This is a genomic window from Arthrobacter sp. Y3223065, assembly GCF_059090885.1.
In genome coordinates this window covers 112,061-227,403 of the sequence record NZ_JBNHGC010000004.1, presented here as the reverse complement: position 1 = coordinate 227,403, position 115,343 = coordinate 112,061, and the positions used below count along the sequence as shown (strand labels likewise).

The 115,343-nt window shown below is 66.9% G+C and carries 91 protein-coding genes, 3 tRNA genes, 1 pseudogene and 1 riboswitch (2 of these 96 running past the window's edge); of the genes and pseudogenes, 72 read left to right on the top strand and 23 right to left on the bottom strand.

Going from position 1 to position 115,343, the window contains the following annotated elements; genetic code table 11:
• From AC5RUK_RS12775 to AC5RUK_RS12715, 13 genes and pseudogenes are all read left to right on the top strand, one after another.
• A protein-coding gene (locus AC5RUK_RS12775; protein ID WP_494152374.1) for an Ig-like domain-containing protein crosses the window boundary here: on the top strand, nt 1-5,516 show its 3' portion. 640 nt of this gene lie to the left of the window's left edge; the window shows 5,516 of its 6,156 coding nt (coding positions 641-6,156); its start codon lies beyond the left edge, outside the window; it ends in the stop codon at nt 5,514-5,516.
• A 97-nt stretch (nt 5,517-5,613) separates the two neighbouring features.
• The gene (locus AC5RUK_RS12770) at nt 5,614-6,585 is read left to right on the top strand and encodes an AAA family ATPase (RefSeq protein ID WP_493988052.1); all 972 of its coding nucleotides are present in this window, start codon (nt 5,614-5,616) and stop codon (nt 6,583-6,585) included.
• 39 nt (nt 6,586-6,624) lie between these two features.
• Nucleotides 6,625-7,977 carry a DUF58 domain-containing protein gene (locus AC5RUK_RS12765; protein ID WP_494152373.1) on the top strand — a complete coding sequence of 451 codons (1,353 nt, stop codon included), beginning with the start codon at nt 6,625-6,627 and terminating at the stop codon, nt 7,975-7,977.
• Nucleotides 7,974-10,499 carry a transglutaminase TgpA family protein gene (locus AC5RUK_RS12760; RefSeq protein ID WP_494152372.1) on the top strand — a complete coding sequence of 842 codons (2,526 nt, stop codon included), beginning with the start codon at nt 7,974-7,976 and terminating at the stop codon, nt 10,497-10,499. The genes AC5RUK_RS12765 and AC5RUK_RS12760 overlap by 4 nt, the downstream gene beginning before the upstream one ends.
• Nucleotides 10,484-11,677 (top strand): RDD family protein, encoded by a 1,194-nt coding sequence (locus AC5RUK_RS12755; protein WP_493988055.1) that lies wholly within the window; start codon nt 10,484-10,486, stop codon nt 11,675-11,677. Before AC5RUK_RS12760 ends, AC5RUK_RS12755 begins: the two co-directional genes overlap by 16 nt.
• Complete coding sequence (locus tag AC5RUK_RS12750; RefSeq protein WP_493988056.1) at nt 11,674-12,510, top strand: PP2C family protein-serine/threonine phosphatase; 837 nt, start codon at nt 11,674-11,676, stop codon at nt 12,508-12,510. Before AC5RUK_RS12755 ends, AC5RUK_RS12750 begins: the two co-directional genes overlap by 4 nt.
• On the top strand, nt 12,510-14,150 hold the full coding sequence (locus AC5RUK_RS12745) for an FHA domain-containing protein (protein WP_494152371.1): 1,641 nt from the start codon (nt 12,510-12,512) through the stop codon (nt 14,148-14,150). Before AC5RUK_RS12750 ends, AC5RUK_RS12745 begins: the two co-directional genes overlap by 1 nt.
• Nucleotides 14,147-15,724, top strand: coding sequence for a serine/threonine-protein kinase (locus tag AC5RUK_RS12740; protein ID WP_494152370.1), 1,578 nt, complete (start codon nt 14,147-14,149; stop codon nt 15,722-15,724). Before AC5RUK_RS12745 ends, AC5RUK_RS12740 begins: the two co-directional genes overlap by 4 nt.
• Before the next feature lie 85 nt (nt 15,725-15,809).
• Entirely contained in the window at nt 15,810-16,511 is a 702-nt protein-coding gene (locus AC5RUK_RS12735) for a hypothetical protein (protein ID WP_493988059.1), read from the top strand.
• Nucleotides 16,512-16,587: 76 nt separating this feature from the next.
• Nucleotides 16,588-18,759, top strand: a pseudogene (gene ligA, locus AC5RUK_RS12730) (NAD-dependent DNA ligase LigA); the annotation flags it as partial.
• Nucleotides 18,759-19,268 carry a DUF2087 domain-containing protein gene (locus AC5RUK_RS12725; protein ID WP_493988060.1) on the top strand — a complete coding sequence of 170 codons (510 nt, stop codon included), beginning with the start codon at nt 18,759-18,761 and terminating at the stop codon, nt 19,266-19,268. The pseudogene ligA and the gene AC5RUK_RS12725, both read left to right, overlap by 1 nt.
• A gap of 125 nt (nt 19,269-19,393) precedes the next feature.
• Nucleotides 19,394-20,146, top strand: coding sequence for a hypothetical protein (locus AC5RUK_RS12720; RefSeq protein ID WP_494152369.1), 753 nt, complete (start codon nt 19,394-19,396; stop codon nt 20,144-20,146).
• 95 nt (nt 20,147-20,241) lie between these two features.
• Nucleotides 20,242-20,739: a GNAT family N-acetyltransferase gene (locus tag AC5RUK_RS12715; protein ID WP_494107990.1), complete on the top strand. Its 498-nt coding sequence runs from the start codon at nt 20,242-20,244 to the stop codon at nt 20,737-20,739.
• Between the two features lie 35 nt (nt 20,740-20,774).
• On the opposite strand, the gene AC5RUK_RS12710 is transcribed toward AC5RUK_RS12715, so the two are convergent.
• Nucleotides 20,775-21,689: a metallophosphoesterase gene (locus AC5RUK_RS12710; RefSeq protein WP_494152368.1), complete on the bottom strand. Its 915-nt coding sequence runs from the start codon at nt 21,687-21,689 to the stop codon at nt 20,775-20,777.
• Nucleotides 21,690-22,250: 561 nt separating this feature from the next.
• Here AC5RUK_RS12710 and AC5RUK_RS12705 point away from each other — a divergent pair.
• The 9 genes from AC5RUK_RS12705 (at nt 22,251) to AC5RUK_RS12665 (ending at nt 35,089) form a co-directional block, all read left to right on the top strand.
• On the top strand, nt 22,251-25,517 hold the full coding sequence (locus AC5RUK_RS12705; RefSeq protein ID WP_494152367.1) for an efflux RND transporter permease subunit: 3,267 nt from the start codon (nt 22,251-22,253) through the stop codon (nt 25,515-25,517).
• The gene (locus AC5RUK_RS12700) at nt 25,514-25,963 is read left to right on the top strand and encodes a hypothetical protein (RefSeq protein ID WP_494107987.1); all 450 of its coding nucleotides are present in this window, start codon (nt 25,514-25,516) and stop codon (nt 25,961-25,963) included. Before AC5RUK_RS12705 ends, AC5RUK_RS12700 begins: the two co-directional genes overlap by 4 nt.
• A 1-nt stretch (nt 25,964) precedes the next feature.
• On the top strand, nt 25,965-29,093 hold the full coding sequence (locus AC5RUK_RS12695; RefSeq protein ID WP_494107986.1) for an efflux RND transporter permease subunit: 3,129 nt from the start codon (nt 25,965-25,967) through the stop codon (nt 29,091-29,093).
• Between the two features lie 83 nt (nt 29,094-29,176).
• Complete coding sequence (gene gatC / locus AC5RUK_RS12690; RefSeq protein ID WP_493977642.1) at nt 29,177-29,473, top strand: Asp-tRNA(Asn)/Glu-tRNA(Gln) amidotransferase subunit GatC; 297 nt, start codon at nt 29,177-29,179, stop codon at nt 29,471-29,473.
• Nucleotides 29,474-29,482: 9 nt separating this feature from the next.
• Nucleotides 29,483-30,985, top strand: a complete 1,503-nt coding sequence (gatA, locus tag AC5RUK_RS12685; RefSeq protein WP_494152366.1) for an Asp-tRNA(Asn)/Glu-tRNA(Gln) amidotransferase subunit GatA — start codon at nt 29,483-29,485, stop codon at nt 30,983-30,985.
• A complete protein-coding gene (gene gatB, locus AC5RUK_RS12680) occupies nt 30,986-32,497 on the top strand; it encodes an Asp-tRNA(Asn)/Glu-tRNA(Gln) amidotransferase subunit GatB (protein ID WP_494152365.1) in 1,512 nt (503 codons plus the stop codon).
• 229 nt (nt 32,498-32,726) lie between these two features.
• A complete protein-coding gene (locus tag AC5RUK_RS12675) occupies nt 32,727-33,617 on the top strand; it encodes an aminoglycoside phosphotransferase family protein (protein ID WP_494152364.1) in 891 nt (296 codons plus the stop codon).
• Nucleotides 33,618-33,754: 137 nt separating this feature from the next.
• On the top strand, nt 33,755-34,642 hold the full coding sequence (locus AC5RUK_RS12670) for an aminoglycoside phosphotransferase family protein (RefSeq protein WP_494152363.1): 888 nt from the start codon (nt 33,755-33,757) through the stop codon (nt 34,640-34,642).
• 69 nt (nt 34,643-34,711) lie between these two features.
• Nucleotides 34,712-35,089: a VOC family protein gene (locus AC5RUK_RS12665; protein ID WP_493988069.1), complete on the top strand. Its 378-nt coding sequence runs from the start codon at nt 34,712-34,714 to the stop codon at nt 35,087-35,089.
• A 123-nt stretch (nt 35,090-35,212) separates the two neighbouring features.
• On the opposite strand, the gene AC5RUK_RS12660 is transcribed toward AC5RUK_RS12665, so the two are convergent.
• The 4 genes from AC5RUK_RS12660 to AC5RUK_RS12645 all read right to left on the bottom strand — a co-directional run bounded on the left by AC5RUK_RS12660 (nt 35,213) and on the right by AC5RUK_RS12645 (nt 40,123).
• The gene (locus tag AC5RUK_RS12660; protein WP_493988070.1) at nt 35,213-35,671 is read right to left on the bottom strand and encodes a DUF779 domain-containing protein; all 459 of its coding nucleotides are present in this window, start codon (nt 35,669-35,671) and stop codon (nt 35,213-35,215) included.
• A 14-nt stretch (nt 35,672-35,685) separates the two neighbouring features.
• On the bottom strand, nt 35,686-37,209 hold the full coding sequence (gene exaC, locus AC5RUK_RS12655) for an acetaldehyde dehydrogenase ExaC (protein WP_494107981.1): 1,524 nt from the start codon (nt 37,207-37,209) through the stop codon (nt 35,686-35,688).
• Nucleotides 37,210-37,407: 198 nt separating this feature from the next.
• Complete coding sequence (locus tag AC5RUK_RS12650; RefSeq protein WP_494152362.1) at nt 37,408-38,769, bottom strand: GAF domain-containing protein; 1,362 nt, start codon at nt 38,767-38,769, stop codon at nt 37,408-37,410.
• Nucleotides 38,770-38,926: 157 nt separating this feature from the next.
• Nucleotides 38,927-40,123 (bottom strand): cytochrome P450, encoded by a 1,197-nt coding sequence (locus tag AC5RUK_RS12645; RefSeq protein WP_494152444.1) that lies wholly within the window; start codon nt 40,121-40,123, stop codon nt 38,927-38,929.
• 190 nt (nt 40,124-40,313) lie between these two features.
• Between AC5RUK_RS12645 and tdh the strand changes: the two genes are divergently transcribed.
• Nucleotides 40,314-41,360, top strand: coding sequence for an L-threonine 3-dehydrogenase (tdh, locus tag AC5RUK_RS12640; RefSeq protein ID WP_494152361.1), 1,047 nt, complete (start codon nt 40,314-40,316; stop codon nt 41,358-41,360).
• Between the two features lie 10 nt (nt 41,361-41,370).
• Nucleotides 41,371-42,585 carry a glycine C-acetyltransferase gene (locus AC5RUK_RS12635; protein WP_494152360.1) on the top strand — a complete coding sequence of 405 codons (1,215 nt, stop codon included), beginning with the start codon at nt 41,371-41,373 and terminating at the stop codon, nt 42,583-42,585.
• Between the two features lie 137 nt (nt 42,586-42,722).
• On the opposite strand, the gene AC5RUK_RS12630 is transcribed toward AC5RUK_RS12635, so the two are convergent.
• From AC5RUK_RS12630 to AC5RUK_RS12620, 3 genes are all read right to left on the bottom strand, one after another.
• The gene (locus tag AC5RUK_RS12630) at nt 42,723-43,757 is read right to left on the bottom strand and encodes a sialate O-acetylesterase (protein ID WP_494152359.1); all 1,035 of its coding nucleotides are present in this window, start codon (nt 43,755-43,757) and stop codon (nt 42,723-42,725) included.
• Between the two features lie 101 nt (nt 43,758-43,858).
• Nucleotides 43,859-45,445, bottom strand: a complete 1,587-nt coding sequence (hutH, locus tag AC5RUK_RS12625) for a histidine ammonia-lyase (protein ID WP_494152358.1) — start codon at nt 45,443-45,445, stop codon at nt 43,859-43,861.
• 49 nt (nt 45,446-45,494) lie between these two features.
• Nucleotides 45,495-46,523 (bottom strand): ABC transporter substrate-binding protein, encoded by a 1,029-nt coding sequence (locus tag AC5RUK_RS12620; RefSeq protein WP_494152357.1) that lies wholly within the window; start codon nt 46,521-46,523, stop codon nt 45,495-45,497.
• A gap of 181 nt (nt 46,524-46,704) precedes the next feature.
• Here AC5RUK_RS12620 and AC5RUK_RS12615 point away from each other — a divergent pair, with 181 nt between their 5' ends.
• Genes AC5RUK_RS12615 through hutI form a run of 5 tightly spaced genes read left to right on the top strand, consistent with a single transcriptional unit; the run spans nt 46,705 to nt 52,967 of the window.
• A complete protein-coding gene (locus AC5RUK_RS12615) occupies nt 46,705-47,421 on the top strand; it encodes an IclR family transcriptional regulator (protein WP_494152356.1) in 717 nt (238 codons plus the stop codon).
• A 2-nt stretch (nt 47,422-47,423) separates the two neighbouring features.
• A complete protein-coding gene (hutU, locus tag AC5RUK_RS12610; protein WP_494126927.1) occupies nt 47,424-49,121 on the top strand; it encodes a urocanate hydratase in 1,698 nt (565 codons plus the stop codon).
• A gap of 11 nt (nt 49,122-49,132) precedes the next feature.
• Entirely contained in the window at nt 49,133-50,332 is a 1,200-nt protein-coding gene (locus tag AC5RUK_RS12605) for an allantoate amidohydrolase (RefSeq protein ID WP_494152355.1), read from the top strand.
• Nucleotides 50,329-51,741 carry an amidohydrolase family protein gene (locus AC5RUK_RS12600; protein WP_494152354.1) on the top strand — a complete coding sequence of 471 codons (1,413 nt, stop codon included), beginning with the start codon at nt 50,329-50,331 and terminating at the stop codon, nt 51,739-51,741. The genes AC5RUK_RS12605 and AC5RUK_RS12600 overlap by 4 nt, the downstream gene beginning before the upstream one ends.
• Nucleotides 51,738-52,967: an imidazolonepropionase gene (hutI, locus tag AC5RUK_RS12595; protein ID WP_494152353.1), complete on the top strand. Its 1,230-nt coding sequence runs from the start codon at nt 51,738-51,740 to the stop codon at nt 52,965-52,967. Before AC5RUK_RS12600 ends, hutI begins: the two co-directional genes overlap by 4 nt.
• A 95-nt stretch (nt 52,968-53,062) precedes the next feature.
• Here hutI and AC5RUK_RS12590 read toward each other — a convergent pair whose 3' ends face one another.
• Entirely contained in the window at nt 53,063-53,719 is a 657-nt protein-coding gene (locus tag AC5RUK_RS12590; protein WP_494152352.1) for a GntR family transcriptional regulator, read from the bottom strand.
• Between the two features lie 176 nt (nt 53,720-53,895).
• On the opposite strand from AC5RUK_RS12590, the gene AC5RUK_RS12585 reads away from it, so the two are divergent.
• The 7 genes from AC5RUK_RS12585 (at nt 53,896) to AC5RUK_RS12555 (ending at nt 60,223) form a co-directional block, all read left to right on the top strand.
• On the top strand, nt 53,896-54,957 hold the full coding sequence (locus tag AC5RUK_RS12585; protein ID WP_494107971.1) for an aromatic ring-hydroxylating dioxygenase subunit alpha: 1,062 nt from the start codon (nt 53,896-53,898) through the stop codon (nt 54,955-54,957).
• 8 nt (nt 54,958-54,965) lie between these two features.
• Complete coding sequence (locus AC5RUK_RS12580; protein WP_493988085.1) at nt 54,966-55,415, top strand: hypothetical protein; 450 nt, start codon at nt 54,966-54,968, stop codon at nt 55,413-55,415.
• Between the two features lie 240 nt (nt 55,416-55,655).
• Nucleotides 55,656-56,606 carry an ABC transporter substrate-binding protein gene (locus AC5RUK_RS12575; RefSeq protein WP_494152351.1) on the top strand — a complete coding sequence of 317 codons (951 nt, stop codon included), beginning with the start codon at nt 55,656-55,658 and terminating at the stop codon, nt 56,604-56,606.
• Between the two features lie 19 nt (nt 56,607-56,625).
• Complete coding sequence (locus tag AC5RUK_RS12570) at nt 56,626-57,564, top strand: amino acid ABC transporter permease (RefSeq protein WP_493988087.1); 939 nt, start codon at nt 56,626-56,628, stop codon at nt 57,562-57,564.
• Nucleotides 57,561-58,358: an amino acid ABC transporter ATP-binding protein gene (locus AC5RUK_RS12565; RefSeq protein ID WP_493988088.1), complete on the top strand. Its 798-nt coding sequence runs from the start codon at nt 57,561-57,563 to the stop codon at nt 58,356-58,358. The genes AC5RUK_RS12570 and AC5RUK_RS12565 overlap by 4 nt, the downstream gene beginning before the upstream one ends.
• 20 nt (nt 58,359-58,378) lie before the next feature.
• The gene (locus AC5RUK_RS12560) at nt 58,379-59,335 is read left to right on the top strand and encodes a PDR/VanB family oxidoreductase (protein ID WP_493988089.1); all 957 of its coding nucleotides are present in this window, start codon (nt 58,379-58,381) and stop codon (nt 59,333-59,335) included.
• Nucleotides 59,336-59,443: 108 nt separating this feature from the next.
• Nucleotides 59,444-60,223, top strand: coding sequence for a CPBP family intramembrane glutamic endopeptidase (locus AC5RUK_RS12555; RefSeq protein WP_493988090.1), 780 nt, complete (start codon nt 59,444-59,446; stop codon nt 60,221-60,223).
• 133 nt (nt 60,224-60,356) lie between these two features.
• On the opposite strand, the gene AC5RUK_RS12550 is transcribed toward AC5RUK_RS12555, so the two are convergent.
• Nucleotides 60,357-61,325, bottom strand: coding sequence for a type IV toxin-antitoxin system AbiEi family antitoxin domain-containing protein (locus tag AC5RUK_RS12550; protein ID WP_493988091.1), 969 nt, complete (start codon nt 61,323-61,325; stop codon nt 60,357-60,359).
• Nucleotides 61,326-61,498: 173 nt separating this feature from the next.
• Complete coding sequence (locus AC5RUK_RS12545) at nt 61,499-62,140, bottom strand: VOC family protein (RefSeq protein ID WP_493988092.1); 642 nt, start codon at nt 62,138-62,140, stop codon at nt 61,499-61,501.
• Between the two features lie 228 nt (nt 62,141-62,368).
• A riboswitch (SAM riboswitch) is annotated at nt 62,369-62,483 on the top strand.
• Between the two features lie 67 nt (nt 62,484-62,550).
• On the opposite strand from AC5RUK_RS12545, the gene AC5RUK_RS12540 reads away from it, so the two are divergent.
• The 6 genes from AC5RUK_RS12540 (at nt 62,551) to AC5RUK_RS12515 (ending at nt 71,544) form a co-directional block, all read left to right on the top strand.
• Nucleotides 62,551-63,876 (top strand): bifunctional o-acetylhomoserine/o-acetylserine sulfhydrylase, encoded by a 1,326-nt coding sequence (locus AC5RUK_RS12540; RefSeq protein ID WP_493988093.1) that lies wholly within the window; start codon nt 62,551-62,553, stop codon nt 63,874-63,876.
• Nucleotides 63,877-63,956: 80 nt separating this feature from the next.
• Nucleotides 63,957-65,027, top strand: a complete 1,071-nt coding sequence (metX, locus tag AC5RUK_RS12535) for a homoserine O-acetyltransferase MetX (RefSeq protein ID WP_493988247.1) — start codon at nt 63,957-63,959, stop codon at nt 65,025-65,027.
• Between the two features lie 188 nt (nt 65,028-65,215).
• Nucleotides 65,216-66,586, top strand: coding sequence for an extracellular solute-binding protein (locus AC5RUK_RS12530; protein ID WP_493988094.1), 1,371 nt, complete (start codon nt 65,216-65,218; stop codon nt 66,584-66,586).
• Between the two features lie 5 nt (nt 66,587-66,591).
• Complete coding sequence (locus AC5RUK_RS12525; RefSeq protein WP_494107968.1) at nt 66,592-67,530, top strand: carbohydrate ABC transporter permease; 939 nt, start codon at nt 66,592-66,594, stop codon at nt 67,528-67,530.
• 4 nt (nt 67,531-67,534) lie between these two features.
• Entirely contained in the window at nt 67,535-68,389 is an 855-nt protein-coding gene (locus AC5RUK_RS12520; protein WP_493988096.1) for a carbohydrate ABC transporter permease, read from the top strand.
• A 29-nt stretch (nt 68,390-68,418) separates the two neighbouring features.
• The gene (locus tag AC5RUK_RS12515; RefSeq protein WP_494107967.1) at nt 68,419-71,544 is read left to right on the top strand and encodes an alpha-mannosidase; all 3,126 of its coding nucleotides are present in this window, start codon (nt 68,419-68,421) and stop codon (nt 71,542-71,544) included.
• A gap of 10 nt (nt 71,545-71,554) precedes the next feature.
• On the opposite strand, the gene AC5RUK_RS12510 is transcribed toward AC5RUK_RS12515, so the two are convergent.
• Nucleotides 71,555-72,721 carry a winged helix DNA-binding domain-containing protein gene (locus AC5RUK_RS12510; RefSeq protein ID WP_494107966.1) on the bottom strand — a complete coding sequence of 389 codons (1,167 nt, stop codon included), beginning with the start codon at nt 72,719-72,721 and terminating at the stop codon, nt 71,555-71,557.
• Between the two features lie 11 nt (nt 72,722-72,732).
• The gene (locus AC5RUK_RS12505) at nt 72,733-73,575 is read right to left on the bottom strand and encodes an SGNH/GDSL hydrolase family protein (RefSeq protein ID WP_493988099.1); all 843 of its coding nucleotides are present in this window, start codon (nt 73,573-73,575) and stop codon (nt 72,733-72,735) included.
• A 153-nt stretch (nt 73,576-73,728) separates the two neighbouring features.
• Between AC5RUK_RS12505 and AC5RUK_RS12500 the strand changes: the two genes are divergently transcribed.
• Both AC5RUK_RS12500 and AC5RUK_RS12495 read left to right on the top strand, forming a co-directional pair.
• The gene (locus tag AC5RUK_RS12500) at nt 73,729-74,790 is read left to right on the top strand and encodes an alpha/beta fold hydrolase (protein ID WP_493988100.1); all 1,062 of its coding nucleotides are present in this window, start codon (nt 73,729-73,731) and stop codon (nt 74,788-74,790) included.
• A 118-nt stretch (nt 74,791-74,908) separates the two neighbouring features.
• Nucleotides 74,909-75,559, top strand: coding sequence for an alpha/beta hydrolase (locus tag AC5RUK_RS12495; RefSeq protein WP_493988101.1), 651 nt, complete (start codon nt 74,909-74,911; stop codon nt 75,557-75,559).
• A gap of 36 nt (nt 75,560-75,595) precedes the next feature.
• On the opposite strand, the gene AC5RUK_RS12490 is transcribed toward AC5RUK_RS12495, so the two are convergent.
• Nucleotides 75,596-75,823, bottom strand: coding sequence for an RNA-binding S4 domain-containing protein (locus tag AC5RUK_RS12490; RefSeq protein ID WP_493988102.1), 228 nt, complete (start codon nt 75,821-75,823; stop codon nt 75,596-75,598).
• 248 nt (nt 75,824-76,071) lie between these two features.
• Here AC5RUK_RS12490 and AC5RUK_RS12485 point away from each other — a divergent pair, with 248 nt between their 5' ends.
• The 8 genes from AC5RUK_RS12485 to AC5RUK_RS12450 all read left to right on the top strand — a co-directional run bounded on the left by AC5RUK_RS12485 (nt 76,072) and on the right by AC5RUK_RS12450 (nt 85,546).
• On the top strand, nt 76,072-77,460 hold the full coding sequence (locus AC5RUK_RS12485; RefSeq protein WP_493988103.1) for a glycine--tRNA ligase: 1,389 nt from the start codon (nt 76,072-76,074) through the stop codon (nt 77,458-77,460).
• Between the two features lie 79 nt (nt 77,461-77,539).
• A complete protein-coding gene (locus AC5RUK_RS12480; RefSeq protein WP_493988104.1) occupies nt 77,540-78,448 on the top strand; it encodes a GNAT family N-acetyltransferase in 909 nt (302 codons plus the stop codon).
• A 3-nt stretch (nt 78,449-78,451) separates the two neighbouring features.
• The gene (locus tag AC5RUK_RS12475) at nt 78,452-79,804 is read left to right on the top strand and encodes a YibE/F family protein (protein WP_493988105.1); all 1,353 of its coding nucleotides are present in this window, start codon (nt 78,452-78,454) and stop codon (nt 79,802-79,804) included.
• Nucleotides 79,805-79,876: 72 nt separating this feature from the next.
• Nucleotides 79,877-80,545, top strand: coding sequence for an HAD family hydrolase (locus tag AC5RUK_RS12470; protein ID WP_494107965.1), 669 nt, complete (start codon nt 79,877-79,879; stop codon nt 80,543-80,545).
• Between the two features lie 157 nt (nt 80,546-80,702).
• Nucleotides 80,703-81,884, top strand: coding sequence for a tRNA dihydrouridine synthase DusB (gene dusB / locus AC5RUK_RS12465; protein ID WP_493988107.1), 1,182 nt, complete (start codon nt 80,703-80,705; stop codon nt 81,882-81,884).
• The gene (locus AC5RUK_RS12460; RefSeq protein ID WP_494152350.1) at nt 81,877-83,172 is read left to right on the top strand and encodes a deoxyguanosinetriphosphate triphosphohydrolase; all 1,296 of its coding nucleotides are present in this window, start codon (nt 81,877-81,879) and stop codon (nt 83,170-83,172) included. Before dusB ends, AC5RUK_RS12460 begins: the two co-directional genes overlap by 8 nt.
• 109 nt (nt 83,173-83,281) lie before the next feature.
• On the top strand, nt 83,282-85,393 hold the full coding sequence (dnaG, locus tag AC5RUK_RS12455; protein ID WP_494152349.1) for a DNA primase: 2,112 nt from the start codon (nt 83,282-83,284) through the stop codon (nt 85,391-85,393).
• An 80-nt stretch (nt 85,394-85,473) separates the two neighbouring features.
• Nucleotides 85,474-85,546: transfer RNA gene (locus AC5RUK_RS12450), tRNA-Asn, on the top strand.
• A gap of 79 nt (nt 85,547-85,625) precedes the next feature.
• On the opposite strand, the gene AC5RUK_RS12445 is transcribed toward AC5RUK_RS12450, so the two are convergent.
• The 3 genes from AC5RUK_RS12445 to AC5RUK_RS12435 are packed head-to-tail and all read right to left on the bottom strand — an operon-like array spanning nt 85,626 to nt 90,580.
• On the bottom strand, nt 85,626-89,150 hold the full coding sequence (locus AC5RUK_RS12445; protein WP_494152348.1) for a 2Fe-2S iron-sulfur cluster-binding protein: 3,525 nt from the start codon (nt 89,148-89,150) through the stop codon (nt 85,626-85,628).
• Nucleotides 89,147-89,398, bottom strand: a complete 252-nt coding sequence (locus tag AC5RUK_RS12440) for a sarcosine oxidase subunit delta (protein ID WP_494152443.1) — start codon at nt 89,396-89,398, stop codon at nt 89,147-89,149. The genes AC5RUK_RS12445 and AC5RUK_RS12440 overlap by 4 nt, the downstream gene beginning before the upstream one ends.
• A 33-nt stretch (nt 89,399-89,431) precedes the next feature.
• A complete protein-coding gene (locus AC5RUK_RS12435) occupies nt 89,432-90,580 on the bottom strand; it encodes an FAD-dependent oxidoreductase (RefSeq protein WP_494152347.1) in 1,149 nt (382 codons plus the stop codon).
• A 674-nt stretch (nt 90,581-91,254) separates the two neighbouring features.
• On the opposite strand from AC5RUK_RS12435, the gene glnT reads away from it, so the two are divergent.
• The 6 genes from glnT to AC5RUK_RS12405 all read left to right on the top strand — a co-directional run bounded on the left by glnT (nt 91,255) and on the right by AC5RUK_RS12405 (nt 97,071).
• Nucleotides 91,255-92,619, top strand: coding sequence for a type III glutamate--ammonia ligase (gene glnT / locus AC5RUK_RS12430; protein WP_494152346.1), 1,365 nt, complete (start codon nt 91,255-91,257; stop codon nt 92,617-92,619).
• Nucleotides 92,620-92,664: 45 nt separating this feature from the next.
• Entirely contained in the window at nt 92,665-93,810 is a 1,146-nt protein-coding gene (locus AC5RUK_RS12425; RefSeq protein WP_494152345.1) for an ammonium transporter family protein, read from the top strand.
• 99 nt (nt 93,811-93,909) lie between these two features.
• Nucleotides 93,910-94,803 carry a class II glutamine amidotransferase domain-containing protein gene (locus tag AC5RUK_RS12420; protein ID WP_494152344.1) on the top strand — a complete coding sequence of 298 codons (894 nt, stop codon included), beginning with the start codon at nt 93,910-93,912 and terminating at the stop codon, nt 94,801-94,803.
• A complete protein-coding gene (locus AC5RUK_RS12415) occupies nt 94,791-95,501 on the top strand; it encodes a glutamate synthase (RefSeq protein ID WP_494152343.1) in 711 nt (236 codons plus the stop codon). Before AC5RUK_RS12420 ends, AC5RUK_RS12415 begins: the two co-directional genes overlap by 13 nt.
• Complete coding sequence (locus AC5RUK_RS12410) at nt 95,501-96,835, top strand: FMN-binding glutamate synthase family protein (RefSeq protein ID WP_494152342.1); 1,335 nt, start codon at nt 95,501-95,503, stop codon at nt 96,833-96,835. The genes AC5RUK_RS12415 and AC5RUK_RS12410 overlap by 1 nt, the downstream gene beginning before the upstream one ends.
• A 163-nt stretch (nt 96,836-96,998) precedes the next feature.
• Nucleotides 96,999-97,071: transfer RNA gene (locus AC5RUK_RS12405), tRNA-Asn, on the top strand.
• Nucleotides 97,072-97,121: 50 nt separating this feature from the next.
• Here the strand turns inward: AC5RUK_RS12405 and AC5RUK_RS12400 are convergent.
• Nucleotides 97,122-98,540, bottom strand: coding sequence for a GH1 family beta-glucosidase (locus AC5RUK_RS12400; protein WP_493988110.1), 1,419 nt, complete (start codon nt 98,538-98,540; stop codon nt 97,122-97,124).
• Between the two features lie 498 nt (nt 98,541-99,038).
• On the opposite strand from AC5RUK_RS12400, the gene AC5RUK_RS12395 reads away from it, so the two are divergent.
• From AC5RUK_RS12395 to AC5RUK_RS12370, 6 genes are all read left to right on the top strand, one after another.
• On the top strand, nt 99,039-99,752 hold the full coding sequence (locus AC5RUK_RS12395) for a phage holin family protein (protein ID WP_494107961.1): 714 nt from the start codon (nt 99,039-99,041) through the stop codon (nt 99,750-99,752).
• 91 nt (nt 99,753-99,843) lie between these two features.
• Nucleotides 99,844-100,473, top strand: a complete 630-nt coding sequence (locus AC5RUK_RS12390) for a CDP-alcohol phosphatidyltransferase family protein (RefSeq protein WP_493988112.1) — start codon at nt 99,844-99,846, stop codon at nt 100,471-100,473.
• A 42-nt stretch (nt 100,474-100,515) separates the two neighbouring features.
• The gene (locus tag AC5RUK_RS12385) at nt 100,516-101,430 is read left to right on the top strand and encodes a DMT family transporter (protein WP_493988113.1); all 915 of its coding nucleotides are present in this window, start codon (nt 100,516-100,518) and stop codon (nt 101,428-101,430) included.
• Between the two features lie 25 nt (nt 101,431-101,455).
• Complete coding sequence (locus AC5RUK_RS12380; RefSeq protein ID WP_494129219.1) at nt 101,456-102,682, top strand: glycosyltransferase; 1,227 nt, start codon at nt 101,456-101,458, stop codon at nt 102,680-102,682.
• 88 nt (nt 102,683-102,770) lie between these two features.
• Nucleotides 102,771-102,844 (top strand) — tRNA-Ile (locus tag AC5RUK_RS12375).
• A 209-nt stretch (nt 102,845-103,053) separates the two neighbouring features.
• The gene (locus AC5RUK_RS12370) at nt 103,054-104,244 is read left to right on the top strand and encodes an acyl-CoA dehydrogenase family protein (protein ID WP_493988115.1); all 1,191 of its coding nucleotides are present in this window, start codon (nt 103,054-103,056) and stop codon (nt 104,242-104,244) included.
• Here the strand turns inward: AC5RUK_RS12370 and AC5RUK_RS12365 are convergent.
• The gene (locus AC5RUK_RS12365; protein ID WP_493988116.1) at nt 104,241-104,747 is read right to left on the bottom strand and encodes a M23 family metallopeptidase; all 507 of its coding nucleotides are present in this window, start codon (nt 104,745-104,747) and stop codon (nt 104,241-104,243) included. The two genes, AC5RUK_RS12370 and AC5RUK_RS12365, sit on opposite strands and share 4 nt — an antisense overlap.
• Before the next feature lie 376 nt (nt 104,748-105,123).
• On the opposite strand from AC5RUK_RS12365, the gene rpsB reads away from it, so the two are divergent.
• From rpsB to AC5RUK_RS12335, 6 genes are all read left to right on the top strand, one after another.
• Entirely contained in the window at nt 105,124-106,050 is a 927-nt protein-coding gene (gene rpsB / locus AC5RUK_RS12360) for a 30S ribosomal protein S2 (protein WP_494152341.1), read from the top strand.
• Nucleotides 106,051-106,167: 117 nt separating this feature from the next.
• Complete coding sequence (tsf, locus tag AC5RUK_RS12355) at nt 106,168-107,007, top strand: translation elongation factor Ts (RefSeq protein WP_494152340.1); 840 nt, start codon at nt 106,168-106,170, stop codon at nt 107,005-107,007.
• Between the two features lie 171 nt (nt 107,008-107,178).
• Nucleotides 107,179-107,922, top strand: coding sequence for a UMP kinase (gene pyrH, locus AC5RUK_RS12350; protein WP_493988119.1), 744 nt, complete (start codon nt 107,179-107,181; stop codon nt 107,920-107,922).
• Between the two features lie 92 nt (nt 107,923-108,014).
• A complete protein-coding gene (gene frr / locus AC5RUK_RS12345) occupies nt 108,015-108,572 on the top strand; it encodes a ribosome recycling factor (protein ID WP_494152339.1) in 558 nt (185 codons plus the stop codon).
• 23 nt (nt 108,573-108,595) lie between these two features.
• Nucleotides 108,596-109,498, top strand: a complete 903-nt coding sequence (locus AC5RUK_RS12340; RefSeq protein WP_494152338.1) for a phosphatidate cytidylyltransferase — start codon at nt 108,596-108,598, stop codon at nt 109,496-109,498.
• Nucleotides 109,499-109,598: 100 nt separating this feature from the next.
• The gene (locus tag AC5RUK_RS12335; RefSeq protein WP_493988122.1) at nt 109,599-110,189 is read left to right on the top strand and encodes a DivIVA domain-containing protein; all 591 of its coding nucleotides are present in this window, start codon (nt 109,599-109,601) and stop codon (nt 110,187-110,189) included.
• 15 nt (nt 110,190-110,204) lie between these two features.
• On the opposite strand, the gene AC5RUK_RS12330 is transcribed toward AC5RUK_RS12335, so the two are convergent.
• Genes AC5RUK_RS12330 through AC5RUK_RS12315 form a run of 4 tightly spaced genes read right to left on the bottom strand, consistent with a single transcriptional unit; the run spans nt 110,205 to nt 114,171 of the window.
• Nucleotides 110,205-111,710 carry a sodium/solute symporter gene (locus AC5RUK_RS12330; RefSeq protein ID WP_493988123.1) on the bottom strand — a complete coding sequence of 502 codons (1,506 nt, stop codon included), beginning with the start codon at nt 111,708-111,710 and terminating at the stop codon, nt 110,205-110,207.
• Nucleotides 111,707-112,186, bottom strand: coding sequence for a DUF485 domain-containing protein (locus tag AC5RUK_RS12325; RefSeq protein ID WP_494107956.1), 480 nt, complete (start codon nt 112,184-112,186; stop codon nt 111,707-111,709). The genes AC5RUK_RS12330 and AC5RUK_RS12325 overlap by 4 nt, the downstream gene beginning before the upstream one ends.
• The gene (locus AC5RUK_RS12320; RefSeq protein WP_494107955.1) at nt 112,183-112,905 is read right to left on the bottom strand and encodes a LytR/AlgR family response regulator transcription factor; all 723 of its coding nucleotides are present in this window, start codon (nt 112,903-112,905) and stop codon (nt 112,183-112,185) included. The genes AC5RUK_RS12325 and AC5RUK_RS12320 overlap by 4 nt, the downstream gene beginning before the upstream one ends.
• A gap of 48 nt (nt 112,906-112,953) precedes the next feature.
• On the bottom strand, nt 112,954-114,171 hold the full coding sequence (locus AC5RUK_RS12315; protein ID WP_494152337.1) for a sensor histidine kinase: 1,218 nt from the start codon (nt 114,169-114,171) through the stop codon (nt 112,954-112,956).
• 181 nt (nt 114,172-114,352) lie between these two features.
• Between AC5RUK_RS12315 and AC5RUK_RS12310 the strand changes: the two genes are divergently transcribed.
• Nucleotides 114,353-114,721 carry a DUF485 domain-containing protein gene (locus tag AC5RUK_RS12310; protein ID WP_493988127.1) on the top strand — a complete coding sequence of 123 codons (369 nt, stop codon included), beginning with the start codon at nt 114,353-114,355 and terminating at the stop codon, nt 114,719-114,721.
• Nucleotides 114,718-115,343, top strand: partial view of a monocarboxylic acid transporter gene (locus AC5RUK_RS12305; RefSeq protein WP_494107952.1) — the 5' end (the start) only. It continues 1,000 nt past the right edge of the window; 626 of the gene's 1,626 nt are visible here — the first part of the coding sequence; its start codon is at nt 114,718-114,720; the stop codon falls past the right edge of the window. Before AC5RUK_RS12310 ends, AC5RUK_RS12305 begins: the two co-directional genes overlap by 4 nt.

Sequence of the window (115,343 nt, the reverse complement as noted above, 5' to 3'; positions counted from 1 at the left end):
TGGGGGAAGAAGCGGTGGTCTTCGACGCCGACTCCGGCCTGCTGGTCCTCCCCGGCGGCCGCGAGGTCACCTTGCCGGACGCCCGCGGCGGGGCACTGCAGCTCAGCGGAGACAAGAGCCCGTACGTGGCGGTGGCGACCCAATCGGCCTTGATCAAGCAGCCGCTGAATGGATCCGACGCAGACATCGTGCCGCTGGCAGGCACCGGAACACCGGCCGCACCGGTCCAGCTCGCGGGTTGCCTGCACGCGGCCTGGGCCGGCGTCAACCACTACCTGCGGGAGTGCGGCGACGACGCCGATGATCTCGCGCAGCCGATCCAGGGCATCGGGTCGAACGCGTCGCTCGTCTTCCGGGTGAACCGGGACATTGTGGTCCTCAATGATGTGAACGCCGGAAACGTCTGGCTGGTGCTCGAAAACATGCAGTTGGTAGACAACTGGAGCGACCTGATCCCGCCGGAGCAGGAGAACGAAGAGGACGAAGAGGACTCGGCGGACGAGAACCCGGTCAACACGCTGCCCGACCGCACCGAGGAAAACCAGCCGCCGGTCGCCCAGGACGACACCTTCGGCGTCCGCGCCGGCCGCACCACCACGCTGACCATCCTGGATAACGACTCCGATCCCGACGGCGATGTGCTCACCGCCCGCCTGACCGGCGACGGCCCGGGCATCGGCGAGGTACAGGGCATCTATGACAGCACCGGACTGCAGATTGTGGTCAACGGAGATGCGGCACCCGGCCGGCAGACCTTCAACTACGAAGTGGACGACGGCCGGGGCGGTACGGACACGGCGCGGGTAGCGATTGACGTGCGCGCCGAGGGCAGCAACCTGCCGCCGGAAACGAAGCGGAAAACCACCATCCTGGTGGAACAGGGCCGCGAAATCAGCCAGAACATCCTCAGTGACTGGATCGATCCGGACGGGGACGACATGTTCCTGGTCGGCGCGGACAACACCGCCGACGGCGACTTGGTGCGGACCCGGCCCGACGGGCTGCTGACCTTCCAGGACGTCGGAAAGACGTTCGGCAAGAAGGACGTCACGGTGCGGGTGTCCGATGGCTCCGAAACCACCGAGGACGTGGTGGTGTTCGACGTCCGCCCGCCCGGCGCGCTGCCGCCGCTGGCCAACGCCGACCACTTTTCCGCCACCGTGGGCCAGGAAATCCAGATTGCGCCGCTGAAGAACGACCAGGACCCGAACGGCGGGGAACTCCGGCTGGCCAAGACCGGCTCGGCGGCGAACACCTCGATCGTGCCCGACTACGACGCGGGCACGGTCAAGTTCACGGCCGACGCCCCCGGCACCCACTACTTCACCTACCTGGTCACCAACGGGCCGTCGAGCACCACCGGCCTGATCCGGATCGATGCCGCCGAGGACGACGGCGACGGCGCGCCGGTGGCCGTGCGGGACGTGGCCCTCCTGCCGGAAAGCGGGCAGGTGCTGGTGGATGTGCTGGCCAATGACACCGACCCCTCCGGCGGCGTCCTGGTCGTCACCTCGGTGGACGCGAACGGTGCGCCCGTCGCCGTCGAAGTGCTGGACCACAACATCCTGCGCATCTCCGATGTGAAGGGACTGCACCAGCAGACCACCATCGGATACACCGTTTCCAACGGCTTCGCCTCCGCCACGGGCGAGGTCAGCGTGATCTCCGTGGCCGGCCAAGACAAGCTGCTGCCGCCGCAGGCCGAAGCCGACACCGCCACCGTGCGGGTCGGCGACGTGGTCACCGTTGATGTGCTGGCGAACGACACGGATCCAAACGGCGACACGCTGACGCTGGTGGACGAGCTCGCCGAGACCCCGGATCCTGCCGACGGCCGAATCTTCACGGCCGAAAACTCCGTGCGCTTCATCGCCGGACAGCAGGCGAAGACGGTCTACGCGGTCTATGAGGTGACGGACACGGCGGGCCAAAAGGATTCCGCCCAGGTACGGATCAACATCCTCCCGCGCGACGACGAATCGAATTCCCAGCCCGCTCCCAAGAACCAGGAAGCCCGTGCCATCGCGGGGTCGACGGTCCGGATACCCATCCCGCTAAACGGCATCGATCCCGACGGCGACTCGGTGTACCTGACGGGCATCGACAAGGCCCCCAAACAGGGCGCGGCCGTGGCCGGGCCGAACTACATCGACTACACGGCATCCGCGCAGGGCGCCGGCACCGACACCTTCACCTACCGGGTCAAGGACAGGCTGGGTGCCGTCAATACGGCCACGGTCCTGGTCGGCATTGCCCCCGCACAGGAAAGCAACCAGAACCCGGTGGCGATCGACGACGGAATCGAGATCCGGCCGGGCAAGACGGTGGCCGTCGATGTGCTCAAGAACGATTCGGATCCGGACGGCGACGCGCTCCGGCTCGATGCCGGCAAGATCGTCGGCGAGCCGGCGTCGATCGCCGCCAAGGCGGAAGACGGGCGCGTCTACCTGACGACCCCGGCCGAGGAAGGCACGGTCAACGTGCGCTACACCGTGGGCGACGGCCGCGGCGGCTCCGCCGTCGGGACCGTGACGGTCCAGGTGAGCGGGGACGCTTTGCTGCGGGCGCCGCTGGCCCGCGATGACAGGGTAGCGTCGGCCGACATCAAGGGGCGCACCGCCGTCGATGTTCCGGTGCTGGAGAACGACGAGGATCCGGACGGCGTGGCCAAGGATCTTGAAGTGCTGGTGGGCGGCGACTATCCGACCGCCAGGGCTGTGGCCGGCGGACAGGTCAACGTCGAACTGACCGAGGCGGTGCAGCTGATCCCGTACACCGTGCGGGACGAGGACGGGCTGCAGGCCACCGCGGTCATCTGGGTACCGCCACTCGGCGAGCAGTATCCGGTGCTGCGGGACAACACCCCGCTGGACGTGACGGCCGGCGACGAACTGCAGCTGGACCTGACGGAACTGGTCGAAGTACGCCCCGGCCGCACCCCGCGGATCACGGTGGCGGAGAGCATCCGCGCGATCGGCACCAGCGACGACCAGTGGATGGCCGACGCGAGCACGTTGAGCTACAAGGCGGACCTCGATTATGCCGGCCGCGGCTCCATCACGTTCGAAGTGACCGACGGAGCGGGCCCCGACGACCCCGAGGGCCTCAAGTCCACGCTCACCATTATGACCAAGGTGATCCCGGCCGCCGACCGGAACTTCCCGCCCGAACTGACCACCGGAACGCTCGACGTGGCCAAGGGCGAAGACGCCGTGAGCTACGACCTGCGCCCGCTGGCCAGCGACCCGAACCCGGAAGACCTGGAGAAGCTGCAGTTCGCCGTCGAAGGCGGGACGCCGGAAGGATTCGACGTCAGCCTGGAGGGCAGCGTGCTGCGTGTGGCGGCGGATGCCGAGCTCCAAACCGGTGCCACCGGCGTGGTCAACTTCTCCGTCACCGACGGCCGTTCCGATAAGGTGACCAGCCGGGTGACCGTGCAGGCGACCGCCTCCACCCGCCCGCTGCCGGTCGCCAACGACGACGAGGTGCCGGACGCCGTGCAGGGCGAAGCGCTGCCGGTGGACGTGCTCGCCAACGACGTGAATCCGTTCCCGGAAACCCCGTTGACGATCGTCAGCGCCGTTGCCGGCAACGGGGGCACCGCAGAGATCGACGGCGAGCGGATTATCGTGACGCCCGGCGCCGACTTCTCCGGCACCATGACGGTCGAATACACGGTGGAGGACAAGACCCGCGAGGGGAGCCGGCAGGCGACGGCGAACGTCTCGCTCGTGGTCAAGGGCCGGCCGGAGACGCCCAGCACGCCGCTGGTCGACTCGGTCCGCAACCAGAGCGTAGTGCTGTCCTGGACGGCGCCCAGCGACAACGGCGCCCCGATCACCGGCTACACCGTGAACGCATTCGGCGGGGGCTTCAGCCAGCAGTGCGCGACGACTACCTGCACCCTGACCGGCTTGCAGAACGACGTCGAATACACCTTCACCGTGACGGCGGAGAACGCGGTGGGAACGTCCGACCCGTCGGCGGAGTCGGCGGTGGCCAGGCCGGATGTCCGGCCGGCAACCCCGGCCGCTCCGCAGCTGAAGTTCGACGACAAGTCACTGGACGTCAGCTGGACCGCACCGGCCAACGAAGGCTCGGCCATCGAGAGCTACACCCTGGAGATCTCGCCGGCCCCGCCGAGCGGCCAGCTGCAGAAGAACGGCCTGACCGGCACCAGCTACAAGTGGGAGGGGCTGGAAAACGGGCAGGCGTACGAGGTCCGGGTGCAGGCGCACAATCGCGCCCCGGAACCGAGCGACTTCAGTGCCTACTCCGCCGCAGAGGTGCCGGCCGGTCCGCCCGCGGCTCCCACCGCTCCGGCTACCGAACGGGTGAAGTCCGTGGGGGACCAGAGCCAGCTGAAGGTGAGCTGGGCCGCGCCGTCCAACAACGGCGGCGAGATTCTCGACTACACCGTGCGCGAATACCAGGGCGGAGGGCTGACCCGGACCTTCCCGACGGTGAATGCCACCTCGCAGACCGTGACGGCACCGAACTCGGAGACCGCCTACACCTACACCGTCACGGCCCGGAACAAGGCCGGGTCGGGCGAGGCCAGCCCGCAGTCGAACGCGCGGCGGGCGGTCGGCGCTCCCGATGCCCCGACCGGCGCCTCGCTGAGCGAAGCGCAGACCGGCGGGGCGGGACGCGCGGTCACGGTGTCCTTTAACGAACTGACCGCCGCGCAGCGCAACGGCGCCCAGTCCGGCGAAGTCAGCTACCGGGCGACCTTTAGCGACGGCCGGACCATGGCCATCACGAACGGGCAGCAAGTGGGAGGCTTTACCAACGGCAAGGCCGTGAACGTGCGCATCACCTCCGTGGCCAACAGTGACGGCGCGAGCTACTCCAGTGCGCCGAGCGCCGCGTCCAACAACGCGACTCCGTATGGAGCTCCCGGGAAGCCTAGTGTCTCCGGACAGGACGGCGCCAGGGAACAGCAGTCCGTGACGTTCAACTGGAGCGCACCGGCAGCGAACAGCCACGACGTGGCCCAAATCCGGATCCGGATCGACGGGGGCGCCTGGCGGAACGTGGCCAACTCCGGCAGCGAGACGGTCAACACCCGTGCGTACAACAAGCGCGTGACGTTCGAAGCGCAGTCGATCAATTCCCGCGGCACGGCTGGTGCGATAGCGTCCGCTTCGGCAAGCTCCGGCGACGCCCCGCCGCCACCGCCGCCGCCGAAAACGGAATGGCACCTGGTGGTCGGCGGCCAGTTGCCCCCTGGTCATAGAACCTGCATGGATCCGCGGTCGGGGACAAACTTCAGCCCGGGCCCGCCCGCTTCATGCGCCGGAGGTCATTGGGCGAATGACAGGAGCAATCCGAATCCCACCTTGCTGTCGAAGTGCTGGATCCTGCGCTCCGGCGGAATCTACTGGTACCAGCAAAACGGCGGCGGCAAGTCGATCAATAACGGGCTGTACGTGAAGGGCATTCACGTAACGCTGGAGGGCAGGGGCTCCGACCTGGGCAGCGCCCCGCCGAGCGGGATGCCTCCATGCGGATGAAACCGGGCAGGCCGGGATTCGAATCAGGGCGCCTGCACGCTTCTTAAGCAACTAACAGATTGACACCGATGCAACACGAAGAGAGACCGGGAACAGCATGACGATGACTTCCGAGCAGGCCGAGTGGTTCGCCGAGACGTTCGGGAAGCTGGCCGCCAACGTCGGCCAGGCGGTGCTGGGCAAGAACCAGGTGGTGCGGTTGGTGCTCACAGCCATGTTGGCCGAGGGCCACGTGCTGCTGGAGGACGCCCCGGGAACCGGCAAGACGATGCTGGCCCGGTCACTGGCCGCCACCGTGCAGGGCTCGAACTCGCGCATCCAGTTCACCCCGGACCTGCTGCCCTCCGACGTCACCGGCATCACGATCTACGACCAGAAGACGCAAAAGTTCGAGTTCCACAAGGGCCCGATCTTCGCCACCGTGGTGCTGGCGGACGAGATCAACCGGGCCTCGCCGAAGACGCAGTCGGCGCTGCTGGAAGTCATGGAAGAAGGCCGGGTGACGGTCGACGGCGTGACCTATGACGCCGGGCGCCCCTTCATGGTGATCGCCACGCAGAACCCGATCGAGCAGGCCGGTACGTACCGCCTCCCGGAAGCCCAGCTGGACCGCTTCCTGATCAAGACGTCGATCGGCTACCCCGACCGCGCGTCGACGGTGGAACTGCTGGGCGGAGCCAGCACGCGCGACCGGTCGGCCGCCCTGACGCCGATCATCACCCCGCAGGCCGTCAGGGACATGGCAGACCTCGGGGCCAGCAATCACGTGGACATGTCGATACTGGAATACGTCTCGGCCCTGTGCGAGGAAACCCGCAACGCGGCCGAGTCGCGCCTCGGCGTGAGCGTACGCGGCGCCTTGGCCATGGTCCGCGCGGCCAAGGTCTGGGCCGCGTCCCAGGGCCGCAACTTCGTGTTGCCGGACGACATCAAGGAACTGGCTCCCGTGGTCTGGAACCACCGGTTCGTGATGGACCCCGAAGCGGAGTTCGCCGGCGCCACCCCGGAGGCCGTGATGTCGCGCGTGCTGGCCGACGTGCCGGCGCCCCAGCAGCGGGTGACGGTCTAGGGCCGTGCCGACGGAACACTTCCGGCCGAAAGCGGCTCCATGACCGAGACCACGACCAAGCAGGCCACGGAGCAAACGAACCGGCTCGGCGGCCTCAGTGAAACGATTCGGCGGGTAGCCACGGACAAAGGCAGCAGGCTGCATCCGGCCTCGCTGGCCACCCAGGCTGGTTCGCTGGCCGGGCAGTACGTGTCGCCGCGCTGGCAGCGGGTCCGGGGTGCCGCGGAGCGCTACCTGCGGCCTGTGCTGGATACCGTGAGCCCGCTTGGCTGGGTGGTGGCCGGCGGCACGGTCCTCTTGTTGGTGCCCGGGACCGCCTTCGGCTGGCAGGAAGCCAAGATCGCGGCGCTGATGGGACTGTTCCTGCTGGCGCTCGCCATAGGTTTTGTGTTGGGCCGTTCTTCGTACGGCGTGGAACTGGATCTGGCACGCACCCGGGTCGCCGTCGGTGACCAGGCCGTGGGCAGCGTAGCGGTGACGAACACCGCGGACAAACCCCTGCTGCCGGCGGCGCTGGAGTTGCCGGTCGGAGCGGCCACCGCCGTGTTCCAGTTGCCGCGCATGACGGCCGGCCAAGTGCACGAGGACCTGTTCACCATCCCGACGCAGCGCCGCGCCGTCATCGTGGTTGGCCCGGTCCGTTCGGTGCGCCAGGATCCGCTGGGCCTGCTCCGCCGCCAGATGATGTGGACGGAACCGACCGACCTGTTCGTCCATCCGCGCACCACCGCGCTGGGCAGTTCGGCAGCCGGCTTCATCCGCGACCTCGAGGGCCTGCCCACCAAGGAACTGGCCAGCGCCGACGTCTCCTTCCACGCGCTGCGCAATTACGTCCCCGGCGACGACCGCCGCTACATCCACTGGAAAACCACGGCGCGCACCAACACGCTGATGGTGCGCCAGTTCGAGGAAACCCGCCGCGCGCATCTCGCCGTCGCGGTCTCGACGAACACCGAGGAGTACGGCTCGGAGGAGGACTTCGAACTGGCTGTCTCCGTGGGCGCATCGATCGGGCTGCAGGCGATCCGCGAGGAGCGCAACCTGAGCGTCCTGACCCAGCGGGGCCCGCTGCGCAGCGAAACCGGCCGCATCCTGCTGGATGAAATGACCCGGATCGAGGGCAAACCGCAGAGCTCCACCGCGGTGGAACTGGCCCGCAGTACCGCCGACGCGGTTCCGAATGCGTCCGTCATGTTCCTGATCGTCGGCGATCACGTGTCGGCCACGCAGCTCCGCCAGGCATCATCGGCCGTGCCGGCTGGCATCCGTGCCTTCGCCATACGCTGCGGCGGCGGTCTCCAGATCGCCCGGGCGACCATCGGCGACCTGTCCGTGCTGTCACTGTCCAGCCTGGACGACCTGGCCATCGTTTTGCGGAAGGCAGCTGCATGAGCACCGCCAAAGCTCCGCTTCCGGAGCAACAACCCGGCCGGGTCCGCCGCCGTGCCGCCGAAGCACAGAACGACGCCGGCCTTACCGCCCCGCGGAAGCGGCGCCTGCCGGCTGCCGGCGGACTGGCGGCCTGGCTGCCACGGCCCGCACGACAGGTGGCACTCGATGCGGCTGTCCTGGTGGTGCTGCTGGGACTGGGGCTGGCCGGATTCCACCACGTTTTCGGCGGCAACGGCCGCTACCTGACCGCAGGCTTCGGCGGTATCGCCGTCGGGCTCCTGCTCTCCCTGATCGGCGCCCGCTACCGGATGGGTCTGTTGTCCACGGCCACCGCCGGGCTGGGGTCCTACCTGCTGCTCGGCAGCACCTTCGCCGCGCCCACCGAAGCCATCGGCGGCGTCCTGCCGTCGCTGGACTCGCTGCGCACCGTGCTGACCGGCTTTGTTTTCGCGTGGAAGGACATCCTCACCGTCGCCCCGCCGGTAGGGATCTCCGGCGGGATGCTGGTGGTGCCGTTCCTGGGCGCCCTGGCGGCCGCCCTGCTGGCCGGCACGTTGGCGTGGCGCGTCCGCGGGCCGTACTGGCCGCTGCTGCCGGTACTGGGGTTCTTCCTGCTGGGCATCGCGTTCGGCACCGATGTCCCGGCGCTGCCGGTGCTGCGGGGCGTGCTGCTGGTGGCGGTGTCCGCCGCCTGGCTGGCGTGGCACCGCCACCTGGCCCGGGGAGATGCCGCCGCGGGTGTGGCCACTCCGGCACTGGCCGACCCCGCCGCACACCGGGCCAGGCTGCGGCGCAGGCTCGGCCTGGGCGCCGGAATGCTGGCGTCGGCGGTGGCGCTCACGGCGCTGGCCGGCCCGGCACTCACGGCGCGCGGCGATCGCGAGGTGCTGCGCGACGTCGTCGTTCCTCCGGTCAATCTCTACGACTATCCGAGCCCGCTGATGGATTTCCGGAGCTACGTGAAGGACCGGGCCGAGGAGACGCTGTTCACCGTCACAGGGCTGCCCGAGGGCCAGCGGGTGCGGTTGGCGGCGCTGGACACATTCGACGGCACGGTCTACAACGTCAACCCCGAAAGCGGGGGCAATTTCAAACCCGTGGGCGACGCCGGCTCGCTCGGTCGGGCGTCCGGCGGCACCGCGCGGCTCGACATCCGGATCGGTGACTACAGCGGCGTCTGGCTTCCCGGGGGCGGGCACATCGGCGGCATGGCGTTCGAGGGGGAGCGGGCGACGGAGCTGGGCGGCTCGCTGTTCTACAACGACGACTCGAAGACAGCGCTGACCACGCGGTACCTGGTGGCCGGAGACAGCTACTCGGTGGAGACCACGTTCCCCGGCCGGCCGGAGGACGCCCAGCTGGCACAGTACGACTTCGCCTCCGTCCGCCTGCCGAAACCGGCGAGGGTGCCGGACATCGTCGCGGCCAAGGCGAACGAGTTTGTCGGCGAAGCGACGGTGCCGATCGAACAGGTGCGCCAACTGGAACGGAACCTGCACGAGAACGGCTTCTTCAGCAACGGTAAGGAAGACGAAGCGCGCAGCCTGTCCGGCCACCACGCGGGGCGGATGATCCAGCTCCTCGATGCCGAGCAGATGATTGGCGACGACGAGCAGTACGCGGTGGCGATGGCGTTGATGGCCCGGCACCTGGGCATCCCGGCCCGGGTGGTGATGGGGTTCTACCCGGATCCGAAGGAAGGCCATTCCGCCGGCGAAGCAGTTCAGATCAAGGGCGAAGACGTGCACGCCTGGGTGGAGGTGGCGTTCGAACATGCCGGCTGGGTCGCCTTTGACCCGACGCCGGACGAGGACAACGAGCCGACTCCGCCGCAGCAGGAACCGAAGTCGACGCCCAAGCCGCAGGTCCTGCAGCCGCCGCCTCCGCCGCAGGAACCGGCCGAGCTGCCGCCGGACACCGCCCCGGAGCCGCAGGACGCCGAGCAGCAGGAGAAGTCGTTCTGGGAACTGTGGGGCTGGCTCTTCGCAGCCGTGGGCATGGCGGCCGTCCCGCTGGCGGTATTGCTGCTGCCGCTGTTGCTGATCGCCTGGCTGAAGCTGCGCCGGCGCAAGCGGCGGGCCAGCGAAGGCCTGCCGAGCCACCGCGTGGGCGGCGGCTGGCGCGAGGTGATGTCGCTGGCCACCGATATGGGAGCGAGAGCCCCCGCGAACGCCACCCGGCGCGAACATGCCGCCATGCTGGCAGGGCAGTTCCCGACCACCGCGGACGGCACCACGCTACTGGCACACCGGGCCGACGCGGCCATCTTCGGGGCAGCCGAGCCGACGGAAGTCCAGGTGCAGCAGTATTGGGACCAGGTGGATGACTCGCTGGCCAAAATGAAGGACTCGCTGGGTTTCTGGCAGCGGCAGCGGGCCAAGTTCACACCCCGCTCGCTGGTTGCGGACGCCAAGAGGCGGCTGGCGCAGCGGCGGACAACGGCCGCCACTAGAATCCGTACAGTAGACTCACAGGCCGGACGGCCGGAACAGGGCGGGAGCAGCACGTGGCAGCAAGACTGAATCTGGTCAGCGCCCCGGTCGGCAAACGGCTGGCGGCGTGGCTGATCGACAAGATTCCGCCTGCCGTGCTGATGCTGGCCGCCTATGCTGCCAGCGTCCCGGCCGTGATGGAGGCCGCGGCCTCCGGCAGCGCCTCCGCGGCCGCGGAAGCGCTGGGCGGCATGTTCCTGTGGATCGGGCTGGCATCGCTGCTGTCGCTGGCCTACACCATCTGGCTCTGGGGCTGGGAAGCGACCAGCGGCAAGACTCCCGGCAACCTGCTGCTGGGCCTGCGGACGGCCAACGAGGACGGACATGCGGCCGGCTGGGGAGCCATTTTCCTGCGCGGGCTCATCATCGCCGTCGGCTCACTGGTGTTGGCCGTGGGCGCCGTCGTGGTGGTGGTCTCCAACGTCTGGGACCGCAACCACAAGCGCCAGGGCTGGCACGACAAGGTGGCCAAGACCCTGGTGCTCGACGTGGCACAGGGCCGCGATCCGCTGACCACCGGAGGCCTGTACGGGCCGGCGGCTTTTGCGCCGGACGGTACCGACGCCCACGTCGGCTTTGCCGGCGCGGCCTCGGAAGGACAAGACCCGCAGCGGGCCGTCGCCGAGCGTGCTCCGCAGGCTTCCGGCGTCATTTCCGCGATCCCGGGATTCGGCCCCGCAGCACCGGCGCCCACGGTCCCGGCAGCCGGCGCCGTCCCCGCCGCGCCGCCTGCGCCGGCGGCCGTCAGCCGGGGCACCCCGGAGGTGCCGCCGCCGTACGTTCCGGCAGCGGCGGGCCAAGCTGCGGAGGCGGGCCGGGACAACCACCCGGACGAAGAATTCGCGGCAACCCGGGTCCGCACGGCGGCCCCGCCGGCCGGCCCCCTCACCATCACCTTCGACGACGGGCGCAACGTGGTACTTGAAACGACGGCCCTGATCGGGCGCAACCCGGCCGCAGGCGCCGGCGAGGAGATCGACCAGCTGATCGATTTCGCGGACATGGGACGCTCCGTATCCAAGACCCACCTGCTGCTGCGGGTCGACGGCGGCACCGTCTGGGTGACCGACCGAAACTCCACCAACGGGACCGCGGTGACCGGCGGCGACGGCATCCGCCGCCAGCTGGCCCCCGGGGAAGCGGTGGCTGCGCAACCGGGAGCGACCGTCGAGTTCGGCGACCGCGGCTTTACCATCGGACGGGCATGAGCACGGCGTCGGGAGCGGAGCCCATCCGGCTCAATGTCGGCGCCGGGTCCGACCGCGGGTTGCGGCGTCAGCTGAACGAGGACGCGTACCTGGCCGACGGGACGCTGTTCGCGGTGGCCGACGGCATGGGCGGACACGAGGCCGGCGAAGTGGCCAGCCGCATCTGCGTGGAGACGATGCGGGACTACGTGGCCAGCCACGAACTCGGCGCGCACGAGCTGGAACAGCTGATCGCCCGGGCGGACGCACGGATCAGGGTGGCGGCGGCATCGCGGGCGGGCACGACGGTGTCCGGGGCCGCGCTGGTCTCCGAACGCGGCGTGCCCTACTGGCTGGTGTTCAACGTCGGCGATTCCCGCACTTACCGGCTCAACCACGGCAAACTCGTACAGGTCAGTGTTGACCACTCCGAGGTGCAGGAACTGCTCGAGGCGGGACAGATCACTGCCCAGGAGGCCCTGGTGCACCCGCGCCGGCACGTCATCACCCGGGCGCTGGGCACCGGCGAAGACAACCAGCCGGATTTTTGGATGGTGCCCGTGGAACCGGGGGACCGGATCATGATCTGCTCCGACGGGCTGACCTCGGAGGTCAGCGACGACCACATCTACAGCATCCTCACCTCCCTGGCCCATCCCCAGGACGCGGTCGATGCGCTGATCCAGGCCGCGCTGCGCTCGGGCGGACGGGACAACATCACCGTGGTTGTCGTTGATGCCGCCGGCCCCGCGGGCCAGGGCGAGGACGCCTCGACCGCGCCGCGGCAGGAGGAGACGACGACGCTGCCCCGGCTGGAAGCTCCCGAACAGGCAGCCGCCGTGGAGGATGACTGATGGCGGTCATGGCGTACAGCCGCGGGCATTGGCTTGGGTTGGTCAGCGGCGACACAGCGGTACTCCTCGAACCGGGCGCCCCCGATGACATGGTGCAGCAGTTGTGGCAGGCGCTGGAGTCCGGCGCTACGCTCGAAGCGCTGCTGGGAACCGTCGTCTCCGGCTACGGCGCCAACCTGTCGGCCATGCCGCAGTTCGGCATCATCTCCCGTGCCGGCGGCATCCACGCGGTGCTCCGCGGCGACGTAGTGGTATCCGCGGATTCGGACGGGCAGGAACTGAGCGGACGCGGTGTCTCGAGCTGGACCGAAGGACGGCTGGCGGCCGACAGCGTGGTCATTGCGGCCGGGGCCGGCGGACCCCACCCGGCAGGCAGGCCGGGCCCGTGGCTGCCGCTGCGCGCCGGCGCGGTACAGCTGGGTGCCCTTCGCGTGGGCGCGGCAGTCGCCGCCGGACGGGAGCCGCGACCGGGGGGCGGCCCAGCGGATTCGACAAGGACGGGCCGGACGGCCGGCGTTTCGGCACCTGAACCCGCACGTGTACCGGCTCCGGCGGCGCGGACCGAAGCGGCAGGGCCGGAGTCCGGCGGGCCGGAGGCCGGATGGTCCGAAAGCCTGGAAATGACCAGTCTCTATGTGCCGGAAGATGAGTCCGACGCCGCCGCTGCCGCCGATGAAATGGTGCCGGGCTCCGAACCGGTGCCGGACGCCGGGCAGGCCGCCCAAGCGGTGCCGGACACCGGGGCGGCAGACGATGGCCTGGACCAGACGGTGGTCCACGCCGCCGCGCAGCGTGCCATCCTGCAGGCACGGCCGCCCCATGCCGCGGCCGGCGATGGCCAGGCGGGAGCCGCCGTCGCACCCCGTCCCGCGGCAGCAGGCCGGACCGCCGGGCAGCCCGGCCAGCCTGTGGACCTGATCGACGCCGTTCCCTGGCTGACGCCGTCTGCGTCCGCCCGCGCCGCCGCCGCGGCATCGGCCGCCGCGGAAGCGGCCAGGGATTCCCAGCCGGCCGAGCCGGCCGACCGCGGCCCTGCCGCTGCGGGCCCACCGGCCGGATTCGTCCGTGGAGACCACGCCGACGGTGACCACGACGGGCAGACGCTGATGCGCAGCGACCTGCCCGAGGTCCCGGCCGCACCCGCCGCTGCCGCCTCGGCGCCGTCGTCGGTGCCGAGCACCGCGCCCATGGTGCTGGCCCGGATGTGCGGTCACGGCCACGCCAATCCACCGACCAGTTCAGCGTGCTCTGCGTGCGGCGGGCAGCTGGACGACGAGGCCCAGGAGGTGCAGCGGCCGGCGCTGGGGCACCTGCGGTTGTCCACCGGGGAAGTGGTGGAACTGGACAGGCCCGTGATTATTGGACGGCAACCCTCCGCGAACCGGGTCCAGGGCAGCGTGATGCCGCGGCTGGTTCCGGTGCACAGCGCCAGCGGGGATATTTCGCGCTCACACGTGGAAGTCCGGCTGGAAGGCTGGCACGTCATGCTTGCCGACTTGGACTCCACCAACGGGACCTTGCTCTTGCGCGGCCAGCAGGCGCCCCGGCGGCTGGGCCACGGCGAGGCGGTCATGCTGCTGGACGGCGACATCGCGGACCTGGGCGACGGCATCTCCCTGCGCTTTGAGGACCTGCCGTGAGCGTGAAGCGCCCGCCCGCACCGCCGCCCGCCATCGACGGCTACCGCTACGTCCGGCTGCTCGGCTCCGGCGGTTTCTCCGATGTCTATCTTTACGAACAGGATCGACCCAAGCGCCGGGTCGCGGTCAAGGTACTGCTGTCCGGGCTGAAGACCGATGACGCCCGCCGCCGCTTCGAATCCGAAGCGAACCTCATGGCGCAGCTGTCCACGCATCCGTTCATCGTCACGATCTACGAGGCCAATCTCACCGCCGACGGACATTCCTACCTGGCCATGGAGTACTGCTCGCGTCCCAGTCTGGACGTGCGGTACCGCAACGGGCCGCTGGCGGTGCACGAAGTGCTGGCCCTCGGGATCCAGGTGGCCTCGGCCGTGGAAACCGCGCACCGGGCGGGAATCGCGCACCGCGACATCAAACCCGCCAACATCCTGGTCACCGACTACAACCGGCCGGCCCTGACCGACTTCGGCATCTCCTCCTCCAGCGCTGAGGACGCGGACGGCGACGCCGGCATGTCCATCCCGTGGTCGCCGCCGGAAGCATTCCAGGGTGCTGCCGGCAACGGCACCCGCAGCGACATCTGGTCCCTGGGTGCCACCGTCTACACGCTGCTGGCCGGGCGGTCCCCGTTCATCCAGCCCGGCGGAAGCAACTCCCAGCGGGACCTGATGGACCGCATTGCGCATGCACCGCTGCCGCCGCTGCGCCGTGCCGACGTGCCCGCATCCCTGGAACTGGCCCTTGCGACCGCGATGGCCAAGTCGCCGGGCTCGCGGTTCACATCGGCCTATGCCTTCGCGCTGTCCCTGCAGCGGGTCCAGGCGGAATTGAACCTCTCGGTGACCCCGTTCGAGGTGCTGGAGGAAGCGCGGTCGGCTCAGGCAGACGGCGGCGACGACGGCGAGGCGACGCGCGTCCGCGGGATTGTCTCCATCGACCCGTCCGCCGGCACGGCACCGACGGCACCCGGCTTCGCCTTCCCCGAACGCACCGGGAGGCTGCCCACCGGGCCGGCGCAGCCGGCAGCAGGCACCGCATCCGGGCCGTGGCTGCCCGGCGGCCCCCAGGGACGGCCCCTGGAGCCGGACCCGGACGGCGCCACAGTGCTGCGGGACTCGGAACAGGACCAAGGGACGGACCCCGACGGCGAGGCGCGGCGCCGTCCCTGGGCCTGGGTGGCCGGGGCCGCCGCCGCGGCAGCGGTGCTCGCCGGTGCCGTCGTCGTGCTCAACCGGCCCGCCTCCGAGGCTGCAGTGCCCGAGGCCCCCGTCAGCCGGGCGCCGGCAAACGCCTTGGAAGGCCTGTCCGGCAACGTGGTGCCGCCGGAGGACCTGGCCGGCCGGGTGCAGGGCGGCGAGGCAGTCTTCAGTTGGACCAATCCGGACCCCCGGGACGGCGACCTGTACGTCTGGACGCCGGTGACCGCGTTGGGCCGGGGCGAGGCCGAGCGCACCGGTGAACCCGAGGCAACCATGCCCCTGGCACAGAATGACCGCACCTGCATTGAAGTGGTGGTGGTGCGGGCCAATGGCCGGGCCTCGGATCCGGTCCGCGGCTGCGCGGACAAGTAGCCCGGCTGCGTGGCTTTTGCGGGTAGGTTTGAAACGTTGAATCACGCATTGGCCCCCGCGGGCGGTGCAGACAAGGGGGATAGCGGTGGCGGATGTGAGCATTGAGTTCTGCGGCGAATGGTACGAAGCCACGAACAACGACGTGTTCACCATTGGGCGCGAAGGCGACCTGGAGATCGACGACAATCCCTATCTGCACCGCAGGTTCCTGCAGATCGCCCACTATGACGGCATCTGGTGGCTGGCCAACGTCGGCTCCCTCATCTCCGCGACCATTGCCGATTCGACCGGGGGCATGCAGGCATGGCTGGCGCCGGGAGCGCGGATCCCGATGGTCTTCAGCCAGACGAACATCGTTTTCACGGCCGGCCCCACGACCTATGAGCTGTCGGTCCATGTGAAGACGCCGTCGTTCCGGCAGGAACACCGGGACACGGATGCGGTGGGCGAAACCACCATCGGCCCGGTGGTCTTCACCGCGTCGCAGAAGGCCCTGATCCTGGCCCTGGCCGAACCGATGCTCAAGCGCGACGGGACCGGGCTTAGCTCGATCCCGTCGTCCTCGCAGGCGGCGGCCAGGCTGGGCTGGCCCCTGACCAAGTTCAACCGCAAGCTGGACAATGTCTGCGACAAACTGGACCGCGTGGGCGTCGCCGGACTGCGCGGCGGCGGCGGAAAGCTTGCCACCAACCGGCGCGCGCGGCTGGTCGAACACGCGGTGACCTCGCACCTGGTCACCGCGGCCGACCTGCCGCTGCTTGACGAACGGCCGGACGCGGAAGACTGAGCGGCGGCCGGTCCAGCGAGGACTTGCGGGCTCCGCCGTCGTCGCCTGAACCGCGCTTCTCGGGCAAGATAGTCAGGTGAGCACAGTCGAAACACCTGCCAGCGGGATTCCCGGGGACGAGATCCGCCACGAGTACGAGCAGCTGACCGAGGACGTCCGCAAGTACCGCTACGCGTACTACAACGAGGACGCCCCGCTGGTCTCGGACGCCGAATTTGACCTGCTGTACCGGCGGCTGGAGGAGATCGAGGCACTGCACCCGGAGTTGGTGGCCAACGACTCGCCCACGCAGGAAGTCGGTGGCGAGGTTTCCGCCGCCTTCGCCCCGGTGGAACACCTGCAGCGGATGTACTCGCTGGAGGACGTCTTCTCGCTGGACGAGCTGAAGGCCTGGGTGGACCGCGCCGCGGCGTCGGTGGCCAACCTGGGCAACGGCAGGAAACTGCGCTGGCTCAGCGAAGTGAAGATCGACGGACTGGCCGTCAACCTGCTCTACCGCGATGGCGAACTGGTCCGGGCCGCGACCCGGGGAGACGGCACGACCGGCGAGGACATTACCCACAACGCGCTGACCATCGCCGACATCCCGCGCCGGCTCACCGGCGACAACATCCCCGCCGAGGTGGAGATCCGCGGCGAAATCTTCATCCCCACCAAGGACTTCCTGGCGCTGAACGAGCGGATGGTGGGGGCGGGCAAGGCGCCGTTCGCCAACCCGCGGAACTCCGCGGCCGGCTCGCTGCGGCAGAAGGACCCGAAGGTGACGGCCGAGCGGCCGCTGCACATGTTCGTCCACGGCATCGGCTCCCGCGAAGGGCTCGCCGCCGAGAGCCAATCGGACACCTACGCGATGCTGCAGGAATGGGGGCTGCCCACCAGCCCCTATTACAAGGTCGTGGACAGCTACGAAGAAGTGCTGGAGTTCATCGAACACTACGGCGAACACCGCCACGACCTGCTGCACGAAATCGACGGCATCGTGGTCAAGGTGGACGACTTCGGCCTGCAGCGCGCGCTCGGCCACACCTCCAGGGTGCCCCGCTGGTCGGTGGCCTATAAGTATCCGCCGGAAGAGGTCCACACCAAACTGCTGGACATCCGGGTGAATGTGGGCCGCACCGGCCGGGTCACCCCGTACGGCGTGATGGAGCCGGTGAAGGTGGCCGGTTCCACCGTGGAGATGGCGACCCTGCACAACCAGGACGTGGTCAAGGCCAAGGGCGTGAAGATCGGCGACATCGTGGTGCTGCGCAAGGCCGGCGACGTCATCCCGGAGATCGTGGGCCCGGTGCTGGCGCTGCGGGATGCGCAGGATCCGCCGGTGCGCGATTTCGTGATGCCCACCGACTGCCCCTCGTGCGGCACCCCGCTGGCTCCCGGCAAGGAAGGCGACGTCGACCTGCGCTGCCCGAATGCCAAGTCCTGCCCGGCGCAGCTGACCGAGCGGGTGGCCCATCTGGCCGGCCGCGGCGCCTTCGACATCGAAGCGCTGGGCTACGAGGCCGCGTTCGCGCTGACCCGGCCGGCCGAACCCGAACAGCCTCCGCTCACCAACGAGGCCGGGATTTTCAGTCTCAAACCCGAGGACCTGGCCGACGTGCGGATCCGGCGCGAGAAGAAGGCGAAGGGCGTGCCCACTGGCGAGACGGAACTCGTGCCCTACTTCTACACCAAGGGCACCGCCAAGAAGCCCTCTGTGCCCACGGCCAACACCAGGAAGCTCTTCGAGGAGTTGGAGAAGGCCAAGACCCAGCCGCTCTGGCGCGTCCTGGTGGCGTTGTCCATCCGGCACGTTGGTCCCACCGCTTCCCGCGCCCTGGCCACTGCGTTCGGGTCGATGGACGCCATCCGGGCCGCCAGCGAGGACCAGTTGGCGCACGTGGACGGGGTGGGCCCCACCATCGCGGCCGCGCTGAAAGAGTGGTTCGCCGAGGACTGGCATGCGGGGATTGTCGACGCCTGGGCCGCCGCCGGCGTGCGGATGGCCGACGACGTGGACGAGAGCATGCCCCGCACGCTGGAGGGGCTGACCGTGGTGGTGACGGGTACGCTGCCGAACTTCAGCCGCGACGAGGCCAAGGAAGCGATCATCATCCGCGGCGGCAAGGCCTCCGGCTCCGTCTCGAAGAACACCAGCTATGTGGTGGCTGGCGAGAATGCGGGGACCAAACTGGACAAGGCCGAGTCCCTTAACTTGCCCGTGCTGGACGAGGACGGTTTCCGCCGGCTGCTGGAAACCGGCTCGGCGTGACGGGGGAGCGGCCAGGGCCCGGCGCCAGCTGGCAGCAGTTGCTCTCCGCTCTGGCCAGCCACCGCCTTCGGGGGCTCTATGCTGCCCTGGTGCTGGGCCAACAGCCGGAGATGACCCCCAAGGAACGGCAGAAGCTCCTCGCCTCCGGCCTGGTGACGCACGACGGCGGTGCCCTCGCCGTTGAGCCCGGTGTCTTCAAGGCAGCGCTGGCCGCGGCACGGAAACCCCAGCCGACCGGGCCGGAAAGGTTCCTCGCCGGCGAGCTGGTGGTGCTGCCATCCCGTGCCTCCGACCGGCTGGAACTGCTGGGCCATATCCGCGACCGCATCATTGCCGGCAGCGAGGTCCTGGCCGAAAAGGAACTGAACGCCAGACTGGCCGCCTTCACCCCCGATGTGCCGATGCTCCGCCGTGCCCTGGTGGATTACGGCTTCCTGGACCGCGAGCCTGACGGCACCGCGTACCGGATCGCCAACCGCCGCGGCGACGGCCCCGGCCAGCAGTAGCAGCGGCGAGCTGCGCCGAAAGCAGCGGCAGCCACGTCGCGAAACGCGCGGACATCCCGGCGGCCTCGCGAAACTATCGTGACTGGCATCACCGGCCATGGGACGATGGATGTGCGAGGTGAGCCATGAACGAGTTCTTTGCCGACGGTTTTCCCTGGTGGTTCATCTGGGTCGGTTTCGCCGTGGTCTCCGGTCTGGGACAGCGTGCCAAGCGCACCCGGCGCGGTCAGGGCTGGAACCGGACCGGTGGCCGCCGCCGCGAAAGCGCACGGTCGGAGGCGGCCCGGCGCGAGGCCGACCGGATGCGTGCCGCCGCCGCCGCAGAGCAGCAGCGGCTCCGCGACACCGCGGCGGTGATGGCCGACCATGACGCGGTGAACGCGCGCTGGCTGGACTACGAGCTGGACGTGGCCAAGCTGATCGATTTCCCCATGATGTCCGATGTCCGCGAGCCGCTCACGGTGGCGTTCCTGCGCGCCAAACGGACCGCGGACGGGCTGCGGCCGGTCACCGCCGCGGAAGTTGCCACCGACGAGCGGCTGCGCGAATACCGCGAGGCGGTGCGGGCCTATGAGGTGGCCTTCGACATCGCCGAACGCGAGGCCCGCCGCATTCAGGACCAGCACTTCAGCGGCCCCGAACGGCTGCGGCTGAACACCGCACGCCGGCTGCTGACCATCGCGGTGGACCGGGCGGCCACCCCCGCCGAGCGGCAGTTGGCCTACGCACGGGCCCGCAAGGAGCTCGACGGTCTCTTGGCGCTGCCGGCCGAGGCCGTCGCCGCCCTGCAGCGGCGGGTCCATCCGGAGTTGCTCCCGCCCCTGCCCGGTCCGGCGGCTGGACCGCCGGCGGGACGGCAATACGGCGGCGAGGCCTGAACCCCCATTGGCGCGCACCGCCCGCGGTGCGGGAAACTGGTCAGGCAAGCCCCGACGTCGTACTTTCCATACCCGCAAGGACACCGCCCAAGCACATGCAGATCACCATCCGCCCTGCCACCGCCACCGATTTCGACGACGTGGAGCGCCTGACGCGCGAGGCGTACCTGGCCGCGGGACACTTCCCGGCAGCCGACCACCCGTATCTGGTGCACGTTTCCGACGTGGCGCACCGGGCACAGCATGCCGAGATCTGGGTGGCCGAGCGGGGCGGGAAGGTGGCCGGCGCGGTCACGCTGGCGCAGGCTGGCGGGAAGTATGCCGACATTGCCCGGGAGGGTGAACTGGAGTTCCGGATGCTGGCCGTGGATCCGGGGCTGCAGCGCTCCGGCGTCGGCCGCGCGCTCGTGGACGCCATCGTGGAGTACGCGCGCACGCTGCAGGGCATCAACGCCGTGAGCCTGACCACCGGCAGCGACTGGACGGCGGCACACCGGCTGTATGAATCGCTGGGATTCGACCGTGTGCCGGAACGGGATTGGCCGGTGCCCGGAACGGACATCCGGCTGCTGGTCTTCGTCAAGCGCCTCTAGGCGGCCCACGGACGGCAGGAGTACGGCGGCGGCACTCAGGGTTTGCCCAGTGTGAACGAATCGGTGAAGTTCCCGCCGCCGGCGCCGACAAACGTAGCCGTCAGGGAGTCCTCGGTCACCTCGATCTCCATAAACCCGTGCGTGGGGTCGGCGTTTGCGCCGGAGTTGGCGGCGAAGTAGGGCGCCTCGGCATCGGAGCCGTTGACGTCGCGCAGCGGTTGCCCGCCTGTGCCGACCGTCGCGAAGACCGTGCCGGCACCGGACTCGAAGTCGGCGTCGGTGTCGGAGATGCAGGCATTATTGCTTTGCGCGGGCAGCAGCGACGGACAGTTCGGGCCCAGGGCGAGTTGGTGTGTCCGCTGGTAGAGGTGTTCGTGGCCGTGCAGCACCAGGTCCACCTTTTTGTCCAGCAGCAGATCCGTCACGGCGGGACCGGGATCGCACTCGTAGCGGCCCACCGAGTGGCAGGGCTTGTGGGAGCCAACCACAATCCACGGGATGTCCGCCGTGCGGGCCGAGTCTATGGCAGCGGTCGTCCACCGGTACTGCTCGGTCCCGGGAAGGTAGTCCCATCGGCCGGAGTCGGGAAACTCCAGGCCCGGCGAAATCAGTATCAGCCGCAGCAGGGGATCCCGCTGCGGGATGTCCACGAACCATTGGCGCCCATAGGTGCCTTGGACGCCGGGTAAGCGGGGAGGAAGGCAGCGGGCGAATGCATCGATCGAACCGTTCCGGCCATCGCTTTCGTGGTTTCCGGAAACCAACTGCAGGGGGATATCCGGCCCCAGGTGGTCGGTGACGAAACTGCACCACCCCGATTCTGTGCCGGGAAGCCCGTAGGACAGGTCGCCGAGCGCCAGGCCGAACCGTGCACCGCTTCCCGCCATCGCTTCCAGCACCTGCGCGGCACCTTCGTCGAAGCCGAAGTCCCCGGCCGCCGCGAATCTCACGCGTTCCGCGGAGTCGCCGCCTGTCCGGGGCGCGGGGGCCGCCGTGCCGGCCGGGTCTGAGGCAGGTGGTGACGTAACCGGCGGGGCGGCCGGCGCGCGGGAGGTCGAGGAAGCGGGGCCCGCCGAGGCTTGCGGCGCCGGGGCGGGAGAGCCTTGCCCTGGGCTGCTGCAGCACGGCAGCAGGAGGGCGGCCAGGGCTATGGCAGCCAGTCGAGCCGGACGCATGGGGCCTCCTCGCCGCGACGGACTCCGGCGTCCGGTCGGAAGCCCGACACCCCTACCGGCCGTTCGCGGGGGCCACATTCTAGGTGCCCGGCCTAAGGCGGTCAAACTGCTTCGCGAATTTTCTTGTCGCCCGCTGACCGTTTGTGCCACACTGGGGACAGCATTTTGAGTGATCCGTTGGGGAACACGCCGGTCGGCCAACGCCTCGATGGGGACCGGAGCTACGCCAGGACAGGCTGAACTCCTACCGTGCGGACCGGGCGTCCGCACAAGCTTCATGGGTGAGCGGGGACGGGTAAGTGACCCGAATCGCTCTGCGCCGTTGGGGGCGTTTTTATGTCTGGCTTGTTGGTTCGCTGGACCCTCAAATTCCGGTTGCTGGTCTTGGCTGCCGCGGCGGGCATTCTCGGGTTGGGACTGGTGACCCTGCCGTCGATGCCGGTGGACAACCTCCCCGAATTCGCCCCGCCCCATGTCGAAATCCAGACCGAGGCGCTGGGTCTGTCGGCCGTAGAGGTCGAGCAGCTGATCACGTCTCCGATGGAGGCCGACCTGCTCAACGGCGTGGCATGGCTGGATGAAATCCGATCGGTCTCCGTCCCGGGTTTGTCCTCCATCGAGATGGTCTTCGAACCCGGCACCGATATCCTGCGGGCCAGGCAGCTGGTGGCGGAGCGGTTGACGCAGGCCTTCGCGCTGCCGAACGTCTCTACGGCCCCGGTGCTGATGCAGCCGCTGTCGTCGAACAGCCGGGTCATGATGGTCCAGCTGAGCTCTGCCGAGCAGTCGGTGATCGACATGTCGGTGCTGGCGCGCTGGAACATCAAGCCCGTGCTGATGGGCGTCCCCGGGGTGGCCAACGTGTCGATCTGGGGCCAGCGTGAACAACAGCTCCAGGTCCATGTGGACCCCGAGCGCCTCCGCGCACAGGACGTGACGCTGAACCAAGTGATTGAAACCACGGGAAATGCCGTCTGGGTGTCCCCGCTGAGCTTCCTGGAAGCCTCGACCCCGGGCACCGGCGGATTCCTGGAGTCGGCCAACCAACGCATCGGCATCCAGCACGTGCTGCCGATCCAGAACGCCGAGGACCTGGGCAAGGTCAGCGTCGAGGGGACCGGCGACAAACCGCTCCAGCTCGCCGATGTGGCGGAGTTGAGGGAGGACCACCAGCCATTGATCGGCGACGCCGTAACCGGTGACGCCCCGGGGCTCATCCTGGTCATCGAAAAATTCCCCGATGCCAACGTCGTCGAGGTCACCAAACACCTCGAGGAGGCACTGGACGAGCTTCGCCCCGGATTGCCCGGCATCGAGGTGGATTCCACGATCTTCCGCCCGGCAAGCTTTTTGGAGTCCGCCGCGAACCAGTTGGGGCTGGCGCTGCTCATCGGCCTGCTCGTGGTGACCGTTGGCATCGGCCTTGCCTTCCGATCCTGGCGGTATGCCCTCATCGGGCTTGCAGCCATCGTCCTGTCGGCCGTGGCTGCGGCGCTGATACTGCAGTGGCAGGGAGCCGTGCTGAACACCATGGCTTTCGCCGGCATCGTGCTGGCGCTGATCGTCGGCGTGGGCGACGTCATCGCCGACCTGCACAGCGTCCGGCACAAGGACACCGGCCAGCCTGCGCGAACCTTCGCGCCGGCCCCCGCGCACCATGCCGGGCAGGAAACGCCGGCAGGCACCCCGGCCGGCTTCGGCGGGAATCAGCAACCGGCGGAGGCAACGGCGACCGACGGCCGGGAAAGCCTGCTGGCCCGGGCCCTGCGGCGGTCGAGAATGCCCATGGTATTCGCGGCCCTGGCAACATTGCTCGCGCTGGCCCCGGCCTTGTTCATCCGGGGCGTCGACGGCGCCTTGCTGAGGCCCCTGATACTCTCCTACCTGCTGGCCGTCGCCGTGGGGTTCATCGTGGCCCACACCGTCACCCCCGCCCTGGCCAGCATTCTGGTGCCCGCCCGGGAGAAAACGAGGCCGGCCCCCGCCGCCGTGCAGAAGGTCCGGCGCAGGCTGGACCACCTGCTCGCCTCCGCCGCCGAGGGGCGGCGCTGGCTGGCAGCCGGCGTAGTCGCAATCCTCGGGATCGCCGCCCTGGCTGCGATACCGCTCGTCGCTGCCGGAAACCCCGTGGTGGCTTCCGTGCCGGACCGCACCCTGCTGATTCAGTGGGACGCCGCCCCCGGCACCGCCAATACCGAGATGAACCGCATCACTGCCAGGGCCAGCGATGAACTCAGGACGGTCGACGGCGTCGCGGCCGTCGGCGGCCACGTCGGGAGGGCAATCACGTCGGATACCGAGGCGAACGTCAGTTCCAGCGAGATCTGGGTGACGCTCGAGGACGGCGCGAGCTTCGACCGGGTCAAAGCCGACGTGCAGGGAATCGTCGACGGCTACCCCGGCCTGGCGAACCGGGTGCTGACCTATCCGGAAGGCCAGGTCGACCGGGTTCGGCAGGCCAACGAGCAGGGCTTCCAAGTACGCGTCTACGGAATCGAGCTGCCCATCCTGCGGGAGAAGGCCGAAGAGCTCCAACAGGTCATGGCCGGTATCGACGGTGTAGCCAATCCGCGGCTGGACATTGCGGTGGACCAGCCGATCGCGGAGATCGAGGTGGACTTGGACGCCGCCGAACGGGTGGGCATCAAACCGGGTGACGTGCGCCGCGCCGCTGCCGCCATCCTGCAGGGCATCGAAGTCGGGTTCATCTTCGAGCAGCAAAAGGTTTTTCAGGTGATCGTCAAGGGCGACGAAGCTACCCGGGGCAGCCTCACCAGTGTCCGCGAGCTGTCCATCGATACTCCTGATGGCGGCAGCGTCCGGCTCGGCGACGTAGCCGACGTGCGCATTAGTCCAAACCAGACGGTCATTCATCATGACAACACCTCGCGCCGCATCGACGTGCTCGCCGATATCGAGGGGCGCAGCCTGGGCGAGGTTCAGTCGGAAATCCGCGCAGCGATCGCCGAGATGGAATTTCCGGTCGAGTACCACGCGGAAATCCCGCCCCAGTACGAAGAACAGCAGGTTTCAACCCAGCTGATTTGGTGGCTCGCGGCCGCGGCTGCCATCGGCATCCTGATCCTGCTGCAAACCGTGCTCGGTAGTTGGCGGCTCGCCGCCCTGGTGCTGCTGGCACTGCCGGTCGCGCTGTCCGGAGGAGTGCTCGCGATCCTGCTCACCGGTGGCGATGGATCGCTGTATGCGTTGGTGGGGCTCGCGGCGGTGCTCGGCTTTGCCATCCGGGAAGCGTTGCAGCTGGTGGGGCATTTCCAGACGTTGCAGAGCGACGACCCGTCCCGTCGTCCGGTCGAACTGATGCGCAGGGCAGTCGGCGACCGGTTGCCGCCGATGCTCCTGGCGGCTGCGGTCGCTGCCCTGGCACTGGTGCCCTTGGTCGCCTTGGGCGGAACCGTCGGAGCCGTCACCATCCTGCCCCTGGCCGTGGTGGTTTGGGGCGGCCTGATCACCACCGCACTGCTGGTGCTGTGGGTCCTGCCGGTCTTGGTCCTCACGCTCGGCCCTTCCGGCCAACCCGACTGGTCGAACTCACTGGTCAATATGCACGAGTCTGTACTGCAACGGAGGCAGGAAATGTCATGACTGGCCAACGTCATGGACGCCACAGTGCGCTGGTCGCAGCGACGGCCGCGGCAACCATTGTGTTGTCCGGCTGCGCGGCAGCCGGCCCGGAAATGGAACCCCAGGGCATCGAGGCCGCCGTCAAGGAGACGATTCCCGGCTCCGAGCTGAACCGGCTCACCCTCACCGAGCAAGCGGCGGAACGGCTGGACCTGACCACGGAGCCGGTGGCCGCCGGAACCGGGAGCGGGCTGGAGATTCCCTACAGCTCGCTGATCTACGATGCTGCCGGCGACACCTGGGTCTACACCAACCCCGAACCCCTGGTCTTCGTCCGGGCTCCCGTCGAAGTGGGCCGGATCGAGGGCGACGTCGTGCACCTCAGCGACGGCCCGGAGCCCGGCACCGACATCGTCACCCTCGGTGCCGCCGAACTCTTCGGCGCCGAGTTCGATACGGCCCACTGACATGCGCCGGATCGTCGCTTTCAGCCTCAAATTCCGGTCCGTGGTGGTGGCCATCGCCGTCGGAATCATGCTGTTCGGCGGCGTCAGCCTGAGTACCGCATCGGTGGACGTTTTCCCTGAGTTCGCGCCGCCGAAAGTCGAAATCCAGACGATCTGCATCGGCCTGACCGCCTCCGAGGTGGAAGAGCTGGTCACCGTCCCGCTGGAAGAGGCCCTGAACGGCGTCGAGGGCCTGGACGACCTGCGCTCGAAATCCGTCTCCCAACTGTCCTCCATCGTGCTGATCTTCGAACCGGACACGGACCTGTTGACCGCCCGGCAACTGGTATCGGAGCGGATCGCCAACACCACTCCGACCCTGCCCACCTGGGCATCGCCGCCGGTCATGCTGCAGCCGTTGTCGTCGACCAGCCGCGTCATGAAGATTGGCCTGACCTCCGACGAGCGCTCGCTGATCGAGATGTCGATGATCAGCTACTGGAAGATCCGCGCCCACCTGCTCCGCGTGCCCGGCGTCGCGAACGTGGCCATCTGGGGCGAGCGACTGCAGATGCTGCAGGTGCAGGCCGAACCCGAGAAGATGCGCGCCGAGGGCGTGTCGCTGAACCAGGTGATGACGGTCACCGCCGACGCCCTGGATGCAGGGCTGCTGCAATATTCCCCCGGCGCGGTGATCGGCACCGGCGGCTACATCGGGACACCCAACCAGCGGCTGGGCATCCAACACGTGCTGCCCATTACGACGCCGGAGGCCCTGGCCAAGGTGACCATCGACGAGCGCGACGGCGATCCGCTGCGCCTGGGCGATGTTGCGCGCGTGGTTGAGGACCACCAGCCACTCATCGGGGACGCCGTGATCAACCAGGGCGAGGGGCTCATGCTCATCGTGGAGAAACTTCCCTGGGGCAACACCCTGGAAGTCACCAAAGGGGTGGAAGCGGCGCTGAAGACGATGGAGCCGGGCCTGAGCGGCATCGAGATCGACACTGAAATCTTCCGGCCCGCCAGCTTCATCGAAGAATCGCTGAACAACCTGACCGTGGCGCTGCTGCTCGGAACCGTCCTGGTGATGATGGTCCTCGGCGCGTTCCTGTTCCAATGGCGCACCGCGCTGATCAGCATCATCGCGATTCCGCTCTCGCTCGTGACCGCCGCGCTGGTGCTCTACCTCAGCGGCAGTTCGGTCAACACGATGGTTTTGGCGGGGTTGGTCATTGCCGTGGGCGTGGTCGTAGACGATGCCATCATCGACATCGAGAACATCATCCGGCGGCTGCGCCAGCACCGCGCCGAAGGCGGCAGCAGGTCCACCATGCGGGTGGTGCTGGACGCTTCCCTTGAGGTCCGCGGGCCGATCGTTTATGCCACTTTGATCATCATCGTGGCGGCGATCCCCATCTTCTTCCTCGAAGGACTCACCGGGGCGTTCTTCCGGCCGCTGGCCATCTCCTACACCCTGGCCGTGCTCGCCTCGATGCTGGTCGCCCTGACGGTCACCCCGGCGCTGGCCCTGATCCTCATGCGCAACGTGCCGTTGGAGTCGCGCGAGCCTCCGCTGGTACGGGTCCTCAAACGCGGCTACCACGCCATCCTCAAGCGCTTCGTGCGGCGCCCGCGTCCGAGTTACGTGGTCTTCGGCGCCATCGCGGCAGCCGGGGCCGTGATGGCGCCATTCCTCGGGCAGTCGCTGCTGCCGGACTTCAAAGAGCGGGACTTCCTGATGCACTGGGTCACGCAGCCCGGCACCTCGGTGGGGGAGGAGTACCGCATCAGCCAGCGAGCCTGCGCGGAACTGCTGCAAATCGAGGGCGTGCGCAACTGCGGCGCCCACATCGGACAGGCGTTTGCCGCCGACGAGGTGGTCGGGGTCAACTTCGGCGAGAACTGGATCAGCATCGACCCGGCGGTGGACTACGACAAGACCCTGGCCGCGGTCCAGGAAGTCGTGGAAGGCTACCCCGGTATATACCGCGACGTGCAGACCTACCTGAAGGAACGGATCCGCGAGGTGCTGACCGGATCGAGCAACGCGGTGGTGGTGCGGCTCTACGGCGATGACCTGGACATGTTGCGGGAGAAAGCCGAGGAAATCAACGAGATATTCCAGGCAACCGACGGCGCCATCGACGAGCACGTGTCATTGCAGGTGGACGTGCCGCAACTTGAAGTGACCGTCGACCTGGAGACGGCACAGCGGTACGGGCTGAAACCCGGGGACGTCCGGCGCGCCGCGGCAACGCTGGTGGCCGGAGAAGAAGTGGGCGACGTCTACCGGGGCGGGAAGGCCTACGACGTCCAGGTCTGGAGTCCGGAGGAAATCCGTTCCGACGTGACCAGCATCAGAAACCTGCCCATCGACACACCGAGCGGCGAGCGCATCCGGCTGGCGGACGTCGCCGATGTCAGCCTGCGGCCCACGCCGAATGTCATTGAACGTGACGACAACTCCCGGCGCATCGACATCGAGGCCAACGTCGAAGACGGGGCGCTGGCCTCAGTGGTCGCGGCGATGGAGGCCGGGCTGGCAGAGATCGAGCTGCCGCCCGGGTTCCATGCCGAAATCCTCGGCGAGTACGAAGAACGGCAGGAAGCCACGCAGCTGCTGCTGACCCTCGCGGTTGTGGCGCTCGCCGTCATCTATTTGCTGCTGCAGGTGTCCTTCGGCAGCTGGCGCCTGGCGACGATGATCATGCTGACCCTGCCGATCGCGCTGGTGGGCGGCGTGTTTGCGGCTTTCCTGGGCGGCGGCGTGCTCTCCCTCGGGTCCATCGTCGGGTTCCTGACCGTGATGGGCATAGCCGCGCGCAACAGCATCCTGCTGATCAACCATTGCCAGCACCTGGAGAAGTTCGAGGGCGAAACCTTTGGTCCGGCGCTGGTGCTGCGCGGCGCGGGCGAACGGCTCTCGCCGATTTTGATGACCACGCTCGCTACCGGATTGGCGCTCGTGCCCCTGGTGGTGATGGGCAGCATCCCGGGGCACGAGATCGAGCATCCGATGGCGTTGGTTATCCTCGGCGGGCTGGTCACTTCCACGCTGTTGAACCTCTTCGTGGTCCCTTCGCTGTACCTGCGGTTCGCCAAGCCCAAGGCCGAACGCAGGGAAGCCGAGGCTGTCGCCGTGGGATAGTCCCTCGGCGTTCCCTGGCGAATCCCGACCCTTCTGCGCCGGTAGACTGAGAAGGAAAAGCATTCCACCCGCGTAGGAGACTCATGTCTGAGATCAATCGTGCGGCGGTGGCGCATTTGGCGCGGCTGGCCCACATTGAGATGACCGCCGAAGAACTGGACAAGATGGCCGGCGAACTCGACGTCATTGTCGATTCGATCAAGTCCGTCCAGGAAGTTGCCAGCCCCGATGTTCCGGCGACCTCGCACCCGATCCCGCTGAACAATGTGTTCCGCGAGGACGTAGTGGGCGAGACGCTGAGCCAGGAACTCGCCCTGGCGAACGCACCGGACCAGGCCGACGGCCGGTTCAAAGTTCCGGCGATCCTGGACGAGGAGTAAGACGCAGCCATGAGCGAACTGATTACCCATAGCGCGGCCAAAATGGCCGAGATGCTGGCCGCCTCGGAGGTGTCCTCGGTCGAGGTCACCCAGGCGCATTTGGACCGCATCGCCGAGGTCGACGGCGACCTCAACGCGTTCCTGCACGTGAATACCGACGAGGCGCTCGCGGTGGCGGCGGACGTGGACAAAGCCCGTGCCGCCGGCGAAGAGCTGCATGCGCTGGCGGGCGTACCGATTGCGATCAAGGACCTGATCGTCACCGTGGGCCAGCCCACCACCGCCGGCTCGAAGATCCTCGAGGGCTGGATGAGCCCGTACGACGCCACCGTGATCAAGAAAATCCGGGCGGCCCGCATGCCGATGCTGGGCAAGACCAACCTGGACGAATTCGCCATGGGTTCCTCCAGCGAGCACTCCGCCTACGGTCCCACCCGCAACCCGTGGGACCTGGACCGGATCCCCGGCGGCTCCGGCGGCGGCTCTGCGGCTGCCGTGTCCGCTTTCGAGGCACCGCTGGCGCTGGGCACCGACACCGGCGGTTCCATCCGCCAGCCGGCCGCAGTGACCGGTTCGGTGGGCGTGAAGCCGACCTATGGCGGAGTTTCCCGCTACGGCGCGATTGCGATGGCGTCTTCGTTGGACCAGATCGGTCCGGTGACGCGCACGGTGCTGGACGCCGCGCTGCTGCACGAGGTCATCGGCGGACACGACCCGGCCGACTCCACCTCGCTGACAGACCCGGTGGGTGCGCTGGTCGAGGCCGCCCGGAACGGCGACGTGCGGGGCATGCGCATCGGCGTGATCAAGGAACTGCAGGGCGAAGGCTACGCGGCCGGCGTGCAGGCCCGTTTCGACGAGGCCCTGGAACTGCTGCGCGGGGCCGGTGCCGAGGTGCTGGAGGTCTCCTGCCCGAACTTCAAGTACGCGCTGGGCGCCTACTACCTGATCATGCCCTCGGAGGTTTCCTCCAACCTGGCCAAGTTCGACGGCGTCCGCTACGGGCATCGCGTGCTGCCGGCCGAGGGTCCGATGACGATCGAACGCGTGATGGGTGCGACACGTGCCGCCGGCTTCGGCGACGAGGTCAAGCGCCGCATCATCCTGGGCACCTACGCCCTGTCCGCAGGCTACTATGACGCCTACTACGGTTCGGCGCAGAAGGTCCGCACGCTGGTTCAGCGCGACTTTGCCGCTGCATTTGAAACCGTCGACGTGCTGGTCTCTCCCACGGCGCCGACGGCCGCGTTCAAGCTGGGCGAGAAGCTGGACGACCCGATGGCCATGTACCTCAACGACGTGGCCACCATTCCGGCGAACCTTGCCGGAGTACCCGGCATCTCGGTGCCGGGCGGCTTGGCCGACGGACTGCCGGTGGGTATCCAGTTCCTGGCCCCCGCCCGTGAAGATGCCCGCTTGTACCGCGCCGGCGCCGGTCTAGAAAACATGCTGGAAGCCCAGTGGGGCGGCCCGCTGCTGGCCCAGGCTCCTGTCCTCGGAGGTGTGAAGTAAATGACTGCAACACAAGAGTTGGTCTCCTTCGAAGAGGCGATGGCGAAGTACGACCCGGTCCTCGGGTTTGAGGTCCACGTCGAGCTGAACACGAAGACCAAAATGTTCTCCGCCGCTCCGAACGCGTTCGGCGATGTGCCGAATACCAACGTGTCGCCGGTGGACCTGGGCCTGCCCGGCGTCCTGCCGGTGGTCAACAAGTCGGCGGTGGAGTACTCGATCATGATTGGGCTCGCGCTCAACTGCAAGATCGCCGAATCCTGCTTCTTCGCCCGGAAGAATTACTTCTACCCGGACACCCCGAAGAATTTCCAGACCTCCCAGTACGAAGACCCGATCTGCTACGACGGCTACCTGGACATCGAGCTGGAAGACGGCGAAGTGTTCCGTGTGGAGATCGAACGCGCGCACATGGAGGAGGACGCGGGCAAGCTCACCCACATGGGAGGCGCCACCGGCCGGATTCAAGGCGCCGAGTACTCGCTGGTGGACTACAACCGCGCCGGCGTTCCGCTCGTGGAGATCGTCACCAAGCCGATTGTCGGAGCCGGCTCCCGTGCTCCGGAACTGGCCCGTGCCTACGTGGCCGCCGTCCGCGAGATCGTCAAGAACCTGGGCGTCTCCGACGCACGGATGGAACGCGGCAACGTCCGCTGCGACGCGAACGTGTCCCTGATGCCCAAGGGCGCGGAGCAGTTCGGCACCCGGTCCGAGACCAAGAACGTGAACTCGCTGCGTGCGGTGGAACGTGCCGTCCGCTTCGAGATCCAGCGCCACGCCGGGGTCCTGGACGCCGGCCAGAAAGTGGTCCAGGAGACCCGCCATTGGCACGAGGACACCCGCTCCACGACCGCGGGCCGGCCCAAGTCCGACGCCGATGACTACCGCTACTTCCCGGAACCGGACCTGGTCCCCGTGGTCACCACCGAAGAGTGGATCGAAGAACTGCGTGCCCGGCTGCCCGAGCCGCTGGCCGAGCGGCACAAGCGGTTGAAAACCGAATGGGGCTATTCCGACGCCGAATTCCGCGACGTGGTCAACGCCGGCGTGATGGAGTCGATCGAGGAAACCATTGCCGCCGGTGCCTCCGCTGCTGTGGCCCGCAAGTGGTGGATGGGCGAAATCTCCCGCCGCGCCAAGGAGGCCGAAATCGAACCTTCGGAGCTGGGCGTGACCCCGCTGACCGTGGTCGAGCTGGACCGCCTGGTGCAGGCCGGCAAGATCAACGACAAGCTGGCCCGCCAGGTGCTCGACGGCGTGCTAGCCGGTGAGGGCACACCCGAGGAGGTCGTGGAGAAGCGCGGCCTGGCAGTGGTGTCGGACGATTCGGCCCTGCTGGAAGCAATCGACGCTGCGCTGGCGGCCCAGCCTGACGTGGCCGAGAAGATCCGCGGCGGCAAGGTCCAGGCCGCCGGCGCCATCGTGGGCGGGGTCATGAAGTCCACCCGCGGGCAGGCCGACGCCGGTCGGGTCCGCGAACTGATCTTTGAACGTCTCGGCGTTCAGGGTTAGCCGGTGGAGCAGACGATGAATGGCAACGCGTGGCGCCGCACCCGCGCCGACATCGGCCCGGTTTCGCGGCGCGCGGCCGGCCCGAGTGCGCGCGCGTCCACCGGCACCGACATCGGGCCGGTTCCGCTGGCCTAGCGGCCCCGGGGCCGACAGCCCGCTTGTAGCCGACGCCCCTGCCGTTACCGGTGGGGGCGTTGTCGCCACCGGAGCCGCATGGCAGGATGGCGGGATGCCGGCCGAGGTCTCGATCACCGAACCCTTGGTGCGCCGCCTGCTGGCCGGCCAGTTCCCGGCCTTGGCCCGCCTTCCGTTAAGGCGGGCCGCCAACGGCTGGGACAACGTCCTCTTCCGCCTCGGCAGCGGGCTCGCGGTCCGGCTTCCCCAGCATGCGGCGGGAAACCGCCTCTTGCTCAACGAAATCCGCTGGCTGCCGCTCCTTGCAACAGGCCTGCCCCTGCCAGTCCCCGCGGTGGTCCACCACGGCCGGCCCACGGACCACTTCCCGTTCCACTGGTCGATCGTTCCGTGGTTTGAGGGCCGGAGCGCTGCGGCCCTGCCGCCCGAAGCCCGGGACCGCTACGCGCCCGTGCTGGCCGGTTTCCTGCGGGCGCTGCAGGTTCCGGCGCCCGCGGAAGCCCCGCACAACCCGATTCGCGGAGTGCCGTTGGCGGCATGCGCCGCCGCCTTCCACGAACGACTCGCCCGCTGGGACGACGCCCGCGCCGGCCTCGCGGTCGGCTGCCTGCCCGACGCCTCCCGATTGCAGGAGGTATGGGATGCGGCGCTGGCTGCACCGGACTATTCGGGACCGCGGCTGTGGCTACACGGAGATCCGCATCCGCACAACGTTATTGTCGACGAATCCGGGACACTGACGGCCATCGCCGACTTCGGCGATGTGTCGCAGGGCGATCCCGCCAGCGACCTCGCCGTGGCGTGGCTGCACTTCAGTCCCGCCGGCCGCGCAGAGTTCCGGTCCGGGCTGGTCTGCGACGCCAGCGCCTGGGACCGGGCCAAAGGGTGGGCTGTCGGGTACGGATTGATGATGGCGCTGCGGCCGCCGGCGGACCCGCTGCACCCCGTCGGCTGCCATGCGCTGGAGCAGGTAGTCATCGGCTGACCAGGGCGTGTCCGTTGGCCCGCGGCGCCCGCAGATGATCTGATGGAAGTCCCGCCCCCACAACAGACAGACCCGACAGGCGAACGCCTTCGCCGCCGGCGGGGCATGCCCGCCGATTGAAGGAAGTACGGAAACAGATGGCTTCGATGCCCGCTGCCGAAATCGCCATCACCAACGACCTGGTGCAGCGGTTGCTCTCGGACCAGTTCCCGGACCTCGCCCGGCTGCCCCTGGTGCGGGTGGCCAACGGGTGGGACAACGTGACCTTCAAGCTCGGGTCCGACCTGGCCATCCGGCTGCCGCGGCGCGGCGCGGCCGCCGATCTGGTGCTGCACGAACAACGATGGCTGCCGTCCCTGGCCCCTGAGCTGCCCGTCGCCGTGCCTGCCCCGACGCGCTGCGGCAGCCCGACGTCGTACTATCCGTGGTCCTGGTCCGTGGTGCCGTGGCTGGAGGGCCGGGCTGCCTGGCGCCTCCGCCCGGAGGAACGGCGTTCGCTGGCCCGGGGGTTGGCGGCGTTCGTGGCCGCGCTGCACCTGGCGGCCCCGTCCGGGGCCCCGATGAACCCGGTGCGCGGAGTGCCGCTGGCCTCCCGCAACGCGGCCGTGCAGCAGCGCCTGGCTTCGGGGGCCATTCCGGAGGCAGAGCGTGTCACGGCGCTGTGGCGCCAGCTGTCCGCCGTGCCCGCGTGGGAGGGACCGGCGCTGTGGCTGCACGGCGACCTCCACCCGGGAAACCTGGTGGTGGACGGCAACCGGTTGGCGGCCGTCATCGACTTCGGAGACATCACCGCTGGCGATCCGGCGACCGACCTGGCCGCCGCTTGGCTCGTGTTTGACGCCCCGGGGCGCCGGGAGTTTATCGCGGCCGTCGAAGCGCGTACCGACGTTTCCCCGGAGACCTGGCAGCGCGGCCGCGGCTGGGCGTTGAACATCGCGACGGTGCTGCTGACCTCCTCCGACGACAACCGGTTGTTGCGCGGCGTGGGGGAGCGGGCGCTGGCCGAAGTCCTGTCCGAGAGCTAGCCGCCGCGCCGGAGCCGCAGTAGCATGACCGGAATGCTCAACAGAATTGCGTCCACGTAAGGAGTGGCGATGCCCGGTTCTACAGGCCTGCAACTGCATGCAACGGTTCTGGGGGCACCGAATCCGTTGGCCTTGGCGGAGTTCTACGGTCGGCTGCTGGGCTGGGGCATCCGCACCAACGAGCCCGACTGGGTAACACTGGCCAATCCGGACGGTGGGCCGGGGCTGTCCTTCCAACTGGAGGAGGACTACCGCCGGCCGGTCTGGCCGGAAGAACCCGGCGAACAGCAGATGCTGATGCACCTGGACATCTTGGTAGACAACCTGGCCGCCGCCTGCCTTCATGCTGAAGCGGCCGGAGCCGAACTGGCCGGATTCCAGCCGCAGGACGACGTCCGGGTGTACTTCGACCCGGCGGGGCATCCGTTCTGCCTCTTCGAACACTAGGCACGCGGACAGTTACGGTTTTCCGCCCCTGCCCCGGTTTGGGCCCCCGCTCCACCTAAGAAGCGGAGCAGGAGCCCAAACTGGAGCGCAGCCCCGGCCACCGCTCCGGCTCGGAGCCACGCCTCAAGCCGGCTGTGCCGTGCCGTCGAACAGCCGGGAGCGGATCAGGAAGCGTTTGCCCTCCGGCGCCTCCACCGAGAACCCGCTGCCGCGCCCCTCCACCACGTCCACGGTCAGATGCGTGTGTTTCCAGTACGCGAACTGCTCCCGCGACATCCAGAAGTCCAGGCTCCCGCGGTCGGGAAGGTCGAACGTGCCCAGCAGCACGTCCGCATCGCCGGTGAGGAATTCACCGGCCGGATAGCACATGGGGGAAGAACCGTCGCAGCAGCCGCCGGACTGATGGAACATCAGCGGCCCGTGGGTCTCCCACAGTTTTTGCAGCAGCCCGACGGCCGGTCCGGTGAGCGCCACCCGGGAAAAGTCCTCCCCGGGCAGCGCCACCGCGGCCTCGAGCGCCGCCTCGTGTTTCACAGCGGCCGGGGTGGGTGCACCCTGCCCCTGCGGTGAAGCAGACGCCATGACGTGACCTGTCTTTAGAAGAAGCCGAGCTTGTTTTCGTTGTAGCTGACCAGCAGGTTCTTGGTCTGCTGGTAGTGGTCCAGCATCATCGCGTGGTTTTCCCGGCCGATGCCCGAGGACTTGTAGCCGCCGAACGCCGCTCCCGCCGGGTAGGCGTGGTAGTTGTTCACCCACACCCGGCCGGCCTGGATTTCGCGCCCTGCCCGGTAGGCCACGTTTCCGTTGCGGCTCCACACTCCGGCCCCCAGCCCGTAGAGCGTGTCGTTCGCAATCTCCAGGGCTTCCTGATAATTCCCGAACCGGGTAACCGAGACAACCGGTCCGAAGATCTCTTCCTGGAAGATCCGCATGCTGTTGTCGCCCTCGAAGATGGTGGGCTTCACGTAGTAGCCGTCGGCGAGGTCACCGTCCAGGATGTTCCGGCCGCCGCCGGTCAGGATTTTCGCGCCCTCCTGCTGGCCGATGTCCATGTAGGACAGGATCTTCTCCAGTTGGTCGTTGGAGGCCTGGGCGCCGAGCTGGGTGTCCGTGTCCAGCGGGTTGCCCTGGATGATCGCCTCGGTCCGCGCCAGTGCGTCGGCCATGAACGAGTCGTAGATCGGCTCCTGCACCAGAGCCCTCGACGGGCAGGTGCAGACTTCGCCCTGGTTGAACGCGAACAGGGTAAAGCCCTCCAGCGCCTTGTCGTAGAACGCGTCCTTTTCGGCGGCCACATCGGAGAAGAAGATGTTCGGGCTCTTTCCGCCCAACTCCAGCGTGACCGGAATCAGGTTCTGCGAGGCGTACTGGCTGATCAGCCGGCCGGTGGTGGTCTCGCCGGTGAACGCGATCTTGCGGATCCGCGGACTGGAGGCCAGCGGCTTGCCGGCTTCCACGCCGAAACCGTTGACCACGTTGACCACGCCCGCCGGCAGGATGTCCGCGATCAGCTCCATCAGCACCAGGATGGACGCCGGTGTCTGCTCCGCAGGCTTAAGAACGACGGCGTTGCCCGCCGCCAGCGCAGGCGCCAGCTTCCAGGTGGCCATCAGGATGGGGAAGTTCCAGGGGATGATCTGCCCGACCACGCCCAGCGGCTCGTGGTAATGGTAGGCGGTGGTGTCGTCGTCCAGCTGGGACAGCCTGCCCTCCTGCGCCCGGACGGCCGAGGCGAAGTAGCGGAAGTGGTCAGCGGCCAGCGGGATGTCGGCGGCCAGGGTCTCGCGGACCGCCTTGCCGTTGTCCCAGGTCTCGGCCACGGCCAGCAGTTCCAGGTTCTCCTCGATCCGGTCTGCGATCCGGTTCAGCACTGCGGCCCGGTCCGCCACCGAGGTCTTGCCCCACGACGGTGCCGCCTTGTGGGCGGCATCCAAGGCGAGTTCGATGTCCTCGGCGGTACCGCGTGCTACTTCGCAGAACGGTTTGCCGGTCACGGGGGAGGGGTTCTCGAAATATTGGTTCTTCACCGGGGCGACCCATTCGCCGCCGATCCAGTTCTCGTAGCGCGGCTTGAAGCGCACCGGTGATCCCTCGGTCCCGGGCTGGGCGTAAACAGTCATGGTCGACTCCTTTGGCTTCGGTGTCCGGACCCCCACGGTCCGGCAGACGGCACTGTCTGTGTCCCCAGAGCCTACGGAGGGCAACGTTGCAATCAGGTTGCAGCGTGCGTCCTTGCGGCCGGCACCGCCGCGGGACCCATCCGGAGGGGCCGCCAGTCTCCGGTTCCAGCTGCCCTGGCACCGTTTTCGAAGGAACCGTCAGTCCCCGGTTTCCAACTGTTCCAGCACCGCGACGACCCCGGCCCGCTTCGGTGAGCGCGGCGGCAGGAGGCGCAGCGCCGCGCGCCAGGCCTCGGCGTCGTACTTTGCTTCAGAAAGTTGCAGGTACCGCACCACTTCTTCCGGCGAGGCGCTGCTAAGCACAGCCTCACGCAGGGTGGCACTGACGTGCCGGCGAAAAACGACGATGCCGGGCGCCTCCGACCGTGGAACGACCTGCCCCCGGTACACGTCAAGCGCCTGCCGGTGTGCCCCGCGGGCGAGGCATCGGAGGACCTGCTGCGCATCGACCGTCACTTCCTGGGGGAGGCGGTAGGGCCGGGATGCGGGGACGGCGGCAGGGCTGATACCGGCCAGCAGTTTGCGCAGCCGCACCATCTCGGCCCGCAAGGTGGCGCCTTGGGCCTGCGGGTTGAGCTGGTCCGCCAGTTCCTCGGCAGTCAGGCCGGCAGGGTGCAGGGCCAGCAGGGTGAGGATCTCCGTGTGGCGCTGCGACAACTCGATCCGCTGGCCGGCAAGTTCCAACAGTCCCTGGTCCCGGCCCGTGATGTGGAGTCTGGCCTTGGCATGGGGGCCGGGTTCGCTGTCCGGACGAGCCGGAGTACCGCGGCGCTGTGTGGTCGGGCCGGCGGGCACTGTGCGGGTGCGTGTCCTCGGGGTGTGCCGGGCGGCGGTTTGGAGGCGCAGAATGCGCAGTTCCGCCTCGGCCGCCGCTACCGCCGCCCGCACCAAGGACAGCGTGTGGGGAGCGGCCGCTTCCTCCCCGCCGGTCAGATCCACGACGCCGAGAACAGCACCGGTATCCGGGTCGCTGATGGGGACGGCAGTGCAGCTCCACGAATGGACCGCCCGGCTGAAGTGCTCGGCACCGGCGATTTGGACCCCGCGGCCCAACGCCAGCGCCGTGCCGGGCGCGCTGGTGCCCACGGTTGCTTCCGACCAATCGGTGCCGGGCATGAACATCATGTTTTCGGCGCGGTCTTTCAAACGGACATCTCCGTCCACCCAGAGCAGCCGCCCGTGCTGGTCGCCCACGGCCACCAGCATTCCCGCGTCGTGGCTGGGCTCCACCAGCAGCCGGCCGAAGACCGGCATGATGGCGGCCAAGGAATGGTTCCGCCGGAACACGTCCAGCGCGTCGGCGGCCATGACCAGTGGAGCCAGCGCACGATCCGGATCCGCCGCGTGTTGCAAGGACCGCTGCCAGGAGTCGCGCACCACTGCGCGCAGCCCCCTGATGCTCCCGGTCCCACCGGACAGTCGACTCGGATCAAGTCGTTCGTGCGCGGCGTAGGCCTGGTCCTGCACGGACCGGGACGCTGGCTGGGCTGGGTGCGGCACTGGAGAACCCCTTTGTACCGGATCGCAGCCACGGACCTGTGGCCGGGGTCACAGTCTAGCCTGCGTTTCCGCGGCCTTTCCACCGGCTTCCACGGCACGGGGTTCCCGGGCGGGTTGACTGCTCCCATGGGTCCGGCCGGCCTGGTGCTCCGAGGGCTCAGGCGGCCACCAGGCGCAAGGGCAGCGAGGAGTAGCCCTTCAGCGTGTTGTGCAGGTACGGGACCGGCGCGCCGGTGGGCTCAATCTGCTCCACATTCCGTGCCAGCCAGGTCAGGACGACATGCATTTCCAGCCGGGTGATCGGCTGGCCGACGCAGCGGTGGATGCCGTTGCCGAAGGCGATCATGCTGGCTGCGTCGCGTTCAATCCGGAAGACGTCCGCATCGGGCCCGAACTGGGCTTCGTCCCGGTTGGCCGACCCGAGGAACAAGGCGAGCTTGCCGCCGGCCGCCAGGCTGACGCCGGAAATTTCCGTGTCCGCCGACGTGGTCCGGTAGAACGACTGGAACGGGCTCTCGAAACGCAGCACCTCGTTGATGGCCAGCGAAACCATCTGCGGGTTCTTCCGCAGGATGCGCCACTGCTCCGGGTGTTCGGCGAAGAGCTTGAGGGCGTTCCCAATGCCGATCACCGTGGTGTCCAGGCCGGCCGACAGCAGCGCGCGCACCACCAGCGGGGCCATGTCCTCCGGCAGTTCACCACGGTCGACGTACTGCCACAGCTGTTCACCCATCCCGCCGGGACTGAGGTTTTCCCGCCGCGTCCGGTCCATCACCCACTCCGGCGTCCCGGCACCTTGTTCAAAGTAGAAGCGGTGGCGTTCGTTTTCGGGGCCGAAGTGGCTGAAGTTCATCGCCCCATGCGTCAGCAGGTTCTCCTCGCGCCCGGCACGGGGAATGCCGACGGCGTCGCCAAACGCCCGGAGGGGGAACACTTCGGCCAGATCCTTGACGCCGTCGATGGAACCGCGCTCGAGCAGTTCGGGCAGCAGCTGGTCGGCGAAGGCCTCGAACCCTGCCCGCAGGGCGCGGGTCCCCTTAGGTGAGATGACCCCGGCCATGGCGTCCCGCATCACGGTGTGCCGCGGCGGGTCCGACTCGAGGATGCCCTGCGGCCGCCAGTTCGGTTCCTTCAGCAGGTCCTTCGGGCCCACACCCGCTCCCGAAATGAACGTTTCATGGTCCGCCAGGATGTCCCGGCACTCGCGGTACCGGGCGAAGGCCGGCACCTGGTACTTCTCCAGCCAAACGGCCGGCCCGGCTGCGCGCATGCGGTCGAACAGCCCGTACGGATCGGCCAAGACCGCATCCGAATACGGGTCATCGGCGATTACCGGGATGCTGTGATGGGTCATGGTTGCCACGCGTTGGCCTCGCTTGTGTAGTAGGGAAGAAGTGCTTGCGAGCAAAGCTACCGTGCCCGGGACCCGACGGATACTGTGACGCGCTCCACTTCACCAGAACAGTTACGTAGAGTTGGCCTAGTGATCCGGGCCACAGCCCGGGCGGCCGGGTGCGCCGGCCGCTTTAGCGAAAGGACACCGCGTGAAGGCGCTCTACAAGTCCGGCCCACAGGCCGGCTTCGAGCTGGTCGACCGGCCGGAACCGGAACCCGGCGCCGGCGAGGTCAAGATCAAGGTCCACACCACGGGCATCTGCGGTACCGACCTGCACATCCAGGCCTGGGACGACTGGGCCGCGGGTGCGGTCCGGGCGCCGCTGATCCCCGGCCACGAGTTCTACGGCGAGGTCGTGGCCGCCGGCAGCGCCGTGCAGGACGTGCAGATCGGCGACCGGGTCTCGGGGGAGGGCCACATCGTCTGCGGGACCTGCCGGAACTGCCGCGCCGGCCGGCGGCAGATGTGCATCCGCACGGTCAGCGTCGGCGTGCAGCGGGACGGAGCCTTCGCCGAGTTCGTGGTGATTCCCGAAACCAATGTGTGGGTGCACACCGACCCGGCCGTCACGCCCGAACTGGGCGCGGTCTTCGATCCGTTCGGCAACGCCGTGCACACGGCGCTGAGCTTTCCGCTGGTCGGCGAAGACGTCCTGATCACCGGCGCCGGGCCCATCGGGCTAATGGCCATAGCGGTGGTCCGCCACGCCGGTGCCCGCAAGATCGCCGTCACCGACGTGTCGGCCGAGCGGTTGGAGCTGGCCAAACAGATGGGCGCCGACATGGTGGTGGACGTCAGCCACGCCCGGGTGGCGGACGCGCAACGGCAGCTCGAACTGGTCGAAGGCTTTGACATCGGGCTGGAGATGTCCGGCCGCGGCTCGGCCCTGCGCGCCATGATCGACAACATGACCCACGGCGGCAGGATTGCGCTGCTGGGGCTGCCAGCCGAAGACATCACCATCGACTGGGCCAAGGTGGTCACCCACATGCTCACGCTCAAGGGCATCTACGGGCGCGAGATGTTCGAAACCTGGTACGCGATGAGCGCCATGCTCTCCTCCAGCCCGGCCGTGCACGCGGCGATTTCCTCCGTGATCACCGATGTGCTGCCGGCCGCCGAATGGGAGCGCGGGTTCGAGACGGCCCGGCGGGGGACAAGCGGCAAAGTGGTCCTGGACTGGACCCGGATTTAGGGAGGGAAGCATGTACGGAACGCTCAAGGACCAGCTGGCCTCGGAGCTGGAGGAGATCCGCGCCGCCGGACTGTTCAAGGCCGAACGGCGCATCACCACCCCGCAGTCCAGCCACATCTCCGCCGGCCCGGATGGATCAACCCGCGAGGTGCTGAACTTCTGCGCGAACAACTACTTGGGGTTGGCCGACCATCCGGACATCATCGCCGCCGCGAAGGCTGCCATGGACGAACGCGGATTCGGCATGGCCAGCGTGCGCTTTATCTGCGGCACGCAGGACCTCCACCTGCAGCTGGAGCGGGAAGTGTCGCGCTTCCTGGGCACCGAGGACACCATCCTGTTCTCGTCCTGTTTCGACGCCAACGGCGGGGTCTTCGAATCGTTGTTCGGGCCCGAGGACGCCATCATCTCGGACGCGCTGAATCATGCCTCGATCATCGACGGCATCCGGCTGTCCAAGGCCGGGCGGTTCCGCTACGCCAATCGGGACATGGCCGAACTTCAGGAGCGGCTGCAGCAGGCTGCGGCCATGAACGACGGCGCCGGCGCCCGGCGGACCCTGATCGTTACCGACGGCGTGTTCTCCATGGACGGTTACCTGGCCCCGCTGGAACGGATCTGCGAACTGGCCGAAGAATACGGCGCGCTGGTGATGGTCGACGACTCGCACGCCGTGGGCTTCATGGGGGCCAACGGTGCCGGCACCCCGGAGCATGCCGGGGTGGCTGACAGGGTGGACATCTACACCGGCACCTTCGGCAAGGCGCTGGGCGGTGCCTCCGGCGGTTACGTGTCCGGCCGCCGCGAGATCGTTACCGTGCTGCGGCAAAAGGCCCGGCCCTATCTGTTCTCCAACTCGGTCGCGCCGGCCATCGTGGCCGCCACCTTGAAGGCGCTGGAGCTGGTGGGCGGTTCGGCCGACCTTCGGTCCAGGCTGCAGGACAACACGGCGTTGTTCCGCCGGCGGATGGCCGAGGAAGGGTTCGACCTGCTGGAAGGCGGGCATCCGATTGTCCCGGTGATGTTCCACGACGCGGTCCTCGCCGGGCAGGTGGCCGAGGCCATGCTCGCCCACGGCGTGTACGTCACCGCTTTCAGCTATCCGGTGGTGCCCAAGGGCACAGCGCGGATCCGCGTGCAGCTCTCGGCCGCCCACAGCGCCGACGACGTCGAGGCCTGCGTCGCGGCGTTCGTCGCCTCCCGGCATGCGGTCCAGCAGGCCTGACTCCGCGCGGCAGCCTGACTCCGCGCGGCGCGGCGTGGCCCGCGCGGACGCTGCAAGCCACTGGACCCGCGCGGCGGGCGCGCCCAGCGGCGTGCGGCGAGGCGACCGCTGTTGACCGGCCCGGCCCGCGTATCCGGCTACTCGGCCCGGCCTGCGGTTTCCGCTTCGAAGGCGCGGTAGAAGCTCAGGCCGAGTTCGCGGGCTCCGGCGGCACTGTAATGGATCTGGCCGGCGTCCTGGCTGGCGCCGGACGGGCCCTCGACGAACGCCGTCTGCAACCGCTGCGCCGCCACGGAGCGGTGGGCGGCCTCGATGCCGCGTCGTCGCGGGTCGTCGGGCAGCCATTCGGGCACCATGCCGCCGATCAGGAACGGCACCGGCCCCAGCTCGTCGCGGACCAGATCGATAATCTGCAGCAACTTGCGGCGGTACCAGGCCTCCGAGGCACCCAGCACCGCGTCGGACTCGCCCTGGTGCCACAGGACCGCCACCAGACGGTTGCGCGGATTCAGCGAGAGCGCCTGCCGGGCGGCATCCAGCGCGCGGCGGCACAGGTTCGTTCGGGCAGCTGTGTTGTCCGGATCCCAGGAGTAATCGGCGTTGCCGGTGATCGAGGTGCCGCCCAGGGCCGCGGGCACCAACAGCACCTTGCGGCCGGCCGGTTGCGCCAGCCACAGCTGCCGCGCGAATTCGAGACCCGGGCCCACCGCGGGCCGTCCGTCCACCCACACACTGGAGACATGGCAGAGCGGTTCGCTGGCCGTGATGACGTGGCCGGCGAACCGGCCGGACCCCGCCAGCTGGTCGATGCCGTCCAGCTCCACGTCGATGGCGGGGTCGAAGGGGAAGCCGCAGCCCTGCATGTTCGACTGGCCCAGCAGCAGGACGATGTCATGGCCGGCCTGCCGGGGATCGACGCGCCCGTTGGGAGCGGTTTGCGCGGCGGCTGCGGCTGCCGGGGCGAGGATCCGGAGCAGCGCCCGGTGGGTGGCCGACGCCGGGTCCGCCACCAACCGCGCAATCTGTTCGTCATCCGCCGGGGGATCCGGCCGGGCCGCGGCAGCTCCCGCCGTGCCCAGGGCGCCGGCACCGATGCCGGCCGCCAGCACGGGAACCGTCCGCTGCAGCAGCTTGCGCCGGCTCGGCTGTCCCTCGGGTGTGTTGGCGACCATGCAGCAGGTCCTTCTGGTGCCGGCCCCCAAAGTTGCTGCGCCGCGTCCGGTCCGGCCTGCCGGACGCGACGGTTGTCCGGCACCAGTCTATGCCGAACGCATCAGTTCAGTGCTGTGCCTGCTGCCTTTTCGACGGCGTCCACCAGCACGCCGCTGTCCACCAACAGGCGGACTGCCTCGATCTCCGGCGAGAGATAACGGTCGGTGTCCGGGCCGGCGACCGTTTTGCGGATCTCCCGGCGCACCGCGGTGACGGCCGGGGCGCTGCGGGAGGTCTGCACGCCGCCGTCGCGCATGTCCAGGGCGCGGGCACTGGTGAGCAGCTCGATGGCCAGCACCCGGGTCAGCCCGTCCAGGGCGCGGCGCAGCTTCAGCCCCGCGGACCACCCCATGGACACATGGTCTTCCTGCATGGCCGAGGACGGGATGGAATCCACCGACGCCGGGTTGGCCAGCCGCTTGAGCTCGCTGACAATGCCCGCCTGGGTGTACTGGGCGATCATGTGCCCGGAGTCCACCCCCGGATCATCGGCCAGGAACGCGTTCAGGCCATGGCTGCGGGCGGTGTCCAGGAACCGGTCGGTGCGGCGTTCGCTCATCGAGGCAAGGTCCGCGACCGCGATGGCCAAAAAGTCCAGCGCGTAGCCCACCGGGGCGCCATGGAAGTTGCCGTTGGACTCCACCCTGCCGTCGAGGGTGACCACGGGATTGTCGACGGCGGAAGCCAGTTCGTAGCCGGCCACCGATTCCACGTGGGCCAGCGTGGCGCGCGCCGCGCCGTGCACCTGCGGCGCGCAGCGCAGGGAGTACGCATCCTGGACCCGGGTGAACCGGTGCTGCGCATCGGCTCCGGCGGACTTTTGCTCTGCGATCAGGACGGAACCGGACAGGATGGTGCGCATGTTGGCCGCGGCAGCGATCTGGCCGGGGTGCGGCCGGAGCGCGTGCAGGTCCTCGGCCAGCACCGAGTCGGTGCCGAGCAGGCCTTCGATGCTCATGGCGGCGGCGAGGTCGGCCGTTTTCAGCAGCCGGTGCAGGTCGGCCGACGCCATGATCAGCATGCCCAGCATGCCGTCGGTGCCGTTGATCAGCGCCAGGCCTTCCTTCTCCCGCAGTTCCACCGGCTCGAGGCCCGCGGCGGCCAGGGCCTCGGCGGCCGCCACCAGTTCACCGTCCCTGGTGCGGACCTGGCCTTCACCCATCAGGGCGAGCGCGCAGTGGGCCAGCGGCGCGAGGTCCCCGGAGCAGCCCAGGGAGCCGTATTCGCCGACCACCGGGGTGATGCCGGCGTTGAGGATGCCCGCGTAGGCCTGCGCCACCAGCGGGCGGACGCCGGTGCGGCCCGTGGCCATCGTGGCGAGCCGGTTAAGCATCAGCCCGCGCACCACCTCCCGGTCCACCTCGGTACCGGAGGAGGCCGCGTGGCTGCGGATCAGGCTGCGCTGCAGCTGGGTGCGCAGCTGGACCGGGATCTGCTTGGTGGCCAGGGCACCGAATCCGGTGCTCACCCCGTAGTGCGGCACGTCGTCGTCCACCAAGGCCTCGATCACCTTGCGTGATTCGGTCATGGCCTGCAGCGACTCTTCGCTGAGTTCGACGGCGGCGCCGTGGCGGGCGACGGCGACAACCTCGGCGGGGGAGAGCGGTCCGACGGAGACGGAGACGGGGGCGGTCTGGAGCTGGGACATGGTGCCTTTCGAAAGTAGTGGGAGTGCCGGGCGGGGGCGGGGGCGGGGATCAGTCCGCGATCAGTGCATCATAGTCGGGCTCGTTCTCCAGCACGCCGTACTTGGTGGCCGCAGACCCCAGCTTCTGCAGGCCCTCCATGTTGACCTCCGGATACCAGCGGGACATCACTACCGTCTCGGCCAACTCGGGCGTGACCTTGGCATAATCCTGGATGATGGTGCGCACCTCGTCGTCGTTCTCGGAGGCGAACTGGAAAGACTTCTCCAGCGCCCGGCGGAAGCGCTCCACGAGCTCGGGGTCCTCCTGCAGGGTTTGCTCGGAGGCGAAGTAGAAGGCGGAATCGAAGTCATCGGTGAGGTCGGTCATCGGGCTGGCCACGATCTTTCCGCCGGCGTCCAGGATCTGGGTGCGGAACGGCTCCGTGGTCCAGGCCGCGTCGACGTCGCCGCGCTCCAGCGCCGCGGGCATGTTGGGGTACGGCATTTCGACGAAGTCGACGGCGTCCGGGTCGCCGCCGGCCTGCTCCACGGAGTTCCGGATGGTGACGTCGGCGAAGTTGTTCAGCGCGTTCACGGCCACCGTCTTGCCCACCAGGTCGGCGGCGCTCTCGATGCCGCTGTCCGGCATGGCCGCGACCTCGGTGACGTCTTCGCCGGGGACATTGGTGGAGCTCGAGCCGTTGGAGACCACCGTGATCGGCAGCCCCTTGTCCCGCGCGATCAGCAGCGAGACGACGTTGGAGTAGCCGAACTGGTATTCGCCGGTCATGACCGCCGGTACGATGGCCGCGCCGCCCTGTGCCAGCTGGACGGACAACTGGATGCCTTCGTCCTCGAAGTACCCCTCCTGCATGCCCAGATAGACCGGGGCCACGTCCGTGATCGGGATCAGGCCAAGATTCACCTGGTCCAGGCTGGCGTCCGCCGGCGCTCCCGCGGTTTCCGTCCCGCCGCCGGTTGACGACGGGCTGCCGGAGCCGCAGCCCGTGAGCATGAGCGTGCCGGCCAGCGCCGCTGCCGAGGCGGTGGCAAGCAGGGAGCGGCGGGCCGTGGGGGCCACGAACAACTGTGGGCGCATCAGGATCTCCTTGTTCTGCCGGTACGCGGCATACCTGTTTCGAGCAATAAAACGACCGGGCTGATACCCGAAGCTACCCACCCAGCGATGCCCCGGTCAAGGGTTTTCGGTTAAATTCTTGCCGCTCAATGAAATTGATGTTTTACTGGCTGCAATATTGCACAGGCAACGGAGGTCAGGCATGGCGACGACAGCGGATCCCACGACCAGGGCGGCGGACCGCACCCTGGCGCTGCTGCGCATCGTCTGCGAGAACGACGGCGTCAAGCTCGCCGATGCGGCCAAGGCGGTGGGCCTGTCGGCGTCGACCGCGCTGCGCCTGCTGCGCACGCTGGAAGCCAACGGGTTCGCAGCCAAACGGGACAACGCGCTCTACCGGCCCGGCTTCCGGATGGTGCAGCTGGGCGTGCAGGCCCTCAGCCACGAGTCGCTGGTCGATGCGGGCCGGGACGTCCTGCGCACGTTGGTGGACCAGACGGGGGAATCGGCGTACCTCAGCGTGACCGCCGGCAACGACCACGGGCTGTACATATCCATCGAAGAGGGCACCCACACCGTGCGCCACGTGAATTGGGTGGGCCGGACCTTCCCGATCGCGGGAAGCGCGGCCGGGGCGGCGCTCAGCGGGCAGGTGGACCGGGGCGGGTTCACCGTGCAGGCGGACAGCGTGGAGGCCGACGTCACCGCGGTCGCGGCCCCGGTCATCGCCGGGGACAAAGTCATCGCCGCGCTGAGCATCGTCGCGCCCAGCTACCGCACCACCGCCGAAGCTGCCGAGAAATTCGGGCTGCTGCTGGCCGAACAGGCGGGCACGCTCTTCACCGCGCCGGAATTGGCGGCGGCACACAGGACCGAAGAACAAGATCAGTCACGTACTTATACGCCGGAAAGGGCATAACAATGACGTTCACCCAGCACGATCCTTCCCGCAGCATCCGGGCCCCCAGGGGCACCGCGCTGACCGCCAAGAGCTGGCAGACCGAGGCCCCGCTTCGGATGCTGATGAACAACCTGGATCCGGAAGTGGCGGAGCGCCCCGAGGACCTGGTGGTCTACGGCGGCACCGGCCGCGCGGCACGCTCCTGGGAAGCCTACGACGCGATCGTCAAGACGCTGGCGGAACTCGAGGACGACGAGACGCTGCTGGTCCAGTCCGGCAAGCCCGTGGGCGTGCTGCGGACGAATCCGTGGGCGCCGCGCGTGCTCATTGCCAACTCGAACCTGGTGGGCGACTGGGCCAACTGGCCGGAATTCCGCCGCCTCGAGGCCGAAGGACTGATGATGTACGGCCAGATGACGGCCGGGTCCTGGATCTACATCGGCACCCAGGGAATTCTGCAGGGCACGTTCGAGACCTTCGCCGCCGTCGGGGCGAAGCTGCACGAGGCCGGCAGGACCGCCGCGCCCTCCCTGGCCGGAACGGTGACGCTGACCGGTGGCTGCGGCGGCATGGGCGGGGCCCAGCCGCTGGCGGTCACGCTCAACGACGGCGCCTGCCTGATCGTTGACGTGGACGAGGCCAGGCTGCGCCGCCGCGTGGGCAAGCGCTACCTGGACGAGGTGGAGACCGACCTGGACACCGCCGTCGCGAAGGTCATGAAGGCCAAGGAAGAAGGCCGCGGCTGGTCGGTGGGCTACGTGGGCAATGCCGCGGAGGTGTTCCCGGAGATCTTGCGCCGGCATCGGGCCGGCGAGATCACCGTGGACGTGGTCACCGACCAGACCTCCGCGCACGATCCGCTGTCTTACCTGCCGGAAGGCATTTCCGTGGCGGACTGGCAGCGCGAGGCCCAGGCCGATCCGGACGGCTTCACCAAGAAGGCGCAGGCCTCGATGGCCCGGCACGTGCAGGCCATGGTGGAGTTCCAGGACGCCGGCGCCGAGGTGTTCGACTACGGCAACTCGATCCGAGACGAGGCACGCAAGGGCGGCTACGAGCGCGCGTTCGAGTTCCCGGGCTTCGTCCCGGCCTACATCCGGCCGCTGTTCTGCGAGGGACTGGGCCCGTTCCGCTGGGTGGCGCTCTCCGGCGACCCGCAGGACATCGCCGTGACCGACGCCGCGCTGAAGGAACTGTTTCCGGAGAACGAGCACCTGCACCGGTGGCTGGACGCCGCCGCCGAGCGGGTGGAGTTCGAGGGGCTGCCGGCGCGGATTTGCTGGCTCGGCTACGGCGAGCGGCACCAGGCCGGGCTGCTCTTCAACCGGCTGGTGGCCGAGGGCAAGGTTTCGGCGCCGATCGTGATCGGCCGCGACCACCTGGACTCCGGCTCCGTCGCCTCCCCGTACCGGGAGACCGAGGCGATGGCGGACGGCTCGGACGCCATCGCGGACTGGCCGCTGCTGAACGCCCTGACCGCCGCGAGCTCGGGGGCCACCTGGGTGTCCATCCACCACGGCGGCGGCGTCGGCATCGGCCGTTCCATCCACGCCGGCCAGGTGTCCGTGGCGGACGGCACCGAGCTGGCCGCGCAGAAGCTGGAGCGGCTGCTGACCAACGACCCCGGCATGGGGGTGATCCGGCACGTGGACGCCGGCTACGACCGCGCCGTCGAAGTCGCGGCCGAACGGGGCGTCCACATCCCGATGAGCAAATAGGCGGCCGGCAGATGCAGACTGTCTCCTCGCTGCTGGAATCCATTGCCGACGTCGGCCGCGACGCACAGCGCGGCGGATACTCGCGGCCGGTCTACTCCACCGCGGAACTGGGCCTGCGGGAGTGGTTCATCGACCAGGCCCAACGCCGCGGCCTGGGCGTGGAGACGGACCGCAACGGCATCATCTGGGCATGGTGGGGCGAGCCGCAGCCCGGCGCACTGGTCACCGGCAGCCATCTGGATTCGGTTCCCGGCGGCGGCGCCTTCGACGGGCCGCTGGGCGTCGCGTCCGCGCTCGCCGCCGTCGACGTCCTCAAGGAGCGAGGCATCCAGCCGAACAGGCCGCTGGCCGTCACCGTCTTCCCGGAAGAAGAAGGCTCGCGGTTCGGTGTGGCGTGCCTGGGGTCGCGGCTGCTGGCCGGCGCCATCGATCCGGACAAGGCCCGGAACCTTCGCGACGAGAGCGGCAACACCTTCGCCGACATTGCCCGCGCCAACGGGCTGGATCCCGCGCACATCGGGCGCGACGACGAGGCGCTGGCGCGGATCGGCGACTTCGTCGAGCTGCATGTGGAGCAGGGCCGCGGGCTGGGCGAGGACGGTCCGGCCATCGCCGTCGGCAGTTCCATCCTGGGCCACGGGCGGTGGCGCATCAGTGTCGCCGGCCAGGGCAACCACGCCGGCACCACCCTGATGGCCGACCGCGCCGACCCGATGGTTGCCGCCGCGCAGATCATCCTGGCCGTGCAGCAGACCGCGGCCAGGCAGCCCGACGCCCGGGCCACCGTCGGGCGGATCCAGCCGGTGCCCGGCGGCACCAACGTGATCGCCTCGCGCGTGGACCTGTGGCTGGACGCCCGCCACCCGGACGACGCCGTCACCGCGCAGCTTGTCGAAACGATTCACGGGAAGGCCCAGAAGATCGCCGCGTTCGAGGGCTGCTCCGTGTCGCTGACGGAAGAGTCCTACAGCGGAACCGTGCACTTCGACTCCGCGCTGCAGCGCCAACTGGAAAACGCCCTGCCCGGCGCGCCGGTACTGGCCACCGGCGCAGGACACGACGCCGGAGTGCTGGCCTCGCGGGTGCCGTCCGGCATGCTGTTCGTGAAAAACCCGTCCGGCATCTCCCACTCCCCGGAAGAATACGTGGAGCCCTGGGACGCGGACGCCGGCGCGGAAGCCTTGGCGGATGTGCTCGAGGCCCTGCTGTGAGCAGTATCTGGTGCGAACGCGCCTGGCTGGGCCCGGACGGCGTGTCCGACGGAATCCTGGTTGAATGCGGCGACGGCGGAACCGTGACGCGGGTGGCTGCGGCGCCCCGGCCCGATCCGGCCGACGGCGCACTCGTGCTCGACGGCGTGGTCTTTCCCGCCGCTGCCAACGCCCACTCGCACGCGTTCCACCGGGTGTTGCGGGGCCGCACGCACACCGGCCGGGGCGACTTCTGGACCTGGCGGGAGCAGATGTACCGCGCGGCCGGGGCGCTGACGCCGGAGAACTACGAGCGCCTGGCCACGGCCGTGTTCGCCGAGATGGTCGCCGCCGGCTTCAGCAGCGTGGCGGAGTTCCACTACGTCCACCACCGCCCGGACGGAACCCCGTACGGAGTCACATCGCCGGACCACGGGAGCGGCGCAGGACACCTTCCCGCCGGCGACGACCCCAACAGCGCCGGGTATGGCGGGCACGCGATGGAGCTGGCGCTGTGCCGGGCCGCCGAGGCGGCCGGCATCCGGTTGACGCTGCTGGACACCTGCTACCTGTCCGGGGGCATCGGCACCCCGCTGGCCCCGGAGCAGCAGCGCTTCGGCGACCGCGACGTGCAGGCCTGGCTCGCCCGGCTGGACTCGCTGCGCCGCGTCGTTGCGGACCGGTTCGACCCGGCCCGCATCACGGTCGGCGCCGCCCTGCACTCGGTCCGCGGCGTGCCCGAGTCGGCGCTGCCGTTCATCGCCGAGCACCTGCCCGCGGGGCTGCCGCTGCACATCCACCTCTCCGAGCAGCCGGCCGAGAACGAGGCCTGCCTGGCCGCCTACGGCGTGACACCGGCCGGCCTGCTGGCCCGGCACGGATTGCTGTCGCCGGGCCTGAGCGCCGTCCACGCCACCCACCTGACCGCCGAAGACATCGCGCTGCTCGGGAAGGCCGGTGCCACGGTGGTGATGTGCCCGACGACGGAAGCGGACCTGGCCGACGGAATCGGGCCGGCCCGGGAGCTGGCAGACGCCGGCGCCCGGATCGCCGTTGGCACCGACCAGCACGCCGTCATCGATCCGTGGCTGGAGATGCGGGCGCTGGAACACGGCGAACGGCTGGCCAGCGGCCAGCGCGGCCGGTTTGCGCCGGCCGAGCTGCTGGAGTCGGCGTCCGCCGGAGCCGCGGCCGCGATGGGCACCCCGGTGGCCGGCATCGCCGTCGGAATGGCCTGCGACCTGGTGGCCGTGAACCCCGGCACTGTCCGCACGGTAGGCTCAGAGCCCGGGCAATTGCCGCTGAGCGCCAGCGCAGCGGACGTTTCCGCCGTCGTCGTTGCCGGTGACTTGCTGGCCGTCAACGGCCGCCACCGGCGCCTGGGTTGGCCGGCCGAGCTGCTGGCCGACGCCCTGAAGGAGTTTGAATGAGCACTGTCGTCACCAACATCGGCGAACTGCACACGCAGGACCCGGCCCGCGGCGCGGACTCTGTGCTGCACGATGCCGCGGTGATCATCGAGGGGGAGCGCATCGCGTGGCTCGGCCCCTCGACCCAGGCCCCCGATGCCGACGAGCAGTTCGACGCCGGCGGACGGGCCGTGCTGCCGGGCTGGGTGGATTCGCACACGCACCTGGTCTTTGCCGGAGACCGCACCGCCGAGTTCGAAGCCCGGATGGCGGGCGAGTCCTACCAGGCCGGCGGGATCGCCGTCACCACCGGCGCAACCCGCGAAGCCAGCGACTACGATCTCACCCGCCTGCTGCTGGCCCGGGTGGCGGAGGCGGCGGCCGGCGGCACCACCTACCTGGAGACCAAGACCGGCTATGGCCTGGACGTGGAGCAGGAGGCCCGCAGCGCCCGCATCGCGTCCACCGTGGCGGATGAAGTCACGTATCTCGGGGCGCACCTGGTGCCGGACGGCATCGGCGCCGACGAATACACCGACCTGGTCTGCGGGGACATGCTCGCAGCCGTCAGGCCCTACGTGCAGTGGGCCGACGTGTTCTGCGAACGCGGCGCCTTCACCGAGGCCCAGTCGCGCCGGGTGCTGGCTGCCTGCCGCGACGCCGGCCTGGGCCTGCGCGTGCACGGCAACCAGCTGGGCGAAGGTCCCGGCGTGCGGCTCGCCGTGGAATTCGGGGCGGCCAGCGTGGACCACGTGAACTACCTGTCCGACGACGACGTCGCCGCGCTCGCCGGCACCTGGGCGGGCTGGGACCGGGCCAGCGGCACGGGGGAGCGCGGCACGGTGGCCACCTGCCTGCCCGCCTGCGACCTGTCCACCCGGCAGCCCCTGGCGCCCGGCCGGCAACTGCTCGATGCCGGCGTGGAAATTGCCCTGGCGTCCAACTGCAACCCGGGGACCTCGTTCACGAGCTCCATGAACTTCTGCGTCACCACCGCCGTCCTGCAGATGGGACTCAGCGTCCACGAGGCGGTCCGGGCCGCCACCTACGGCGGGGCGCTGGCGCTCGGGCGGCACACCGGTGTGGACGCGGAAGGCCAGCGTGCCGTGGGCTCCCTCGCCGTCGGGCATCGCGCCGACCTGCACCTGCTCAACGCCCCTTCGGCCACCCACCTCGCCTACCGCCCGGGCATGCCCCTGACGGCCGCCGTCTGGCGGGCGGGTGTGCGCTCGGCCGTGGGCGCCTAGGGGCGCGTGGCCCGCCCCGGCTCCTGAAGGCCGGGAGACCCCCGGGCTCCCGAAGGCCGGGAGACCCCCGGGCTCCTGAAGGCCGGGAGCGGCCCTCAGCCGATGTGTTCGTAGCGGTTGGGGTCTTTGACGTCGTGGCAGTGGGCCAGGACGTCGACGGCACGCTCGGCGTCGTGGTCCTTGAGCGCCTGGAGGATGCTGCGGTGATCGTGGATGACCTTGGCCTGGTGGTCCGGTCCCTGCCGGTAGGTCAAGGTAATGCGGTGCTGGATGGGGTGGTTCCAGATGGAGGAGATCACGCCGCGCAGGTAGTCGTTGTCCGACGGTTCGATGAGGGCCAGATGGAAGGCCCGGCCCAGCCGGAAGAGTTCGCCGCTGTCCTGGGGGTCGACGGTTTCCGTCTCGTCCACGAGGCTGCTGAGCCGCACGAGCTGCTGCGGGGTGTAGGAGCCAATGGCGTCCCGGACCGCGAGTGATTCCAGGGCGTAGCGCACCTTGAAGACGTTCTCGATCTCACGCTCGTCGAGCTGGTTGACGATATAACCCTTGCCCGGGACCAGGGTGGTCAGTCCTTCCAGCGTCAGCTGGGTGAGTGCGTCGCGGACAGGCGTGCGGGAGACACCGTATTGTGCCGCCACCGACTCCTGGGCCAGGGCTGAACCCGGTTTGATGGATCCGCTGATGATGTCGGCGCTCAACTGCTCGTGGACGCGGACCGACAGCGGCCTCACGTCATTCGGTATCGCAGCCATGATGGCCTCCTTCTGTGTCTCATGAGTGCACTTTATAGTCCAGCCACGGGCGGCACATGGACAACGAGGCTAAAAGCGGCGAAATGCGTAACCTGCCGCTCTTTTGCCGAAAGTGCTTGACGTCACACTCAGCCTTTGAATACAGTGTATACACACATGATGGAGGAGAACCTAAAATGTATGTGCTGAACACTTGGTACGTGGCGGCGTGGTCAACGGAGGTCACGCGCAAGCCGGTGCGGCGGGTCATTTGCGAGCAGCCGATCGCTCTGTTCCGGACCCAGGACAACGAAGCCATTGCCCTTGCGGACCGCTGCGCGCACCGCGCCTTTCCGCTCTCCGAAGGCCGGACCATCGGTAATTCGGTGGAGTGCGGATACCACGGTTTCACCTACGGCCCGGACGGCATGTGCACCAAAGTGCCGGCCCAGTCGACAATCCCCGAGCGCGCAAAGGTGCGCAAATACCCGGTGGTGGAGCAGGACGGGTGGATCTGGGTCTGGACCGGCGATCCGGAACTGGCCAACCCGGCCGATGTCCCGGATACCCACTGGATGGTGGATCCGGAGTGGGCGACCGTCACCCACTCGTACCACTTCAAGTGCCGGGCCGACCTGATTCACGACAACCTGCTGGACCTGACCCATGAGTCCTTCCTGCACAAGACCACCGTGGGTGATGACTACATCTACGAGCACGGCATCACGGTGGAAGTGGAGGGCAACGTGGTCAGCGTCGACCGCCTGATGCCCTCGGTGGAAGCTCCGCCGCTTTACGCCGAAACCATGGACGCCCGCGGACTGTTCGACCGCTTCCACTGCACGGAGTTCTTCGTGCCGAACCTGCATGTTTTGCACTCCGGCATCACCGGGGAGGGCAAGCCGCGCGAAGAGGGCTTCCTGATTAAGGTGCTGAACGGGATCACGCCGATCGATCAGCACAATTCCTGGTACTACTACGCCTTCAGCCGCAACTTCGCCGTCGACAATCAGCAGGCGACCGAGGACCTCCGCGTAGGTCTGGCGACGGTCCTGGACGAGGACGCATCGGCGCTGGAGGCCCAGGAAATCGGGATGCAGACCCGGCCCCAGGGCGAGTTCGATGTCCTGATCGCCCAGGACGGCGGAGTCGCGAAGGCGCGGCGCATCCTGGCCGCGCTGCTGAAAAAGGAACAGCAGGCCAAGTCCGCCCTCGATTCTGCCGCCCGCCGGGAGCCGGTTGCTCCCAGGACGGCCTAGGTGCCCGCATGTGGATGCTGATTAGAGCCAACGCGCTCGGCGCGGAGACCTCGGCCGAGTCGGGCGCCAGGATCCTTGCGGCGTGTCCGGATTCAGCCGAGCGCGGCGACCCGTGGCGCTGGACGGTGGCGCTGGATGAATCCGGCCCGGAGCCCGCCGTCGCACTCGAAGCCGACGAGAGCTACATTGCCTCCGAAAGCCGGCGCTACACCGGCAACTACACCGGCACGTTGCAGCGCGTGCCGGGCGAGCAGCTGATTGTGGCCGGGCTGGCCGGCGAGGCGCTGGTTGCCGCGCAGGGCGGCCCATGGCAGCGCTGGCTGCGCGCCGGCGACATCTTCATTGTTGAAGGCGAGGACGGCGAGGAAATCCGGCTTTCACTGGCCGGGGGAGAATCCGCCGTCCAAGTCATCACCCTCGCCCCGCGGAAGGCCAAGGTGTTGCGGTGGGTCCCCTGACCGCTATTCGCTGACCATCTGCACCGCGCAATACCCACCGCGCAATTGCGACGCGCCGGGCAAATGCGCGATTTGGCTGGATCCGGTGGTGGCCGTCGCGCTGCGGCGCGCACCTGGTTTTCCCGCCGCTGCAAGCTGCACCCTGCACCTGAAACTGAAGCACCGAGGCACTGATCGTCTCCTGATCAGTGCGGATATCCATAACCGGACAACGCCGTCCGGACCATGAAAGGAAAGTCCATGCGTCATTCACGTCAACGTGCCATCCGTGCCAATCTCCTCACCGGAACAGTGCTGCTGGCAGCGCTGTCCCTGGCTGCCTGCACGAACGCCTCGGGTGCGGCTACCGACTCCGGAAACACCGCTGCTCCGGCCGCGTCCGGCGCTGCGGCGGGTTCCGTGGAGATCAACGAAGCAGCCCGGGACCTGCTGCCGGAGGAAATCCTGGCCGCCGGTACGTTGAAGGTCGCCTCCGACCCGACCTACGCCCCGTTCGAGTACTACGACACCGACAACCAAACGATGATCGGCTTCGACGTCGACTTCTCCGATGCCGTGGGCGCGGCGTTGGGACTGGAGGTGGAGCACGTGCCGGCAACTTTCGACACGATCCTGGCGGGCTTGGCCTCCGGAAAGTACGACATGGCCATGTCGGCCTTCTCGGTCACGCCCGAACGCGAGAAGATCGTCGATTTCGTGCCGTACCTTAACACCGGCACGGGCATCGCCGTCGCTCCCGGAAATCCCCTGGGCATCTCCATGGACCCCATGACTATGTGCGGAAAAAAGATCGCCGGCCAGAAGGGGTCCATCCAATCGATGGAGTACCTGCCGGAGTTCTCTAAGGAATGCACGGCCGCCGGCAAGGAAGCGATCAAGATCCAGAACTTTCCCGGGCAGACCGACGCCAACCTCGCGCTGACGTCCGGCCGCGTTGACGGGGTCATCGCCGACAGCATGCCGCTGGCCTTCCAAGGGAAGGAAGCCAAGGGCCAGTTCGAACTGGCCGAGGGCGAGGATCACGATCCGGCACCGTTCGGTATCGCCCTGGCCAAGGACACCGGGATGAAGGAAGCCGTAACTGCGGCGGTGAAGGGCATTATTGCCGATGGCTACTACGAGGAACTCGGCGACAAGTGGGACTTCCCGACGTCGGTGCTGATCCCGGCCGACGCGCTCGAGGCGAAGTAGCGAAAGAGGGAACCAACTGATGACTGCCGTGACTGCCCGAAGCGAGCCGGTCGCCAAACCGGTCGATGACTACACCATCGTCAAGGCCAAGCACCCCGGCCGCTGGCTGGCCGCAGCCGTGATCTTCCTGATCGGCGGACTGCTGCTGCACTCCGTTTTCACCAATCCAAACTTCGGTTGGGACGTGGTGGGAATGTACCTGCGCGATATCTCCATCGGCCGGGGCATTCTCGTCACGCTGGGGCTCACGGCGGTCAGCATGGCCATCGGCATCGTGCTCGGGGTGGTCTTGGCCGTCATGCGGCTGTCGGTCAATCCGGTAGTGCGCGTCGCTGCCTTCGCCTACGTGCACTTCTTCCGCGGCACCCCGGTGCTGGTCCAGCTGCTGTTCTGGTTCAACCTGGCGGCGCTGTACCCCGTCATTACCCTCGGTATCCCGGGGGTCCACCTGGACGCGAATCAATTCATCACGCCGATGACGGCCGCGATCCTCGGCCTCGGTCTGAACCAGGGTGCCTACATGTCCGAAATTGTCCGGGCCGGCATCCTCTCCGTTGACCACGGCCAGACCGAGGCCGCCGGGGCGCTGGGCATCACCAAGCTGCAGACGATGCGCCGGATCGTGCTGCCGCAGGCAATGCGCGTGATTATCCCGCCCACCGGCAACGAAACCATCGGAATGCTCAAAACCACCGCTCTGGTCAGCGTGATCTCGGTGCCGGAGCTGCTGTACTCGGCGCAGATCATCTACGCGCGCACTTTCGAGACCATCCCGCTGCTCATCGTCGCCAGCCTCTGGTACCTGCTGATCACGTCCATCCTCACGATCGGCCAGTACTACCTGGAGCGGCGCTTCGCCCGCGGCAACCAGCGAAACCTGCCGCCGACGCCGATGCAGCAGCTCAAGCGGTTCTTCGCAACGCATGATGCACTCTCCCTGAAAGGCGGCAAGAAATGACAGCAGCAAACGGTGCCGAGCCGATGGTCAAGGCGAACGCGGTCTGCAAGAACTACGGCTCCAACCTTGTCCTGAAGGGGATTGACCTGCATGTCCAGCAGGGCGAGGTGGTCTGCCTCATCGGCCCCTCCGGATCCGGAAAGAGCACGTTTCTGCGATGCATCAACCACTTGGAAGTCATCGACGGCGGAAGGATGTGGGTCAACGGGAAGATCGTGGGCTACGACCTCAAGGGCGGCAGGCTCTACGAGCAAAGCCACAACGATATCTGCCACAGCCGCTCCGACGTCGGCATGGTGTTCCAGCAGTTCAACCTGTTTCCGCACATGACCGTGATGCAGAACCTCATCGAGGCCCCGCGGCTGGTCCGGAAGGAGCGGAAAGCCACGGCTGTGGCGCGGGCCAAGGCGCTGCTGGAAAAAGTCGGCCTGAGCGAAAAGGCGGACGCGTACCCGCGCCAGCTCTCCGGCGGGCAGCAGCAGCGGGTGGCGATCGCCCGCGCCTTGTGCATGGAACCGAAACTGATGCTGTTCGACGAGCCCACGTCTGCACTGGATCCCGAATTGGTCGGCGAGGTCCTGAAGGTGATGAAGGACCTGGCCATGTCCGGCATGACCATGGTGGTTGTCACGCACGAAATGAATTTCGCCCGCGACGTCGCTGACCGCGTGGTCTTCATGGACGATGGCCACGTTGTGGAAGAGGGGCCGGCCCGGGACGTCATCACCAACCCTCAGAACGAACGTACCAAGGCCTTCCTGGCCTCTGTTCTCGCCGAACCGGCAGCAGCCTGATACCCACTGTGAGCGCAATCATGAATGAAGATTTTTTCGACGTCGAAGTCCGGTCGATCCGCCAGGAGTCCAACTGCGTGGTCTCCCTGCAGCTGGAACATCCGCTGGGTGAGGAGCTGCCGGAGTGGGACGCAGGATCCCATGTCGATGTCCTGCTGCCCAATGGGATCCTGCGCCAATACTCGCTGTGCTCCGAGCGGACGGACCGTTCCTCTTGGCGCCTGGGGATACTGCGGGAGCCCGAGGGGCGCGGTGGCTCGGCCTACGTCCACGACATGCTCAGGCCGGGTACCAAGATCCAGGTCCGGGGACCGCGCAATAACTTCATCCTGGCTCCTGCCGCCGGCTATCTCTTTATCGCCGGAGGCATCGGTATTACCCCGATCCTGCCGATGATCCGCGCGGCTGCCGAAGCCGGAGTGCCGTGGCGTCTGCTGTATCTGGGGCGAAGCCGCTCATCGATGGCGTTCCTCGATGAGATCCAGGCGCTTGCGGGCGACGTGCATATCCACGCCGACGACGAAAGCGGCTTCTACCCGCTGGCCGAACTGCTGGGGGATTTGCAGGCGGGAACACACGTTTACGCCTGCGGCCCCGGGCCGTTGCTCAATGTCATCCAGTCGATCGCCGACGGCTGGGACGCCCCTGGGCGCTTTCATTGTGAGCGCTTCACGGCCACCGGGGAGACCCCGGCGCCGCCGGAAGGGGGGAATTCGGCCTTCATGGTCGAACTGGCCGACGGAACCGAGGTTCCGGTGGGCTCGAACGAGTCCATCCTGCAGGCGCTCGAAGCGGTCGGAATCAACCCGCCGAGCTCCTGCCGGGAGGGAATCTGCGGAACCTGCGAAACCCCCGTATTGGGTGGCGAGATCGACCACCGTGACTCGCTGCTCTCCGACGATGAACGCGAGGCCGGAGACACCATGATGATCTGCGTCTCCCGCTGCAAGGGCCAGCGCCTGCTGCTGGACTTGTAGCGGGCAAGTTCCCGGCGTCGAAGCGACTTACGGAACGAGCCGCGGAAAGCATGGATGCACTCCACGCCTTGTATCTCCGCCCGCGGTTATCTTGGCAAGATGGAGGCTATGGACAACCAGAAGGTCGCCACCGCGAGCACACCGCGCACGCTCAGGTACTACCGGGCCGAAGTGCTCATCGTGCTCGGACTGTCGCTGGGCCAGTCGGCGGTCTACGCCGTGGTGAACCTGCTGGAAAAGATGACCCGGGCGCCGCTGGCCTCGCAGACGACCACGCTGAACCCGGTGCTGAACGAGCGGGAACTCTTCGATTTTGTGTACCAAATGCTCGGCATCGTCTTCGCGCTGGTGCCGGTGGTCCTGGTGCTGTTTTTGATGACCGCTCCCGGCCGGTCGGCCTTCCGCACGATCGGGTTCACGTTTTCCCGGCCGCGGCTGGACTTCGGCCTGGGCTTCCTGCTGGCGCTGGTGATCGGCGTCGGAACGCTGGGCGTCTATGCTGCCGGCCGTGCCCTGGGAATCACCACCGCCATTGTCCCGGCCGCCCTGGACGAATACTGGTGGACCGTTCCGGTGTTGATCCTGTCCGCACTGCGGCATGCGATCCTCGAAGAGGTAGTCATGGTGGGCTACCTCTTCAACCGCTTCGCGAAGTTCGGCTGGGGGATCTGGTCCGCGATCTTCGTCAGCGCCGCGCTGCGCGGCACCTACCACCTCTACCAGGGCATCGGGCCGGGCATCGGGAACTTCCTTATGGGCCTCATGTTCGGCTACGCCTACACCAAGGTGAAGCGGGTGATGCCGCTGGTGGTGGCGCACGCGCTGCTGGATATCGCCGGCTTCGTCGGCTACGCGCTGGTGGGGCCGGCCATCGGCATCGGCACGTAGCGGGCACAAGGGAGTTGCCGGACATCCATTGCTCCGCCTGGTGCGCGTGCTCCGGTTATTTCCTGGAGCCGCTGCCCAGACCGGAGCAACGGCTCGCCCCGCAATCAGGAGTGGCGCGGGGGAGAATTGACCGCTACATGCCCGTCCACGAGTTGTTCCACCTATCCTGGGGAAGGCCCGCCATGGAAAGGGACCGGACGATGCCCGGTGAAGTATTGGTACTGATGGGCTGGAGCGCGTCCCACATCCAGCGAACCATTCCCGCCCCGGTGGCCCGAATGCGGTCCTCCCGCCTTTTTTCCGCCTCCACTGCGTCGGCGGGACTACGGCTCCGAAGGTACTCGTTTCGGGAGTATTTCCCTGCACCATCGAATTCGCCGGCAAGACGGAATTGTTCCCAGTAGAAGTCGACGATGCCGACACGTACTCCCTGCGAATCGAAGACAGGGTACTGCAGCAACGGCTCTGGGAAGTGGTTCAGGTACATCAGAGCCCGGGAGTAGGATTCGCCTGGCGACTGCGAGGCAGGATTGGCGAAGGCGAGAACCCGTTTCACCCGGTTTGACATTCCTGGTTGCAGAGAATCGGCCAGATCAAGAATATGACTGGCCTTCAGGGCGGGAAGGCCGAGGTGGCGGTCCACGCGAAGCGCATGGTCCATTGCCGGAACCGCCTCAGCGAAGGAACAGTGCGCCGCCAAATCGACAACGGTTTGTGCCCGGGAAGTCATCAGGTAGCCGTCGCGGTTAACAAGGGGTTCCAAGAGTTCCCTGCGATGCCACCGGATTCCGCCACGAGATCGACCATGCGTGCCGTTGTAAGCCAGCAAGTCCACGTCAAGAGAGCGGCCCATTACCGGAAGCCCCCACATCGCCGCCGCAGAGCGTTGGATAAGGACTCTTGCGGTGCGTCCGCTGCCGACAGCGGCCTCTATGTGCAGGCGCTGCTGCTCCCACCATGGCAACCGGGCGTATTCCCCGGCGGCCGCATACACGCCGCGCCGCACTCGGACCAATCGCCCTTCCGCAGCTTGTCGCGCGACGTCCCGGCGTCCTGAACCTGCCGTCTCCAGGTCCCTCACATAGATCAGTTTCACGTCCATGCGGAACAGCCTCGGCGACCTGGTCTCGGTCAGGCACGCGGGGACGAGCAAGGTGGAAAACCTTGGCCTGCAGGACGATCTGGAGGGCTTGACCACTCAAAAGCTCCGTTTCGGGCGTCTGCTCCTTCTATAAAGTGGAGCGGAAGCCCGAAACGGAGCGATGCCGCGAGAACTCAGAGTTCGACGATCCCGTTGGCGGTCTCGAAGCGAACGGACAGGATGCCGGGCGTGCCGTTCGGTGCCGCCCAAGCCACCTTGACGTCGTCCAGCAGGCCGTCGACCGGGGTGCCCAGCCAGTCCGCCACCCGCTCGGAGGAGCCTGCAATGGTCAAGCCGATCAGCTTGACTGTTGCGGGGCGGGCGTTGGACGGATGCAGCGGCTCCGTGCCGTCATCCCAGCGCAACATGTAGGGCACCTGCGGGTCGGCGATCAGGCCCTTGATCCCGATCTGCCGCCAGCTCAGTTCCTGCCCGTCCGGGAACTTGCGGTTGCCGGGAACCGCGTGGCGGCCCAGCCGTTCTTCGAAGGGGGTCAAGTCGTCGACGGCCACGCACCAGCCCATCCAGCCGCCGCCGGCTTCGGACCGCGCACGCACGGCCTGGCCGAAGGGGGCCTTGTCGGAAGCGGGGTGGTCGAGAACCTCCACCACTTCCAGGTAGTGGTGGTCGGTGAGGGGGAAGATCATATTGCGGGTGCCGAAGCGGGGGTGGACCCCGCCCTTGACTGCGTCGATGCCCAGGGCTTGGGAGATCCGCTCTGAGGTGGCAGCCAGACCGTCGGGTTCAGCAGCATAAGAAACATGGTCGAAGCGCATGGCATTATCTTGGCACTTTGTGAACCCGCTCTCGACTTAGGGTGACCTAAGTCACTCAGCTTGCGGCACGTGCGGGGCGCGGCGTTCCTGACAGTGATTTCCCCTGACCGGCATACCTCCCAGGGGAAAGTGGCGGCGGGCAGGCGGATAGGCGGGCGGGCGGTGAACGGCCAGTCATAAGGTGTCATATTGTTGCGGCCGCCGGTTTGTCTGCGGAGACTGGAGGCAGGTCATGAGTGCCAGCGCGAAACCCCGGTTTGCTGGCCGGCAACCCTCCAGCCGCGGTGGGGTGCCCCGGGTGAAGACCAGGCAGCCGCCATAAGGCGGTGCGCAAGCGCGGGTCACACCCGGGATAGACATGCCGGCACGGCCGGATCCCGGATGGCCCCTTCCACTGAAGGAGTTGCACCATGTCCACTGCAGATTGGTCCTTTGAGACCCGTCAGATCCACGTAGGCCAGGAGCCGGATGCCGCAACAGGCGCCCGCGCCCTGCCGATCTACCAGACCACCTCGTTCGTCTTCCCCAGCACGCAGAGCGCCGCGGACCGTTTTGCCCTGTCCGAACTGGCGCCGATTTACACCAGGATCGGCAACCCCACCACCGAGGCTGTCGAGACCCGGATCGCCAACCTGGAGGGCGGCGTGGGCGCCCTGCTGCTGGCCTCGGGACAGGCAGCATCCACGTTCTCCATCCTGAACCTCGCCGAGGCCGGCGACCATATCGTGGCCAGCCCCAGCCTGTACGGCGGCACCTACAACCTGCTCCGCACCACGCTGCCCAAGTTCGGCATCGACGTCACATTCGTCGAGGATCCGGACAACCTGCAGCAGTGGCGCGATGCCGTGAAGCCGAACACCAAGGCGTTCTTCGGCGAGGTGGTCTCCAACCCGCGCCAGGACGTGCTGGACCTGGAGTCGGTCAGCTCCATCGCCCATGAGAACGGTGTGCCGCTGATCGTGGACAACACCTTGTCCACCCCGTACCTGATCCGACCGATCGAGTGGGGGGCCGACATCGTGCTCCACTCGGCCACCAAGTACCTCGGCGGCCACGGGACGGCCATCGGCGGCGTGATCGTTGACGCCGGAAGGTTCGATTTCGCCGCCGACCCCGGGAAGTTCCCCGGATTCAACACGCCGGACGAGACCTACAACGGGCTGGTCTTTGCCCGCGACCTCGGCGTCAACGGCGCTTTGGGCGCCAACCTGGCCTACATCCTCAAGGCCCGGGTGCAGTTGCTGCGCGACCTGGGGTCCGCCATTTCGCCGTTCAATGCGTTCCTGATTGCCCAGGGGCTGGAGACGCTGAGCCTGCGTGTGGAGCGGCACGTGGCCAACGCGCAGAAGGTGGCGGAATTCCTGGAAGAGCACGACGACGTTGCCTCCGTCGCGTACCTCGGCCTGCCCTCCAGCCCGTGGTACGACCGCGGCCGCAAGTACGGCCCGAAAGGCACCGGCGCCATCGTCTCGTTCGAGATCAAGGGCGGCATCGAGGCCGGCAAGCGCTTTGTGGACGGCCTTGAACTGCACTCGCACGTGGCCAACCTGGGCGATGTCCGCTCGCTGGTGATCCACCCGGCGTCGACCACGCATGCCCAGCTCTCCGCCCCGGAGCGGCTCGCGGCCGGGGTGACCGACGGGCTGGTCCGGCTGTCGGTGGGCATCGAGAACGTCAACGACATCATCGCCGATCTGGAGGCCGGTTTCCGCGCCGCCAAGGGCGCGGACGACTAGGCAAGCAGGTAGAGCGCAGCGTGACGATAGTGCAACGGCAGGAACTGGTGGAACAGGCGACCGACGGCATCCTGCGCCGGATGCCGGTTGGCGCGCTGGAGTTGGAAGCCGGCGGCTATCTGCCCGAGGTGATTTTGGGCTTTGAAACCTGGGGCACCTTGAACGCGGACGCGTCCAACGCCGTCCTGATACAGCACGCCCTGACCGGCAGCACGCACGTCGCACGCGGCTACTCGGACGAGGACGGCTGGTGGGATGATCTGGTAGGTCCCGGCGCCACGATCGACACGGAGCGCTATTTCGTAGTGGCCGCCAACATGGTTGGCGGCTGCTACGGCTCCACCGGTCCCTCGTCGCCGGCACCGGACGGGACGCCGTGGGGTTCACGCTTCCCATTCGTCACGATCCGCGATTCCGTCCGGACCGAGGCGCGCCTGGCCGACGCACTGGGCATCCGGCGCTGGCACACGGTGCTCGGCGGGTCGATGGGCGGCGCCCGCGCGCTTGAATGGGCGGCGACGTTCCCGGAGCGCACCGCCCGGTGCGCCGTCCTGGCGTGCGGTGCCGCGAGCACCGCCGAGCAGATTGCCTTCGCGCAGGCGCAGGTCGCGGCCATCCGGCTGGACCCGCACTTCGCCGGCGGCGACTATTACGATGGTCCCGCTCCCGAGGCCGGGCTCGGCATTGCCCGGCGCATCGCACACATCAACTACCGCTCAGAGCCGGAGCTGGAGTACAGGTTCGGCCGCAAGCCACAGGCGGAGGAGCAGCCGTACGGCGGCATCACGCCGTCCGCCCGCGGCCGCTATGCAGTGGAAAGCTACCTCGACTACCAGGCGGACAAGCTCGTCGCGCGCTTTGACGCCAACAGCTACATCCTGCTCACCGAGGCCCTCATCAGCCACGACGTCGCCCGGGGCCGGGGCTCGCTGGAGCAGTCGCTGGGCGGCCTCACCGACACGCAGTTCTTCGTCGCCGCGGTGGATTCCGATCGCCTGTACTTCCCGGAACAGTCGCGGCAGCTGGCCGAGGCGCTGCCCGGGGCAGTCAAGGTCCACACCATCGAAACGCCGCTGGGCCACGACGGTTTCCTCACCGATATCCACCAGCTGCACGAGGCCCTCACCGAGGCGTTCTTCACGCAGGGCTGACGTCGCCAACGGCAACAGCGCTGGCTCCGTCGAGGGCGGAGACCGGTTGCTGAACGAGTGACCATTGCAGTTTGATCACGGTTGGTACGAATAAATCCATTCGATGGAGCCCGTCGGTAGCATGCCGATAGGCCCGCGGCCGCGCCATCCGACGTCTGGCCCGGAAGCCTCCACTACAAGGGGGAACTATGCTGCGCGACTCCACTGTGAAAGTGTCCCTGCTGGCGATAGGCACTCTGGCACTGGCTGGCTGCGCCGGTGGGGGCGGCGGCGGCGAGGGCGGAACGGACCAAGGCGCCGCCGCATTGCGGATCGTCTACCAGACGACCGAAGCCAACGCCACGATGGACGGCTTGATGAAGAAGGCGAAAACAGACTTTGAGGCCGCCCACGAAGGCGTGACGGTCAATTTGGAGCCCATTACTGGCAGCGACGAAGATTACGCCACTAAGCTCGCCCTGTCCCAGCGCTCCCCGGACACCGCCCCGGACGTCTTCTATGAGGACACTTTCAAGATCCGTTCGGATGTAGACGCCGGCTACCTGTTGAACCTGGATCCTTATCTGGCCGAGTGGGACGACTGGGCGAACTTTAACGAAGGGGCCAAGGAAGCCGGGCGTGCAGACGACGGCAGTATCTATGCAGTGCCACTGGGCACCGATACACGCGCCATCTGGTACAACAAGAACGTCTTGGAAGCAGCCGGCGTCGACGTCCCCTGGGCACCCAAGGACTGGAACGCCATTCTGGAGGCTGCCCGGGCCATCAAATCCTCCCAACCGGAGGTGGTTCCGTTCAATATGTACGCCGGCACGGGCACCGGCGAAGGTACCGTCATGCAGAGCTTCTATGAACTGCTCTATGGCACCGGCGACACGCTCTACGACGCCGATGAGGGCAAGTGGGTGGTGGGCTCTCAAGGCTTCGTCGACTCCCTGGCCTTCCTGGAGACTCTTTATCAGGAAGAACTCGCAGTAACCCCGGCCGAGGCGCTGGATCCAAACGTGTGGCAAATGGTCTTCGGGCAGCTTTTCCCCGAGGACAAACTCGGCGGAACCGTGGAAGGTTCCTACTCGCCGTCGTTCTGGCAAGAGGGAGGTCTGGTGGACTGGCCCGAATATACCGAGGTGATGGGCGTGGCCCCGTTCCCGACTCAGAACGGCCAGGAGCCGGGCGCGGTCAGTATGTCCGGCGGTTGGACGCTCGCGGTCGGGGCCAATTCGGCGAATCCGGATCTCGCGTTTGAGTTCCTGACGGAGGTGATGAGCCAGGAGAACTCGCTGGAGTACACCGTGGCCAATTCCCAGATCGCAGTGCGTACCGATGTCGCCGAGGACCCCGCCTACCTGGACGCCAACCCGTTTGTGGGCGAGGTCTCGGAACTGGTCTCGGTGACGCACTACCGGCCCGCCACGGCGGACTATCCGCAGATATCAACCGCTGTCCAGGAAGCCACCGAAGCGGTGATGATGGGGAAGAAGACACCTGAGGAGGCCGCGGCCGACTACGACGCCGCCGTCACCGACCTTGTCGGCGAAGAAAACGTAGTACAGAAGTAGCAGCCTTGACCGCCGATGTGGTGGCCCGCGCCGCTGCAAGGCAGCGTGGCACTGAGCTGCGCCGCCCTCGCCGTACGCCGGGGAGGACTGCCCTGCGGCTGCTGCCGCTTGGCCCGGCCGTGGCATTGCTGGGCGTGTTCCTGGCCGGACCGATCCTCTGGTCCTTCTATGGATCCTTGACCAATGCTTCGCTGACCGGCGTCGCGGCCAAGGACCCGCAGTGGGTCGGGTTGGAAAATTATACGGAGCTGCTCAGCGACCCCGACTTCCTGCAGTCGGTCTGGCTGACCGTCATTTTCGTGCTTGTCTCGGCCGTGATCGGGCAGAACCTGCTGGGCCTGGCGATCGCGTTGCTGATGACGAAAGCAAGCAAGGCGGTTTCCGCAGTCGTGGGTGTCTGCGTGGTCGCGGCCTGGGTGCTGCCGGAAATCGTGGCCGGCTTCGTCGCCTATGCCTTTTTCAACCGGGACGGAACATTGAACCAACTCTCGGCCGTCTTCGGCCTCGATGCCACCGACTGGCTGTTTACGTTTCCGATGCTGGCAGTGATCCTGGCCAATATCTGGCGGGGAACGGCGTTTTCCATGATGGTGTATCAGGCGGCGCTCAACGATGTGCCGGAGGAAATCACGGAAGCGGCGATGATCGACGGCGCCGGCGGGTCGAAGCGGTTGTGGTACATCACGCTGCCGATGATCCGGCGCAGCATTGCCACCAACCTGATGCTCATCACCTTGCAGACGCTGTCGGTTTTCACGCTCATCTACGTGATGACCGCGGGCGGTCCGGCAGGAGCCAGCACCACGCTGCCGCTGATGGCCTACGAAGAGGCCTTCCGCTACAGCGACGTGGGCTACGGGACCGCCATCGCCGTCGTCATGCTGTTGATCGGGGCGGTCTTCTCCGTCATCTACATCCGCGCGCTGCGCGAAAGGAAGGGCTGAGCAGATGAATCGCTCCGGACCGTTGTCCGTGGCCTCCGGCCGGGGAACTACCGTTGCCGTGCTGGCGAACATCTCGCTGCTGGTCGTCGCCGCCTGCTTCCTGCTGCCGTTGAGCTGGCTGCTCCTGGCCTCGCTCGATGCGCAGGCCAGTTACCAGACCCAGCTTCCGTCCGCTTTCTCGATTGCCAATTACGCCGCGGTGCTTACCGCAGACCTGACCTTCGTTCCGCTGCTCAACAGCTTCATGCTTGCCGGCGGTACGGCCGTGGTCACAGTCCTGGCGGCCGTGCTGGCCGCTTACCCGCTCTCGCGCTACCAGATGCGGTTCAACAAGCCGTTCCTGTACGTCGTGCTCTTCGGAACCTGCCTGCCGGTCACGGCGATCATGGTTCCGGTCTACAGCCTGTTCGTGCAATTGAACTTCCTGGACTCGCTGGCGGCCACCACGTTCTTCATGGCTGCATCATCACTGCCGATGGCGATCTGGATGACGAAGAATTTCATGGATTCGGTCCCGGTCAGCCTGGAAGAAGCGGCCTGGGTGGACGGTGCCTCGGCGATGAACGCCCTCGCCAGGATCGTGGTTCCGCTCATGCGCCCGGGGCTGGCGGTGGTTTTCATCTTCGTCTTCATCCAAGCGTGGGGGAACTTCTTTGTTCCCTTCATCCTGCTGCTCTCTTCCGCCAAGCAGCCCGCAGCGGTGAGCATCTTCAGCTTCTTCGGCCAGCATGGTGCCATAGCCTATGGGCAACTGGCGGCGTTCTCGGTGCTGTACTCGGTGCCGGTGGTGCTGCTCTACGTCCTGGTGTCACGCGGGATCGGCGGTTCTTTTGCCATGGCCGGCGCCGTCAAGGGTTGAACAACCGCTCTGACCGAAAGGACGGTGCCATGCACGACGACGGGGCGCAGGTCCAGGCGCGGATCCGCCGGTTCATTGTCGAACGGCTGCAACCGGCCGTTTACGCCGCGGCGGTGCCAGTCCGGCTCCAGGCCTGGCAGGGTCCCGGCGAGCCGGTCCCCTTCGCGGAGGCGGCTGCGGAAACCTTTACGGACTTCGCGGCGGGCAGCATGTGGGGGTCGGCCTGGTCCACGACCTGGTTTCGGATCACTGGACAGATCCCCGCGGAGTGGGCCGTGGACGCCGGCCACCGGCCGGAACTGCTCCTGGACCCGGGGTTCACGCCCGGCATCCCGGGCTTCCAGGCCGAAGGGCTGATCTACACTCCGCAGGGACGGATCATCAAGGCCATCGAGCCGCGGAACGCCTACGTTCCGCTGGACGTCACGTCCGGCGGCGGCGTCGAGTTCTTCGTGGAGGCGGCGGCCAACCCGGACATGATCGACGGCTTCACCTTCCGGCCCACGCCGTTCGGGGACCCCGCCACGTCCGGGCGCAGTCCGTGCTACACCTTCCACCGTGCCGACATCGCGCTGTGCGATGTGGCCGCATGGGAGCTGCTGCAGGACTTCACGGTGCTGGAGCAGCTCATGCTCCAGCTTGACCCGGGGCAGCCGCGCCGTGCCCGGATCCTGCGCGCGCTGGAGCACGCGCTGAACGCGCTAAACCCAGTGGACGTCGCCGGCACAGCGGCGGCCGGCCGGGCCGTGCTGGAGCCTGTGCTCGCTGCCCCGGCGGCCGGCAGCGCGCACCGGATCCACGCAGTGGGCCACGCCCACATTGACACCGCCTGGCTCTGGCCCGTCCGGGAGACCAAGCGCAAGGTCGCCCGAACCTTCGCGAACGTCCTGGCACTGCTGGAGTCGGACCCGGAATTTGTCTTCGCCGCCTCCTCCGCGCAGCAGTACGCCTGGCTGAAGGAGTCGTACCCCGACCTGTTCGCACGGGTGGCGGAGCAAGTCAGGGCCGGCCGCTTCGTCCCGGTCGGCGGGATGTGGGTCGAATCGGACACGAATATGCCTGGCGGCGAGGCGCTGGCCCGCCAGTTCATTGCCGGAAAGAAATTCTTCCTGGCCGAGTTCGGCGTCAATCCGCAGGAAGTCTGGCTACCGGACTCCTTCGGCTATTCCGCCGCGATGCCGCAGATTGCCCGCGCTGCCGGATCCCGCTGGTTCCTGACCCAAAAACTCTCCTGGAACGAAACCAACACCTTTCCCCACCACACTTTTTGGTGGGAGGGCATCGACGGCACCCGCATCTTCACGCACTTCCCACCGGCGGATACCTACAACGCCGAGCTGACCGCGGCCGAGCTTGCCCGGGCGGAACGGCGCTTCGCGGAGAAGGGAGCGGCAAACACATCGCTGCTGCCCTTCGGCTACGGCGACGGCGGCGGCGGACCGACGCGCGAGATGCTCGCCGCCGCGCACCGCACCGCCGATCTGGAAGGCTCGCCGCGGGTGCAGCTCTCCAGCCCGGAGCAGTTTTTCCGGGCCGCCGAGGAAGAATATGCCAGGCCGCCGGTGTGGTCCGGGGAGCTGTATTTGGAATACCACCGCGGCACGTACACCTCGCAGGCGCGCACCAAGCGGGGCAACCGCCGCAGCGAGCATCTGCTGCGCGAGGCCGAGCTCTGGGCAGCGACGGCGGCGGTGCGCGGCGCCGCGCCCTATCCGTACGATGCGCTGGAGCGGGCCTGGCAGACCGTGCTGCTGCAGCAGTTCCACGACATCCTGCCGGGATCCTCGATCGCCTGGGTGCACCGCGAAGCCGAGGCCAACTACGCACTGTTGGCGGCGGAACTGGCTGGCATGATCGATGGCTCGCTGCGCGCCCTCCTCGGCCGGGGCACCGGGAGCACCGTGGCCAACGCCGGCCCGTATCCGGTGGACGGCGTGTCCGCGATGGGTGCCATCGGCGCGGCGCCGCAGCCCGGCCCGGGCGCCTCGTTAAGGGTCGGCGTTGAGCCCAGCGGCGACGGCTGGCTGCTGGCCAACGACCTGCTCCGGGTGGTGATCGACTCCGAGGGGCTGATTTCCTCGCTCTTGGATCTGGACACCGGGCGGGAAGTCATTCCCACCGGCATGCAGGCGAATGTCCTGCAGCTCTTCCGCGACGCCCCAACCATGTGGGATGCCTGGGACCTGGAGGAGCACTACAAGTCCGTTGGCCGGGAGCTGCGGGATGTCCATGCCATCGAGGTGTTTTCCAGCACGGTGGGCTCCGACGCCGCCCTTCCGGAGCCAGGTGACTCCGCTGCGACTCCTTCAGGCACGCCTTCGGACCGTGTGCCGGTCGCCGGGCTCCGGGTCAGCCGCCGGTTTGGCGCCTCGCTGGTTGAGCAGACGGTCTCGCTGGCCGCCGGCTCCCGCTCGCTGGAGATCGAGACGACGGTCGATTGGCACGAGCGCCAGAAACTGCTGAAGCTGGCCTTCCCGCTCGACCTCCACGCAGAGCGGGCAGCGTCGGAGATCCAGTTCGGCCACGTCTTCCGGCCCACGCACAGCAATACGTCCTGGGACGCAGCGCGGTTCGAAACCTGCGCGCACCGCTGGGTGCATGTGGGCGAGTCCGGCTTCGGGGTCGCCGTCGCCAACGACTGCACGTACGGGCACGACATCCGGCGGACCGATCCGACCGCTTCGCCCGCCACCGTGGTGCGGCAGTCGCTGCTGCGGGCGCCGCTGTACCCTGATCCGCAGGCCGACCAAGGCGGGCACACCTTCCGGACGGCGTTGGTGATCGGTGCCGGTATCCCGGAGGCCGTGGAGGCGGGCTACCGGCTGAACCTGCCTCTGCGCCACATGCACGGAGTCGGCGCTGGCCCGGTGGAACCCCTGTTTACCGTGGACAATCGGGCAGTAGTCATCGAAGCGGTCAAGCTGGCCGAAGACCGCAGCGGCGACGTGATCCTGCGCTGCTACGAGGCCTTCGGCAGCCGTGCGAAGGCCACGGTCAGCGCCGGCTTTGACTACGCGCGGGTAACGGCCACCGATTTGCTGGAGCTGGACATGGACGGTCTGCGGCTGGAGCAGCCTGCGGAGCGCGTAACCGCGTTCGAGCTTCGGCCGTTCCAGTTGTTGACCCTCCGCTTCCGCAGCGTAACGGGCGCCTGACAAGAGCGGGTCAGGCCAAGACCTGCGTGACCGGCCGCCGCAGAAAGGCCGAGTAGCGTTGCACGGCGGCGTCCACGGCCTGCCGCTCCGGCTCGGTGAAGACCCGCAGCGGTTTGAGCCGCAGGTCGGCCGAGCCGGGCCGGAGGACGTGTCTCCAGTTGCCGGCCATCCGCCCGTCCAGCAGCAGCACGTGCAGCGGCACGTCGCTGCCCAACGCCGCCGGGGCGCTGCCGCCCAGATAGCCGCGGGTCTTGGAATAGCCCATGACATATTCGTCGTAACACTGGATCAGGTCCGCCCGCGGGTGTCCGTCGCCCGCGGCAGCAGCGCCGCCGATCGTCCCGCCGGCGGCGGGGGAGTACCAGAGTTGTTCGCCCTCGGTTTCGGTCCGCTCCAGTCCCTCCCGACCGCCGGCTTCGAGGCCGCGCTTCAGGTCCGCCTGGGGCAGTTTGGACCAGTCGGAGCAGTCCTTCAAGGTCGCCGGTCCGCGGCTGGCGAAGTAACGCCCGGTCAGTTGCGCCAGCGCGGCGTCGCGGTCGAAGTCCCCGGCCAGCGGCGGCACCCGCTCGTCGAAGGCCGCGTACGTCTGCTGCACGGCGCCCGAACCGGCCGTCCGCGGAGCCCCGCTCACCAGCACCCGATCCATTTCCGCATGGAACACCAGATGCCCCAGCCGCTGTCCGCGCAGCGTCGCGCCGTTCAGCCTCGCGCCGTCGTCCTTGAGCAGCGCCGCATCGGCGAGCCGGGCCGCGAGCTCGTCCCGGGTGAGGTGCCGGCCACCGGCGACGGCCGCGGCCAGCACCTCGTTGCTGCGCGCCACCGTCGCCTCGTCCAGGCCCAGCTGCCGGTCCCGGCCCTTGTTCCCCGCCTTGAGGCGGGGGCCGGAGAGCAGCATCAGCCAGCGCAGGTCCTCGGCGGACACGAAGTGCCAGGTGGGCCGCAGCACATGCGTGCGCAGAATGCGGCCGTCGGCGATGGCCGCGTCCACGCCCGCGGCGTTGTCCCGGGCCGCCCCGCCGCAGCGCTGGGCCAGCGACCAGCGGGCGTAGGCATATTCCTGGGACTGGAAGGCGAGCAGCCAGCGCAAGGCGGCGACGGCGTCGTCCCCGGGACTGTCCCACAGCCGCTGTGCCCGCAGCCGGTGACGGCGGACTTCCTGGGCACTCGGCTGCTGCACCGCTGCTCCCGCTACCCTGCCGCGCCGGGAGGCATGCCCGGGCCGAAGAAGGGGCCGGCAGTCGGACGTTTGGGCAGGATCCCGTCGCCCGAGGATTGCTGCCGGACCCGGCGCAGCACCCACGGGACCAAATGCTGGCGGGCCCACTCCAGGTCTTCGGTACGGGCGGTGCGCCAGCCCTTGGTAGGCAGCGGTTTGGGCGTCTCGGGCTGCAGCGAATGCTCCACGTTGAGGGCGTCCAGGACCATGGCGGCGATGGTGTGGTGCCCCAGCGGGGAGAAATGCAGCCGGTCAGGTGCCCACATTTGCGGTGCCTTCAGCTGGCGCAGCGCCCACATGTCGGCCACGACGGCATTATGGCGGGCCGCCACCGTGCGCAGGTTCTCGTTGTAGATGGCGGCCTTGCCGCGGACACTGCCGATCACGGGCGTATCGCCGATGTCGGGCGCGGTAAACAGGACGATAGTGGCTCCCGACGCTGCCAACCGGGTGACGGCGCGATCGAACTTCTCGGCGAGGGCGTCCGGGTCGCCGCCGGGCCGGATCACATCATTGCCGCCCGCGCAGATCGAAATAAGGTCCGGCTGCAGGGCCAGGGCCGGTTCGACCTGTTCATCGATGATCTGCTGCAGCAGGCGGCCGCGGATCGCGAGGTTGGCGTAGGCGAAGTCGTGGTGGCCGCGGGCGAGTTCCTCGGCCACGCGGTCGGCCCATCCGCGGTGTCCGCCCGGGCTCCCGGGGTCCGGATCACCGATCCCTTCAGTGAAGGAATCACCAAGGGCAACGTAACGGCTCCAGGGGTGGCGGGCCGCGGCGATGGACGCTTGTGCTTCAGGAAGTGACAAGTTACTCACAGGTACATTCTCCCAAGAAGCCGCGGCGGATGCACAGGGACGCAAACCCAGAACCTGAATCACCTTTCAGAAAGTCATGGTCAGCGGGGGAATTCCCGGCTACTGTGTGCTTGAAGCGGCCAACGGCGGCCGCCTCGACCTCGAGGAGCTGAGATGGAATTACTGGCGGGAATCGTGGCGCGGCGGGTGCCGACGGAGCGTCTGACGGTGAACATCCTCGAGCGCGACGGAGACCGGCCCGACGGCATCCCGGTGGTCCTGGTGCATGGGAATGTTTCCTCCTCGCTGTTCTGGCAGGAGACCATGCAGGCGTTGCCGGCAGGCTACCGCGTGCTCGCGGTGGACCTGCGGGGTTTCGGCCAGACTGACACAGCGCCGGTGGACGCCGGCCGCGGGCTGCGGGACTTCTCCGACGACCTCCACGCCACACTGGAAACCCTGCAACTGGCACCCGTGCACCTGGCCGGTTGGAGCATGGGCGGCGGCGTGGTGATGCAATACGCCCTGGAGCATCCGGTCCGCAGCCTCACGCTGCAGGCTCCGGTCTCGCCGTACGGTTTCGGCGGGACGGCGGGACCGGAGGGGCGGAGGCTCACCGAGGACGACGCCGGCACCGGCGGCGGGGGCGCCAACCCCGACTTCGTGGCGCGGCTGGAAGCCGGCGACACCAGCGGCGACGCGGCTGCCTCGCCGCTGTCGGTGTACCGCTCGACCTATGTGCACGCCGGATTCGTATCGCCCCACGAACGGATCTGGGTCGAATCGATGCTCAGCACCAAGACGGGACCCGACAACTATCCGGGTGATTCCGTCCCCTCGTCGAACTGGCCCGGCTTCGCTCCCGGGCGCAGGGGGGTGCTGAACACGATGGCACCGGGGGTCTTCAACACCAGCGGCATTGTCGAACTGGCGGACAAGCCGGACATCCTCTGGATCCACGGCGACAGCGACGCGATCGTCTCCGATGCTTCCTTCTTCGACCTGAACTTCCTCGGCAGCGCCGGCGTGGTGCCGGGCTGGCCGGGGGAGGAGGCGGCCCCGCTGCAGCCGATGGTCTCGCAGACCCGGGCGGTGCTGGAAAAGTATGCGGCCAACGGCGGGCGCTTTACCGAAGTGTTGCTGGAAGACTGCGGACATTCGCCGCATGTGGAGTATCCGGCGCGGTTCGTCGCCGAGCTGACGGCGCACATCGAACGGAGCGGCAAGGCCGGGTAGGCCGGGTAGGCCGGCGGGGGCGGGCGGGCACCGGTTCGGTGCCCGAAGCCCGGGAGATCCGGCACCCGAAGAAGCTTTAAGTTTCAAGCAATGGGCTTTCTGTGCGATCATGGACCGCATGACTGAAACTGCTTATCAGCCCGTGGTTGCCTGGTCCAAATCAGAACAGGAACGGGCGGGGACGCCACTGCTCGTGCTCTTCCATGGCTACGGATCCCACGAGCAGGACCTGATGGGTCTGGTGCCCGGGCTGCCCGAGGAATTCACCGTGGCGGCCGTGCGCGCACCGGTGGCGATGGGACCTGGCTTCACCTGGTTCCCGCTCATGCACGAGCCGGACTTTTCCGTGGACAAGGTCACGAAGGCCGTCAGCGACGTGGTGTCCTGGCTGGATGGAGTCAAGGATCAGCACAGCAGCGTCTCCGTGCTGGGCTTTTCCATGGGCATGGCGGTGGCCACCTCGGTGCTGCGCCACCGCCCGGAGGAGATTGCCGCGGTGGTCGGCCTGTCCGGATTCGCCGTGCCTGCCGCGGGTAACGATTTCTTCCGCGACGATGCGGTCAAGGCGATCAAGCCCCCGCTCTTCTGGGGCCGGGACCAGGCAGACCAGGTCATTACCCAGGACAAGATCGAGTTCACCCACGCCTGGGCGAACGAGCATGTGGACCTGACCAAGGTCCTCTATGCCGGCATCGGACACGGCATCAACGCCCAGGAACTGGCACACGTGAAGGAGTTCCTGACCTACAAGGTGCTTAAGGCGAAGTAAAGGTACCGCAAGCGCAGGAGCAAGCGGCCGCGCCGCTCAGCTGCGGCTGACGCGCACCGTTTGCCCGTTGCAGCTGACGGTATCCCCGGCGTGCAGCTGCCGGCCGCGGCGGGTTTCGATCTCGCCGTTCACCTGGACCAGCCCGTTCTCGACGAATTCCTTGGCCTGGATCCCGTCGTCGGCCAGGTTGGCCAGCTTCAGCAGCTGGCCCAGCCGGATCATCTCGTCGCGGATCGGCACGTCATACATTTCGTCGGAAGCCATGGAACCATCATGCCCGATGCCGCGGGGCATGCGGCGTCCGATGCGGCACGCGCCGCTTCACGGCCCTTGGCCGCCGACGCGGGAGCCGGATGCGCCCGCGCCGTTCGGGTTCGGGTTCCCGTTTTCGGTAGGCTAACGTTGTAGCTTCGCTATGCGCCGATCCGTGCCTGCAGCCGCCGGACGGATCTGTGCCATGACAACCCTCGGACCGCACCCAGCGGCCCTGGAGAGATACGGAGAACCACCTCATGGCAGCAGCCAAATCAGCCCTCGATTCGATCACTTCGCTGGCCAAGCGCCGCGGCTTCGTGTTCCAGGCTGGTGAGATTTACGGTGGATCCCGCTCCGCATGGGACTACGGGCCGCTCGGCGTCGAGCTGAAGGAAAACATCAAGCGCCAGTGGTGGCAGACGATGGTCCGCGGCCGCGACGACGTGGTCGGACTGGATTCGTCGGTCATCCTGCCGCGCCAGGTCTGGGAAGCCTCCGGCCACGTGGACGTCTTTTCCGACCCGCTGGTGGAGTGCCTCAACTGCCACAAGCGCTACCGCGCCGACCACCTCGAAGAAGAGTACGAGGAGAAAAAGGGCCGCGCCCCGGAAAACGGGCTGAAGGACATCGCCTGCGTCAACTGCGGCACCAAGGGCGAGTGGACCGAACCCCAGGAATTCTCCGGCCTGCTCAAGACCTTCCTGGGCCCGGTCGCCCATGAAGAAGGCATGCACTACCTGCGCCCGGAGACCGCGCAGGGCATCTTCGTGAACTTCAACAACGTCCTGACCACGTCGCGGAAGAAGCCGCCCTTCGGCATCGGCCAGATCGGCAAGAGCTTCCGCAACGAGATCACCCCGGGCAACTTCATCTTCCGCACCCGCGAGTTCGAGCAGATGGAGATGGAGTTCTTCGTGGAGCCCGGGACCGACGAGGAGTGGCACCGGTACTGGATCGACGCCCGGCTGCAGTGGTACGTGGACCTGGGGATCAAGCGCGACAACCTGCGCCTCTTCGAGCACCCGCTGGAGAAGCTGAGCCATTACTCCAAGGGCACCACCGACGTCGAATACCGCTTCGGTTTCCAGGGCTCGGAATGGGGCGAGCTGGAAGGCATCGCCAACCGGACGGACTTTGACCTGTCCACCCACACCAAGCACTCCGGCACCGACCTGAGCTACTTCAACCAGGCCACCAACGAGCGCTACACCCCGTACGTGATCGAGCCTGCCGCCGGGCTGACACGGTCCTTCATGGCCTTTTTGGTGGATGCCTACACCGAAGACGAGGCACCGAACGCCAAGGGCGGCGTGGACAAGCGCACCGTGCTGCGGCTGGACCCGCGGCTGGCCCCGGTCAAGGCCGCCGTGCTGCCGCTGTCCCGCAACGAGGACCTCTCGCCCAAGGCCAAGGAACTGGGGGAGGCGCTGCGCAAGAACTGGAACATCGACTTCGATGACGCCGGTGCCATCGGCCGCCGCTACCGCCGCCAGGATGAGATCGGCACGCCGTTCTGCATCACGGTGGATTTCGACACCCTCGAGGACCAGGCGGTGACCATCCGTGAACGCGACTCGATGGCCCAGGAACGGGTCTCCCTGGACAAGGTCGAAGGATATCTCGCAGCCCGCCTGATCGGAGCCTGAACCAGCTACGGGCAGGCCGTCCGTAGCAGCTTCGGCAACCGTCCGCCCGATCAGGGCAGCGCACCCACAAAGGAGAACCATGGCCCAGCTGACCTACCGCGACTGGCGCGAGGACGATGACCTGGCCTTGCTGGAGATCTGGGGCGACCCGGAAACCGGCCAGGCCGGTCATTTTCGGGCCATGCTCCGCCCGTCCGCCGACCAGCCGTGGTCGCGGTGCATCGTGGCCGAGGACCAGGGGATAGCCGTTGCCGCCGGTGCCGTGTACGAGACCAGCCTGCATCCGGACCGGCTGTGGGTGTACGTCGAGGTTGCCCGCGACCACCGCGGCGCCGGCGTCGCGCGTGACCTGCTGGCCAGGCTCCGCGCGGAGGCCGAGCACGCGCCGTCGGGCGTGCGGAAGCTGCGGGCCAAGGTGGAGCCGGACACCTCCGGCGCCGCCTTCGCCCGGGCATCGGGCCTGACCCAGATCCAGAGCTCGCGCGTGGTGCTGGTCTCGCCCGGGGCGCTGCCGTTGCCCGACCTCGGGGAAACCGGTCCGCAACTGGAGGAGGCAGCCACCGGGTCGGTGGAACTGACCCGGGCCGTGGCAGACTTCTACAACTCCGTCCACGTGTGGGACCGGGCGGACATGACCGTGGGACGTGCCCAGCAGATGCTGCTGAGCGAGAGCGCGGGGGCCGGCGGAGCGGTGGTGCTGCGCAGCGCGCCCAAGTCCGACGGCGGCACCATCCAGGCTTTCGCCGTCAGCTACACGCACGAGCGTACGGACGCCCCGGCGGACGTGCTGCTGGGATACGACACGGCGCTGCCGGCCGAAGACGCCGAGGCTGCGGTGCGGGCGCTGCTGGCCATGCTGGTAGCGCAGTACCCGGTGCAGCTGGAGGTGGATGACTCGATGACCGCGGTGGTGGCCGTGCTGCAGCCGCTGCTCGACGCCGGCCTCGCGCGCCAGTTGGGTCCGGAAACCTCCATCGTCAGCGACTGACAGATGGGGCACAGCCACTCCCACGGGACCTCCAACCCCGGCGCCGCCGCCCTGGCCGCCCGGCGCCGGGCCAACCTGCTCCTGGCGGCCATCCTGCTGCCGGTCACCGTCCTGACCCTGGTGGGCATGATCCTGCTCTGGCCCTCCGGAGCCGGAACCGGAGCCGAGGTCCCCGATCCCTATGCCGCGGCACCGGGGGTGACCTTCGACGTCGGCACCGTGCAGAGGGTGGAGCTCGAAGATTGCCCCACCTCGCAGGCCGCGGTGGACGCCGGCATGGAAGCCCAAGAGTGCCTGGTCGCCTATACCCAGCCCGACGCCGGCGGCTCGCCGCTGCCCGTGGAGATCACCCCGGAGATCGCGGCGTCGCGCGGCGTCGAGGCCGGCGACACCATCCGCTACCTGAATCTTTCGGGCGTGATGGGCGGGCAGGAGGGGGCCTACGTCTTCGTGGACTTCGTGCGCAGCGTCCCCATGGTGCTGCTGGCCGTGCTCTACGCCCTGGTAGTGGTGGCCGTGGCCCGCTGGCGGGGCTTCCGCGCGATGCTGGGCCTGGCGGGCGGTTTCCTGGTCCTGGCGCAGTTCATCCTGCCGGGCCTCATGGAAGGCAAGCCGCCGCTGCTGCTGGCGCTGATCGGCTCGGTGGTCATCATGGTCGGGGTGCTCTACTTTGCGCACGGCTTTTCCGCGCGCACGTCCACCGCTTTGCTGGGCACCCTGTTCGGCCTGGGCGTGACCGCCCTGCTGGCGGCCTGGGCCACCGATGCCGCGTACCTGACCGGGGTGGATGACGACTACACCTACCAGCTGATCAACATGGGCGGAAGCCTCTCCGTCTCGGGGTTGATTTTGTGCGGGCTGATCATCTCCGGCCTGGGCGTGCTCAACGATGTCACCATCACCCAGTCCTCGGCGGTGTGGGAGATGTACGAACTGGCTCCCGGTGCCTCTGCCAAGCGCCTGTTCTCCGGGGCGATGCGTGTGGGACGGGACCACATCGCCTCCACCGTCTACACCATTGCCTTTGCCTACGCCGGTGCCTCCCTTCCGGTGCTGATCCTGGTGTCGCTCCACGACCGGCCGCTGCTCGCCACCCTGACGAGCGGGGAACTGGCCGAGGAGATAGTGCGCACCCTGGTCGGTTCGATCGGCCTGGTGCTGGCTATCCCGATCACCACGCTGATCGCGGTGCTGGTGGTCAAGGCCACCGGCATCCGTGGGCCGGTGGCGGCAAGGGAGCGGTCCGGCCCCCGGCACCTCCTTGCCGACGCCGCGGCGGATGCCGACGGCGGGGTCCGGGACCCCGGCGAGGCCGCTGCGGCCGGCCACGGCAAGCCGGCCGACCCCAGCGGCTAGACTTCACACATTGGCGCTGCGCCGGGTCGGCCGGTGCCGCTTGAACCATCGCCGTCGTCGGGAGGAGTGCTTATGAAAGGCGTGCTGTTTGACGTGGACGGGACGCTGGTGGACTCGAACTACCTGCACGTGCTGGCTTGGTGGCAGGCCTTCCGGCAGGCGGGAGTCGATGTCCCGATGGCGGACATCCACCGTTGCGTGGGAATGGGCGGCGGCAGGCTCATCGCAGAGCTGCTCGACGAGGACCGCGACCAGTCCCGGGACGAGGAGCTCAAGGCCGCCCACGGAACCGTCTTCTCCACCTTTTGGCCGGCGCTGCGCCGCTTTGACGGTGCCCGTGAGCTGGTGCTCCGGTCCGCCGCGGAGGGGTTCGCCGTCGTGCTGGCCTCTTCCGCCGAGGAAAGGGAGTTGGAAGTGCTGCGCCGCGTGATCGACGCCGATGGGTCCATCACCGCCGCCACCAGCTCCGCGGACGCGGAGAACAGCAAACCGGCGCCGGACATCCTGCAGGCGGCCCTGGACGCGGCGGGCCTGCAGCCCGAAGACACCGTTTTTGTGGGAGACGCTGTGTGGGATGTCCAGGCGGCGGGAGACCTCGGAATCCCGGTCATCGGCCTCGAATGCGGCGGGACCCCCGCGGAGACCTTGCTCCGGGCCGGTGCGGCAGAGGTGTACCGCGACCCGCAGGACCTGCTGGAACACTTCATGGACAGCGCCCTCGGCGGCCTCCTGCGCGGCTGAGGGCAGCGCGCGGGCCCGATGTCACGTCGACGTGGACGTACCCCGGCGGCGCGGACGAACCGCGATCAAGCGGACCGAACCGCGAGAAGCGGACCGGGCCGGTCCACAGGCGCGGGTGCCGGCGGACGGATTTGCCGGGTTTTGAGAGAATAGACGGGTGACACTTACCGCTGCACCCGAATCGGCCGCCAAGCTTGAGCTCCCGCCGCTCAAACTCGGACCGATAACCGTCGACACCCCGGTGGTGCTGGCACCCATGGCCGGCATCACCAACAAGGCGTTCCGCCGGCTCTGCCGCCAGTACGGCGGCGGCCTGTACGTGGCGGAAATGGTCACGTCCCGCGCGCTGGTCGAGCGCAACAGGGAATCCATGCGGATCATCTCGCACGACGAGGACGAGGACGTGCGGTCCGTCCAGCTCTACGGCGTGGATCCCAAAACCGTCGGTGCTGCCGTCCGGCTGCTGGTGGAGGAAGACCGCGCCGACCACATCGACCTGAACTTTGGCTGCCCGGTGCCGAAGGTCACCCGCCGCGGCGGCGGCTCGGCGCTGCCTTGGAAAACCGAACTGTTTACCGCGATCATCCAGGCCGCGACGCGCGAGGCGGCCAAGGGCAACGTGCCGCTGACCATCAAGATGCGCAAGGGGATCGACGACGAGCATCTGACGTTCATCGAGGCCGGCAAGATTGCCCGCGACGCCGGGGTTGCCGCCGTGGCACTGCACGGCCGTACCGCCAGCCAGTTCTACTCCGGCAAGGCCGACTGGAACGCGATCGCCGAACTGCGGGAAGCCCTGCCGGATATCCCGGTGCTGGGCAACGGCGACATCTGGAGCGCCGAGGATGCGGTGCGGATGGTGGAACAGACGGGCGTGGACGGGGTCGTCGTCGGCCGCGGATGCCAAGGCCGCCCATGGCTGTTTGGTGACCTGCAGGCCGCCTTCGAAGGGACCGACAGGCGCTTCCGCCCAGGGTTGAAGGACGTCGCGGACAGCTTCTACCGGCATGCCGAGCTGCTGGTGGATTACTTCGAGGACGAGGGCAAGGCGCTGCGGGATATCCGCAAGCACGTGGCCTGGTACTTCAAGGGATACTCGGTGGGCGGGGAGCTGCGTGCCGCGCTGGCACAGGTGCCCACCCTCGAGGTGCTGCGTGAACTGCTGGCCGAACTGGATGCCGACGCTCCCTACCCGGGGGCGGACGCCGAGGGCCCGCGGGGCCGTGCCGGTTCCCCCAAACGCCCGGCGCTGCCCGACGGCTGGCTGTCCAGCCGGGAGCTGAACGCCGACCACAAGGCCATGATTGCCGCCGCCGAATTGGACGTTTCCGGTGGCTGAGGTACGCACCGGGCGCCCGGCCCCGCCCACGCCGGGATACTCGGATTTCGACCAGGAACGCTGGTACACGGAGGAGCCGAAGAGCACCTACCGGACGCAGTTCGAACGCGACCGGGCCCGGGTACTGCACTCGTCGGCGCTGCGCCGGCTGGGCGCCAAGACGCAGGTGGTGTCCCCGGACACGGACGACTTCGTGCGGACGCGGCTGACCCACAGCCTGGAAGTGGCCCAGGTGGGCCGCGAACTGGGACGTACCCTGGGCTGCGACCCCGACGTGGTGGACGCCGCCTGTCTGTCCCACGACCTTGGCCATCCTCCCTTCGGACACAACGGGGAGACGGCGCTGAACGCCGCCGCCCATGCCATCGGCGGTTTCGAAGGCAACGCCCAGACGCTTCGGCTGCTGACCCGGCTGGAGCCCAAGATCCTGCGCCCGGACGGATCGCCAGCCGGACTGAACCTGACCCGGGCCAGCCTGGACGCGGCGTGCAAGTACCCGTGGTCCGCCGACGACGCGCCGGTCATCCACGGCAAGCGCACCAGCAAGTTCGGCGCCTACGAAGACGACCTTCCCGTGTTCAACTGGCTGCGCGAAGGCGCCGCGGAGCGCCGTTCCTGCCTGGAGGCCCAGGTGATGGACCTCGCCGACGACATCTCCTACTCCGTGCACGACGTCGAAGACGCCATCGTGGCCGGACGGATCCAGCTCAAGTGGCTGGACAGCGCCGACACCCGCAGCCGGGTCATCGGCTACACCCAGCAGTGGTACCTGCCCAACAGCGACGCCCGGGAAGTGGACGAGGCGCTCATCCGGCTGGAGCGCTCCGGCGTGTGGGTGCGCGAGGCCGACGGCAGCCGCAAGGCAATGGCCGCGCTGAAAGACATGACCAGCCAGTTGATCGGCCGCTTCTGTTCCAGCGCGATGGAAGCCACCCGCTCCATCTACGGCCCGCAGCAGCTGACCCGCTACGGAGCGGAGCTGGTGGTGCCGCAGGAGACCGCCACCGAGATCGCCGTGATGAAGGGGCTGGCCACCACGTTCGTGATGACCGCGGACCTGCGCCAGCCGGTCTACGAACACCAGCAGGAGATCCTGCACGACCTGGTCAGCGAGCTGCACGCCACGGGGGAGAAGCACCTGGAGGAACCCTTCGCCTCGGATTGGCGGGATGCGGACGACGACGACGGCCGCCTGCGCGTGGTCATTGACCAGATCGCCTCGCTCACCGATGTCTCGGCCCTGGCGCTGCACGAACGCCTGATGGGGGCCCACCGCACCCTGCTGTGAGGGGCGCGGGCCGCCGCAGCCTCCCTCCACAGGCGGCTGCGGCGGCGCCACCGTCACCGGCAGCACGCGGTTCGGCCGCCGATTTGGCGCGGCTGCATACCATGGGACTATGGCCGGACTCATAAAACGCGAAGACATCGATGAAGTCCGCCAGCGTACCGACATCAAGGAAGTCGTCGACGGCTACGTCACGCTGAAGTCGGCCGGCATCGGTTCTTTCAAGGGCCTGTGTCCCTTCCACGACGAGCGATCGCCGTCGTTCCACGTCCGTCCGCAGGTGGGCACGTACCATTGCTTCGGCTGCGGCGAGGGCGGCGACGTCATCTCCTTCGTGCAGAAGATGGATCACACCACGTTCACCGAGACCGTGGAGAAACTCGCCCACCGGATCAACTACACGCTCCGGTACGAAGACGGCGGCACCGGCCCCCGCAGGGAAGACGTCGGCAAGCGGCAGCGGCTGCTGGACGCACACAAGGTTGCCGCGGAGTTCTTCCGCGAGCAGCTCCAGGGCCCGGGTGCCGCGACGGCACGGGACTTCCTCTCCGGGCGTGGCTTCGACCAGGCTGCCGCAGAGCAGTTCGCCGTGGGCTATGCCCCGCAGGGCTGGGACGGCCTGCTCAAGCACCTGACCGGCCGCGGCTTCACCCAGGACGAACTGCGGATGACCGGCATGTTTTCCGGCGGATCGGACGGATCCGACGGCCGGAACAACCGGATCTATGACCGCTTCCGCGGCCGTCTGATTTGGCCCATCCGCGACCTGACGGGGGCCACCATAGGGTTTGGTGCCCGCAAGCTCTTCGAGGACGACCAGGGGCCCAAGTACCTCAATACGCCGGAGACGGTGCTCTACAAGAAGTCACAGGTCCTGTACGGAATCGACCTGGCCAAACGGGACATCGCCCGCAGCCGCCAACTGGTGGTCGTGGAGGGCTATACGGACGTGATGGCCTGCCACCTTTCGGGCATCCGGACGGCCGTGGCGACCTGTGGCACCTCCTTCGGCACCGACCACATCAAGATTGCCCGGCGCCTGCTCTCCGATGACGGGACCGGGGGCGAAGTGATCTTCACCTTCGACGGTGACGAGGCGGGTCAAAAGGCCGCACTGCGGGCCTTCGAGGAAGACCAGCGCTTCGTTGCCCAGACCTACGTAGCAGTCGAGCCGAGCGGCGCGGACCCATGCGACCTGCGCCTGAGCCACGGCGAAGGTGCGGTGCGCGAGCTGATCAGCTCCCGCCGCCCGCTGTTCGAGTTCGCGATCAAGGCCACCTTGAAGAAGTTCAACCTGGACACGGTCGAAGGAAGGGTCCAGGCCCTGCGGGCCGCCGCCCCGGTGGTTGCCGAGATCAGGGACCCGGCCATGCGCCCGGGCTACTCGCGTGAACTTGCCGGCTGGCTGGGCATGGACATTGACGATGTCACCCGGGCCGTGGCCGGAGCCGCGAAACGGGGACAGGAATCCGAAGCCCGGTCGGCAGGCCGCGAGCGGGCCCAGCAGGACCGCGGGCAGGAACCGAACCGCGGCACGCAGCAGCCGTCTGCACGGGACCGGCGAGGCAAAGGCGGTCCGCAGGGTCGGGAGGACGCGTGGGGTACGGGATATGCTTCCCGCCGGCAACAGAACGGCCAGGGCCAGCCTGCCTACGGGCAGGCTGCCCAGCACGGCTACGGCCGGGACACCGATGCCGGCGGTGAAGCCGCCTACGCTCGGGAACCCGGCCAGTATGCGGCGCCCCCGGCCTTTCCGCGCCCCGACCTGCGTGATCCGGTGGTCCGCTTGGAACACCAGGCACTGGAAGTGGCGATCCAGCAGCCCGGCCTCCTTGATGCCAACCAGTGGGAACAATTCATGCAAGCCCGCTTCCTGGCGCCCGTGCACGTGGCCATCCACGACGCCGTCCGGGCGGCCGGCGTTTCCGGTGCCACACCGTCGCAGTGGGTGGAGACGATCCGCCAGGAAGTCCCGGAGGAGCTGCGCACCTTCGTCTCGGAACTTGCGGTGACCCCGCTGCCGGCGCAGAACGACGACGCCCTGCGGCTGTATTGCCGGGGCATCCTGAACAAGCTGCAGGACCTGCAGATCACCCACCTGAAGGCCGACAAGCTGGGCCAGTTGCAACGGATGGATCCGGCTTCTGATCCCGAGAGCTTCCAGCAGATCAACCGTGAACTGATGGAACTGGAGATGCAGCGGCGGGCCCTTCGCGCGGAGTAGGCCCGGCCTCCAATTGGCAAGTTCCGGCCTGTATTGAGTATGCTGTTGGAGGTCAAACCGCCGATGGCGGATGGCAGCTTTCCCCCGTAGCTCAATTGGCAGAGCATTCGACTGTTAATCGAAGGGTTACTGGTTCGAGTCCAGTCGGGGGAGCGGACAAGAAGGGGCCTCAGCCAGCGCAACTGCTGATTGAGGCCCCTTCCTCATGCCGTCAACTGCCGCGTTCTCATTCTCATACACCTGCCTTGGAAGGGTAACCACCATCACCGATTTCATACTCACGCCCCGCGTCGAGGAGTGCGGTATGGAGGTAGAGGCCCGAGGAGCGCTCGCAGTGTAGAAGGTAGCTGCGGGCGTCGTCGTCGTGTCGAATCAGGTCAGTGACAACCCCGGCCACGGTACTACGGAATGCGGCACCGTCGGGGATGAGGTCGTCGGAGAGATCGATGGCACAGACCTTGGACAGCACGTCGGCGGCATGTTCTCCCGTGAGCAAAAAGAGTGCGCGGCCGTGCGTGAGATCCACCGTGGAAGCATGTTCATCAGCCTGTCTGGTGAGCTGCTGCATCTCCTTGAGAGTCTTAGCCCGATTCCCAGGTTCGCTGAGCACGATCCACTCGCCAGGACCGGAACCGACCACTAGTGTTCCCTGCTCGCTTTGATGTGTCCGTCCAAAACCCGCCTTCAGAGCACTGGCGATGGAGCCGGTGGGGGACGCACGAACTCCTATTTTCGCGAGTGCTGAGTAGTCATGGAGTTTGAGAGGGTTGCTGATTTCCCGGACCGCGACGACCCAGTCAGCCACGGTTGCAGTCGGTCCGCTGACCGGGATGGGACCTCGGGCGACCGGTGCCGGGTGCTGCACGCGGCTATCGGGAGTTGTGTCGTTGTCGAGTCGGGTACTTTCGGGGTCAAGGTGGGCCAGACGCTGCATCACCGTTGCCTTGATGATCCGGGCATCGGGAAGCCGGATATCGACAACGGTACCCGGCTCGCTCAGCGCACGCTCCACCTGAGCCAAGCAGACCGAACGGTTCAGCATCGGTGAGTGTCGGCTGGACGTAACACGGCCTGCGATGCCGCCGTCAGGTCGAAGGATTTGGCTGGCTTCGGCGGGCACGACGGCGGGGTCCAATGGTTGAAGGGATGCCAAGCGTGTGCCCGAACCGGTCTGCTGTTGCCAGAGCAACTCCGGTTTTCCAGAGAAATCTTTCTTGTCCAGTTTGATAGCCCAATCCAGGCCAGCGCTGTAACCCCGAGTTAGACCGTCAGTGTCCTGCCCGACAATTAAATGTCCCTTCTCCAATCGGAGGATGCGCTGCGCCTCCACGCCGAAGGGCTTGACCCCCAGGTCCTCACCTGCGGCTATAAGGGATTCCCACACATGGAGGCCGTAGGCGGCAGGAACATGCAATTCGTAGGAGAGCTCGCCAGTGAAGCCGATCCGCCACAATACGCAGTCATCAACGCCTGCCACGCGGCCGGTTTTTAGCCGCATGTAGCCGAATTCCCCGGAGGACATATCGATTCCCTCAACCAGGCGAGAGACCAGTCGGCGAGAGAGGGGGCCTGCCACATTGATGCTCGTGTAGGCCGTGGTGACCGGAGTGACATGAACCTGCCACTCAGGATGCGCTGTCTGGAGCCATTCTTCAATCCACTCCCATATGCCGGCTGCACCGGAAGTCGTGGTGGTCATCAAGTAATGGTTTTCACCGAGGCGACCGGTAACGCCGTCGTCGAGGACCACTCCATCGTCCGAGCACATCGCTCCGTAACGTACTCGCCCGATATCCAGTTTTGACCACTTGTTCACGTACAGCTGGTTGAGCAGCTTCGGTACGTCCGGTCCGCGAAGGTCGAATTTTCCTATGGGTGTCACGTCAATGATGCCGACCTTCTCGCGGACCGCGCGGACTTCAGCTTCCGGGTCTCCGTAGTGTTCCGGCCGGATCCATTGCCCCGCCACGAGCGGCATCGCCTGGTGCGCTTCGTGCCACGGCTGGAGGGGAGAATAGCGTACCGGGTCGTAGTTCCTCCCGGCCAAGGCCCCAAGTGTCACGGGGACGTACATTGGCCGCCACGTCGTCGTTCCCGTTTCGGCGATAGATCGGCCAGTGGCGTCAGCTATCACCGCGATGGCATTGACCAACTCGATCTTGCCTTGGGTTGGCCCCATGGTCACTGTCGTGAAGCGTTTGGCCAGCTCAGCCGAATCATAGCCTTCGTTGACCGCTGAATACAGATCGCGTGAGGAGACATCCTCCGAGAAATCAACCATGCCATGTGTGATGGAGCGAAAGAGCTCAGGGTGGTTGGGCACCGGCATACCGGGAATGGCCGGAAGATCCCCCGTCGGTCTCGGGTCGATAGCGTCAGTCGAGGGTACCGTAGGGACTGCGCCCGCGAGTTTGGCACGGGCACTCAACGCGTGGTGCGCTGCATGCTGACCGACGGCCTCGGCGTGGTCGTGCAGCTGCTCGGTTGTGCCATCGCCGGCGAGCCCGCCGGTGCTGTATACACCTTCGCCGGACTGGCCTCCGGGGAGGAAACGCGCGGCGTCCGGAACATAGTACGGAACATCTCCGGACATGTTCAGCAATGAAGTGGGCGCCGTCCACCCGGTGGCGGTGACGAGGAGGTCAGCGTCGATTTTCCGCCCGTCGGACAGTTCAACGCCTTGGACACCGCTGCGCCCGTGGGCTCGCACGACGGTCTCACCTGCACGGGCATCAACCACTTCCACATCGACACCAACACGCCGCAGGTCGTCTACGGCAGTGTCGCCCTCAGGATTAGCGGTAAGAACCACAGCCCGTTCCCCTGGTTTCACCGCATGGAGATTGATCAGCCGCCGGGCAGCGGTGGACAGCATGACGCCGGGCAAGTCATTCCCCGCAAACACATAGGGGCGTTCAATCAGCCCTGCGGCGACGACTAGACTTCTCGCCCGCGTCTTGATCAGCGTCTCGGGCATACCGGGGGAGGGCTGACGCTGAACTACGGCACACCAGTTATCGTCATAGCGTGCCGCGACGGTGGAGTCGGTTAGAACGTGAATATTTTCGGTCGCCAGAACCTGTGTCGCTAGCTTTGCTGCGTGATCTGGGTCAGTCCAACGCAGGTGTCCGCCCAGCTGGTGCTCCTCATCGACCAGCATGACCCGCGCTCCGGAGGCCGCAGCGGCCAAAGCCGCCGTCATGCCGGCCAGCCCGCCACCGACAACCAGCACATCGGCATGGGCATAGCGCTTTTCGTAGATCTCGTCCGTGATTTCAGGGTTTACTTTCCCCGCGTGCACGAACTGGCGTAGAACGCGCTCGTACACCGGCCACATGAATTGCGGTTTCATGAACGTTTTATAATAGAACCCTGGTGCCAGAAAGCGGCCACCCAGCTGATTCACCGCCTTGATGTCGAATCGTAGCGACGGCCAAGTGTTCTGCGAGGTGGCCTGCATGCCATGCTGCAGAAGCCGATGGGCACCGCGAACGTTCGGTTCGTCGTCGACCTGCATGGTGCATCCCGGATCGTGCATGGTTGCGGTCATGAGGCCGCGTGGCCGATGGTACTTAAAGCTGCGGGAGAAGATGCGCTCGCCGGAAGCGGCTAGCGCAGAAACCACGGAGTCACCCTCAAACCCTGTATAGGTCCTGCCATTCCAAGTGAAGGTCAGTTCCCGTGAGCGGTCTATCACTTCCCCATGTTGGGTATCGAGGCGCCGTGGCTGCTGGCTGCGGGGATTCGAAGAGGTCATTGGACGTCTCCTTGGTCCATCGCTGACTTATTGGTGTACGTGTCCCGCAGGATAGTGAAGAACTGACGGCAGCCGGCGGAGTGGTACCACGTTTCTTTCACGACGCCGCAGGGGTTGTCGCGAAAGTACAGGTACTGGTGCCATTCGCTGCGCGTGACCGTTTCAGCATTTGGCCTACTTCTCACGGGGCCGTGATGGTGGAACTCCGTGGAGTTGCGTGGCCCGCACCACGGGCAACTGATCTGCATCATGGAAACGATCCTCCTGAGGGGAATTGGTGATCAGTGACCCACCGCTGCGGCACCTTTTTCGCCGACCAGCCTGCCGGTGGAGAAACGGTCGAGCCCGAAGTCAGCAATGATTTCCGGTGTGCGGTCGTTGGCTATCAACTCGGCCATGGCTTCACCGGCCACCGGGCCGGCTTTGAAGCCATAGGTTCCCCAGCCGACGTCGACGTAGAAGCCGCCCACAGGGGTGGGACCCATGATGGGAGAGTAATCCGGGGTCATGTCACAGAGTCCGGCCCACTGGCGCAGCAGTCTCATCTTGGACAGCGGGGGCATCAGCTTCAGCACATTGGAGGCCAGTCCTTCGACGAATTCCAGTGAACCCCGCATGGAGTAGGACGTGAACGGATCCACGCTGGCGCCAAACACCAGCTCGCCTCGATCAGTCTGACTGACATAGACATGCAATGTTCCGGAAACGACGACGGTATCGAGGAAGGGTTTGACCGGTTCGGTCACAGCCGCCTGTAGGGGCGACGTGGTCACAGGCATTCCCACTCCGGCCATGCCGGATATCAGTGTCGACCAGCCGGCGGTGCAATTGATCACGGTTCCGGTTGAGACGTCACCGCGGCTGGTCCGCACTCCCGTGACCCGTCCGTCACTCACATTGATTCCGGTCACCTCAGTGTCCTGATGCAGATGTACGCCCCAGCGATCTGCGGCGCGCGCATATCCCCAGACAACGGCGTCGTGCCTGATAATGCCCCCGGGTGGGTGGTACAGCGCCCCAAGAATCGGATACCGGGCGTCCTGAGAAGTGTCCAGGTATGGAACCAGCTTCTTGATCTCGGCGGCGTCGATCACCTCTGAATCGATCCCCTGGACTTTGTTGACTTCTGCGCGCCAGCGCATGGTGCGCAGGCCCCCGTCATTGTGGGCCAATGTCAGGTGGCCTTTTTGGGAGAACATCACGTTGAAGTTCAACTCGGAGGCGAGATTTTCGTACAGCTTGAGGGAACGGTCGTAAAACCGCACGCCCTCCGGAGTGAGGTAGTTGGAACGTAGGATGGCCGTATTCCGGCCGGAGCCACCGCCCCCCAGATAGCCCTTATCTAACACAGCTACATTTCGGATCCCATGGTTGGTGGCCAGGTAATAGGCCGTGGCCAAACCGTGGAGCCCGCCGCCGATGATGACCACGTCGTAGCTTTTGTTTAGTTCGTGGCGTCGCCATACTTTCGGCCACTCTGACTGTGAAACCCCTTTTGAGAACAACTGCCACGCCGAGTAACGCGTCCGGCGTGATCTTCGTCCAGCCTGGGGCACGCTATGCACACGCTTTGAATCGAGGACGCCACGTTCGCTGTTCGTCATAGCACTCACTCAGTCTTTCTCCCGGTAGCCATCTGAAGCATCGCCATTGATTCGTCGGTGAAATGAGTAGAGATCCAATCCTCGTCCACAGCAGGTAACGCAAGGAGGAAGACGAGATGCACCTCAAGTATGGAGAAGAATGCGCCGCAGATTTAGCGGCGTTTTTGAGATGTCGGTAGAAGATTTCGTTCAGCGAACCATGAACCCCAGAAGGTGTCAAGCATGTGGTGATTTCCCTCTGGGCGGGGTGCGTCACTGTCGGTCCAGACAGGGGAGACAGTAAGGCAGTGGCCTGCTGGGCCTCGCGCGCTCCAGTTTGCCCGGGGCAAAAACTGGGGCAAATGTGATCCTTGACACATGCAGCTTTCGATGCAAGGGTGGGGTCTCCGCAGACCTAAACCTTAGCCAGCGCCATCTTTTATGAAAGTTTTCTATCTTCAATCGCCCGATAGAGATGAGGCCGAACCGTGGTTAATGAACATAAATCAGCGGCAGACGTAGTGAAAACAGTTGAAGATCATGACATTGAGTTTATTTTCGCCTCCTTCACTGAAGTCCGAGGCAAGTCAAGTGCCAAACTAGTTCCCGCCTCACAGGTGGAGTCACTGCTTACCGACGGCGCAGGGTTCGCCGGCTTTGCAGCCGGGGAGATTGGACAGGGGCCGCATAGCCCTGACATCGAGGTCGTCCCTGATCCAGCGACCCTACGCGTCGTACCGTGGCAATCCGGTCTGGCCCATGTCATCGGAGACGCACGCGTGGCAGGTGAAGAGTGGCCTTTTTGTCCGCGCACTATTCTGCGGAAGCAGATAAAGAGGGCTGAGGATCTCGGTTATGTTTTCAAGATCGGCTTTGAGGCGGAGTTTACCCTGGTGGACTTCGATGAAAGTGGAAAGCTCGTAGTCGCCGATCGGATGGATAACTGGGAGAAGCCCTGCTATGACGTCAAGGGCCTCACTCGCCAGTATGATTTCGTTACTCGTCTGTCGAAATACGTTTCAGAGCTGGGGTGGGAGAACTACGCTGTCGACCACGAGGACGCGAACGGCCAGTTTGAAGTCAATGTCACCTTCGCTGATGCCATGGAGACCGCAGATCGAGCGGTCTTTTTCCGTTTCATGACAGAGACAGTGGCCCAGGAACACGGGGCGATCGCCACATTTATGCCCAAGCCCTTCACGGATAACACTGGAAACGGCTTCCACTACACCATGAGTCTGTGGGATAAAGAGCGGGATATCAATCTGTTTGAGGACGAGAACGATCCTCGTGGATTAGGCCTGTCCAAGTTGGGGTACCAGTTTGCAGCAGGCATTCTGGATCACGCCCGCGGCTACATGGCTATGGTGGCACCGACAGTCAACTCCTACAAACGGTTGAAAGCTGGAACAGAGTCCGTGCGAACCTGGGTTCCGGTAGCCATCACGTACGGCGGCAATAATCGAACCCAGATGTTGCGGATTGCTAGAGTAGGCGCGATTGAGGACCGAACTCCAGACTTCTCGGGAAGCCCGTATCTCGGATTCGCCGCCGCTCTGGCCGCAGGTTTGGACGGCATTCAACGCGAGCTGGATCCTGGCGATCCCAACGAAAGTAACCTCTACGCAGTATCACCGGATGAGCTGGAGGAGCGCGGTATCAGTATGCTGCCTCACAGCCTCTTGGAATCCGTTCACTATCTTCGACGCGACAATCTGCTTCGCGAGGCCTTCGGACAAGTTCCCGTCGAGGGTCCCTTCGGGCAACCGTCCTCAAAGACGGAAGACTTCGTTGACTACTACGCGCGCCTCAAACTCGACGAGTATCACGAACTCACAGACGTGGTCACCGATCATGAGGTTCAGCGCTATCTCCAGTTCCCGTAAACCATGGGTGCGGCATTCCATACCCTTCAGGTAAGGCAGGTCGGCATGCTCAAACGTTCACTTATCACTGTGCTTCTCATCTGCATTGTCACGATTTTGCCCGCCGGTCCGGCCGCTGCGGTCGAACAAGGCAGTCAAGCTGCCGAACTGTTCCAGTACCACCGGGGACAGGACGTCTTCTTCATGCTGATGCTTGTAGCGTTTTTGATGTTGTTTATTCGGCGTTATGAGTGGGGCGTGGCTCTGGCCACATTGTTAGTTCTGGCGGCCAGTTGGCCTCTTTATTTGATCGTGTCGACCGGACTCTTCGGCAACGACCTCAATATCGAGGCTGTGATCCTTGCATGTTTTGCGTCCATTACGTTGGTTATTGCCATCGGCGTGTTTCTCGGACACATATCGACGATTCATTATCTGTTGGCTGCCGTACTCTTCGTTCCGGCATACATGTTCAATGAATGGTTTATCTTCCAATATCTCGACGGCGTCCTTGATGCCGGCGGATCGATCCTGGTCCACATGTTTGCAGCCTATTGGGGGTGGGGAGTCATCCTTGGGCTGCGAAACAGGCGCGTCAATGCTGAGCCAATGAAGACCAGCGTCCACAGTGTGTCCTTCGTTTGGCTGGCGAGCATGCTGCTATTCGTACTGTGGCCTTCGTTCGTCACTGCGCTCCTTCCACCGGGTGAAATCATCCCGGGAATGATCAACACCTACTTGGCGCTGACCGCGGCCACATTGGTCACGTACCTGTTGCTGTATCTGCTCAAGCGGACCATCGACCCGTTAATCTACACTTATGCAATCTTGGCTGGCGGCGTGGCCATCGGGGCAACAGTCGATCTCGCGTCCCCCTGGCAAGCGTGGTTGATCGGCCTCGCCGGTGGCGCGGCGTCAACCCTGTCGTTCCTCTACTTCAACGACTGGCTGAAACGCAAGACCGGCGTACTGGACACCATGGGCGTTCACAATCTGCACGGTATTCCCGGCATTATCGGAGGGCTTTTTCCAGTCATCATCGTGGGAGCACCTACGAGCCAACTGGCGGCCGTCGGAGGGACTTTTGTCATCGCCCTGGCCTCAGGACTAGTCACTGGTCTGGTCTTGAGGTTGTTCAAGAGCCCAACCAAGATGCTCGACGACGCCGAGTCATTCCCGGTTGACGATATGCGGGCGACGGAACCTGCGTGATGACGAATGAACCCGTCACCCAGGCGGGTATCTGCTGCCTGTCCACATTGATGCCAAACATAATCGCCGAAATTCCTAGCAGAAAAGGGGGCAACGTGCATGTGCGGGATTATCGGTCTTCACCTCAGAGACTCCGAACTTTATGAGCAACTTGGCTCACTCATGACGGAAATGATGAAAGGGATTGTCGTCCGGGGTCCTGACTCGGCAGGCGTCGCGATCTATGGTGACCGGGAACGATGTCTCGCAGGGCACTCGATCATCTCGCTGCTCAATGCGCCGAATGATGTGGCAGAAGCTGTTGCCAAACAGCTCCCCAAGGTCGACCAAGTCTCTGTAGAACAAGTCGGTGAGACTACCGTTCTCACCGCAAAGGCCGCACCCAAAGAATTATCTGGGGCAGTCGCTGCTGCAGCTCCAACGGCTGTGCAAATCGGGCTTGGGGAAGACATGGTGGTATACAAAAGCGTTGGTCACCCGACCGACCTGGCAGAAACCTATAAGTTGCGTTCCGCAACTGGATGGCAAGGTATCGCCCATACACGGCTGGCCACCGAATCAGCTGTTGATGCTGAAGGCTGCCACCCTTTCTCGGTCGGAACCGGAGTGGGGCTTGTGCACAACGGCTCTTTTTCGAATCACGCATCAATCCGGCGTGAGCTGCAAAGTTTGGGTGTGACCTTCGACTCGATGAATGATACCGAGGTGGGTGCCCGGTTCGTGTCTTCCAGATTGGCCGAAGGCGACGACCTTGAAGCCGCGTTGATAGCCCTGGGCGAGCGGTTCGACGGTTTCTACACCCTGCTGGTCACTACCGAAAATGGCTTCGCCGTTGTACGGGATGAGTTTGCCTGTAAACCCGCAATCATAGCTGAACATACCCAGTGGGTCGCTATGGCATCAGAGTTCCAAGCCCTGGCACCCCTGCCCGGGATCGATCAGGCTCATGTTTTCGAGCCGGAACCGGGACGGGTGTACGCATGGAAACGTTGAAAGAAACTGCTTACGAAATTGACCTGCGCACCTCAAGCGTGCGCGAATTGAATGCAGAGCTACATGCTCCGACAGCCCGACGTTACCTCGTGAAAAACCCCTTGGGTGCTCACGCAGTCGCAGCCGGAGTCGATGGAGAGCTTGACGTGACGATCCAGGGCGATGTCGGCTATTTCTGCGCCGGAATGAACCAGAATGGGCGCATAACGGTGGAAGGATCAGCCGGCCCGGGCGTTGCCGAGAACATGATGTCCGGAGTGGTCCGAATTCGGGGTGACGCCTCCCAATCCGCTGGGGCGACAGCTCACGGAGGACTGTTGGTGATCGAGGGAAACGCCTCCACCCGGTGCGGAATCTCCCTCAAAGGGGCTGACATCGTTGTCCTCGGTGATATCGGCGCAATGAGTGCTTTTATGGCGCAGGCGGGCCGCATAGTGGTGTGCGGAGATGCAGGGAGCGCATTGGGAGACTCGATCTACGAGGCTCGAATCTACGTTCGCGGCAAGGTTGGCTCCCTCGGGGCTGACTGCGTGGAGAAAACAATGCGTGAGGACCACATCGTCGAGCTGGTTGACCTGCTCACGCAAGCAGGGATGACGGATGAAGCCAACGATCCAGAGTTCATTGCGGCGTTTCGCCGATTTGGTTCCGCACGAAGCTTGTACCACTTTAACAGCGAGCAAACGGGGAGTTACTGATGCGCAGTCCAGAAGATCGTGGCCTCCGTGAATCTGCCACGTATGACCGTGCCGCCATCGCTGCCATCCAGCATGCTGCACATACCGGGGTCTACGACATCCGGGGCTGGGGTGCTAAGCGACCTGTGCCCCATTTCGACGACTTGCTGTTCCTCGGCTCCTCCATGTCGCGCTACCCCCTGGAGGGCTATCGCGAAAGGTGCGACACCGACGTCGTACTCGGTGATCGTAACGGGGCGAAACCGATCCATGTTCAGACTCCAGTGACAATCGCAGGTATGAGTTTCGGGGCACTGTCAGCGAACGCCAAAGAGGCTCTGGGGCGCGGGGCATCCGAAGTGGGAACATCTACGACGACCGGCGACGGCGGCATGACCGAAGAAGAACGTGGTCACTCGGACAAGCTCATCTACCAACTGTTGCCCAGCCGGTACGGCATGAACCCCAACCATCTGCGGGCGGCAGACGCGTTGGAAATCGTCCTCGGTCAGGGTGCCAAGCCCGGCGGCAGCGGAATGCTGCTCGGGCAAAAGATTTCGGAGCGGGTGGCGAAAATGCGTACACTTCCGCCCGGTATTGATCAGCGAAGCGCATGTCGTCACCCGGACTGGACCGGACCTGATGACCTGATGATCAAAATCCACGAGCTGCGGGAAATCACCGACTGGGAGAAACCGATCTTCGTCAAGATTGGTGCGTCCAGGCCGTACTACGACGTCAAACTGGCCGTGGCAGCCGGTGCTGATGTGGTCGTGCTGGATGGCATGCAGGGCGGTACGGCGGCAACGCAGGACGTGTTCATTGAACATGTCGGGATCCCGATCTTGGCGGCACTACCGCTGGCCGTCCAGGCCTTGCAGGAAGTGGGAATGCATCGGAAAGTGCAACTGATTGTCTCCGGCGGAATTCGTAACGGTGCTGACGTTGCCAAAGCGCTCGCCTTGGGGGCAGATGCGGTGTCCATTGGTACAGCTGCGCTGATTGCTCTGGGAGATAACGACCCGAAGTATGCCGAAGAATATGAGAAGCTCGGTTCTGCTGCTGGCTACTACGACGATTTCCAAGATGGCCGGGATCCGGCGGGAATCACGACGCAAGACCCGAAATTGGCAGCGCGCCTCGACCCGGTGAAAGCCGGACATCGGCTCGCAAACTACCTTCGCGTCCTCACATTGGAAGCACAAACTATTGCGCGCGCGTGCGGAAAATCCCGCCTGCATCATCTCGAACCAGAGGACCTCGTTGCCCTAACCATCGAGTCCTCGGCGATGGCACGGGTTCCACTGGCGGGAACCTCCTGGATCCCGGGGGCAAGTGCAAGCAACTTCAATTGATTGCTGTAGGCCAGTGGTTCCATCATTCGCCCCGGTTGGCTGAGCGAAGCCGAAGTGACTGCTGCAGGCTGACGACCGTTCATCCCGTACCAGATACTGTGGAGCGGGCTGACGCCGATTTCGTCTCCGCCCGGCCGTCCTGCTAGAGTTTTACTCGCTTCAATCCCCCGTAGCTCAATTGGCAGAGCATTCGACTGTTAATCGAAGGGTTACTGGTTCGAGTCCAGTCGGGGGAGCTGCAAGGCAAAATCCCGCACCGCACGCCGGTTGCGGGATTTTTCTTTGGCTACGCCGAGGCGACCCGGTTGCCGGCCGCGACTTGCGCAAACCATCGGCCGCTGTCCTTGACGGTGCGCTCCAGTGTGTCGTAGTCCACCCGGGTCAGGCCGAAGCGTTTGCGGTAGCCCCAGGCCCACTCGAAGTTGTCCATCAGCGACCAGGCGAAGTAGCCCCGCAGGTCCACGCCGTCCTGGATCGCACGGTGGCACTGGATGATGTGCGCGCGCAGGAACTCCAGCCGCTGCCGGTCATGCACGGCGCCGTCGGCAGAGACCTCGTCGTCGAAGGCAGCCCCGTTCTCGGTGACGAAGAGCCCCGTCCCGGCCGGCCCGCTGTACTCGTCCTGCAAGCGGACGAGCAGCCGGTGCAGTCCTTCCGGCTGGATTTCCCAACCCATCGCCGTCGCGGGCAGCCCGCGGGAAACGGAACTGACATGGTCGGCCGCGGGGTAGGGTGGCGCAACCGGCCGCTCGACCGGGGCGGCATGCGTGTTTTCCGCGTCCGGGCGGGGACGCCCGGTCACTGCCTCTCCGTGGTAGTAGTTGACCCCCAGGGCGTCGATCCTGCTCCCGATCAGTTCCAGGTCCCCGTCCCGGATCCTGGCGTCCAGTCCGTACGGCCCCACGTCCACCAGAAAATCCGCCGGGTAGGAACCGCCGAAGACGGGGTCCAGAAAAGCGCGGTTGAACTGGCCATCGATACGGCGGGCGGCGTCGACATCGACGGGGTCCTCCGGGTTCAGGGGATCCGCCACCGTGAAATTCAGGGTGAGGCCGAGCTCGGCGGCCGGATCACGGCGGCGCAGTTCGTCGGTGGCCAGCCCGTGTCCCAGCAGCAGGTGGTGCATGGCGGCCAAGGCCTGTGGCCGCGACTGTATCCCCGGGGCATGGACGCCCGAACCATAGCCGAGGAAAGCCGAGCACCATGGCTCGTTCAGCGTGGTCCAGACGCGTACCCGGTCGCCGAGCGCCTCATGGACCGCCAGGGCATATTCCGCAAAGCGGTAGGCGGTGTCCCGGTTGGCCCAACCGCCGTTCTCCTGCAGTGCCTGCGGCAGATCCCAGTGGTACAGCGTGAGCCAGGGCTTGATGCCCGCCGCGCACAGCTCGTCCACCAGGCGCGAATAGAAATCCAGGCCGGCGGGATTCACTGCCGCGTCGTCCGGTTTGACCCGCGGCCACGACGTGGAAAACCGGTAAGCACCCAGGTTCAGGGAGGACATCAGGGCGACGTCCTCGCGGAAACGGTGGTAGTGGTCGCAGGCTCGTTCGCCGGTCTCGCCGCCCACGATGGCTCCGGGCAGCCGGCAGAAGGCATCCCAGATGGAATCGGTGCGTCCGTCGTCGTGGGACGCGCCTTCGATTTGGTAGGCGGCCGTCGCGGCGCCCCACAGGAATTGCTTCGGAAATTGCAGGACCATGTTCATCCCATCCCTTACGCAATCGCAGCATCGACACGGACTGCCTGCCAGCCTAGTTCGGCGGGGAGACGAACGTAAGCGTTTACTCTTATTTTTTGTTCCACAGCCCTCAGGTGAATGTCCTCCCTACGGCTGAGGGGGCAGACTGGGGCAGAATGATAATTTGAAGGTGTGGACACTCGCGCACTACCGACAATGATGGAGGCAGAGCCCATGACCGGTCCGGAAAGCCACGGAAGCACCGCAACCGGTGCGAGGATGTCCGGGAGCGCCGCCACGGGTGCGAGCAATTCCGGAAGCACCGCCACCGGTGCGAGGAATCCCGGAAGCACTGCCACCGGTGCCACGATGTCCGGGAGCACCGCAACCGGTGCGAGGACTGCCGGAAGCACCGTCACCGGGTTACGGCCGCCCGGAACAACGGGTGCCCGTGTCGGGCAGCCCGGGAGCACGCCTGCCGGTGCGAATTTGTCGACGGCGGGACTTGCGCGGCTCGCCGGCCAGTTGACCCCCCGCCAGATTCAGGACGAGTTCTCGCTGGCCCTGCTCGAGCTCAAGGGGAAGGGCGTCAAGGCAGGTATCGCGGCCGGGATCCTGGCGGCCGCGCTGGTGTTCCTGGTCTTCATGGTCATTTCCCTTCTGATAGCGGCAATCATGGGACTGGCGCTCATCATGCCGGCGTGGCTGGCGGCGCTGATCGTCGCAGCCGTGTTCCTGATCCTGGGCGGTATTCTGGCGCTCATTGGAATCTCGAGGGGCAAGAAGGCCATGCCGCTCCTGCCCGCCGAGGCCATCCGCGGCGTCAAGTACGACGTCGGGGTGTTGCGAGAGGGCAGCAGCTTCGATCCGGCCACACTGGACGAAAAGCCCGAGAAGGAGACCAAGGCGGAAAAGGCAGAGCGCAAGGAAGCCAAGGCGCCGGCACCGACGATGGACGAACTGCGTGCCCGTACGGCCGAGCGCCGCGACCATTTGGCGGCCGTCAGGGACGATCTCGGCCGCCGCGTCGACCCCCGGCCCCGTGCGGAGCAGGCCAAGCGCCGGGCGAAGCATGTGGCAGATGCTGCCACCGAGCGCCTGGTGGCAGGTGCCGAGGTCGTGAGCGAGGCCGTGAGCGAGGCCGGCCCGGAGTTGCGGGAGCGTTGGAAGCCGTTGGCGACGCTGGCGGTCTCGCTGACCGCGATGGGCGTCATGCTCCGGCGGCTGCTGCAAAAATAAGGATTCCTGACCGCCGCACGGCGGCACGGGAGCCGGCTGCAGCGCAGTCGGCTGCCCGGCGTGGAACGACGACTGAGGGGAGGGACAGCGTTTGAGGATCATCGGTGCCGGGACGCGGCGCGACTTCGAGTACCGTGAGCTGCACACGTTCTGGACCATCCCGAACCTCATCACCGTGCTGCGTTTTCTCGCGGTGCCGCTGTTTGTCTGGTTGATCGCCCGACAGTCCTACGGGGCAGCCACCATCACGCTGGTGGTGCTGGGGTCCACGGACTGGGTCGACGGCTACATTGCCCGTCGCCTCGACCAAGTCTCCTCGGTCGGCAAATGGCTCGATCCGGTTGCCGACCGGCTGGCCCTCATCATCGTGGCCACGACGTTCGTCGCTGCCGGCATTGCCCCGTGGTGGCTGCTGCTGTCCATCATCATCCCGGACGCGATCCTGCTCGTGTTCTCGCTGCTCCTGTTCCATGGCAGCCCCGACCTTCCCGTCACGGACATTGGCAAGATCCGGACGGCCTTGCTGCTGGTGGGAACTCCGCTGCTGCTGCTCCATCGGGTGGAGGGCTTCGGCCACGACTGGCTGCTGATTTTGGCCTACGTCATCCTGGCCGCGGGCTGTGTTGGGCACGTCCTCGCCTGGCTGGGCTATATGCGGGCGGCATGGGGCAAGTACAAGCGCCAGCGCGCGGTCGGCCAGGACGATCCACACCGTGGTTGATCCGGAATCCGGGCGGAAGCGGACATCTCCTGACGGGACCCCATGGTCTGGTTAGCGATCTTCTGTGCCTTGCTCGGCGCCTTCTTCCTCGCCCTCGGCACCCAGCGCCAAGCCAGTGCCGTCCAAGCCAATACCGGCGGCCTGGCGATGAGCGTCTCCGGTTTGCTGCGGATGCTCCGCAACCCCCGCTGGGTCCTGGGACTGCTGTTGTTGGTCGTCGGAATGGGACTGAACGTGGTTGCCTTAGTGAGCGCGCCGCTGACCGTCGTCCAGCCAATCGGCGCCATCGCCCTGGTCATCACCACGATCATCAATTCCAAAGACCAGGGGATCCGGCTAAACCGCGTGACGGTGGTAGCGATCTCGGCCTGTGTGGCAGGAAGCGCCGTTTTCGTGCTGCTGGCCGTCAACGTCACCGGCGCCAGCCATCGGGTACGGGCAGAGGAGGAACTCTCAGCGGTCCTGCTGCTGGCCGTGGTCGTTGCAGTCTTCCTCTCGCTGGAACTGATGTTCCGGCGCAGGCTGAACGCCTTCGCTTACATCCTGGGAGCCGGCATGCTGTTCGGCTTCGTCGCCGTGCTGGTAAGGATTATTGGTCTGCGACTCCTGGAGCCCGGCGGCGGTTTCATCGCGAACGTGCCGATCTACACGGTCATCGCAGTCGCCGCAGCGGGCGGCCTGGGGGCTTGGTTTGTCCAGAGTGCCTACTCCAGTGGCCCTCCCGATCTGGTCATCGCGGGGCTGACAGTGATCGATCCGCTGGTGGGCATCGCGATCGGCATTTTCATCCTCGGAGAGCTCAGGCCCGACGTCGAACCGGTGTTTGCGATTGGCATGGTGGGGGCAGGTTTGGTTGCTATTGTTGGGGTCATTGCCCTCTCGAGGCACCATCCGGACGTCTTGCAGAAAAAGGAAGAAGCCCGGCGCCGGGCCCAAGCCTCGGGAAAGAAACCATAGGGCCCCGACACCGATGAAGAATACCGTGACAACGAACCAAGGAGTCCTGCCGCAGGTGAGCGACGACATCGGACCGAAACCCCTCAAGATCCTGATTGCAGCCGATACCTACCCGCCGGATGTCAACGGAGCGGCCGTCTTCGGGTTCCGGCTGGCCACGGCGATGACCAAGCGCGGACACGGCGTTGACATCATCGCGGGGCGGTACGACAAGGGCCCGACCTTCGTGGAGCACCGTCCGGAGGCCAAGGTGCACCGGCTCCGCTCCCACTCGGTGCCGACGCATGAGACCTGGCGCATCTGCTTTCCCTGGGAGATCAAGCGGGACATCAAGCGGATATTCGATGAGGTCCAGCCGGACGTAGTGCACATCCAGTGCCACTACATGATCGGACAGGCCACCATTGCCGAAGCAGTGCGACGGGGCATCCGCACCATCGCGACCAACCACTTCATGCCGGAGAACCTGGAGCCGTTCCTGCCGTTCCCGCAGTGGTTCCTAGACATTGTGGCGAAGAATTCCTGGCGTGACATGGGCAAGATCATGGGCAAGGCCGCCGTGGTGACGACGCCGACGCCGCTGGCCGCCAAGGCGATGCGTGATCACGCGTTCCTGCACAAGGTGATGCCCCTGTCCAACGGCATCGACGCGGCTGCCTATGAGTTGGCCCCCGGGGAAACGATCGAGAGGCCGGAACACCCCACGGTGTTGTTTGTGGGCCGGCTGGCGGTGGAAAAGAACGTGGACACGCTGATCGAGGCGCTGGCCATGACGGATCCCGCGCTGAATGTCCATCTGGAGATCATCGGCGACGGCGACGAGCGGAAGAACCTCCAAGCGAGGGTTGCGGCTATGGGGCTCGGCCGCAGGGTCGCATTCCTGGGCCATGTGGACGACGCCGAACTGCGCAAGGCGTACCTGCGCTCGGCTGTGTTTTGCCAGCCCGGAACCGCCGAACTGCAATCGCTGGTGTCCTTGGAAGCAATGTCCGCCAGCAAGCCCGTGGTGTTGGCCAATGCGATGGCCTTGCCGCACTTGGTGGACGACGGGGTCAATGGCTACTTGTTTGCCCCGCGCGATCCCTCCGATCTGGCGGCAAAGCTCAACGCCGTACTCGGCCAGAGTCCCGAGCGGCTGGAGGCCATGGGCGAAGCCAGCCACGCGAAGGCGATGCGGCACGGTATCGACAAGACCATGGACACCTTTGAGCAGCTCTACCGCGGCGCCTCGGCGGACGACTACCTCGACTAGGCCAACGTGCGCCTGCCGGTCGGGAGGACTTAGTATGTCTAAGGTGCCGGTAACGGTCCCCGCTTTGCGGGGCACTGTCCGGCAACGAGGGGCGGTAGCTCAGCCGGTCAGAGCAGAGGACTCATAATCCTTTGGTCGTGGGTTCAAGCCCCACCCGCCCTACGTTTAGCGCAGGCCCCGGACCAGATGGTTCGGGGCCTTTGTCGTGCCGCCGGCCAAACCCGCACGAGGTCGCAGACCCGGAGCAGGCGTCAACCCCTTCGGCCGTTGCCCGATTGCCGGTCTTGGGCTAAGTTACTGCTCAGTAACTTGACGGTTCCCCGTGGCCTCCTGCCCGGGACCGCGACCTGTTCACAGAAAAGGAAGCCACTATGGGCCAGCGCGTCATCGATCCGAACGACCTCCCCTACGCCGATGGCGACTTCTACGCCTTCGAGGAGATGCTCTCGGAAAACGAGCGCTCGCGGCTGCATGACATCCGCGACTGGTTGGCCAAGGAAGTCCGCCCCATCGCCGTCGACTGCTGGAACCGGGCGGAGTTCCCCCTGGAGATCATCCCGAAACTGGCGGACCTGGATGTGGTCAGCCCGGTCAGGCGGCAGGGATATTCCAACTTGTTCGCAGGCCTCGTGCACGCGGAGTTCACCCGCGCAGACACTTCCATTGCCACTTTCCTGGGGGTCCACGACGGCCTGTTCGCCGGATCGATCGAAGTCCTCGCGTCGAAGGAGCAGCAGGAGGCCTGGCTGCCGGACATCTACGCCCTCAAGAAGATCGGCGCCTTCGGGCTGACGGAACCGCTCGGTGGCTCCGACGTCGCCGGCGGCACGCGCACCACGGCCCGGCGCGACGGGTCCAACTGGGTGCTGAACGGGGCCAAGCGCTGGATAGGCAACGCGACATTCTCGGACTGGGTCGTGATTTACGCGCGCGACCTGGCCGACAACCAGGTCAAGGGCTTCCTGGTGGACACGGCCACCCCCGGCTACGGCGCGACGAAGATCGAGAACAAGATCAGCCTCCGCACCGTGCAGAACGCGGACATCATCTTGGAGAATGTGGTGGTCCCCGATGATTTCCACCTCAAGGGCGCCAACAGCTTCCGGGACACCAACAAGGTGCTGAAGGTGACGCGGCTTGCCGTAGCGTGGCAGGCGGTGGGGCAGCAGATGGCTGCCTTCGATGTGGCACGGCGCTATGCGGTCGAGCGGCACCAGTTTGGAAGGCCGTTGGCCTCCTTCCAGCTGGTGCAGGACCAATTGGTGCAGATTCTCGGCAACACGGTGGCGTCGATGGGCATGATGGTCCGCCTTGCGCAGCTGGAAGACGCCGGCCAGGCCAAGGACGAGCAGTCCGCACTCGCCAAGGCGTTCACCACTGCCCGGATGCGTGAAAGCGTTGCACTGGGCCGCAACATCCTGGGCGGCAACGGCATTGTCGCCGACTACGAAATGGCCAAGATCTTTGCCGACGCCGAGGCCATCTACTCCTACGAAGGAACCCACGAAATCAACTCCCTGGTGGCCGGCCGGGCGATCACCGGGCTGGCGGCGTTCGTTTAGCCATCCGGCACCGGCAGCAGTACCGAAGGTCGCAGGTCCATGACGAACTGCAGGGGGTTGATGTAGGCGTCACCGCGGCGGACGCCCCAATGCAGGCAGGCACAATGGCTGCTCGCGGCCACCGTTCCCACCGGATCGCCCGCCGAAACGGTATCTCCGGCCCGCAGTCCGGACGCCACGGCCAGCAGGCTGCTGCGCAGGCCGTTGCCATGATCGATGGTAATCACCGGCCTGTCGACGACCCGGCCTGAGAAACTTACCCGGCCAGCGGCGGGGGAGAGGACGGTCGTCCCGGCCGGAACGGCCAAATCGACGCCGCGATGTCCGCCCAGCCAGGGCTCGGGCGGCGGGTCAAAGCCGCGCACGACGACGGGTTGCGGGCTGGCGGGCCAGCCCCACGGCGGCGAATAAGAGGGCGGCCCGGCCGGCTCGGGCGAACCGGCCGCGGCAAGCAGCACGGCAGAGGCCGCGGCGGCTGCGCAGCGGAACAAAAACGGCGTCATGCAGCCGATCCTTGCCGCTGCCTCCGGTGCGTGCCACGGCGGCGAAGGACGGTGTGCGCAACCCCTTGGCTCCGGCCGCTGTGGAGGGCGGGAACGCGCAGGAACGCCGGTGCTGCCTGTAGTACACTGGACGAAGCAGTTTTCCGTCCATGACCCATGTCCGGGCGGAGGCTGACTACGCGTGTCTGAAATCCATCGGCTCGATGTTAGCGATGGAAGTGTGTCCAGGCGGTCCGGGAAACCGGTCCGGACACCTGCGCCGCCGTGCCGGCGGCGCAGACAGACGCCAGGAGCTTAGCCCGCCGGGCGAAAAGCTAACAACCGTCTACAGGCAGCAGCCCAGGCCCAGCCCGATGCTGCCGGAAGGAGTGACGACATGCCAGTCGTTACCATGCGCCAGCTGCTCGACAGCGGCGTACATTTCGGTCACCAGACCCGCCGTTGGAACCCGAAGATGAAGCGCTTCATCTTCACCGAGCGCAACGGCATCTACATCATCGACCTGCAGCAGTCGCTGTCCTACATCGACCGCGCCTACGAGTTCGTCAAGGCCACCGTTGCCCACGGCGGCACCGTGCTGTTCGTCGGCACCAAGAAGCAGGCCCAGGAAGCAATTGCCGAGCAGGCCACCCGCGTTGGACAGCCGTACGTCAACCAGCGCTGGCTCGGCGGCATGATGACCAACTTCCAGACCGTCTCCAAGCGCATCTCGCGCCTGAAGGAACTCGAAGAGATCAACTTCGAAGACGTTGCGGCTTCCGGCCGCACCAAGAAGGAACTGCTGCTGCTGCAGCGGGAGAAGACCAAGCTGGAAACCACGCTGGGCGGCATCCGCAACCTGACCAAGACCCCTTCGGTCATGTGGATCGTCGACACCAAGAAGGAACACCTCGCCATCGACGAGGCCCAGAAGCTCGGCATCCCCGTTGTGGCCATCCTGGATACCAACTGCGATCCGGACGAAGTCGACTTCCCGATCCCGGGCAACGACGACGCCATCCGCTCCGTCAACCTGCTGACCCGCGTGATCGCCGACGCCGTTGCCGAGGGCCTCATCGCCCGCAACAACCGCGCCGCAGGCAACACCGAAGCTCCGGCCGAGCCGATGGCCGAGTGGGAGCGCGAACTGCTCGAGGGCTCGACCGAGGCCCCGGCCGCCGAAGCACCGGCCGCCGAAGCTGCTGCTGACGCTCCCGCCGCCGAAGCACCGGCCGCCGAAGCTCCGGCTGCCGAAGCTGCTGCTGACGCTCCCGCCGCCGAAGCCCCGGCCGCCGAAGCACCCGCCGCGGACACCGAGAAGTAAATCCGACTCACCGGCGGCGCCTTGTGCGCCGCCGGACTTCCGCTGGCGGCCGGGCCTGCTGTGGTCCCGCCGCCAGCGGCACCGAACACTACTTAATACGGGAGGACTGGAGTCCAAATGGCGAACTACACCGCTGCTGATATCAAGGCCCTGCGCGAGCGCACCGGCGCCGGCATGATGGATGTCAAGAAGGCTTTGGACGAGGCCAATGGAGATGCCGAGAAGGCCATTGAGCTGATCCGCATCAAGGGCCTGAAGGGCGCCACCAAGCGTGAGGGCCGTTCCACTGCCGAAGGCCTGGTTGCCGCCAAGGTCATCGATGGAACGGTCGGCGTCATGATCGAGGTCAACTGCGAGACCGACTTCGTCGCCAAGTCCGCCAAGTTCATCGAACTCGCTGACAAGGTGCTGGCCGTAGCGGTTGAGTCCGGCGCTGCCGAGCTCGACGCGCTGCTGGCCGCCGACGTCGACGGCAAGCCGCTGGGCGACTTCGTCGTCGAGGAAGGCGCCGTGCTGGGCGAAAAGATTGTCGTCCGCCGGGTTGCCCGGGTCGAGGGCAAGACCGTCGATGCCTACCTGCACAAGACCTCCAAGGACCTGCCGGCACAGGTTGGCGTCCTCTTCGCCGTTGACGGCGAGGGGGCTGCAGCCACCGAGGCAGCACACGACGTCGCCGTGCACAGCGCCGCCTACGCACCGGCCTACCTGACCCGCGACGAGGTTCCGGCCGAGACGGTGGAGAACGAACGCCGCATCGCCGATGAGACCGCCCGCGCCGAAGGCAAGCCCGAGGCCGCACTGGCAAAGATCGTCGAAGGCCGGCTGAACGGTTTCTTCAAGGAGATCGTGCTGCTGGACCAGCCGTTTGCCAAGGACCCGAAGCAGTCCGTCGGCAAGGTGCTGGAAGCGGCCGGCGTCAACGCCACCGCCATTGCCCGCTTCCGCGTCGGAGCGTAATCTCGGTCGCAACGCTTAGGCGAACTGGCTGATTCAGATGACAAGGGGGTGGTCACCAACCGGTGACCACTCCTTTTTCATGTCCGGATCGGCCGCGCGGCTTCAGCCGTCGGGCGGCCGCGCGGCCACTCACATACTCTTTCCCCAGAACCACGCACGCCGGGAGGCACCATGGAATCCCAGAACACCCAGACCACCGCTGACACCGGGGCCAAACGCCGCCGCGTCCTGCTGAAACTTTCGGGCGAAGTCTTCGGCGGAGGGAAGCTGGGCGTGGACCCGGACACCGTCCGGGGCGTCGCCAAGCAGATTGCCGCCACCGTCGGCCAGGTCGAAGTGGCCATCGTCGTGGGCGGCGGCAACTTCTTCCGCGGCGCCGAACTGTCGACGTCGGGCATGGACCGCTCCCGTGCCGATTACATGGGCATGCTCGGCACCGTCATGAACTGCCTGGCCCTCCAGGACTTCCTCGAACAGGCCGGGGTGGACACCCGCGTGCAAAGCGCGATCACCATGGGGCAGATAGCCGAGGCCTACATTCCGCGGCGGGCCATCCGGCACATGGAGAAGGGCCGCGTGGTCATTTTCGGCGCCGGCGCCGGCCTGCCCTATTTCTCCACCGACACGGTGGCTGCCCAGCGCGCACTCGAGGTGCACGCCGACGTCGTCCTCATGGCGAAGAACGGCGTGGACGGCGTCTACACGGCCGACCCGAAGAAAGACCCGGCTGCGGAGAAGCTCGACACCCTGACCTACGACGAAGCCATGCGCCGGAATATCCGGGTGATGGACCAGACCGCCTTCAGCCTGTGCCGCGACAACAAGCTGTCCATGGTGGTCTTCGGGATGGAGGGTGAAGGCAACGTGACCCGTGCGATTCTGGGCGAGCAGATCGGCACCTACGTCACCGCCTGACTGGCGCCGGGCCATCCGCCCGATAGCCTAGGATGGAAAAGAGCCAGGACCGCGGGCACCGCGGAATGAATGAAGGACGTGAAGGAGAGACCGTGATAGACGAGACGCTGCGCGAAGCTGCCGAGAAGATGGACAAGGCAGTCGAAGTGGCCAAGGAAGACTTCGCCACCATCCGCACCGGCCGCGCCAATCCGGCACTGTTCTCCAAGGTCACGGTCGACTACTACGGCACGCCGACCCCGCTGCAGCAGTTGGCGTCCTTCCAGAACCCGGAAGCGCGCACCCTGCTGATCACGCCCTACGACAAGTCGGCGCTGAACGATATCGAGAAGGCCCTGCGCGACTCGGATGTGGGCGCCAACCCGGCCAACGACGGCGTGGTAATCCGCGTGGTCCTGCCGGAACTGACCCAGGAACGCCGCAAGGAGTACGTCAAGGTCGTGCGCGGCAAGGCCGAAGACGCCAAGGTCTCCATCCGCAACATCCGCCGCAAGGCGATGGACACCATCGGCAAACTGGTCAAGGACGGCGACGTCGGTGAGGACGAGGGCAACCGGGCCGAAAAGGAACTGGACGCCAAGACCAAGTCGCACACGGACAACGTGGACGAGCTCCTCAAGCGCAAGGAAGCCGAGCTGCTCGAGGTCTGATGAGTACGGACCAGCCTCAACCCATGGCTGGCGATACGCCGGCTCCGGCGGCTGGTCCGGGACAACGGCCGGCCGAACCCGGACGGCGGGCGTTGCGTGCCGCCGCCAAGCCGTCCCGTGCCGGGCGCAATCTGCCGGCAGCCATCGTCGTCGGACTCGCGCTGCTCATTGTTGTCCTGGTGGGGCTTTTCCTCCTGCCGGATGCCTTCGTGCTGCTGGTGGCCGGATTCTCTGCCGTCGGCGTGTGGGAGGTTTCCCGAGCCCTGACGGTCAAGAACATCAAGGTGCCGCTGCCGCCGCTGTTCGCGGGTGCCATCGCCATGCCCGTGGCCGCATACTACGGCGGGCCGGAAGGGCTGGCCTTCGCCCTGGTGGTCTCCTGCGTCGCCCTGATGGTCTGGAAGTGCCTGGACAGCACCGACGGCGCGGTCGGCAGTGTGCTCAGCGGCACCTTCATCCTCTGCTGGGTCCCCTTTTTCATCAGCTTCTCGCTGCTGTTGCTGCTGGAGGAGTCCGGTGCCCTGAAGGTTGCCACCATGCTGCTGCTCGTGGTCTCCAACGACACCTTCGGCTACCTCATCGGGGTGCTGTTCGGGAAGCACCCGATGGCGCCGAAGATCAGCCCCAAAAAGTCGTGGGAAGGGTTCGCCGGTTCGGTCGGCGGAGCCATTCTGGTCGGCGTCCTGTGTTCGGTGCTGTTGCTGGACCTGCAGTGGTGGTTCGGGCTCGTCCTGGCCGTGGCCACCGTGGCCGCATCCACCGTGGGCGACCTGGCCGAATCGATGGTCAAGAGGGAACTTGGCATCAAGGACATGAGCAACTTCCTGCCGGGCCACGGCGGCGTGATGGACCGGCTGGATTCCATCGTGTTTGCAGCACCGGTGGCTTACGTGTTCGCATCGCTGCTGGCACCCGGGGCAGTGTAGGCGCGCGGGCCGTGTTTGACGCGGTGACGTGCGACGGCCCGCATAGACTGGCAGCGTAGACAAGCGGAACGTATTGAAGGAACAGGAACCACAGGACACCATGGCGCGACGAACCATTGATGCCGGCAAGGGCAGTGCCCCGTTCGACCACGTGGACCGGCGGAACTTCGGCTACAACGCACGCCAGGTGGACGACTTCCTGGGCCGGGCCCGGGAGTATTACAACAACCCCGAGCCCGGCGACGCTCCCATCACCAGCCGCGATGTCCGCGCCATGACGTTCGATCCGGCCAAGGGCGGCTACGACCCGCGGGCCGTCGACGCCGCGCTGGACCGGCTGGAGGATGTTTTCGCCCAGCGGGAGCGCGACGCGCTGATCAGGCGCGACGGCGAACAAGCCTGGCTGACGCAGATCGGCCGCGTGTCGGCGATGCTGCGTGCCCGCCTCCACCGCGCCCCGGGCGAACGCTTCCGCCGGCCGACGAAGCGGAACGCCGTCAGCTACAACGTCGAGGATGTCGACGCGCTGTGCGTGGAGCTGCTGGGATATTTTGAGCACGACCAGCCGATGAGCGTCGACGTGGTCCGCAGGGCCGTGTTCCGTGAAGCCAAGGGCAAAGACGGCTACGAAGAAAACCAGGTGGACGCGTTCCTGGACCGCGTCGTCGAGTTGATGGCCGCGATCGACTGACGGGCTGGACCTCGTTCAGTCAGCGTGACCGGACCAGCCGGCCGAATCCAGCGTGTCCGCGCGCTCCGGGGTGTGCAGCCGTGCCATGACCCGGGCAGTGGTGGCCGGCCTGCGCGAAGCGGTAGCCCGGGACACGGCCACGGTCACCAGGAACGCCGCCGGAACGGTCCACGCCGCCGGCTGTCCCAGCGGCTCGGCCCAGGCGCCCAGCTTCGGGCCCGCCACAGCAGCCGCCAGCAGCGAACCGCCGCAGAGCACGGCCCCCGACACCATCCCGGCAATGGCGCCGGCATCGGTGAGCCCGCGCCACCAAATGCCCAGCAGCAAGAGCGGGCAAATGGTCGAGGCGGTGAACGCGAAGACCGTGCCCACACTGCCGGCCAAGGCCAGCGATTCGGTTCCCAGGGCGATGCCCAGCGGCACGATGGCCGACAGCACCGCGGCCACCCGGAAGCCCCTGACGCTGCCGCGGAAGAGGTCCTGGCTGACCACGCCGGCCAGGGAAACCACCAACCCGGAGGTGGTGGAGAGGAACGCGGCGAAGGCGCCGGCCACCACGCACGCGCTCAGGAGGTCGCCGGCCAAACCCTCCACAATCCGCCCCGGCAGCAGCAGCACCGTGGCGTCGGACTGGCCGCCGTCGGCCAGCCGCGGCGTGTGCAGCCTCCCGAGGACGCCGTAGAGGGTGGGGAAGAGGTAGAACAACGCCAGCAGCCCCAGCACCAGCTGTGTGGTGCGGCGGGCGGCGGCACCGTCGGGATTGGTGTAGAAACGGACCAGCACGTGCGGCAGCCCCAGGGTTCCGAAAAGCAGGGCGATGATCAGCGAGATATTTCGGTACAGCGATGCATCGCCGACGACGTCCAGCGACGGGTCGAAGGCCGCGCCGCCGCCGGTGGCAGATTGGCCCGACCCGGCGAGGACCAGCAGGATGAACACCACCGGGATGGCCAGGGCCGTGAGCTTGAGCCAGTACTGGAAGGCCTGCACAAAGGTGATGGAGCGCATGCCGCCGGTGACCACGGACAGCACCACCACGACGACGACGGTGAGGGCGCCCGCCCAGCCCGGCAAGCCCGTGGCGATGCGAACGGTCAGGGCGGCCCCGTGCAGCTGCGGGACAATGTACAGCCAGCCGACCGCTATCACCAACAGGCTGGTGACGCGGCGGGCGGCGGCGGAATCGAGCCGGGCCGCGGCGAAGTCGGGAATCGTGTAGGCGCCGGAGCGGCGCAGCGGGGCCGCCACGAACAGCAGCAGCATCAGATAGCCGGCGGTATAGCCGACGGGAAACCAGAGCGCGTCGATGCCCGAGATCAGGATCAGCCCTGCCACGCCCAGGAAGCTTGCGGCGGAGAGGTATTCGCCGCCGATGGCCGAGGCATTCCACCACGGCTTGACCGTCCGCGAGGCCACGTAGAAATCACCGGTGGTGCGGGAAATCCGCAGCCCGTAAATTCCGATCAGTACGGTGGCGGTACAGACGGCGGCCACCGCCGCCAGCCCGGCGGCCGCGTTCACTGCTTCGTCCCCGGATCAATCCAGTCGGCCGTCAACTCGCGGAAGCGGCGCTCGTTGCGGGCCGCCGCGCGGTTGTACAGCGCGGCGCACGCCAGGATGATCGGGTAGATCCCGATGCCCAGCAGCAGCCAGGGGAGCGGGACGGTGAAAACGGTCAGCGTGCCCGTGACCGGTACCAGCGCGATCAGTACTGCCATGCCCAGCAGGATCAGCCCGAAGCCGGCCGCCACCACGAGGGCCAGGCGCAACTGGGAGCGGACCAGGGACCGGACGAAGAGTTCGCCGACCTCGGACTGCTCGGCGACTTCGCGTGAGAAGGTGTAGCCCCCCGATGGCCGGGGCGCAGCCGAACGCGGCGCGGTGACGCGGACCCGCTCCCGGAAGCCGGCCGACGGAACCTGCGCATCGCCGTCGGGAAGCGGTGCGCCGTCCTCGGAAAAGCGGGGAACCTCGCGGCGGCCCGGACCACTGCTCATCCGCGCGGCCTCACCCGCGTGGCCTCCAGCCTGTCGCGGACGCCGGGCAGATGGCGCCGGCTGACGGGCAGTTCGGCGCCGCCGACCAGGAGGCTGGCCTTGCCGGCGCTGGTCCGCATCTGCTGGACCTGGTCCATCGCCACAAGGTAGGAACGGTGGATCCGGAGGTAGCCGGCGTCCGCCCACTGGCGCTCCAAGTCATTGAGCGGCACCCGGATCAGGTAGCTCGCGTCGGCCGTGTGCAGCCGGGCGTAATCGCCCTGGGCCTGCACGTACTGAATCTCGTCGCGCCGGATCATCTTGGTAATGCCGCCCTGGTCAACGGTGACGACTTCCGGCTTGGCCGCACCGCCGTCTTCCATCAGTTCGCAAATCCGGCGCACCGATTCCGCCAACCGGTCTGCCCGTACCGGCTTGAGCAGGTAGTCCACGGCGGCCAGCTCGAAGGCCTGCAGTGCCTTGTCTTCATCGGCGGTGACGAAGACGACCGCGGGCGGGCGGCTGAAACGGGAAATGACCTTGGCGATGTCCAGCCCGGTCAAAGCCGGCATGTGGATGTCCAGGAAGAGCGCGTCCACGTCGTGGCGTTCCAAGGCACGCAGGGCTTCGGCGCCGCTGGTGGCTTTGTGGACCTCCCCAATCCGGGAATCCCGGGCGAGCAGGTACGCCAGGGCCTCGACGGCGGGGGCTTCGTCATCGGCGACAACCACATTGACCATGGCCCACAGTCTATTCGGTACCCGGGATGAAGCTCCGCGCCGGCCACTTTAGTCCACGCGGTTGCCGGGCTGGAACTTGGGCACCCGCAGCGTGACCAGCGTGCCGGCACCGGGCGCCGTGTCCACCACCAGGCCGTGTTCTTCGCCGTAGACCTGCCGCAGCCTCACGTCCACATTGCGCAATCCCACATGATCGCCTTCGGTGCGGCCGGCCAGGACGGTGCGCAGCCGCTCCGGATCCATGCCCACGCCGTCGTCTTCAATGGTCACCACGGCGTAGGCACCGGCGTCCTGGGCGGTGATGGTGATCTGCCCCGGGCCTTCCTTGGCTTCCAGCCCGTGGCGCACCGCGTTCTCCACCAACGGCTGCAGGGAGAGGAACGGGATGACAGTGCTGAGGACTTCAGGGCCGATCTGCAGGCTGACCTTGAGCCGGTCGCCGAACCGGGCACGCTCCAGCAGCAGGTAGCGGTCGATCGACTTCAGTTCCTCCGCCAGGGTGGTGAAGTCTCCGTGCCGCCGGAAGGAGTAGCGGGTGAAGTCGGCGAACTCGATCACCAGTTCCCGTGCCCGCACCGGGTCGGTGAGGATGTAGGAGGCGATGGCGTTCAAGGCGTTGTAAATGAAGTGCGGGCTGATCTGTGCCCGAAGCGCCCGCACTTCGGCTTCCATCAGCAACGTCCGCGAGGTGTCCAGCTCGGCCAGTTCGATCTGCGTGGCCACCCAGGCCGCGACCTCGTTGGTGGCCCGCACGAGCGAAGCCGCTACGTGTCCGGTGTAGGCGCCGACGGTGCCGACCACCCGGTCCTGGACCCGGATCGGGGCGAAGACCGCTTCCGTCAGGCCGCCGTCCCGGGCGGCGGCCACCTGCGGGACCAGCCCGTCCGGCAGCAATTGGTTGCCGCGGAAGACCTGGGTGCGGCCCGATCCGATGGTCTTGCCGGCCAGGCGCAGGGCAGACTCCGGCGGCTGGCCGGATCCGTCCCAGCCGAGCACATCGTCCAGCCCGGTCAACACCAACACCTCGGAGCCCAACAGGCCGCGCAGGTGCTTGCTCGCCTTGCCCGCGCCGGCCGGCGTCAGCCCGGAGCGCAGGTACTGGCCGGCGAGCCCCGCGGTGTGCAGCGTGGCGTAGGTTGCGCGGTCGGCCTCGGAGCCCAGGTCCCGGTAGGAACGGGTCAGTTTAAAGCCCACCAGCGCGATCACCGCCACCACCACCACGGCCAGGGCGGCGATGAGCGCGATGTCCACGGCCGGGCTGAGCATGCCCTCAAGCCTAGCCGCAGGGCCACCCGGCCGATTGCAGCTCGGCGCAGGGGAGCGCCGTTCACCGCAGCCGGTGGACCGTTGGGCGATGCGCGCCGCCGGGCTGCTGGCCACCGGGAGCGCCACCTAGCAGAGTGATCGCAGTCACACACCGAAGCGTGTGCCCGAAGAGGAGGAAAAGATGGGCAACAACCCACATCCGGACGCCGGCGCGGCCGCGGCCGTGGACTTCCGGGAGGTCCAAGGCAGTCCGGAATTCACCGAACTGCGCAAACGCCACCGCTCGTTCGTTTTCCCGATGGCCGCGGCGTTCCTGCTGTGGTACTTCGCCTACGTGCTCCTGGCCGACTATGCGCACGACTTCATGTCCACCAAGCTCTGGGGCAACATCAACGTCGGCCTGGTCCTGGGCCTGCTGCAATTCGTGAGCACCTTCGCCATCACCACCTGGTACGTCCGCTACGCGAACAAGAAGCTGGACCCGATCGCCACTGACATCCGCCACAGCCTCGAAAACGAGGGCGTCGGCCTACCGGAGGACACCAAATGAGCCACGCCGTGAACATTCCGCTGGCCGTCACGGCGGACGACATCAAGGATTCAACCTGGGTCAACATCCTGATCTTCGCGCTGTTCGTCGGCGTGACGCTGGTGGTGGTGCTGCGGGCCAGCCGGAACAACAAGACCGCGGCCGACTACTACGCGGCGGGCCGGTCCTTCAGCGGCGGCCAGAACGGCACCGCCATTGCCGGCGACTACCTCTCGGCGGCATCCTTCCTGGGCATCTGCGGCGCGATCGCGATCAACGGCTACGACGGCTTCCTGTACTCGATCGGCTTCCTGGTGGCCTGGCTGGTGGCCCTGCTGCTGGTGGCCGAGCTGCTGCGCAACACCGGCAAGTTCACCATGGCCGATGTACTGTCCTTCCGGCTGCGGCAGCGCCCGGTGCGGATCGCCGCGGCCATCACCACGCTGGCCGTGTGCTTCTTCTACCTGCTGGCGCAGATGGCCGGAGCCGGCGCCCTGGTCTCGCTGCTGATCGGCATTGACTCCAGGCTGGGACAGTCCCTGGTGATCACCGTCGTCGGCGCACTGATGATCCTCTACGTCCTCGTCGGCGGCATGAAGGGCACCACCTGGGTCCAGATCATCAAGGCCTGCCTGCTGATCGC

Bases quoted from the DNA above. Each gene is read 5' to 3' on its own strand.
- AC5RUK_RS12485 (WP_493988103.1), top strand. From the start codon at position 76,072: ATGGCAGCAGCCAAATCAGCCCTCGATTCGATCACTTCGCTGGCCAAG.
- AC5RUK_RS12745 (WP_494152371.1), top strand. From the start codon at position 12,510: ATGGCGGTCATGGCGTACAGCCGCGGGCATTGGCTTGGGTTGGTCAGC.
- AC5RUK_RS12760 (WP_494152372.1), top strand. From the start codon at position 7,974: ATGAGCACCGCCAAAGCTCCGCTTCCGGAGCAACAACCCGGCCGGGTC.
- AC5RUK_RS12540 (WP_493988093.1), top strand. From the start codon at position 62,551: ATGTCCACTGCAGATTGGTCCTTTGAGACCCGTCAGATCCACGTAGGC.
- hutH (WP_494152358.1), bottom strand. From the start codon at position 45,445: ATGTCCCAGCTCCAGACCGCCCCCGTCTCCGTCTCCGTCGGACCGCTC.
- AC5RUK_RS12365 (WP_493988116.1), bottom strand. From the start codon at position 104,747: ATGACGCCGTTTTTGTTCCGCTGCGCAGCCGCCGCGGCCTCTGCCGTG.
- AC5RUK_RS12615 (WP_494152356.1), top strand. From the start codon at position 46,705: ATGGCGACGACAGCGGATCCCACGACCAGGGCGGCGGACCGCACCCTG.
- AC5RUK_RS12425 (WP_494152345.1), top strand. From the start codon at position 92,665: ATGCTCAAACGTTCACTTATCACTGTGCTTCTCATCTGCATTGTCACG.
- gatB (WP_494152365.1), top strand. From the start codon at position 30,986: ATGACTGCAACACAAGAGTTGGTCTCCTTCGAAGAGGCGATGGCGAAG.
- AC5RUK_RS12665 (WP_493988069.1), top strand. From the start codon at position 34,712: ATGCCCGGTTCTACAGGCCTGCAACTGCATGCAACGGTTCTGGGGGCA.
- AC5RUK_RS12590 (WP_494152352.1), bottom strand. From the start codon at position 53,719: ATGGCTGCGATACCGAATGACGTGAGGCCGCTGTCGGTCCGCGTCCAC.
- AC5RUK_RS12555 (WP_493988090.1), top strand. From the start codon at position 59,444: ATGGACAACCAGAAGGTCGCCACCGCGAGCACACCGCGCACGCTCAGG.
- dnaG (WP_494152349.1), top strand. From the start codon at position 83,282: ATGGCCGGACTCATAAAACGCGAAGACATCGATGAAGTCCGCCAGCGT.
- AC5RUK_RS12515 (WP_494107967.1), top strand. From the start codon at position 68,419: ATGCACGACGACGGGGCGCAGGTCCAGGCGCGGATCCGCCGGTTCATT.
- AC5RUK_RS12495 (WP_493988101.1), top strand. From the start codon at position 74,909: ATGACTGAAACTGCTTATCAGCCCGTGGTTGCCTGGTCCAAATCAGAA.
- AC5RUK_RS12620 (WP_494152357.1), bottom strand. From the start codon at position 46,523: ATGCGCCCACAGTTGTTCGTGGCCCCCACGGCCCGCCGCTCCCTGCTT.
- AC5RUK_RS12415 (WP_494152343.1), top strand. From the start codon at position 94,791: ATGGAAACGTTGAAAGAAACTGCTTACGAAATTGACCTGCGCACCTCA.
- AC5RUK_RS12340 (WP_494152338.1), top strand. From the start codon at position 108,596: ATGGCTGGCGATACGCCGGCTCCGGCGGCTGGTCCGGGACAACGGCCG.
- hutI (WP_494152353.1), top strand. From the start codon at position 51,738: ATGAGCACTGTCGTCACCAACATCGGCGAACTGCACACGCAGGACCCG.
- AC5RUK_RS12660 (WP_493988070.1), bottom strand. From the start codon at position 35,671: ATGGCGTCTGCTTCACCGCAGGGGCAGGGTGCACCCACCCCGGCCGCT.
- AC5RUK_RS12630 (WP_494152359.1), bottom strand. From the start codon at position 43,757: ATGGTCGCCAACACACCCGAGGGACAGCCGAGCCGGCGCAAGCTGCTG.
- AC5RUK_RS12675 (WP_494152364.1), top strand. From the start codon at position 32,727: ATGCCGGCCGAGGTCTCGATCACCGAACCCTTGGTGCGCCGCCTGCTG.
- AC5RUK_RS12410 (WP_494152342.1), top strand. From the start codon at position 95,501: ATGCGCAGTCCAGAAGATCGTGGCCTCCGTGAATCTGCCACGTATGAC.
- AC5RUK_RS12550 (WP_493988091.1), bottom strand. From the start codon at position 61,325: ATGGACGTGAAACTGATCTATGTGAGGGACCTGGAGACGGCAGGTTCA.
- exaC (WP_494107981.1), bottom strand. From the start codon at position 37,209: ATGACTGTTTACGCCCAGCCCGGGACCGAGGGATCACCGGTGCGCTTC.
- AC5RUK_RS12335 (WP_493988122.1), top strand. From the start codon at position 109,599: ATGGCGCGACGAACCATTGATGCCGGCAAGGGCAGTGCCCCGTTCGAC.
- AC5RUK_RS12720 (WP_494152369.1), top strand. From the start codon at position 19,394: ATGAACGAGTTCTTTGCCGACGGTTTTCCCTGGTGGTTCATCTGGGTC.
- AC5RUK_RS12530 (WP_493988094.1), top strand. From the start codon at position 65,216: ATGCTGCGCGACTCCACTGTGAAAGTGTCCCTGCTGGCGATAGGCACT.
- AC5RUK_RS12765 (WP_494152373.1), top strand. From the start codon at position 6,625: ATGACCGAGACCACGACCAAGCAGGCCACGGAGCAAACGAACCGGCTC.
- AC5RUK_RS12545 (WP_493988092.1), bottom strand. From the start codon at position 62,140: ATGCGCTTCGACCATGTTTCTTATGCTGCTGAACCCGACGGTCTGGCT.
- AC5RUK_RS12635 (WP_494152360.1), top strand. From the start codon at position 41,371: ATGTACGGAACGCTCAAGGACCAGCTGGCCTCGGAGCTGGAGGAGATC.
- AC5RUK_RS12520 (WP_493988096.1), top strand. From the start codon at position 67,535: ATGAATCGCTCCGGACCGTTGTCCGTGGCCTCCGGCCGGGGAACTACC.
- rpsB (WP_494152341.1), top strand. From the start codon at position 105,124: ATGCCAGTCGTTACCATGCGCCAGCTGCTCGACAGCGGCGTACATTTC.
- AC5RUK_RS12320 (WP_494107955.1), bottom strand. From the start codon at position 112,905: ATGGTCAATGTGGTTGTCGCCGATGACGAAGCCCCCGCCGTCGAGGCC.
- AC5RUK_RS12605 (WP_494152355.1), top strand. From the start codon at position 49,133: ATGCAGACTGTCTCCTCGCTGCTGGAATCCATTGCCGACGTCGGCCGC.
- pyrH (WP_493988119.1), top strand. From the start codon at position 107,179: ATGGAATCCCAGAACACCCAGACCACCGCTGACACCGGGGCCAAACGC.
- AC5RUK_RS12310 (WP_493988127.1), top strand. From the start codon at position 114,353: ATGGGCAACAACCCACATCCGGACGCCGGCGCGGCCGCGGCCGTGGAC.
- AC5RUK_RS12445 (WP_494152348.1), bottom strand. From the start codon at position 89,150: ATGACCTCTTCGAATCCCCGCAGCCAGCAGCCACGGCGCCTCGATACC.
- AC5RUK_RS12385 (WP_493988113.1), top strand. From the start codon at position 100,516: ATGGTCTGGTTAGCGATCTTCTGTGCCTTGCTCGGCGCCTTCTTCCTC.
- AC5RUK_RS12750 (WP_493988056.1), top strand. From the start codon at position 11,674: ATGAGCACGGCGTCGGGAGCGGAGCCCATCCGGCTCAATGTCGGCGCC.
- tsf (WP_494152340.1), top strand. From the start codon at position 106,168: ATGGCGAACTACACCGCTGCTGATATCAAGGCCCTGCGCGAGCGCACC.
- AC5RUK_RS12645 (WP_494152444.1), bottom strand. From the start codon at position 40,123: ATGACCCATCACAGCATCCCGGTAATCGCCGATGACCCGTATTCGGAT.
- AC5RUK_RS12700 (WP_494107987.1), top strand. From the start codon at position 25,514: ATGACTGGCCAACGTCATGGACGCCACAGTGCGCTGGTCGCAGCGACG.
- AC5RUK_RS12770 (WP_493988052.1), top strand. From the start codon at position 5,614: ATGACGATGACTTCCGAGCAGGCCGAGTGGTTCGCCGAGACGTTCGGG.
- AC5RUK_RS12695 (WP_494107986.1), top strand. From the start codon at position 25,965: ATGCGCCGGATCGTCGCTTTCAGCCTCAAATTCCGGTCCGTGGTGGTG.
- AC5RUK_RS12580 (WP_493988085.1), top strand. From the start codon at position 54,966: ATGTGGATGCTGATTAGAGCCAACGCGCTCGGCGCGGAGACCTCGGCC.
- AC5RUK_RS12560 (WP_493988089.1), top strand. From the start codon at position 58,379: ATGAATGAAGATTTTTTCGACGTCGAAGTCCGGTCGATCCGCCAGGAG.
- AC5RUK_RS12670 (WP_494152363.1), top strand. From the start codon at position 33,755: ATGGCTTCGATGCCCGCTGCCGAAATCGCCATCACCAACGACCTGGTG.
- AC5RUK_RS12715 (WP_494107990.1), top strand. From the start codon at position 20,242: ATGCAGATCACCATCCGCCCTGCCACCGCCACCGATTTCGACGACGTG.
- AC5RUK_RS12705 (WP_494152367.1), top strand. From the start codon at position 22,251: ATGTCTGGCTTGTTGGTTCGCTGGACCCTCAAATTCCGGTTGCTGGTC.
- gatA (WP_494152366.1), top strand. From the start codon at position 29,483: ATGAGCGAACTGATTACCCATAGCGCGGCCAAAATGGCCGAGATGCTG.
- AC5RUK_RS12325 (WP_494107956.1), bottom strand. From the start codon at position 112,186: ATGAGCAGTGGTCCGGGCCGCCGCGAGGTTCCCCGCTTTTCCGAGGAC.
- AC5RUK_RS12490 (WP_493988102.1), bottom strand. From the start codon at position 75,823: ATGGCTTCCGACGAAATGTATGACGTGCCGATCCGCGACGAGATGATC.
- AC5RUK_RS12565 (WP_493988088.1), top strand. From the start codon at position 57,561: ATGACAGCAGCAAACGGTGCCGAGCCGATGGTCAAGGCGAACGCGGTC.
- AC5RUK_RS12315 (WP_494152337.1), bottom strand. From the start codon at position 114,171: ATGCTCAGCCCGGCCGTGGACATCGCGCTCATCGCCGCCCTGGCCGTG.
- AC5RUK_RS12370 (WP_493988115.1), top strand. From the start codon at position 103,054: ATGGGCCAGCGCGTCATCGATCCGAACGACCTCCCCTACGCCGATGGC.
- AC5RUK_RS12585 (WP_494107971.1), top strand. From the start codon at position 53,896: ATGTATGTGCTGAACACTTGGTACGTGGCGGCGTGGTCAACGGAGGTC.
- gatC (WP_493977642.1), top strand. From the start codon at position 29,177: ATGTCTGAGATCAATCGTGCGGCGGTGGCGCATTTGGCGCGGCTGGCC.
- AC5RUK_RS12575 (WP_494152351.1), top strand. From the start codon at position 55,656: ATGCGTCATTCACGTCAACGTGCCATCCGTGCCAATCTCCTCACCGGA.
- AC5RUK_RS12440 (WP_494152443.1), bottom strand. From the start codon at position 89,398: ATGCAGATCAGTTGCCCGTGGTGCGGGCCACGCAACTCCACGGAGTTC.
- hutU (WP_494126927.1), top strand. From the start codon at position 47,424: ATGACGTTCACCCAGCACGATCCTTCCCGCAGCATCCGGGCCCCCAGG.
- AC5RUK_RS12500 (WP_493988100.1), top strand. From the start codon at position 73,729: ATGGAATTACTGGCGGGAATCGTGGCGCGGCGGGTGCCGACGGAGCGT.
- AC5RUK_RS12475 (WP_493988105.1), top strand. From the start codon at position 78,452: ATGGGGCACAGCCACTCCCACGGGACCTCCAACCCCGGCGCCGCCGCC.
- AC5RUK_RS12470 (WP_494107965.1), top strand. From the start codon at position 79,877: ATGAAAGGCGTGCTGTTTGACGTGGACGGGACGCTGGTGGACTCGAAC.
- AC5RUK_RS12480 (WP_493988104.1), top strand. From the start codon at position 77,540: ATGGCCCAGCTGACCTACCGCGACTGGCGCGAGGACGATGACCTGGCC.
- metX (WP_493988247.1), top strand. From the start codon at position 63,957: ATGCCGGTTGGCGCGCTGGAGTTGGAAGCCGGCGGCTATCTGCCCGAG.
- AC5RUK_RS12420 (WP_494152344.1), top strand. From the start codon at position 93,910: ATGTGCGGGATTATCGGTCTTCACCTCAGAGACTCCGAACTTTATGAG.
- AC5RUK_RS12400 (WP_493988110.1), bottom strand. From the start codon at position 98,540: ATGAACATGGTCCTGCAATTTCCGAAGCAATTCCTGTGGGGCGCCGCG.
- AC5RUK_RS12570 (WP_493988087.1), top strand. From the start codon at position 56,626: ATGACTGCCGTGACTGCCCGAAGCGAGCCGGTCGCCAAACCGGTCGAT.